Annotated in this window: 77 protein-coding genes, 4 tRNA genes and 2 pseudogenes (1 of these 83 only partly in view); 34 read left to right on the forward strand and 49 right to left on the reverse strand. The window is 51.8% G+C overall.

Annotation, left to right across the window (positions count from 1 at the left end; all coding sequences use genetic code 11):
- A protein-coding gene (locus N7326_RS07575; protein ID WP_259289553.1) for a rhomboid family intramembrane serine protease crosses the window boundary here: on the reverse strand, positions 1–394 show its 5' portion. Its footprint begins 251 nt before the window's first position; 394 of the gene's 645 nt are visible here — the first part of the coding sequence; its start codon is at positions 392–394; the stop codon falls past the left edge of the window.
- Between the two features lie 61 nt (positions 395–455).
- Positions 456–980, reverse strand: coding sequence for a peptidylprolyl isomerase (locus N7326_RS07580; protein ID WP_259079344.1), 525 nt, complete (start codon positions 978–980; stop codon positions 456–458).
- 79 nt (positions 981–1059) lie between these two features.
- Here N7326_RS07580 and N7326_RS07585 point away from each other — a divergent pair, with 79 nt between their 5' ends.
- Positions 1060–2262: a hypothetical protein gene (locus N7326_RS07585; protein WP_263088367.1), complete on the forward strand. Its 1203-nt coding sequence runs from the start codon at positions 1060–1062 to the stop codon at positions 2260–2262.
- Positions 2263–2310: 48 nt separating this feature from the next.
- On the opposite strand, the gene N7326_RS07590 is transcribed toward N7326_RS07585, so the two are convergent.
- Genes N7326_RS07590 through N7326_RS07600 form a run of 3 tightly spaced genes read right to left on the reverse strand, consistent with a single transcriptional unit; the run spans position 2311 to position 5089 of the window.
- Positions 2311–3066: an ATP-binding cassette domain-containing protein gene (locus N7326_RS07590; RefSeq protein WP_259158577.1), complete on the reverse strand. Its 756-nt coding sequence runs from the start codon at positions 3064–3066 to the stop codon at positions 2311–2313.
- An 8-nt stretch (positions 3067–3074) separates the two neighbouring features.
- Positions 3075–4076, reverse strand: a complete 1002-nt coding sequence (locus tag N7326_RS07595) for an ABC transporter permease (protein ID WP_263088368.1) — start codon at positions 4074–4076, stop codon at positions 3075–3077.
- Between the two features lie 11 nt (positions 4077–4087).
- Positions 4088–5089, reverse strand: coding sequence for a substrate-binding domain-containing protein (locus N7326_RS07600; RefSeq protein WP_263088412.1), 1002 nt, complete (start codon positions 5087–5089; stop codon positions 4088–4090).
- A gap of 1491 nt (positions 5090–6580) precedes the next feature.
- Between N7326_RS07600 and N7326_RS07605 the strand changes: the two genes are divergently transcribed.
- Positions 6581–6799 (forward strand): hypothetical protein, encoded by a 219-nt coding sequence (locus N7326_RS07605; RefSeq protein ID WP_263088369.1) that lies wholly within the window; start codon positions 6581–6583, stop codon positions 6797–6799.
- Between the two features lie 345 nt (positions 6800–7144).
- Here the strand turns inward: N7326_RS07605 and N7326_RS07610 are convergent.
- The 13 genes from N7326_RS07610 to gyrA all read right to left on the reverse strand — a co-directional run bounded on the left by N7326_RS07610 (position 7145) and on the right by gyrA (position 23052).
- A tRNA-Ala gene (locus N7326_RS07610) sits at positions 7145–7217 on the reverse strand.
- An 8-nt stretch (positions 7218–7225) separates the two neighbouring features.
- A tRNA-Ile gene (locus N7326_RS07615) sits at positions 7226–7302 on the reverse strand.
- A gap of 82 nt (positions 7303–7384) precedes the next feature.
- Positions 7385–9076: an amino acid ABC transporter ATP-binding/permease protein gene (locus N7326_RS07620; protein ID WP_263088370.1), complete on the reverse strand. Its 1692-nt coding sequence runs from the start codon at positions 9074–9076 to the stop codon at positions 7385–7387.
- Positions 9073–10746: an ABC transporter ATP-binding protein/permease gene (locus N7326_RS07625; RefSeq protein ID WP_263088371.1), complete on the reverse strand. Its 1674-nt coding sequence runs from the start codon at positions 10744–10746 to the stop codon at positions 9073–9075. Before N7326_RS07625 ends, N7326_RS07620 begins: the two co-directional genes overlap by 4 nt.
- Positions 10747–11129: 383 nt before the next feature.
- Positions 11130–12344 (reverse strand): dicarboxylate/amino acid:cation symporter, encoded by a 1215-nt coding sequence (locus N7326_RS07630; protein ID WP_259079371.1) that lies wholly within the window; start codon positions 12342–12344, stop codon positions 11130–11132.
- 865 nt (positions 12345–13209) lie between these two features.
- Positions 13210–16386, reverse strand: coding sequence for a type I restriction endonuclease subunit R (locus N7326_RS07635; RefSeq protein WP_263088413.1), 3177 nt, complete (start codon positions 16384–16386; stop codon positions 13210–13212).
- Complete coding sequence (locus tag N7326_RS07640) at positions 16386–16964, reverse strand: restriction endonuclease subunit S (RefSeq protein WP_263088372.1); 579 nt, start codon at positions 16962–16964, stop codon at positions 16386–16388. The genes N7326_RS07635 and N7326_RS07640 overlap by 1 nt, the downstream gene beginning before the upstream one ends.
- Entirely contained in the window at positions 16964–18508 is a 1545-nt protein-coding gene (locus N7326_RS07645; protein WP_263088373.1) for a type I restriction-modification system subunit M, read from the reverse strand. Before N7326_RS07645 ends, N7326_RS07640 begins: the two co-directional genes overlap by 1 nt.
- A 417-nt stretch (positions 18509–18925) precedes the next feature.
- The gene (locus tag N7326_RS07650) at positions 18926–19723 is read right to left on the reverse strand and encodes a hypothetical protein (protein ID WP_263088378.1); all 798 of its coding nucleotides are present in this window, start codon (positions 19721–19723) and stop codon (positions 18926–18928) included.
- 45 nt (positions 19724–19768) lie between these two features.
- Positions 19769–19841: transfer RNA gene (locus N7326_RS07655), tRNA-Ala, on the reverse strand.
- A gap of 8 nt (positions 19842–19849) precedes the next feature.
- A tRNA-Ile gene (locus N7326_RS07660) sits at positions 19850–19926 on the reverse strand.
- A gap of 217 nt (positions 19927–20143) precedes the next feature.
- A complete protein-coding gene (locus N7326_RS07665; protein WP_259079390.1) occupies positions 20144–20485 on the reverse strand; it encodes a DUF3566 domain-containing protein in 342 nt (113 codons plus the stop codon).
- Positions 20485–23052 carry a DNA gyrase subunit A gene (gyrA, locus tag N7326_RS07670; RefSeq protein ID WP_259079397.1) on the reverse strand — a complete coding sequence of 856 codons (2568 nt, stop codon included), beginning with the start codon at positions 23050–23052 and terminating at the stop codon, positions 20485–20487. The genes N7326_RS07665 and gyrA overlap by 1 nt, the downstream gene beginning before the upstream one ends.
- 132 nt (positions 23053–23184) lie before the next feature.
- On the opposite strand from gyrA, the gene N7326_RS07675 reads away from it, so the two are divergent.
- The 6 genes from N7326_RS07675 to N7326_RS07700 all read left to right on the forward strand — a co-directional run bounded on the left by N7326_RS07675 (position 23185) and on the right by N7326_RS07700 (position 28912).
- Positions 23185–23403, forward strand: a complete 219-nt coding sequence (locus tag N7326_RS07675) for a CopG family transcriptional regulator (protein ID WP_259079399.1) — start codon at positions 23185–23187, stop codon at positions 23401–23403.
- Positions 23390–23716 carry a TetR family transcriptional regulator gene (locus N7326_RS07680; RefSeq protein ID WP_259158585.1) on the forward strand — a complete coding sequence of 109 codons (327 nt, stop codon included), beginning with the start codon at positions 23390–23392 and terminating at the stop codon, positions 23714–23716. The genes N7326_RS07675 and N7326_RS07680 overlap by 14 nt, the downstream gene beginning before the upstream one ends.
- Before the next feature lie 253 nt (positions 23717–23969).
- Positions 23970–24824, forward strand: a complete 855-nt coding sequence (locus tag N7326_RS07685) for an ABC transporter ATP-binding protein (protein ID WP_259289546.1) — start codon at positions 23970–23972, stop codon at positions 24822–24824.
- A 2-nt stretch (positions 24825–24826) separates the two neighbouring features.
- Entirely contained in the window at positions 24827–26398 is a 1572-nt protein-coding gene (locus tag N7326_RS07690) for a hypothetical protein (protein WP_263088382.1), read from the forward strand.
- Between the two features lie 900 nt (positions 26399–27298).
- Positions 27299–27739, forward strand: coding sequence for a DUF6918 family protein (locus N7326_RS07695; protein WP_259158590.1), 441 nt, complete (start codon positions 27299–27301; stop codon positions 27737–27739).
- A 156-nt stretch (positions 27740–27895) separates the two neighbouring features.
- On the forward strand, positions 27896–28912 hold the full coding sequence (locus N7326_RS07700) for a hypothetical protein (RefSeq protein WP_259289544.1): 1017 nt from the start codon (positions 27896–27898) through the stop codon (positions 28910–28912).
- 462 nt (positions 28913–29374) lie between these two features.
- Here the strand turns inward: N7326_RS07700 and gyrB are convergent, their stop codons facing one another.
- The 5 genes from gyrB to dnaA form a co-directional block, all read right to left on the reverse strand.
- Positions 29375–31411 (reverse strand): DNA topoisomerase (ATP-hydrolyzing) subunit B, encoded by a 2037-nt coding sequence (gene gyrB / locus N7326_RS07705; protein ID WP_259079415.1) that lies wholly within the window; start codon positions 31409–31411, stop codon positions 29375–29377.
- A 129-nt stretch (positions 31412–31540) separates the two neighbouring features.
- Positions 31541–32110 carry a DciA family protein gene (locus N7326_RS07710; protein ID WP_259079422.1) on the reverse strand — a complete coding sequence of 190 codons (570 nt, stop codon included), beginning with the start codon at positions 32108–32110 and terminating at the stop codon, positions 31541–31543.
- Positions 32110–33324, reverse strand: a complete 1215-nt coding sequence (gene recF, locus N7326_RS07715; RefSeq protein ID WP_259289543.1) for a DNA replication/repair protein RecF — start codon at positions 33322–33324, stop codon at positions 32110–32112. The genes N7326_RS07710 and recF overlap by 1 nt, the downstream gene beginning before the upstream one ends.
- 35 nt (positions 33325–33359) lie before the next feature.
- Positions 33360–34547: a DNA polymerase III subunit beta gene (gene dnaN, locus N7326_RS07720; RefSeq protein WP_259079437.1), complete on the reverse strand. Its 1188-nt coding sequence runs from the start codon at positions 34545–34547 to the stop codon at positions 33360–33362.
- A gap of 688 nt (positions 34548–35235) precedes the next feature.
- Complete coding sequence (dnaA, locus tag N7326_RS07725; protein ID WP_259079446.1) at positions 35236–36873, reverse strand: chromosomal replication initiator protein DnaA; 1638 nt, start codon at positions 36871–36873, stop codon at positions 35236–35238.
- A gap of 1096 nt (positions 36874–37969) precedes the next feature.
- Between dnaA and rpmH the strand changes: the two genes are divergently transcribed.
- The 8 genes from rpmH (at position 37970) to N7326_RS07765 (ending at position 43633) form a co-directional block, all read left to right on the forward strand.
- Entirely contained in the window at positions 37970–38113 is a 144-nt protein-coding gene (gene rpmH / locus N7326_RS07730; protein ID WP_083987655.1) for a 50S ribosomal protein L34, read from the forward strand.
- 34 nt (positions 38114–38147) lie between these two features.
- Entirely contained in the window at positions 38148–38558 is a 411-nt protein-coding gene (gene rnpA, locus N7326_RS07735; RefSeq protein WP_259079454.1) for a ribonuclease P protein component, read from the forward strand.
- Positions 38559–38563: 5 nt separating this feature from the next.
- Entirely contained in the window at positions 38564–38788 is a 225-nt protein-coding gene (yidD, locus tag N7326_RS07740; protein WP_259079462.1) for a membrane protein insertion efficiency factor YidD, read from the forward strand.
- Positions 38789–39097: 309 nt separating this feature from the next.
- Positions 39098–40057, forward strand: coding sequence for a membrane protein insertase YidC (gene yidC / locus N7326_RS07745; protein ID WP_259079473.1), 960 nt, complete (start codon positions 39098–39100; stop codon positions 40055–40057).
- A gap of 202 nt (positions 40058–40259) precedes the next feature.
- Positions 40260–40850 (forward strand): 16S rRNA (guanine(527)-N(7))-methyltransferase RsmG, encoded by a 591-nt coding sequence (gene rsmG / locus N7326_RS07750; protein ID WP_259079651.1) that lies wholly within the window; start codon positions 40260–40262, stop codon positions 40848–40850.
- Between the two features lie 121 nt (positions 40851–40971).
- A complete protein-coding gene (locus N7326_RS07755; RefSeq protein WP_259079475.1) occupies positions 40972–41895 on the forward strand; it encodes a ParA family protein in 924 nt (307 codons plus the stop codon).
- 61 nt (positions 41896–41956) lie between these two features.
- Positions 41957–42985: a ParB/RepB/Spo0J family partition protein gene (locus N7326_RS07760; protein WP_259289540.1), complete on the forward strand. Its 1029-nt coding sequence runs from the start codon at positions 41957–41959 to the stop codon at positions 42983–42985.
- Positions 42986–42988: 3 nt separating this feature from the next.
- The gene (locus N7326_RS07765; RefSeq protein ID WP_263088388.1) at positions 42989–43633 is read left to right on the forward strand and encodes a hypothetical protein; all 645 of its coding nucleotides are present in this window, start codon (positions 42989–42991) and stop codon (positions 43631–43633) included.
- Here the strand turns inward: N7326_RS07765 and N7326_RS07770 are convergent.
- The 7 genes from N7326_RS07770 to N7326_RS07800 form a co-directional block, all read right to left on the reverse strand.
- Positions 43630–44811 (reverse strand): N-acetylmuramoyl-L-alanine amidase, encoded by a 1182-nt coding sequence (locus N7326_RS07770; protein WP_259079485.1) that lies wholly within the window; start codon positions 44809–44811, stop codon positions 43630–43632. The genes N7326_RS07765 and N7326_RS07770 overlap by 4 nt on opposite strands.
- An 80-nt stretch (positions 44812–44891) precedes the next feature.
- On the reverse strand, positions 44892–45215 hold the full coding sequence (gene trxA / locus N7326_RS07775) for a thioredoxin (RefSeq protein ID WP_259079491.1): 324 nt from the start codon (positions 45213–45215) through the stop codon (positions 44892–44894).
- A gap of 36 nt (positions 45216–45251) precedes the next feature.
- Positions 45252–46181, reverse strand: a complete 930-nt coding sequence (gene trxB / locus N7326_RS07780; RefSeq protein WP_259079493.1) for a thioredoxin-disulfide reductase — start codon at positions 46179–46181, stop codon at positions 45252–45254.
- Positions 46182–46299: 118 nt separating this feature from the next.
- Complete coding sequence (locus N7326_RS07785) at positions 46300–46926, reverse strand: sigma-70 family RNA polymerase sigma factor (protein WP_259079499.1); 627 nt, start codon at positions 46924–46926, stop codon at positions 46300–46302.
- A 414-nt stretch (positions 46927–47340) separates the two neighbouring features.
- Positions 47341–50511, reverse strand: coding sequence for a murein biosynthesis integral membrane protein MurJ (locus N7326_RS07790; RefSeq protein ID WP_411512297.1), 3171 nt, complete (start codon positions 50509–50511; stop codon positions 47341–47343).
- A gap of 259 nt (positions 50512–50770) precedes the next feature.
- Positions 50771–53257: a DUF6049 family protein gene (locus N7326_RS07795; RefSeq protein WP_259158602.1), complete on the reverse strand. Its 2487-nt coding sequence runs from the start codon at positions 53255–53257 to the stop codon at positions 50771–50773.
- Entirely contained in the window at positions 53254–54045 is a 792-nt protein-coding gene (locus tag N7326_RS07800) for an NUDIX hydrolase (protein ID WP_259079502.1), read from the reverse strand. Before N7326_RS07800 ends, N7326_RS07795 begins: the two co-directional genes overlap by 4 nt.
- Before the next feature lie 234 nt (positions 54046–54279).
- Here N7326_RS07800 and N7326_RS07805 point away from each other — a divergent pair, with 234 nt between their 5' ends.
- Positions 54280–55692: a CCA tRNA nucleotidyltransferase gene (locus tag N7326_RS07805; protein ID WP_259079660.1), complete on the forward strand. Its 1413-nt coding sequence runs from the start codon at positions 54280–54282 to the stop codon at positions 55690–55692.
- Between the two features lie 79 nt (positions 55693–55771).
- Positions 55772–56368, forward strand: coding sequence for a YqgE/AlgH family protein (locus N7326_RS07810; protein ID WP_259158640.1), 597 nt, complete (start codon positions 55772–55774; stop codon positions 56366–56368).
- A gap of 52 nt (positions 56369–56420) precedes the next feature.
- On the opposite strand, the gene N7326_RS07815 is transcribed toward N7326_RS07810, so the two are convergent.
- The 4 genes from N7326_RS07815 to N7326_RS07830 all read right to left on the reverse strand — a co-directional run bounded on the left by N7326_RS07815 (position 56421) and on the right by N7326_RS07830 (position 58843).
- Entirely contained in the window at positions 56421–56741 is a 321-nt protein-coding gene (locus N7326_RS07815) for a hypothetical protein (RefSeq protein WP_259158603.1), read from the reverse strand.
- Between the two features lie 48 nt (positions 56742–56789).
- Positions 56790–57752, reverse strand: a complete 963-nt coding sequence (locus tag N7326_RS07820) for a bile acid:sodium symporter family protein (protein ID WP_259158605.1) — start codon at positions 57750–57752, stop codon at positions 56790–56792.
- 5 nt (positions 57753–57757) lie between these two features.
- Complete coding sequence (locus tag N7326_RS07825) at positions 57758–58102, reverse strand: Rieske (2Fe-2S) protein (RefSeq protein WP_396124771.1); 345 nt, start codon at positions 58100–58102, stop codon at positions 57758–57760.
- A 303-nt stretch (positions 58103–58405) separates the two neighbouring features.
- Positions 58406–58843 carry an SdpI family protein gene (locus N7326_RS07830; RefSeq protein WP_259079508.1) on the reverse strand — a complete coding sequence of 146 codons (438 nt, stop codon included), beginning with the start codon at positions 58841–58843 and terminating at the stop codon, positions 58406–58408.
- 284 nt (positions 58844–59127) lie between these two features.
- On the opposite strand from N7326_RS07830, the gene N7326_RS07835 reads away from it, so the two are divergent.
- Together N7326_RS07835 and N7326_RS07840 are read left to right on the forward strand one after the other, a co-directional pair.
- Positions 59128–60375 (forward strand): dicarboxylate/amino acid:cation symporter, encoded by a 1248-nt coding sequence (locus tag N7326_RS07835; RefSeq protein WP_259158607.1) that lies wholly within the window; start codon positions 59128–59130, stop codon positions 60373–60375.
- A gap of 143 nt (positions 60376–60518) precedes the next feature.
- Positions 60519–62012, forward strand: coding sequence for a DUF1846 domain-containing protein (locus N7326_RS07840; RefSeq protein WP_263088392.1), 1494 nt, complete (start codon positions 60519–60521; stop codon positions 62010–62012).
- 65 nt (positions 62013–62077) lie between these two features.
- Here N7326_RS07840 and trpA read toward each other — a convergent pair whose 3' ends face one another.
- Genes trpA through N7326_RS07870 form a run of 6 tightly spaced genes read right to left on the reverse strand, consistent with a single transcriptional unit; the run spans position 62078 to position 68793 of the window.
- A complete protein-coding gene (gene trpA, locus N7326_RS07845; protein WP_259079527.1) occupies positions 62078–62884 on the reverse strand; it encodes a tryptophan synthase subunit alpha in 807 nt (268 codons plus the stop codon).
- Positions 62881–64119, reverse strand: a complete 1239-nt coding sequence (gene trpB, locus N7326_RS07850) for a tryptophan synthase subunit beta (RefSeq protein WP_259079533.1) — start codon at positions 64117–64119, stop codon at positions 62881–62883. The genes trpA and trpB overlap by 4 nt, the downstream gene beginning before the upstream one ends.
- 29 nt (positions 64120–64148) lie before the next feature.
- Positions 64149–65576, reverse strand: coding sequence for a bifunctional indole-3-glycerol-phosphate synthase TrpC/phosphoribosylanthranilate isomerase TrpF (trpCF, locus tag N7326_RS07855; RefSeq protein WP_263088400.1), 1428 nt, complete (start codon positions 65574–65576; stop codon positions 64149–64151).
- Positions 65566–66588 (reverse strand): anthranilate phosphoribosyltransferase, encoded by a 1023-nt coding sequence (trpD, locus tag N7326_RS07860; protein ID WP_259158611.1) that lies wholly within the window; start codon positions 66586–66588, stop codon positions 65566–65568. Before trpD ends, trpCF begins: the two co-directional genes overlap by 11 nt.
- Positions 66589–66604: 16 nt before the next feature.
- On the reverse strand, positions 66605–67231 hold the full coding sequence (locus N7326_RS07865) for a glutamine amidotransferase-related protein (protein WP_263088402.1): 627 nt from the start codon (positions 67229–67231) through the stop codon (positions 66605–66607).
- Entirely contained in the window at positions 67228–68793 is a 1566-nt protein-coding gene (locus N7326_RS07870; RefSeq protein WP_263088404.1) for an anthranilate synthase component 1, read from the reverse strand. Before N7326_RS07870 ends, N7326_RS07865 begins: the two co-directional genes overlap by 4 nt.
- Before the next feature lie 447 nt (positions 68794–69240).
- On the opposite strand from N7326_RS07870, the gene N7326_RS07875 reads away from it, so the two are divergent.
- The 3 genes from N7326_RS07875 (at position 69241) to N7326_RS07885 (ending at position 74118) form a co-directional block, all read left to right on the forward strand.
- Positions 69241–70260: an HtaA protein gene (locus N7326_RS07875; protein ID WP_263088405.1), complete on the forward strand. Its 1020-nt coding sequence runs from the start codon at positions 69241–69243 to the stop codon at positions 70258–70260.
- A 606-nt stretch (positions 70261–70866) separates the two neighbouring features.
- Complete coding sequence (leuS, locus tag N7326_RS07880) at positions 70867–73719, forward strand: leucine--tRNA ligase (RefSeq protein ID WP_263088407.1); 2853 nt, start codon at positions 70867–70869, stop codon at positions 73717–73719.
- Positions 73720–73722: 3 nt separating this feature from the next.
- Positions 73723–74118: a DUF2752 domain-containing protein gene (locus N7326_RS07885; RefSeq protein WP_259079574.1), complete on the forward strand. Its 396-nt coding sequence runs from the start codon at positions 73723–73725 to the stop codon at positions 74116–74118.
- A gap of 1 nt (position 74119) precedes the next feature.
- On the opposite strand, the gene N7326_RS07890 is transcribed toward N7326_RS07885, so the two are convergent.
- Both N7326_RS07890 and N7326_RS07895 read right to left on the reverse strand, forming a co-directional pair.
- Positions 74120–74320, reverse strand: a complete 201-nt coding sequence (locus tag N7326_RS07890) for a hypothetical protein (protein WP_259079576.1) — start codon at positions 74318–74320, stop codon at positions 74120–74122.
- Positions 74317–75774: a bifunctional ADP-dependent NAD(P)H-hydrate dehydratase/NAD(P)H-hydrate epimerase gene (locus N7326_RS07895; protein WP_259289534.1), complete on the reverse strand. Its 1458-nt coding sequence runs from the start codon at positions 75772–75774 to the stop codon at positions 74317–74319. Before N7326_RS07895 ends, N7326_RS07890 begins: the two co-directional genes overlap by 4 nt.
- 77 nt (positions 75775–75851) lie before the next feature.
- On the opposite strand from N7326_RS07895, the gene trhO reads away from it, so the two are divergent.
- Positions 75852–76784: an oxygen-dependent tRNA uridine(34) hydroxylase TrhO gene (gene trhO, locus N7326_RS07900; protein WP_259158622.1), complete on the forward strand. Its 933-nt coding sequence runs from the start codon at positions 75852–75854 to the stop codon at positions 76782–76784.
- Between the two features lie 71 nt (positions 76785–76855).
- On the opposite strand, the gene N7326_RS07905 is transcribed toward trhO, so the two are convergent.
- The 3 genes from N7326_RS07905 to N7326_RS07915 form a co-directional block, all read right to left on the reverse strand.
- Positions 76856–77317 (reverse strand): hypothetical protein, encoded by a 462-nt coding sequence (locus N7326_RS07905; RefSeq protein WP_259079581.1) that lies wholly within the window; start codon positions 77315–77317, stop codon positions 76856–76858.
- Between the two features lie 3 nt (positions 77318–77320).
- Positions 77321–77989, reverse strand: coding sequence for an SDR family oxidoreductase (locus N7326_RS07910; RefSeq protein WP_259079583.1), 669 nt, complete (start codon positions 77987–77989; stop codon positions 77321–77323).
- Between the two features lie 86 nt (positions 77990–78075).
- Positions 78076–78540 carry a MarR family winged helix-turn-helix transcriptional regulator gene (locus N7326_RS07915; protein WP_259079590.1) on the reverse strand — a complete coding sequence of 155 codons (465 nt, stop codon included), beginning with the start codon at positions 78538–78540 and terminating at the stop codon, positions 78076–78078.
- Between the two features lie 218 nt (positions 78541–78758).
- Here N7326_RS07915 and N7326_RS07920 point away from each other — a divergent pair, with 218 nt between their 5' ends.
- The 8 genes from N7326_RS07920 (at position 78759) to dnaB (ending at position 87172) form a co-directional block, all read left to right on the forward strand.
- Positions 78759–79118, forward strand: a complete 360-nt coding sequence (locus N7326_RS07920) for a DUF5318 domain-containing protein (protein WP_259079592.1) — start codon at positions 78759–78761, stop codon at positions 79116–79118.
- 99 nt (positions 79119–79217) lie between these two features.
- Positions 79218–81365 carry a transglycosylase domain-containing protein gene (locus N7326_RS07925; RefSeq protein ID WP_411512295.1) on the forward strand — a complete coding sequence of 716 codons (2148 nt, stop codon included), beginning with the start codon at positions 79218–79220 and terminating at the stop codon, positions 81363–81365.
- Between the two features lie 84 nt (positions 81366–81449).
- Positions 81450–81629 carry a hypothetical protein gene (locus N7326_RS07930; protein ID WP_259079668.1) on the forward strand — a complete coding sequence of 60 codons (180 nt, stop codon included), beginning with the start codon at positions 81450–81452 and terminating at the stop codon, positions 81627–81629.
- A 150-nt stretch (positions 81630–81779) separates the two neighbouring features.
- On the forward strand, positions 81780–82067 hold the full coding sequence (rpsF, locus tag N7326_RS07935; RefSeq protein WP_259079599.1) for a 30S ribosomal protein S6: 288 nt from the start codon (positions 81780–81782) through the stop codon (positions 82065–82067).
- Positions 82068–82234: 167 nt separating this feature from the next.
- Positions 82235–82804 carry a single-stranded DNA-binding protein gene (locus tag N7326_RS07940; protein WP_259079601.1) on the forward strand — a complete coding sequence of 190 codons (570 nt, stop codon included), beginning with the start codon at positions 82235–82237 and terminating at the stop codon, positions 82802–82804.
- A 107-nt stretch (positions 82805–82911) separates the two neighbouring features.
- Entirely contained in the window at positions 82912–83364 is a 453-nt protein-coding gene (rplI, locus tag N7326_RS07945; RefSeq protein WP_259079606.1) for a 50S ribosomal protein L9, read from the forward strand.
- Positions 83365–83889: 525 nt separating this feature from the next.
- A complete protein-coding gene (locus tag N7326_RS07950; protein WP_259289533.1) occupies positions 83890–85638 on the forward strand; it encodes a glycoside hydrolase family 15 protein in 1749 nt (582 codons plus the stop codon).
- A gap of 70 nt (positions 85639–85708) precedes the next feature.
- Complete coding sequence (gene dnaB / locus N7326_RS07955; RefSeq protein WP_259079614.1) at positions 85709–87172, forward strand: replicative DNA helicase; 1464 nt, start codon at positions 85709–85711, stop codon at positions 87170–87172.
- On the opposite strand, the gene N7326_RS07960 is transcribed toward dnaB, so the two are convergent.
- Entirely contained in the window at positions 87173–89386 is a 2214-nt protein-coding gene (locus N7326_RS07960; RefSeq protein WP_259289582.1) for a heavy metal translocating P-type ATPase, read from the reverse strand.
- Between the two features lie 157 nt (positions 89387–89543).
- The gene (locus N7326_RS07965; protein WP_259079616.1) at positions 89544–89747 is read right to left on the reverse strand and encodes a heavy-metal-associated domain-containing protein; all 204 of its coding nucleotides are present in this window, start codon (positions 89745–89747) and stop codon (positions 89544–89546) included.
- Positions 89748–89904: 157 nt separating this feature from the next.
- Between N7326_RS07965 and trxA (N7326_RS07970) the strand changes: the two genes are divergently transcribed.
- Together trxA (N7326_RS07970) and N7326_RS07975 are read left to right on the forward strand one after the other, a co-directional pair.
- On the forward strand, positions 89905–90273 hold the full coding sequence (gene trxA / locus N7326_RS07970; RefSeq protein ID WP_259079622.1) for a thioredoxin: 369 nt from the start codon (positions 89905–89907) through the stop codon (positions 90271–90273).
- Positions 90274–90397: 124 nt separating this feature from the next.
- A complete protein-coding gene (locus N7326_RS07975; RefSeq protein WP_259289532.1) occupies positions 90398–91087 on the forward strand; it encodes a hypothetical protein in 690 nt (229 codons plus the stop codon).
- Positions 91088–91113: 26 nt separating this feature from the next.
- Here the strand turns inward: N7326_RS07975 and N7326_RS09410 are convergent.
- A pseudogene (locus tag N7326_RS09410) lies at positions 91114–91473 on the reverse strand (NYN domain-containing protein); the annotation flags it as partial.
- A 362-nt stretch (positions 91474–91835) separates the two neighbouring features.
- A pseudogene (locus tag N7326_RS09415) lies at positions 91836–92400 on the reverse strand (NYN domain-containing protein); the annotation flags it as partial.
- Positions 92401–92887 lie beyond the last annotated feature (487 nt).

Here is a 92887-nt window from a genome sequence, read left to right on the forward strand (position 1 = left end):
TCAGCGCATAAACGAAACCGGAAGCCCCGGCCACGGCCGAGTAAGGGTCGAAGAGGGCCACGCACGCTGCGGAGCTCAACGCCGCCGCGATAAAGACGCCTAGGTATTTTCTCGGTCCCACAGCGCGCTCAATTTCGCGGCCCATCAGAACCACTAGCACCAGATTGAGGGCTAAGTGCGAGATGCTGGTGTGCATCAGCGAGGCAGTAATCCCGCTGAAAAGGTTAGGTTTCGGCCCGTAGAAAACGAGGTGATCTGCGAGGGATGAAAATTTTAGATTATTGGTAACGGACAGTGACTCTACGGCCGTGAGAACCCACAACACAATCATCAGAGCCACCAGAGCAGCGCTCACGGGCGCCTGACGGTAATAATTTTTTACTATATTCACCATATTCATAAGAAAAAGGCAGGGGCGATAGTGCCCCTGCCAGAAATATTCAAGCCCTTCTTAGTTAAGCCTTGATTTCCACAGACTCGATAACCACGGCGTCGGTTGGGCGATCAGAACGATCGGTTGGGGTGGTGGCAATTGCCTTGACCACTTCTTGGGAAGCTGGGTCGGTAACCTCACCAAAGATGGTGTGGTGGTTATTCAAATGCGGGGTCGGAGCGACCGTAATGAAGAACTGCGAACCATTGGTGCCGGGGCCTGCATTGGCCATAGCCAAGAGGAATGGGCGATCGAAACGGAGTTCTGGGTGGAATTCATCAGCAAAGGTATAGCCTGGGCCACCTCGTCCGGTGCCGGTAGGGTCACCACCTTGGATCATGAATCCATCGATGACGCGGTGGAATACCGAGCCGTCATAAAATGGGCCCTCAGCAGTACCAGCAGCATTATTCGTGGTATAGGCGGCGGTACCGTTAGCGAGGGTGGTGAAATTCTCGACGGTCTTAGGTGCGTGGTTACCGAAGAGTTCTACCTCGATATCACCACGGTTGGTATGCAGAATTGCCGTTGCAGTCTTTAAACTCATACAGCCTATATTAAGCACGAAACGATACTTATCGCTAGGCTTGAAAGGTAATAGTACTACCAGTTCTCTAGGAGCGAACATGAATCTCATGGCACTGAAAGGTGGCTATACGGTGTTAAAACGTGCGTATAAGGCTTATTCGAATTACGCGGAAAAGAAGGCCGAGGATGCATACGACAATCTTGTCGATGTGGCCAATAACGTCAAACACGATGTAGAAGCCAAAAAAGACCAAGCTGAGCAGCGTTTTTCCACGTTGAGCGAAAAGGCTCGCAGTCGTTTTGAGGAACTGCGCGACGAATACGATGGCGACGAGTTCAAGCGCGCCGCCCACAAGCGTGCAGAGCAGGCCAAGCGCCACGCACGTGCCAAGGCCGAAGAGATCAAAGGTGTGGAAAAACAACCGAAGAAGAAGTGCAAGAAATTCCGCGCTTTCTCTTGGTTCACCATTATCACTGGCGCACTCGTCGCTGCTTATTATTACTTCCTGAAGGAAGATACTTCTAAGCGCCCGCCTCGCACCGATGACTATGAGGGTGAAACCACCGCGCAGGCCTATACGCGCAAAGCACAGAACCTCGCGGAGACAGCCGTGGAAAAGGGCAAAGCTCTTATTGGGGATCTCTCCTCCCGTGCAGATGGTGCCGTAGAGACGAGCAAGGAGCAATTCGCTAAAGCTTCCGAAATTGTTGCTGAGGCTCGCGAGAAGGTTGAATTCGAAGCTGAACTCGCAAAGGAAACCGCTGCTGAGCGTTTCGACGATCTCACATCCGATCTTAGCTCCAAGGCCGATGAGGCTCGCGAGAAGGCCCAAGAGGTAGCTGATTTGGTCAAAGACAAGGCCGAAGAAGTAGTTGATAAGGCCAAGACCGTTGTGGGCGAAGCCGAGGACAAAGCTGAGGACCTCAAGGATGAGGCTAAGGACGAGGCTGGGGAAGCCAAAGACGACGCTGAAGCCCTCAAGGACGAAGCGAAGGATAAGGCTGAAGACGTCAAAGATGAGGCCGAGAGCAAGGTTGACGAGGCTAAGGACAAGGCTGAAGATCTCAAAGACGAAGCCGAAGATAAGGTCGAAGAAGCCAAGGACGATGCCGAAGACCTTAAGGATGAAGCGCAAGATAAAGCCGAAGACGTCAAAAAAGACGTTGAGGATAAAGCTGAGAAGACTACCGATGTAACAGACGAGGCCGTACTCGAGGCGCTTGAGGATCAACTCAACTCAATGCCTCAAGACCCCGATGTCGCTGAAACTCAGGTACGCAAGCGCGGCAAGAAGAAATAACTTTTAAGTAAATACGAACTGGCCAGAGAATATCCTCTGGCCAGTTTTTTATCTGCCTTCTAATTCGTGGCTGAGTGCTTCGAGTTCACTACCACCTGACATATACCGTGTTAATTCCGCGACGCTGGTATCAGATCGAGCTGAATCTAGGATCTGCCGGCCCAGATTTAAAATGGTGAAATGATCCCCCACTAAATACGCGTGGTGCGGATTATGGGTAACAAAGACCACCCCGATCCCACGGGAGCGGGCAGCGGCAATGAACTTCAGTACCATTCCAGATTGCTTAACTCCCAGCGCAGCAGTGGGTTCGTCGAGAATAAGGACGCGAGCACCGAAATAAATGGCGCGCGCAATGGCGACCACTTGGCGCTGCCCGCCAGACAGGGAACTAATGGGCGTGTCCACAGAGGGCAAATCGACGCCCATCTCATTTAATTGTTGATGTGCAATATGTGCCATCTCGGCGCGTTTGAGAATTCCCCAGCGATTGCTCAGTTCTTGGCCAAGGAAGAAATTGCGCCAAACACTCATCTGTCCGACCACCGCCAAATCTTGGTACACCGTTGCAATGCCATGATCCAAGGCAGCGCGCGGATTGGTGAAGGTGGTCTCGACGCCATCGACCACCATGGTGCCGGTATCTGGCTGGTGTATCCCCGCGAGAATCTTGATGAGGGTTGATTTTCCCGCCCCATTATCCCCAAGGACGCAGGTGACCTCACCCTCCTTAATGGTGAAAGAGATATTATCGAGGGCTGCAAAAGAGCCGTAGTTTTTTGAAATAGCATTCAGTTCAATCACGTGCGCACCTATCGTCTTTCTTGCATGGTAGCGAAAGAACTATTGGCCATCACTGCAAAAAGGAGGGTGGCACCGAGGAAGAATTTGAACCAATCTGGGTTCCAGCCAGCATAAACAATGCCTTGATTAGTCATGCCAAAGATCAGGGCACCGAAAGCTGTACCGATCGCGGTACCGCGGCCGCCTGTAAGCGCACAGCCTCCAATGACAGCTGCAATGATATAAAGAAACTCATTGCCGATGCCTTGTCCTGCTTGGATGGAATCGAAGGCAAATAGAGTGTGCATACCCACAAACCACGCGGCAAAGGCCACCATCATAAAGAGTAGAATTTTCACGCGGCGCACTGGAACTCCAACGGCGCGCGCAGCATCCTGATTACCGCCCACCGCAAAAATCCAGTTACCAAAGGTTGTTCGAAATAGAACGAAGCTGGCAATAGCGACGAAGAATAACCACCAGAATATAGTGACCTTGAAGCTGATCCCGAAGAGATCGATGCTGCCAGCGAATATCGCGTGGGCGAGGGGAAAACCTTCCATATCTGCAATAGATGGAGTGGCTACCTGACCGGTGATGAGTTTAGTCAGCGCTAGGTTCAATCCCTGCAAGATCAAAAAAGCAGCCAAAGTAATCAAGAAACTTGCGATACCAGTGCGGGTCACCAAATATCCATTGAGTGCACCGATGGCTAGCGCAATCACTAGAGATAGGCCGGCTCCTACCCACACATTGAGATTGAGATTATAACTGAGCATCGCTGCAGCCAAGGCCGCTGTGGTAACGGCAACGCCAGAGGAGAGATCAAATTCATCCCCGATCATGAGCAAACCGACGGCTAGGGCCACAATACCCAGGGTGGAACTGGCATAGAGTACCGTGGCCAGCGCATCGAAGCTACGGAAAGGTGGGGCGAGAATGAGAAAGAGGATGGCCACCAGGGCCACACCAATGAGGCTTGCCACTTCGGGTCGGCGGCTTAAAGAGGACAGTAAAGGGATCTTATTCACGAGGTTCACTATTATCTAAAGCCACCTGAGGCGGCATCGGAGATCTGGTCAATATTGTCAGGTGTGATGAAGCTGGGCCCTGTTAATACTGGGCGCTCGCCACCCATAACGGACCCGTTACGGTGGGCAAGCCATAGGGAATCGATAGCAAGATAGCCCTGGAGATAGGGTTGTTGATCGACTGCGAAGGCGATCTGATCATTGTTGATCGCCGTCATCAGCTGGGCATTGGTATCGAAGGTAGCGATTTTAGCCGCGGATTGGGTTTCCTTCACCGCCTCCACGGCGCGCAGAGCCACGGGCGCCTGCAGGCTCATAATCCACTCGATATTCTTATCCTGAGCTAGCTTCGTTCCCAAGGTCGCCTGCACATTCGTGAGGTCTTGGCCATTAACGTAAAGCAAGTCCACCTCCTTACCCAATCCTTCTGCTACGCCCTGACAGCGAGATTCCTGGGAGGAATTACCTTGTTCATGAATAACGCAGAGAACATGCTCGGCACCCGTGGCAGCAAGGCGCTCACCTGCCTTGAGTCCGGCAAGTTTTTCCTCTTGGCCGAAAAAGCTACTGATATTGAATTCTTGATAGCGATTCATCCCGGCATTGAGAGCAACTGTGGGAATTCCTGCGGCGCTTGCACGAGCTGCTACCGGGCCAAGTGCATCGGCATTGGGCATGGTGAGAGCGAGTCCGTCGACGTCAGAATCGATGGCTGCCTGAATCAGATTGGCTTGGTTTGGAGCTTGAGGATCGCTGGAATAACGGAGCTCGATATTGCCCTTGCGAGCTGCATCTTCAGCCCCCTTGCGCACGAGGTCCCAGAAGGTATCTCCGGGGGCGCCGTGGGTCACCATCGCTACCACAAGGCGAGGGGTATCAGCGTGACCGTTCGCTGCGTCTAGGCGTTGCTTTTCTTGCAAGCCTCCCGTGGCTGAGCACCCGGTTAAGAGGGTGATCGTTGCCACGAAACTAGCAACGAGGCTTATTTTCCTTGTTAAGTACACCTCTGCCATGGTGCCTGAAGATGTGAGTACGGTCAATTAGGCTGACCTGCAACTTTACCGATTAAGTAGTGTTAAGCTGGGTGTTAAGAAAGAAAGATCTCTTACGAGGTCGGCGAGATTCAACCAAGCTATAGGATCTTGTGTCATTTCTTTGCATAGATCGGCCTACAAATTCCAGTATTTTAGTGATACGCACGAAGATGCTCATGGTTCTGCCAACTAGCGTGTGGGGCGCTGCTCTATGAATCTCGCAGTGCTCACTCTGTGATCTTTGCTGGCACAACGATCAAGGCAATAGAAAAGCACCTCGCTTTGATAGCTAGGTACTGGTAAATCTATGACGTTGAAAGAAGACGAGTCGAGTATTGTCGTAAGTAACCTTTATATTCGCGCGGCGATGCTCGCACAGCTCACGCTTGAAGGATTGGGCCTGTTGTGACGCATGGATCTGGCACAGCTTAGCCCGAGCAGACTCTCTGGCACATCTTAACGAGGCTGAATTAATAATCACTTAAGCATCAGCACAATAATCTTCTCTAAAGGTGCCACCCAAAAGAGGTTCTGTCTTCACCAGCTCACCTGAACAGTCTGTAGTCAGACATTCACTAAACCAAGCACTCATCCTCGATGAGTGATCAGAACGGTCCCGTCATCGTAAAAAATGATGTACTCGACCACAATCACTCAGGCATCATCGAGTAAACCCCTGACACACCATGTTGCTTGGTTCTCCACCTCCCAGGGATTGGGCAATACACTCCTAGACATCCTCAATTTTAACTGTGGCGTCCCTAGCTTCTTCTTCATGATCTGGTGGGAAACTTGCTATCCCTTCGTATGAACGGTCATATTTTTCCACGCAAAAGTGCTGGTGTCTCCTTGGAAAGCAGATTGTTGATGGTGCGAGTCGGTTTCTATACCAGCTCTGTGTGTAAACCCGACTGTGCTGTCATTCAGGCGCCTCGAACCGAGAGCACCCGAGAGTACAAACCGAGAGCACTAGGAGCCCACCTATAGTGCCAGTACTTCAGCCATGACGGGAATGGGGAGTTGGGTTGCGATCGGATCATAAGGATTCACGCCTTGTTGCTCAGCCTGGAGCGAGAGGAGTAATGAGTATCGGACTGATAAATCTCGGCGATCCTTGCGTCTATTGTTCTATCACCGGATCGAGTTTCGCTCCAGCCTAAACTCGGCGTCCGGCTCGGCCGATACCATTTGTTGTCATGGTGCCTCACTTACCCAGTGATGATAAGGAAGCTAACACCGTTGACTGCCCACATCTTCCGACTCTTGAACGAGGAACTTAGGTGAAATTAGGGGTGAAATAAAAGACCGTAACAACGGTTGAAAGGAAATGATATGACGACGATGGAGTCAGCAACCCATTCGCTAATCACTGCTGAGATCTTTTAAAAAGGATTGCGCGGTCCAGTTTCATGGCAGGTCGAGGAATAGGATTTAAAGAAAAGTTAGTGAATGTAGATCACTAAGAAAAATATGGTATTGCCTAAACCGCTTGCTCTCGTTTTTACGATTTTGGTCATTCTCGCTATCCCGTTACCTTTCGCACTGTATCTGGGTGGCTTCGAGTGGATGAGCAGCGGAAGTCAAGCAGGTTCGAAGGAATTTGTCGTGTCTTATGTTTTCGGACTTTTGGTGCTTCTCGGCAGCCTCGCAGCCGCTGTCTATAGAGGCCGTCGCAATCAGGAGAAGTAGCGGATTATTGCCCACCGAAAGAATATTAAGCACCTAGAATTGGTTGCCAAGATCGAAGCTGACACCGACAGCATGGGAAAAAGCGGCGAATCAAGCAAGCGCATAACTTGCCGTGCGTGATTCGCCGTTTACCGCAAAGGCTAACCTAGTACGCTGACCTGTCCAAAGTACTAAGAAATCGCAAGCGCCGCCGCTTTAAACCGAGATAGTGGGCACGAAACCAGTCTCCTCCTCCATTTCACAGAGCGAGCAAACAGCGAAAGCCTATAGACACAAAGGAAAACGCTCCCCTAGGAATGAAAAAAGATGCTGGCTTGGATTAAATCCAAACCAGCATCCAGTTTGTGGAGCATAGGAGAATCGAACTCCTGACCTTCTGCTTGCAAAGCAGATGCTCTACCAATTGAGCTAATGCCCCAAATTCCTTGGTGGGCCTAGCAAGAATCGAACTTGCGACCTCATCGTTATCAGCGATGCGCTCTAACCGACTGAGCTATAGGCCCTTAAAAAGGAACGAAACCCAACTTTACAGCAGATTCTATTAACGGACAAAACCAGTGCTCATTACAGGTATCTTAAGCGCTCTTAAGCATTACGACTCATCAGGTGGCTCAGAGCACCACCGGCCACCTGCAGAGACTGTGGATCGCCTTGTTCGATAATTTCCCCCTGGTCCATCACAGCAACGAGGTCTACCGAATCAACGGAATCAAGATCATGAGCGATCTCAATGATGGTTGCATCGGGGCGATACCGCCGTAAATTTTCGCGTACTTGCTGCACTAAACTGGGATTAAGGTGCGCGGTGAATTCATCGAGAACCAGCACCCGACCGCCCCGCAGCAATGCTTGAGCTAGAGAAAGGCGCTGCCTTTGGCCACCTGAGAGCGCGAGCCCACCTTGGCCAACCTCTTGGTCGAGGGAAATCTCCCCACTCAAGCAGGCGATAGACATTACTTCCTTAAGCTCCGTATCTAAAGCTTGCGGGTGGGCAAGCCGTAAATTATCGGCAACTGTTCCAGACAGTACTTTGATGTCTTGGGTGACAAAGTTAATAGCAGCCCGAATGTCATCGACGTGATAGTCGCGCAGATCGTGGCCATCTACCAAAACCGTACCGTGGGACGGGTCCCAGTAGCGCAGTAGAAGTTTTGCGATGGTAGATTTCCCCGACCCGGTGCTTCCGACCACCATCGACCAGCTCCCCGGTGCGATGGCAAGGTTAATTGACCGCACGGCTCCTACTCTGCTGCCAGCGTAGCTAAAGGATATATCGCGCCATTCCACGCCGATCCCTGGGCCCTTGGCAGCAAGGTGGCGTGGGCCGTTGTCGTGGGCTAATCCGGCGTGGGAGAGGCTATAGACCCGGCGCGCCGCCGCGAGTGATTGCGAGAGGTAGTTACCCAGATCAGAAACCTCGTTGACCATATCCCAACAGCGCAGAACCGCAAAGACTATGGCCACGCTCAGCGCCATATTATCGGTTGGGATCAGTAGCAGGAGAAAAACGACCATACGCGCAGCAGCTACAAGCCCTGCATGAGCACCCACGACGGCGCCGCGCCGATCGATCTTTTCCGCAAGGGGTTTCTCCAACTCAGTGAGACTTTCATGGCGACGCTTCCTCGCACCGTAGCCTACTACTTCGGCGACACCGCCTACAGAATCGGCTATATGCTGAGCGATGATTCCACGTTCCGCGGTTACCTTCACCGCATGACGATAGGCTCGAGTATCAGCGGCGATCAGCCCCACACAAAGGAAAATTGCGGCGGTGGCTAGTCCATGCCACGGGGATATGAAGGTGATGGCAATCAGCACCACAGTAGGCACAGTGAGAGCGGAAATAATTGGAGCTGTGGTGTGGGCGAAAAAGACTTCAATTTGGCCGATATCCCTCGTCAACCGGTTGAGCATATCCCCGGTCCCTACTGCTTCCTTGCCCGTACGCGCGGTAATAGCGGGGGCTTGGGGATAGATATCACGGAATACCCGGATGCGAATGAGCTCGAGGGCCTTGAAGGCCACAAGGTGACCAAAGTAGTGCTCGAGGTACCTCAAGAAGGCTTTGGCTAGAGCACTTATGATCAGGATGCTCATGACAGTTTTGATTGTCATCGTGCCGCCTACGATCGCATAGGCCGGGACTACAAAGATGACGATCCCGAGGATCTGATTGAGTATGCGGCAGATGGTTGACCACCCCAGTGGGGCCAGGACTGGCCGAGTGATGGAAATTAGCCACGATACTAGTTGTTTATAGGTGGGCTCGTTCATGCTTGTTCCTTCACGTCTTCGTGGAGTTGGCCGTTATCGATATGAATTACTCGATCCATATGTTCCAGGGAGCTCGAGCGGTGCGTGACCATAATGAGGGTGATATCTGGTCCTAGTTCATTAATGGCCTCGAGGATCTCGCGTTCGGAGCGCAGATCCACATGGGAGGTCGGTTCGTCGAAAAGCATGACGCTACGCCCGGAAATAATAGCCCTCGCTAGGGCGATGCGCTGGGCCTGGCCGCCGGAGAGTCCGAGTCCCTGCTCGCCGAGTTCGGTATCGATACCGTGAGGCATGGCCTTGATCTCGGTATCAATATGAGCGCTTTGAAGAGCGGCCCATAATTGCTCATCAGTGGCATCGGGGCGTGCGAAACGGAGGTTATCAGCAATGGTGCCGCTAAAGAGCCACGTGGTTTGATTGACACTCGCGGAGGCATTGCGAAGTGTATCCCCACTGAGCCCGTTAATCGTGATATCTCCAGAATCTGGGATGAGATCGCCTTTGAGGAGGGAGAGCAGAGTTGATTTTCCTTCACCTGATCGGCCCATAATAGCTACACGTTCACCAGGCGCGATTTCAAGATTGATACCTTCAAATAGTGGTTGATCGAAGTGGAAGTGCAGATCGCGCACACATACCGCGGCGGTAGTGGCCGAATCGGCGGCAGCGGCGGTGGGAGTATTATTCGGCTGGGCTCCTGCAGGCCGCGAGGGTTGTGCGGGGCGGGCACGCAGGAAACCGAAGATGCCGCGTTGGCTGCCAAGGCCACTCATACCGATATAGAAGAAGGCGCCAACTTGATCCATGGGCTCTAGTAGGAGAATGCTCAGCGCCAATAATGTGATGCCCTGACCAGCGCTGAGCTGACCTGTGAGGGTGCCGTGGAGAGCAAACCACGCGGCTGTCGCCACCAACAGCAGGCTAAAGGAGGCGTCCATGGCAAAGAGGATGAGCTGATTACTCTTAAGCAGGCGCATGACCGCACGGCGATTCTTCTCCCCTGCTGCATCGAGTTCATCAGCCTTGCGTTGAGCTGCACCGAGTAATTGTAGGGTACTTAAGGATTGCAGGGATTCCATATAGGCCGCGGCCAATTGTTTCCGGGAATCTTGAGTGCCAGAGGATACTCGTGACACTATCTTGCGGAAAGCCCCTAAAAGTAGTGGCACCATCGGCAACATCAGCACTAAGATCATCGCTGCTTTCAGCGATACAGACACCCCTATGGTGGCTATGACGATCACGGGTGCGGTGAGGGATGCAATAATTTGGGAAATAAAACCGATACGGAAGGCCATCATTTTCTCGCTCGACTCGGTGGCCAAGGATACAACTGCACCCGTACTGGTTGATGCCGAGCGAGCTGGGCCGGCATCAAAAACGGCATCGAGAAGGCGGTGGCGAATGAGGGCCTCTTCGTGGATCTGACCGCGCGCGATAAGTAGACCGCGGAGCCAGAGGCTCAGCACCACGATAGTTGGGCCGAGGAAGAGCGTGGGTGAGGGCGGATAGCCGTCGATAAGAGCGCCGGCACTCACTATTGTCAGGCACATGCCGATGACCGCGATCCAGTAGCTGATCACGCCGAGGCCAATGGAGGTCTTCGCCTGAGGGCTAAGCTTATACGGGGCTGGCGGTTTCTTAGCTTTGCTTTGCCTTAGCTTCATAGGCTCATGGTAGCGAAGAGTGAGATTGTCCGCCCAACTCTCAGCCGTGATATTCATCCTTAGATTAACCCCGACGAATATCACTCTTATCCCATTTCACCCTGGAAATGCGCCCCTGCCGTATCGGTCATAGGGGTAACAAGCACACGCTAGTGTGAGCAATCTCCCGCTTATCGACGCCACATCTTAGGTCGCCCCTTAACCCCTAATTCAACCTCAACCATCAGCTGTTGAGGGCGAACCTTCGGCGTCCGATTCTTTGACTAAGCTTTTTAACAATTGCGATCGACTGGTGCACTGTGAATACAAAAACGGGGTATATCACGGCGCCATGGGCCCGTGATATACCCCGCTTCTAAAGATAAGGTGAGAAATGAACTGTCTTAAGCAGTCGTCTCAGCCATAACCTTCTGTGGCTCCTTTAGTCCCAGCCTCTTCTTAATACCTGTAACCATGAGACTGATTGCCCCATCACCGGTGACGTTGCAGGCGGTACCGAAGGAATCCTGCAAAGCGAAGATAGACAACATAAGTGCCACACCGGTCTCATCGAAACCAAGGATCGCAGTAATCAAACCGATAGAAGCCACCACGGTTCCGCCTGGCACACCTGGGGCGGCGATAGCGAAGATGCCCAGGAGGAAACCGAAGAGGACGAGGTTAGATACTGAGGGAAGGGATCCGTAGAGAATCTGCGATACCACCATCACAAAGAAGGTCTCAGTGAGCACCGAACCGCACAAATGGGTATTAGCGCACAGCGGGATGCAGAAATTCCGTACCTCTGGGTCAAGAGTCTTAGACTTAGAGGCCGATTTCAGGGCCACAGAGAGCGTTGCTGCTGAACTCATTGTGCCCACGGCCGTCATATACGCCGGACCATAATGACGCAACACTTCCCATGGGTTGGTGCCGGAGAATAATCCGCCCAAAGCATAAAGCAGAGCCAACCAGAGATAGTGGCCAACAATAACGATAGCGAGCACCTTAATGAATACCGGAAGTTCGTGGATAATCGCCCCTTCGTAGGCCAAGGTGGCAAAGGTGGCACCGATATAGAAAGGCAAGAAGCGAATGACCACTTGGTTCACAATGGCCAATACAATTTTATTGAACTCCTCAAAAAGCTCACCAAAACGCTTCGATTGGGTCCACAAGATGGCCAAGCCCATCAAAACGGCGGTCACCAGCGCTGTCATCACTGGCATGACGGGTGCGATGCTGAGTGCAAACAGCTTCTCTGGTAAGGCGGTGGATTCCGGCGCTTTGCTGCCAATATCGAGATAAGGGATGAGTACATGCCCGGCCGCAATGGAGAACATCGACGCACCTACCGAGGAGAGGTAGCAGATTGTCAGTGTAATCCCGAGGATCTTGCCCGCATGTGCTTTAAGGCGGATAATTGCTGGTGTAATAAATCCTAAGATAATAAAGGGAACCGCATAAAGGATCAGATCTCCAAGAACTGATCGCAGGGCGTCTATGACAGCTATGACTGGCTCATTAGCTAGCGAACCCACAATCAGGCCGAGAATTAAACCGATCAAAAGTTTCATAGGGAAACTGCGCATAATGGTCATATTTTCAGCTTTCTTCAATTTTTTATTCTGTGCCTATGGCTTCTGTGCCATCATTCATGGCGCCTCATAAGCTACCACAGTCTTTTCTTGCCACCTATAAGCATTTTCTTTTAGTGAGTGAACTTCGAGAGATGACACAATCGATTTTTATATTTGATTTGCTCCCCCGCATGAAATTCCGCGCACTACACCGCAACCTCTTTCGGTTTAAAGGATCCTAATGAGAAAGTGCTGCTTATGGGGTTTTTTCATCCTGGGAGTTGAATATAACTTGCCGCGTCGCCGCTATTTTTACCCCCGAGGGGGCACGAGCTCATGATTTCGTTCAGTAATTCTTCACTCCTTTAAAACCGCGCCCTCAGACCTCGCAGATCCGTGTGTTGGGGTGGCTTTCACCGGAATGTAGATAGTCCTTTGAGGACGGATTCGCCCATTAGGATGCAGGGCCCTAATGCCTTCTAAAGAAATTATGGCGCGAGAGCCCATATTGCAGCGCTCGATGTTGCTAAAGCAACGAGCATCTCACTGTGGAATAGCACCACCCTGTGGTTTTGGTGTCTGGGTGTTTTTACCACTGCCTATCGCTTACAGGCACGGAGCACTCGGGGCTCCTTCATGTATACCTTCAATAAAGCCGAAGCAACGTCCACCGAAAGCGACCGTGTACTACGCACAGCACTGCTGACCTCAGGTGTAGTGATGGTGAGTGCGTAATTCCAGGGTCCACAGATTATTCTTGCTGCTTATATCCCACACGTCCCTGATTCAGCAACGGATCTATGCCGGGTTGGTGTCATGAGATATCCCATCCCGTATTCTCAAGGTCCAAGGCTGCACCCCTGGAGCCTGTTGGAGTCTGGGGTGTTGACCAAGCACCACGATTTTAAATATCACGAATATCACCCACACTGATGGATTCCGCACCATTGAGGACAGCGTCTGCCTCGTACCCTAAACCCTCGAAGCGATCGTAATACTCGGATAGCTTTTCTGTAACTCTCCTCTTCCGCTCGGCATATGTAAGCCCCTCAGGGTCGGGTTTGAACCTCGATACCCTCGGTAATAACTCAGCAATATCCGTTCCCGTGTCTTTAAATGAACCATCGGCAAAGCATCTGATAATGAATTCTCTCGTGGATATAGGCTGCAGTTTCTCTTCTTCCACGATGCCTTGTAATTCCGCTCCCCGGTGGTAACGGATAAACTCAACCCACTCCTCTTCCACGTCTGAGTTAGGAGAAATCGAATCAACGAAAGCTTCGATGAGGTCACGCTTGCTTCGCAGCGTTGGGCTGGCGCTCAGGGAGCGGGAAATTTCAGCTCGAATATCCTTATCTTGGCCATCACCGTGCTGCTCGCGGTATTTCTCTACCAGCAGCAAGATATAGTCAACATTAATTTCTACCTGCTTGATCAATTCAATTTCGAAGACGAGGTCATCATTGATCACTTCCTTGTCTGCGTCCTGCTCCCCACGAACATGAGCGTAGATATCCAGGTAAATACTGCGATAATTTTGCTCTTGGCGCGGCGTGAGAATCTCTTGACCAGTGAACTCATCAAAAGAGGAGAGAATATTCTGCAACCTCAAAATGGCCCCAAATAAGGCAATAAATTCCTTTTGCCGAGATTCCCCGATTATTCGCTCACCCTCAGGAAAGGCCTGTAGGAGTTCTGAAGTTTTATTGGCGTACTCAGCGTAGTAATCCCTAAAAGGCTTCAAGATCACTACTCCGTGGGCGTCTTTGTTACCAAATAGCTCCAGTGCCTTATTGGTCTCTTCCTCCAAATCGCGGAAGCACACAATATTGCCGTAGGTTTTTACCGAGTTAAGAATCCGATTGGTCCGAGAATAGGCCTGGATCAGGCCGTGTGCCTTGAGGTTCTTATCCACAAATAAGGTGTTGAGGGTGGTGGCATCAAAACCGGTGAGGAACATATTGACCACAATGACTAGATCTAGTTCCCGGTTTTTTAACCGTTGGGATAGATCCTTGTAGTAGTTCTGGAATTTATCCGCCGAGGTGTCATAGGACGTATTAAACATATCGTTATAGTCATTGATCACATCCTCAAGGAAATCCCGCGAAGAGTTGTCCAGGTTTTCTGGCTCAAAGGACTCATCTTCAATAATCCCATCGGCGGTGGCCTCATTGGCACCATAGCTAAAGATCATTCCGATTTTTAGCCGCTCATCGGGTGTAAGGCCGTCCTGTTGGGCCTGGAATTCATTGTAATAGCGCTTAGCCGCATCGATAGAGGCGGTAGCAAAGAGCGCATTGAAGCCTCTCACATGCCGTCTATCGTTCTTGGCAATATGCGCCCGCCTGTTGCGGGTTGACTCCACCACATTTGATACCACGGTGTGCTCATAGCTTTGCCACCGCTTAGTTTTTTGCGGAAAGTGCTCCAAGGTATAAGCAACAATTTCAGAAATTCGCTGGGGGGCCAAGAGTGCTCGTTCCGTATCTACAGCGCTGACGTCCTTATCGCGAACGTCGCCCACCTTGATAGTGTCGATATAGTCAATGCGGAAGGGGAGAACATTCCTATCCGTGATTGCGTCAACGATGGTGTACGTATGCAGTTTATCGCCAAAAGCCTGCTGCGTAGTCTTGAGATACGGATTACCACCTGAAGAGGAATTCACCGCAAAGATAGGGGTGCCGGTGAACCCAAAAAGATTGTACTTCTTAAAGGATTTCGTGATCTCGGTATGCATCTCACCGAATTGGGAACGGTGACACTCATCGAAAATCATCACCACATGCTTAGCGAAAACCGGATGCTTCTTATTGGCTTTAACAAACGTAGACAGTTTTTGGATCGTGGTAATGATAATCCGCGAATCACTGTCTTCGAGCTGGCGCTTTAACACCGCAGTAGACGTATTAGAATCAGCCGCCCCTTTTTGAAAGCGCTCATATTCCCGCATAGTCTGGTAATCCAGATCTTTGCGATCAACCACGAAAAGAACCTTATCCACGCTCTCCATTTGCGAGGCTAGGATAGACGCCTTGAATGAGGTCAAGGTCTTCCCTGATCCCGTGGTGTGCCATATATATCCACCAGCATCAAGAGTCCCCAGAGTTTTGTAGTTAGTAGAGATCTGGATCTTGCTCAGGATCCGTTCCGTAGCCACAATCTGATACGGGCGCATAACCAGCAAAAGATCATCAACGGTAAGCACGCAATAGCGCGTAAGAATATTAAGCAGAGTGTGCTTGGCAAAAAATGTTCGGGCAAAATCTGTTAACTCTTGGATAGGCTTGTTATTTCCATCAGCCCACCACGAGGTGAATTCATAGCTGTTGGACGTCTTCCTCGACGACTTTTTAGCGGTAGTCTCAATATGGTGCACACGAGTAGTATTTGAATAGTATTTTGTTAACGTTCCGTTGGAAATAACAAAAAGCTGCACATATTCAAAAAGCCCAGATCCCGACCAAAAGCTTTCTCGCTGATAACGCTGAATCTGGTTGAACGCCTCCCGAATATCAACCCCTCGACGCTTAAGCTCTATATGCACCATCGGAAAACCATTGACTAAGACCGTGACATCATAGCGATTCAGGCGCTTCTCCCCTAAAGGCTCCCCCTGGTTACTACGAGAGCTCCCCACGGTTTCATACTGGTTGATCACCTGAAGGCTATTGTTGTGGATATTAGCTTTATCGATCAGGCGAATATTCTTCACTCGCCCATCGTCTAATTCCATTAATTGCACGTGATCTTGCTGGATACGCTTGGTCTTTTCCTTAATGCCGTCGTTTTTACTAGCGATGACTCCATCGAAGAAGCGCTTCCACTCAGAATCACTAAATTCAGTCTTGTTGAGCTTTTCTAGCTGCCTGCGCAGATTAGCTACCAGTTCTTCCTCGGACCGTGGCTGGAAATACTCATAGGCTTGTGACTGTAGAATCCGAATGAACTCGTTTTCCAACTGCGCTTCGGACTGATACTCCACCACCGAAGATTCTGGGGCCTCATATTCCGCGACAACGGTCGAATCAGCTGATACCACCAGAGGTTCAAATGCCTTCACAGCACCCACACCCATCACACCTTTAGTTCCTTGAAGGTCAGTAATTGGTCCCGGTAATACTCGTACTGTTGCCGACGAGCGATAAGCTCTGCTTCCAGCTCTGCTTCCAGCTCGGTGAAGGAGTCCAAAATATCAACAATCTCACGCTGAATCTCCAAAGGAGGGATAGGAATGTTCAACTGAGAGTACTTGGAAATCCACTGGCGCGAGTGATCTGTGACAGGGTAACCAATAGTCTGCATAGTATGGAACAAATATCGAATGTCCAAGATTTCCGAGTCAACTGAAAGAATCTTCAAGGCAGATGATTTAACCTTAAAAGGAAAATCTACCCACTTAAAGCTAGTAGTGAAGTCATCAAATATGATCACCGGATCTTCTGGGCTTGACATTTTAATACCGTGTTTCTCATTGGTCTTACCCAGAATGAAAGCTTTTCCAGCTGTCAAAACCGGAGTTTCGTAAAAATCGCGATACTCTTTGGAGTTCACTAGATACCGAGTTGGCTGCTCATATTTCACAACTTGGTTAATAGGAACTACAGGCACCCCATTAGGGCAGTGCTGCTGGATCAGTCGCTCAATCCTATTCATTATTTACCACCATCGAGATCCGCAACAATCGCATCAATCTTGGTGCGCAAAGCCTGTTGACGTTCAACAATCCCAGCTATACGCTGGTTCAGCTCAGCAATATCAACAACCTCCCTGGTATCCTCTGGCTCAACATAACTCGATACCGAAAGGTTATAGTCATTACCCGCAATCTCCTCGTGCGAGGCCAGCTTCGCAAGATACTCCACGTCCTTACGATCATTAAATAACTCGAGGATATGGGCGATATTCTCATCCAGGAGCTTATTCTTCTTTCCTACCTTCTTAAACTCCTTAGAGGCATCAATAAACAACACATCGGTGTCTTTCTTGGACTTCTTCAGCACCATAATGCATGTTGCAATGGTTGTCGTGAAAAAGAGATTGGCAGGCAACTGAATGATGGCCTCGACATAGTTATTGTCAAGAAGATATTTGCGGATTTTTTGCTCCGCTCCGCCGCGGTAGAGCACCCCGGGGAATGACACGATGGCCGCAGTGCCATTTTCCGCCAACCAGCTCAAGATATGCATTGTGAACGCTAAATCAGCTTTTGAGTTCGGCGGCAGGACACCTGCCGGGGAAAAACGCTCATCATTGATCAACAATGGGTTGTCTTTGCCGTCCCACTTAATTGAGTAGGGCGGGTTGGAGACGATTGCTTCGAAAGGTTGATCATCCCAGTGCTGCGGATTAATCAACGTATCACCAAGACTTAAGTTGAAGCGCTCGTAGTTGATTCCGTGGAGAAACATATTAATCCGCGCGAGGTTATAGGTAGTGAGGTTGATTTCTTGCCCATAGAAACCCCCGACTTTACCTTTTCCTAGGATTTTCTCGAATTTCAACAGCAAAGAGCCCGAACCCACGGCGGGATCATATACCCGGCTCAGGTGCGTTTTATCCCCGATAGAGATACGTGCGAGTAGTTCTGATACTTCCTGTGGGGTGAAGAATTCCCCACCTGATTTCCCAGCCGAGGAGGCATACATCGTCATGAGATACTCATAAGCATCACCGAAGACATCAATAGTGTTGTCATCAAAGTTTCCGAGGGGTAGGTCCCCAATAGCATTGAGAAGTTTAACGAGTTTCTCATTGCGTTCTTGAACGGTATTACCAAGCTTAGGTGAGTTAACGTTGAGATCGTCGAAGAGACCTTTGATATCGTCTTCACTCGCAGTACCGACTGCTGAGCCTTCGATGCTGCGGAAGATATGATCTAAAGTCTCATTGAGGTTCTCATCATTTTTCGCGCGCGTACGTACGTTAGAAAATAGATGTGAGGGGAGAATGAAATAGCCTTTTTCTTTAACTGTTTCTTCCCTGACTATTTCGGCTTCGGTATCGGTGAGATCCGCGTAGTTAAAGTCATCATCCTCGTTGCTGTTGAGGTGGTTGGTGATGTTTTCGGAAATGAAGCGATAGAACAGCATACCGAGGACGTAGCTTTTGAAGTCCCAGCCGTCTACGCTGCCACGTAGCTCGTTGGCTATTTTCCAGATGGTTTTGTGTAATTCAGCACGCTGAGACTCTTTAGTCATCGGTAATCCTTATGGTCTTTCACCGCCCTCACAGCAAGGGCTCATTCGGAATAAATCTACGTAGGACTCTAGCAAGAATAATCTTGTTAAAAGTGCCAACGCCACGACTATAAGACTAGGAATAGACAAAGCGCGCTAATCAGAGAACGCTTGTTCGAAAGAAGTTCTCCTATCCAGGCTAAAAAGGACTCATAGGATCCTCAGATTCGGCCGAATATTGCTCACGCGAAGATCCGGCCAACCGTAACTATGCCCTACTCCCCGCGCCCATCATTCCTAGCAGATTGAGTGAAGTAAGTAGTGACAAATTCGATCTCCGCCATATACCCCGGTATATAAAACGTGTTCAGCTTTATCTTCCAAACTTTTGACCAAGGAGGGCTAAGAAGCCCCACCAAATAAGAGACGTTAATTCTTTTATAGTTGTCGCGAGATCCTCCCAAGTACTCGGTTAAGATCTTGTACATCTTTCGATATCTGTTTTTCAAAATTAAGTCGACCATTCGTTGTATTACTATTGGCGTGAAAATGTGTACCTAGAACGCTGCGAACATTAAGTTCGAATCTCTCTGAGTAGTGATTGCCGAGCTCATCATCATATTCCAAGAGAACAAATTGAAGCGCAGGTACGCCCTCTCTGGAAGCGGAAATTGCTTCGCCATCAACATACTTACCTTCAGGTAGCATCCAGTAGGCGACATCTATTTGAAAACCTGGAACCCATGTCGAGAAAATTTTGCGATCAAAGATCAGTTTGACACCTTCTACAAGCGAGTAACCGGTCTTTCTATTTGGGGTCGCAGCCTGTATTGCTGAGTCGGGTAGTTCCGGCTCGAAGTTCACCATCACATTCTTTGCCACTGATTTACCTTTGTTAGAGATAATAAAACGTAGAGGCTCTCGGGGATAATCGGGCATTAGCACGTGAGCCATCATCATCGGTCGATTGGCATTGATATTTATCTGCCTATTCAAGCGAAGGGAACGACACGCAACCAGAAGAGAAATAAGCGCGATAAGAGCGATGAACGCATTAATCAACGTGCTGGTTCGCTCAGTTGTCCACCAACTCGCAAAGTTTAAGAAATAGTCCATCCGCTGATCGTATCCATTTTTGCTGAAACCTCCGTTGAGCTGCGCCAAAATATGCTCGTTACCTCCCACCCACGCTGGGGAGATATCAAAGTACCTCAGCGACTCGCTGCGAGGAGACAAAAAGAACCGGCACCTTTAAGGTAGGTACCGGTTCTTTACTAGTTGTGGAGCATAGGAGAATCGAACTCCTGACCTTCTGCTTGCAAAGCAGATGCTCTACCAATTGAGCTAATGCCCCAAATTCCTTGGTGGGCCTAGCAAGAATCGAACTTGCGACCTCATCGTTATCAGCGATGCGCTCTAACCGACTGAGCTATAGGCCCTTAAAAAGGAACAGTCGAAATGTTATCTAAGAAGTTAATATTTCACAAATCGACTCGTGACCATGATGTTTATGGTCACACGATAACCTTATGCTCAGCAGTTATCACCACAACGCTGCGCCTTTCATTTTAGGGCTGGGTATAAAGGAAAAACAAATTCCACCTCCCCTTCTATGCCGCTTGCGCGGGTGAGGGAGGTGGAATCTGTTGCTAGGGCTTAGAAATCGTGGGTAATTTGAATGCGTAGCCCCGAGGTGAAATCAGTGGTGGCGTTGTAGCACACCGCGATCAGCGGCAGCAGCACACTGGTGAGGATCACAAAGATGATAGCCAGCAGCCCGGCTAACATCATCACCAGTGGAAAGGTGATGAGCTGGGTTCCACCCACACCACCAATAATCTGGTTCACCTGATCCCACACTCCCATGGCATCCATGCCAAAGTACAGCAGGGTGACACTTAAAAGTCCGGCCGCTGCGAGCACCGTGGAGAGAATGAAGGTAACCCGAAAAACCGAGAGCGGCGCGATATGGGTAATGGCGCTAATACGAGTAGCCATTATTTATCCCCTTGTTCCGCGTCATTGGGGCTCACGCTGAGCGGAGTTTGGTGCCCGTGCGGCAATTCCTTCTCCCCTGTTGCTACCTTTTCGGCTTCTTCTTCGCCTTCGCCTTCAACATTTCGGTCAATGGCTAGAAGGTCAACACCGTCTTGGAGATTCACCAGGCGAACGCCCATGGTGGCACGAGAGCTTGGTCGGATCTGGTTAACCTCGGTGCGGATCACTCCACCGGCTGAGGTGATAGCGAAGATCTCATCGTCTTCATCTACCACAATCGCACCGATGAGTTTGCCGCGCTTCGGGCTGTACTTAAAGGTCATCACACCAATGCCACCGCGGCCACGGGTGGCATATTCTTCCATGATGGTTCGCTTGCCATAGCCCCCTGAGGTGGCCACCAAGAGGGAGGAGCCCTCGCGGACTACGGTCATGGCCAGGAGTTGATCCTCGCCTCTAAAGCGCATGCCCTTCACACCTGCGGTGGATCGACCCATGGGTCGTAATTGCTCATCATCGGCGTGGAAGCGGATGGCCTGGCCTTCTTCGGACACCAGCAGCAGGTCATCGTCGCCAGAGCATAGGGCTGCTCCAATGAGTTTGTCGCCCTCATTGAGGTTGATAGCAATGAGCCCTCCTGAACGATTTGATTCATAATCGCTCAAGCGTGACTTCTTTACTCGACCTTGCGCGGTGGCGAGAACGAGATACGGTGCGTCTTCGTAGCTTTGGATCTGGATCACCTGGGTGATGCGCTCTTCTGGCTGGAATTCCAGCAGATTGGCTACGTGTTGCCCACGAGCGGTGCGGGATGTTTCCGGCAGCTCATAGGCCTTGAGGCGATAGACGCGACCGAAATTGGTAAAGAACAGAATCCAGTCGTGGGTGGAACATACGAAGAAGTGGCGGACCACATCTTCTTGTTTGAGTTCGGCCCCGCGAACTCCCTTGCCACCACGGCGCTGCGACTTATAGGCATCGACCTTGGTGCGTTTTGCGTACCCCGTTGAGGTGATGGTGACCACGACATTCTCGCGGGCAATGAGATCCTCTTCGGTAACATCGCCCGTAGCGGCGATAATCTGCGAACGACGATCATCGCCGTGCTTATCGACGATCTCTTTGAGCTCAGCGCGCACAATGGAGCGCTGACGTTCTGGGGAGGAGAGGATATCCATCAAATCGGCGATTTCGGCTTCGATGGTTGCCAATTCGTCGATAATTTTCTGGCGTTCCAGGGCAGCGAGGCGACGCAATTGCATAGCCAGGATAGCGTCGGCCTGAATCTCGTCGATCTCAAGAAGATCCATCAGTCCAGAGCGGGCTACATCCACCGTGGCCGACTGACGGATGAGGGCAATGACCTCATCTAACATATCGAGGGCTTTGACCAAACCGCGCAAGATATGCGCACGTTTTTCCGCTTCATCGAGACGGTACTGGGTGCGGCGCACGATCACTTCGATCTGGTGAGCGACATAATTGCGCAGCATCTGATCGAGACGTAAGGTACGCGGCACCCCGTCAACGATCGAGAGCATATTGGCGCCGAAATTCGTCTGCAACTGCGAGTGCTTATAGAGGTTATTGAGCACGACGCGCGGTACCGCATCTCGCTTTAGGGTAACCACGATGCGCATACCCACACGATCGGAGGATTCATCTTCGATCTTAGAGATTCCAGCCAGCTTGCCGTCTCGTACCTGTTCTGCGATATTTGAAATCAAATTATCGGGGTTGACCTGGTACGGAAGCTCCGTAATCACAATAGTCTGGCGGCTACCCTCTTCTTCAATGGAGGTCACACCCCGCATCCGAATGGAGCCGCGGCCAGTGGTATAAGCATCCCTAATACCTTGGGTTCCAACGATTAGGCCCGCCGTGGGGAAATCGGGACCCTTGACAAAGCTCATGCAGGCATCGAGCGTCGAGGTTTCATCAGCCTCGGGATTCTCTAATAACCAGTAGATGGCGTCGGCCAATTCACGCAGGTTATGGGGTGGAATATTGGTAGCCATACCCACGGCGATGCCGTTGGAGCCGTTCATTAAAAGGTTGGGGACCCTAGATGGCAAAATATCCGGCTCTTGAGTTTTACCATCGTAGTTCGGGGAGAAATTGACGGTATTTTCTCGGATATCGCGCACCATCTCCATGGCTAGCGGGGTGAGGCGGCACTCGGTATAACGCATGGCGGCTGGGCCATCATTGCCGCGGGAACCAAAGTTACCTTGGCCGTCGACAAGCGGGTAGCGCATATTCCAGCTCTGCGCTAGACGCACGAGGGTGTCATAAATGGCTGAGTCACCGTGTGGGTGGAATTGTCCCATGGTGTCAGAGACCGGGCGTGCTGATTTTACATAGCTGCGATCTGGGCGGTACCCGGAATCGAACATGGCGTAGAGAATACGGCGGTGCACGGGCTTTAAGCCATCGCGAACTTCTGGGAGTGCGCGGCCGACAATAACCGACATGGCGTAGTCGATATACGACGACTGCATTTCCTCATTGAGGTCGATCGGGAAAATGCGATCGTATGTTTCTCCCGAGAAGAGATCGTCACTCATATAGGGACCTTTCAGTATGAGAATAAATCTCTTCTAGTCTAGCCCCTTAACGGCCTTTTGAGCGCATCTCAGCGCCTGATCCTCCCTTAAGTGATACCACAGTGATACCACTTTGTGGCGTAGGATTGAAATATGGCAATGACGCTTCGATTAACACCCGAATATAACCGCGCTGTTGAACTCCTCGCACAGGCTCAGGGGGTGAGTAAACACGAAGCCGTTTTGCGCGCCATTATGGCCCAAGCCCGGCGCAGCGTGAATGATTCTCTTATTGAATCCCTCGCCACCGATCTCATCGAGAACCACTACATGGAGGATCGACTGAATCGAGCGCGGCGTGAGCACCACTAATTCCTCGCCCCGCACGCCTACCTCCCCGAGACCGTGGGTTAATCTCAGCCCCGAACAGCTTCTCATCATCGCCGATATTTTCAGCGCCACCTATGCCACTTGCATCACCGATTATGCTGCACTCTATGCTTGCGCCACCAGTACTAACGCCCGGTTCGATGGGGTTAGGGTCGATCGAGACGTTCAAGAAAGTGCCCGCTCCCTCGCCCGAATAATTAACCTCACTCATCCACTGAGCGCACACAATGAGAGCTTTGCCCGATTCGCGGCCACCGTCTATCTATCCTTTGCCGAGCATATCTCCACCCCGTAATGGTGGTTTAAGAGGTGAATAGCTAGAGCTTTAACCGCTCTACTGCCAGCGTGATGCCACCATCTCACAAGGCTGAGACTAGAGATACCACGACTGAGCATGGCAGCGTCGACACGGTATAGGCCCTCGCGATCGTGCTATCTGTCGCGTGTATTTAAAGTCTTTGCTATTTTTTAGCCATTGGCGATATTTCTGCAGCATTCCTCTGTACTTTTCCTAGCAAAAGCAAAAGATCTCTGGGACACTACAGAGTATGAACAAGCCTATTATTTCTATCAATAACCTCGTCAAGAGCTTCCGCACCACCCAGGTTCTCAAAGATATCTCTCTTATGATCCCGCCCGGCAGCATCCACGGCTTCCTCGGACCCAATGGTGCCGGAAAATCAACCACAATCCGCTGCCTTTTAGGATTTATTCGCCCCGATTCCGGCACTATAAGCCTCAGCGGTCACGATCCCACCATCAACCCCTCGTTAGCGCGGAAAAACACCAGCTTTGTGCCTAGCGATAGTCACCTCTGGCCACAGCTAACGGGAGGGCAGATTATCGATACCCTCGCTCGCATCCGTCACGGCCATAATAGCAAGCCACTTCAAGCTGAAAGAGCGCGCATCAGCGAACTCATTGATGATTTCGATGTAGATCCCAGTAAAAAGATGCGCACCTATTCTCGTGGCAATAAACAAAAGGTGCTCCTCATCTCGGCACTAGCTGCTCCCACTGCTGCCATTATTCTGGACGAACCCACCAGTGGGCTGGATCCTCTCATCCAACACGTCTTTAAAGATTGGCTCATAAAACGCCGCAATGAAGGTGCCGCCATTCTTATGTCTAGCCATATCTTTAGTGAAATCCAAGAATTAGCCGATGAGATTAGCATTATCCGCCAAGGATATATTGTGGAATCAGGCCCCAAGGACACCCTTACCCACCTTGGTGGCATGCATATACGAGCAGTTGATTCCCGCGGGCAACACATCGAAGAATTTGTCGCACCAAAGTTGGTTAACACCACTCTAACTCGGCTCATTAACCAAGGAGCACACTCTATACGGTGCGAACCAGCCCACTTAGAAGATCTCTTCTTGAAATTTTACGAGCGGTGATCATGATGTTGAGTTCTCTTATTCACCTGGTAGGACAGGATCTGCGCTCTAAAAAGCTTTTTCTTGCCTCATGGCTCATTCCCCTTATTCTCCTGACATATATCTCACCCATAGCCACCGAGAATTCCATTCCTAATCCTGATGATCTGGCTTCTATCGGTGCTGCCTCAGCTTCCTCAGCTGGAGTGATTGCCTTTTATGGTCCCCTGCCCACTATTCTCGATATCTATTCCCTCACAGCATGGAAAACCGGGATGACTGTTATGGTCTTAGGCGCCATTATGGCCGTTCTTTTAGCTACCTATACTTCCATTGGTCACGAAGAGAATGGCCGGGCCGAAATTCTACTGAGCCAAGGAATGACAAGAGGTACCCTTCTTGGCTCTTCGATTCTTAGTCTCGTTATTATCACTGGAATCTTCGCTTTCGGTTCAGGCCTGAGCCTTGTACCCACAGGGGCTTCACTAATAGGTTCCCTATCTTATGGGCTGGCGCTCTTTTTTAGCACCTCTATTTTTGGCCTTGTAGCCATTCTTATCGGGCAGGTCACTGGATCTGAAAGATTGACGAAGGCTCTGTCCCTCACCCTTATAGGATTCAGCTTCATGGTGCGGGTATTCGCGGATCTTTACACTATCAACTGGCTTCGAGCGCTAAGTCCTTTGGGTTGGCGGGATTTACTTAAGCCTTTCGACGGTGAAGAATTTTTCCCTGCCTTATATATGGCTCTGAGCTGCTTAGCCGTGATAGGTGCCACTTTATTCATCAAACGCGATCTTGGCTCCCAGGTTCGTGTAATTTCACATGCACTTAAGAGCCGCTCTGGATATGGGCTTAGTAGATTGTGGATTTCTCATAACCGCGTCGCTCTTTCCTTCTTCAGCGGTGGAATCATTATATTCAGCATCGCATTCTTTGCCCTTGTGGGAGAGATGTCCAAGATTTTCTCAACTACCCCAGAAGCGGCGGCGATCTTTGAACAATTGGGGTTTGGTAGCTCCGTCATCGCAGGCGCTGCCCAGTCATTGGCCCTACTTCATGCCGTCGTGCTCTCCATTATGGCTATTGTGCTAAGCCAGAGCCTGTACAGGGCCGAGATATCAGGAACTTTAAGCCTCCTTCTTAGTACCGGACGAACAAGATGGGAGATTCTTCTAAGAACTTGGCTCCTCGTTGCTCTTATGACCGCGGGTATCGCGATGATCAGTGGTCTCCTCGCTGCTTTAGCTGCGATTATGAGTCCAGAGGTACAGGCTGATCAGTTTTATCCTCTCTTCTTTAAAGTAATTGATCTCTATCCCGCTACATTTTTCGCTTTCGGGTTTTCTTTTCTGCTCATGGGCCTAGCGCCCCGATTTGTTGGTCTGGCCTATCTCCCCGTTGCTTTATCTGCGCTTCTCAGCTTCTTTGCAGAGTTTTTTCCCCACTCTAAGACGATCATTAAATTCTCTCTCTACTCCTGGGCACCACATATGGTTGATCACGCTCTGGGGGTAGGTGTCCTCATTCTTGGTGGGCTTGTCTGCTCAATCATTGGGATCAGGTGCTATATCCGGAGAGATCTTCTTGCCTAAATGAAACTTGTCTAAATAAAAATAGCCTCTCCCCCTCTATGAGAGCACCTTGAGAGAACATATAGGGATATCTAGAGAATCGGCTACCTATGGCACCACTTATGCCTTAGGGAAGCACGCGACACCCTCGAGTTTGCGGGAATAACTAGGAGTCCATCCTTACTCCGTACATCATCTGAACCCATGCACCGGAGGGTGCGCGTCCAAAGATCAGGTGTGACCTCAGACTACCTCTCCCCCCGAACAGGGTTAGATCCGTTATCAGCATAGTACCGAGCCACTGCTACTTTTTGCCGATATTTTTTCAATACCGGGGCAAATACACTGTTTTTCCCAAAGACTCCGTACCGATGCGGCTTCTATCTAGGCTCAACTCCGGGGTATAGATGCAAACAGCGATCTTCAAGAAAACTCCCCGACCTCGGAAAAGAGTTTTTTCGCATCGTGCATCTTAAATAAACCGTCGAAAGTTTCCTCATACGCTGCGCAGGTTCCTATGCGGTGTGTTGACGGTGCTTTTTGTTTTCGTGATGGCCAGCTCGGCAACGAGATTGAGACTTGGGAGGGGAATTCGTGCCCGTGCGAGATTTTTTAGGTATTTTCTTTGCGGGAGTACCCACAAATCTGTAATAATTGTGACTGTTGTGATTGCAGTTAACTACTGAGGTGTCCTGATCGCTCCTTATTGCTGGATCTTCTATATCTTTTATCGGGATGTGGAATAAAAGGCAGACACCCACGTAGAGTCTGTGGCGGAAGAATTACAACTGTGGTTTATAAGCGTTCGCAATAGTTGGTATATCCCTGAAGCTGGTCATATCACACATTGCGAACGCTTTTTTATCGCCTATTGGTATAAAGTTCTTCTCTACACCCGCTCGGGAAAGGCTGATTCACATTATGAGCACCCTAAAAAACATGCTGAAAACTCACCGCGAATCTTTCGTAGCAGATCTCAGCACTCTGATCGAGGATTCCATTCAACAGAGTTCCGGACTGAGTTCACTAGCTCTCAAAGCTGCTGTTAAAGCGGGAAAAAAGGTCAACGAGTCTATCGTGTCACGCACTGTGAATTTATTAGCTCCCTTTATTCTCTCTGCTTTGCAGCCATATTGGGATCTCTACCAAAAATCTACGACGGCCGATTTCGGAACGTACCTCAATGCTGAAGCTGAGAATGTTATTAGCGATATTCTCAGCACTACTGACACATGGGTACAGCGGTTCGGGAAATCACCATTAAACAGATATTACCGTCACTATCGATCGCATCTGGCACATATGATTAGCCCCCGTCTCCCTCTTCTGGGGGATATCATAGAGAAGTATATGCGACCATGATTTTCTAAGAAACAACCTGCTTATTGCAGTAAATCAGCTGGCATCCTTTTTAATTTTTTTCTCAACGAGGTCCTGTCATTAATTAAATCCGTTAAGATATTCATACTTGCTTGATTAAGCATCTTCTTATTCTTGGATTTTTTAGGAGCCTTCTCTGTGAAAAATAAAGCCCTTATCGCGCTCACTCTAAGTGCGAGCATGCTACTCCCAGCTCACATCGCACAGGCCGCAGTTGCTCCCACAACTAATGTGGAGATGAATGCCGAAACCAGCGAATTCGTTGCTATGTCGGCCACCTTTGACCCCTCGCTTGGGCGTACCGAAGGCATTGCTGCTCTGAAAGAACTGCGCAGTAAGATGTGGGATCTCAACCCCATCTACCGCCACTACTACCTCGACAAATTCCCGGAGGGGACTCGCCTCCAGGATGTTGCTCGTCATTATGGAATCACCTCCAAGGCGCAGTACACCAATGTAAAATCAGATGAAAATCTCACCTGGATAGCTGTTCAACGAGCTGGAGAAGCTGGATACAAATTTGCTCACACACGTATCGACGGCTCCTCATACCGAACCGCCACCCGAGACGGTCATAAGCCTCAACTTGAGAGTTTGGCTCTGGGTCAACCAACCCTGCGTGAAACCATCCTGAAAGCATGGGGCGAGAAAGAGCTCGATGCACTCAAGAAAACAGGTGGCACATTTTCCGGAGACAGCGGGCATCTCATGCATATGCTCAACCCCGAGCACTCTACCTACGGTTTCGCCCGCGTCCATGTACACGGACTTAAGAATAAGATTTCTCCTAGCTATGCAGCGATCTCCAGCTCTCCCGCAACCAAGCCCGATCGTATTCCCGCTGGTGAACGCACCGAATGGATCTATCGCACCAAAGAAAAGGGAGAATCAGCCACCGGTATTATAGGTGGGTCTACGCCAAAGGAAACCCCAGCACCGAAGCCACAGAATCCTCCTCGGCCAAGCAAGAAACCTGAAGTTCCAGGAAATAACAATACCCAACCAGATAAAAAACCAGATAATGATCCGAATTCTGGAAGCGCGGCTGATTTTGGCGGCGAGAATAATACTGTTGGAATCATTGTTGGCGTCATCGTAGCCGTCATTGGTTTGATCGGCGCCCTGGCGAAATTTGCCATGGACTTCCGCCTATAACCACTCCCTCATCGGAGCAAGTAGCGCCGACTGGAATCCTCACCAAGAGCTATTCCGGCATTAAAGGAGCGGTGCAGTGACGTTGTGACTGCACCGCTCCTTTTATCTTTTTAAGGTATAAAGTCTTAGGGACTACTAAGTGCAAAATATTCGCTACTCAAACAACTAATAAGCATACAATCATGCTGGGATCATGGGCTCTACGGCTACAATCTTTTTATTTCTGTTCGAAGCAACAAAACACCCTGCACCTACGAGAGCGCGATATTTTTCTGGCTGTTACAACCGACGCTGTGGTGGCCCGATCTTCTTAATCAGTCTCCTTAAATAAACCTCAAGCCCACAATGTGTCAGCCTCAGACGTCTTGCTCTTCTCTTTTTATACTTTAGAGAATGCGTGCCCATCATAGCCAATAAAAATCCCCGTTGTCCCAGCTATAACCGTGGCAACGGGGATTTAGACTAGACGTCGAGGAAGCGAACGTCCTTAGCATTTCTTGTAATAAAGGAACGGCGCGCCGCAACATCATCACCCATCAAAATGGAGAAGAGCTCATCTGCGCGCTGTGCATCTTCCATATCCACGCGGCGCAGAATGCGCACCGAAGGGTCAAGGGTCGTCTCCCACAACTCGCTCGGGTTCATCTCACCAAGACCCTTATAGCGCTGGATGCCGTCATCCTTATTAATCTTGCGCCCAGCAGCTAGACCTTCAGCGAGCAATTTATCGCGCTCGGCATCCGAATACGCAAATCCAGGTTCGCCCTTGCCCCACTTCAACTTATACAAAGGTGGCTGAGCCAAGTAGACGTGTCCCTCGGAAATCAACTGCGGCATAAAGCGGAAGAGCAAGGTTAGCAGCAAGGTCGCAATATGCTGACCGTCCACATCAGCATCCGCCATGAGCACGATCTTGTGATAACGCAATTTCGAGATATCGAATTCGTCGTGGATACCAGTCCCAAGTGCAGTAATAATAGCCTGTACCTCGTTGTTTTTGAGCACCTTATCTAAGCGTGCTTTTTCCACATTGAGGATCTTGCCACGCAGCGGCAAGATCGCCTGATACATCGAGTCACGTCCGCCCTTAGTAGAACCACCAGCAGAGTCGCCCTCGACAATATAGAGCTCGGTCTTACTCGGGTCTTTGGAGCGGCAATCGGCGAGCTTACCGGGCAAGCCACCTAGATCAGTGGCAGACTTCCGGCGCACCATTTCACGTGCTTTACGGGCAGCAAGTCGAGCATGAGCCGAGGAGACAGCCTTGTTGATGATAACCTTGGCTTCTGCCGGATTAGCATCTAGCCAGTCGGATACATGCTCGTATACTGCCTTCTGGACAAATGAGCGTACCTCGGAGTTGCCCAATTTGGTCTTTGTCTGACCCTCAAACTGGGGGTCGCCCACCCGAACGGAGATCACTGCTGCTAAGCCTTCGCGGCAATCATCGCCGGTAAGATTAGCTTCCTTTTCTTTTAGGAGCTTATGTTCGCGGGCGTACTTATTCATCAAAGATGTGAGCGCCGCACGGAAGCCTTCCTCGTGGGTGCCGCCTTCGATGGTGTTAATGGTATTGGCAAAAGTGTGCACCGATTGGGAATAGCCCGAGTTCCACTGCATAGCGATTTCAATCTCGTGATCATCGCCCTTGGCTTCGAAGCCCACAATGGATGGATGCACAGCTGTTTTCGACCGATTAAGGTGGGCCACGTAGTCTTCCAAACCATTCGGATAGTGAAAGACCTTACGCTTTTCCTTTTTCTTCACAGCAGTGGTTTCAGGGGTGGTTTCATCCGCTGCCTGATCGATCTCATCAAGGGAGAGATTGCCTTCTGCCTCGGCAATTTCGTCGAGCTCGATCTCCTCAACACTCGCCCGCTTATCGGTAAGTGTGATGGTCAGGCCTTTATTGAGGAAAGCCATTTCCTGCAACCGACGAGAAATGACCTCAAAGTCGAACTGCGTTGTTTCAAATATCTCAGGATCTGGCCAAAAGCGAACTTTCGTCCCCGTCCCACGAGCATTAGTGCCCTCGATGAGATCTTCTGGAATAGCCTGGTTGAAGTTCTGATACCAATGCTTCCCATCGCGCTTAATATCGGCTTCAACGCGAGTCGAGAGGGCATTGACCACGGAGATACCCACACCATGGAGGCCACCGGAGACCGCGTAGGATTCCGAATCGAATTTGCCGCCAGCGTGCAGCTGGGTCATGACCACCTGGACGGTGGGGGCTCCAGAGGGGTGCATCTCCACGGGGATACCGCGACCGTTATCAACGACCTCGATTCCACCGTCGGCAAGAATTGTCACATCGACCTTGTCGGCATAGCCAGCCATTGCCTCATCGACTGAGTTATCAACGACTTCCCATACCAAGTGATGCAGACCGCGCTCATTGGTCGAGCCGATATACATTCCCGGTCGCTTGCGCACTGCCTCAAGACCCTCAAGGATGGTGATGGATGAGGCGTCGTACCCATGTTCAGCGGTTGCCACGTGAACTAGCACTCCTTCAATTATGTACAGTTAGACTGCTTTATTCTACACTGCCTAGAGCCCTACGTGGTACTACTACGCTTAGGTCTATGCCACCTATATGGGCCGATTTTCACGCCCCATAAAAAATTATCCGTAGGTGTCGCGAGGGCCACGACCTTTGACATGCAGCGGGCCATGGCGCCAACTAGGGGTCTTAGGTCCAAATATTTTCAACTCGGTCACAATATCTGGACCAACTTTGTGGGCGATAGCTTTCAGAATCTCTTTTTGCATCAGGCGCAAATTAGTCGTCCATGCTGTGGAATCACAACTAATAAACAATGTGGTGTCCTTAAGCATTTCTACCCGGGTATGGTGAGCCACTTGATCGCCGACGAGCAAATCCCAGTTGCCCATAATCCAGCCCTTGGCCATACCAGGCTGCCAGCCACGCTTGCTAATTTCCTTGTTAAGAATAGTGCCGAGGCTCTCCAAGCTATACGAGCCATAGGAGATCGCCCTCCCATCGCGACCTGTCGGGCGTCCACGGCGCCGCATATTCACCGCAGTATTCTGGGATCGAGGTTGGGGACGCTGCGGGGCGGCGTGCAAATCGGGAAGGTGTGCTGAGCGTTTCTGAGCCATTTCCCGCATTTTGAGAAAGGCCATCTGCACACAATCATCAGTAGGTTTATCGTCGTCGCGCTCAGCAGCCATTACGGTGACTCCGCTGAGATGACCTGGGCATCCGCCTCAGATTCCGCTGCATATTTTAGCTGGGAGACACGACCAGATTCGGTGTCTTTGACTCCGACTTCAAAGCGCTGCGTGATCGCTTCAAGAAGATTCTCAGGGAGATCTTCAAAGGCTGCTGCAGTAATAAAGACTTGCTCAACCGATTCGGTCAGGGCCACCAACCTGGTGCGGCGTGCCAGATCTAATTCGGAAAACACATCATCCAAAATCAAAATGGGGTCGGTACCAGAGGCCCGAAGTAATTGGAATTCTGCCAGACGCAGGGACAATACCATTGACCACGTTTCCCCGTGACTGGCAAAACCCTTGGTAGGGGCATCACCAAGGAGAAGGTCCAAATCGTCGCGGTGGGGTCCGACGAGACTAAGACCCCGATCGATTTCTTTGTGGCGCTTTGCCGCGAGTTCTACGAGCATTGCAGCTTCAATTAGTTCCGGATCGGTCTCAGTTTCAGCTATTCCTGGCACGCTGGAGCGATAGTGAATATGCGCAGGTCGAGATTGGGGGGCAATGGTGGCATATGATTGTTCAACTAGTGGGTTGAGCTCTGAAACTAAATCCAGGCGAGCAGCTATTAATTCAGCTCCTAAACGTGCTAACTGGTTATCCCAAATATCGAGGGTATCTAGGGTGCCTTGATCGTGCCCGTAGCCGCGACGAAGGTGAGCGCCAGCGGTTTTTAATAAGGTAGTACGTTGTTTGAGTACCTTCTCGTAGTCCATTTTGACGGCGTATAGCCGGGGCCGCAGCGCTTTGAGTATATTGTCCAAATAATTCCGGCGTTCTTGGGGTTCTCCCCGAACGAGAGCGAGATCCTCTGGACAAAAAAGGACGGTGCGAACAACTCCCAATACCTCCCGTGGGGCTTTGAGCTGGGTTCGGTTGAGATGTGCTCGGTTGCTGCCGCTGGAGTTGATGAGTAAATGCACAGTTAATTCCCGGCCATCGTTGACCGCAGTAGCCGAAATCCTGGCATTGTGAGCCCCGTGGCGCACCAGCGGAGCATCCTTAGGGACACGATGGGAACTCAACCTAGCTGCATATCCAATGGCTTCCACAATATTTGTTTTGCCGAAGCCATTGTGGCCGGTAAATAGTGTAATTCCAGGATGAAGACTGATCGACAACTCAGGCCATGAGCGATAATCACGCAGAGAAAGTTCCCGAATATACACATTAACCTCGATCTCTTAGGCAGACTGTGCCAGATCTAGCCTGGTAACCGTACGGGCATCAAGAGATAGGTGAAATCAGTTTCAGGGGTGGGGAACATTCCCTCTTCGTTGGCCTCAGGCATATTCTCCGGCTCTGGAATCAAGATCGCCGGACGTGAAGATTCGGTGAATCCAAAGACTACCCGTGCGGAGCGGATAACACTGAGGCCATCGCGCAGATATGCAGGATTAAAGGCAATAATGAGCTCTTCGTCCGAGCTATAGGAGCAGGGCAATGATTCTTCCGCATGTCCGGAATCCGTTCCACCGGCGGAAAGAATCAGTTCACCGCGGCTAAATTGCATCCGGATCTGGGCGCTACGTTCGGCAACCAAAGAGACACGGCGGATAGCATCCTGTAAGTCTGAGATATTCACACTGGCCATCGAGCGGTGTTCCTTAGGCAGAAGTGGTCCCACATTGGGAAAAACTGCATCGAGGAGGCGTGTGGTGGTTTGGCGGTTATCGACGTGAATACCAAAAAGACCTTCGGCTCCAATGGCATCACCAGTACCAACTGCGATTTCCACCGGCTCGGAAGAGTTAGAGTCCAAGGTGCGAGCATTTTCTTGCAAGTTTTTCGCAGGAATCAGCAATTTAGCCGTTGCTTCTGGACTCTGCGGAGCCCACTGAAAGCGACGCAGGGCGAGTCTAAATCGGTCTGTTGCGGTGAGCGTCACTTCTTCACCGCTGATCTCCATATCAACTCCAGTGAGCATGGGAAGGGTGTCATCGCGACCTGCAGCTACGGCTACTTGGGTTACAGCATCAACAAATAATCTGGGATCAATAGCCCCCGTAGCCTGTGGCAGGGTAGGCAAGGTGGGATAATCATCGAGGGGAATAAGTGGTAATTCAAAGCGTGAAGAACCGCACTCTAATTGCACCGTTGAGCCTTTAACATAAATGTTCACCGGCTTGGTGGGCAACGTGGAGATGATATCCGCTAAGAGTTTTCCTGCGACAGCAATGCGCCCCTTATCCACAACCTGGGCTGGAATGCGAACTTTAGTAGATACCTCGTAGTCGAAACCGGCAACTTCAAGGCCTTCGTCGTCGGCAGTAATTAGCATGGCTCGAAGCACTGGTTGGGTGGGGCGTGAAGGTAGATTACGCGCTACCCATGAGACCGCGCTGGACAAGTCATTTTTTTCAACTTCGAATGACACTACATTGTCGTCCATGTGCTCCCTGATGCTCCCTTGGTTGGAAAAGTATTTAGTCGGCCGTTTGTCATTTGCTGCAGCTCGTTAGCACGTGTCGAGCTTGGCTGAGCATAATGTTAAACCACATCCTAAACCACATCACTGTGATTACTCACGCCGATGGTTGATGGTTTCACTCTAACAAACCTACCTGCCCTTGAGGTTCGTACAAAGAATTTTTGTTATTCGGTTGGCGGTCGCTGAACTCAGTACATTCTTGTTATCCCCAGCTCTTCTTTCTCTTAATAAATTACTAGTAATAAAAGTGGTAACTACAGTAAGTCCTGGCGAAACTGTGGATAAGGGGTCCTTTAGCCAGCTCAGTGAGTAATTCTTCCCTGTGCGCAGGGGTGTTAATAACCTGTTGATAAGTCACCTTCAATGTTGATAACTTTAGGCCTGACGGTTGTCCACAAATCTACTCACATATAACGCCGTGGTAGTCCACAGAATTGCAGGAGTTATCCCCAGATTGTTGTCCTGGGCTTTTCTTGGTGAATAGTGATGAGGTTCACCTAATTACAGCAATGTAATTACACGGGTGTGGATAACTCTGTGGACTCTGTGGATAACGTACTGAAATCGCATTGATCCTTAGTCGGAGATAAAAAGGCCCTCCAGGTCCACACTGTTGCTGTGGACCCGGAGGGCTTGATATCTGGAATATTTAACCCTGCGCCTTCTTTTTAATCAGCGCTGTTAATTTTTCGATCTCATCATAGGTTTGGCGCTTCTGGGTGATCTCCTGTCGGATCTTCTTCTCCGCATAGACCACGGTGCTGTGATCGCGACCGCCGAACTGCTGGCCAATTTGTGGCAAGGAAAGCTCAGTAAATTCGCGGCACAGATACATCGCTAGCTGCCGCGCATGCGCGAGAGGCCGGGATTTCTTAGCCGAGAGTAGTTCACTGATCTCGAAGTTAAAGTATTCGGCAGCCGCCGCCTGGATATGCTGCGCGGTAATCTGTACGTTTTGCTCGTCGGGTAGCAGGTTGCACAAGGCCGCCTCAGCATTATGGATATCAATGCCACTGCTCGTTAGAGAGGCAAAAGCAGCAACACGAATAAAGGCTCCCTCCAATTCGCGAATAGAGGAGGTAAAGCGCGAAGCTATAAGCTCGAGTACGTCACGACTAGCCTGAACACCCTCAGCTTGTGCCTTCTTTTCTAAAATCGCAATACGCGTTTCTAGATCGGGTGGATAAATATCGGCAATAAGCCCGGCCTGGAATCGGGTGCGCAAGCGATCTTCCAAGGTAGTGAGCTGCTTCGGTGGCCGGTCAGAGCTCAGAACGATTTGCTTGCCACTTTGCTGGAGCGCATTGAAGGTGTGGAAGAACTCCTCCTGGGTACCTTCTTTACCCTGCAAAAACTGGATATCGTCGACCATTAAGATGTCGTAGCTGCGGTAGCGTCTTTTAAAAGATTCCTGGCGATCATCACGCACCGAGTTAATATAATCATTGGTGAATTCTTCGCTAGAGACATAGCGTACCTTCAACGCGGGATGGAGCTGCCTGGCATAATTTCCAATAGCGTGCATGAGATGGGTTTTCCCGAGTCCGGAATCTCCCCACACAAACAGTGGATTATATGCTCGTGCTGGCTTCTCGGCGACGGCGATAGCTGCAGAGGTTGGCAATTTATTGGAATCGGAGACCACATAATTGTCAAAGGTATAGCGCTCATTAAGATTTGAGGCCTCATCAATACGCGGGGTGGAAGAATCTCGATTGAGCAGGCCAGCGTTGTGATCCGTGGCTGATGATTCCGAGCGGGGGCGAGCAGAGGTCGCGTCGAGTGGAGCGAGGTTGTCACCTCCCATGAGCATGGTTTGCTGCCCGATAATCGCATCGCGTTCTGCTTTGCGGGGGGCTTGAACGGCGGCGCTTACAGCAGTGGGGGTTGAGTGCTCTGGTTTTTCTTCGGAGCTAAGCTGATAAGCAGGTTGAGCTCGAGGAGAAGTTTGGTCAACCACTGCTTGGGGAGCCTCGGATATGCGCTGGGGGGTTGCGGTGCCCTCGTCGACGACCACTCCTATAGTGGTCAAAAAGCCGGTACGGCGTTCGATAATCTCGCGAATCGGGGATACGAGATATTTCTCAATATAGGTCTTAGCACCCTCTGAGGAGGTGGCAATGAGAGTAAAACCGTTATGAATGAGAACTATGCGCGATAATTCAAGATAAGCGCGCTCGCGCCGTCCCACATGGAGTGCACTGTCAGAGTCACCACTGGTGAGCTCATCAATGATGGCATGCCAAGTTTCCTCATTATCCTCTGTATTCGCTGCATGGGCAGTCACGGTTATAGGTCCTTACAGTGTTCGATAGGCAGCAGTTCTTCGCCCTTGACGTCAAGACTAAAATCACGAATTTCAGTCAGGCACAAGCAAAGGTGATGCCCCCTTGGCTATGGGTGTGGCGCTATTAAAGGGACACGAGATTTTCTCCCGGTACCAGTTGCCGCCTGCTCACTAGTCGGGCACGAGTACCCGGCTATTGAGTTGTTGTCACAATTATCCCTTGCAACAAAGGGCTGGAAACTTCAGACGCGTCAGAGAAGATTTCCCCAATGACACGGTTGTCATCTACAGCCCCATCCACAATCACCGTTGAGATTTATCTAGCCCATGACCACGTCTTCCACAGGTTTATCCACAGCTGTGGATAAACCTCGGGGTCATCTCCCCGAAAAGTTATCCACAACCTAGATGCGTGGGTGTTGATAACTTTCTTGGTGAAAGAAATCGCCGTGACCTCGATAAACCTCGGAATTTGTGGAAACTATAAACCTTAAGTTTAAAGTTATCCACAGTCCTGGGGATAACAGGGTGTGGGATTGCATTCGCTGGATACTATTGTTACCGCTTCCAAGCCGAGGTGTCTAACTCGTACTTTCACTATCCAATATATTTCCTCAGCTGCGTCTTAATTTATTGGGTACCGTGGCGCCATGGCGGATGGAAGATAATGAATCAACCTGTGGATAAACCCTTTGGTGGCATAAAAGTCCAAGGTTAATTACAACTTTGATATTCCGAGGGTATTAAGGGGGTACCCGCGTGTCGATTTGGTTTCATCCCCGCGATTCACGTACCCTTAGTTGGTCTAACACAACGCTTTCTAGCCAGAACCTTGTCTAGATGGCCTTGTGCTTAAGAAGCGAACACCTGCTGGTTGTCAGCAGAATGCTCATAATTCTCCGAATATTCGTCCGCGAATATCTTTGGGGAATGACTGCTTCTTAAATAACCATCATCCAACTTTTTGGGATGAACTTTTCAAAAAGAGGGGCTGTGTCACTGCAGTCTGGGCTCATAGCGATGTCCGTATAGGCTTATAAAATCCTGCCCCCTTATGAAAAGTTTTTCCTGCGTTAACGTATTGAGGAGTATCACCGTGACCAAGGGCAAGCGGACGTTCCAGCCGAACAACCGTCGTCGCGCTAAGAAGCACGGCTTCCGTATCCGTATGCGTACTCGTGCCGGCCGCGCAATTGTGGCCGCACGTCGTCGCAAGGGACGCGCAAAGCTGACCGCTTAATTTTTATATAAGCGCATAGCGTAACATTCGAACGGTGCTTCCACAGCAGCATAAAATAACCTCTTCTGAGCAGTTTCGTCACACTATTCGGAAAGGTAAACGTGCAGGTGGGCGCACCGTTTTGGTGTATTATCACCAACCCAGTATTTCAGATATAGATGACGCTGATACCCGAGCGACTTCTTTGTTATCCTTAGCCTGTCCCGTTGCCGGGCTCATCGTCTCTAAAGCCGTGGGCAATGCAGTGACTCGACATGCCGTCAGCCGCAAACTACGCCATATTCTCCGACCCATCATGCCTACGCTCCCCCGCGGATCTGCAGTCGTTATCCGAGCCCTCCCAGCCTCTGCGACCGCTGATTATCACAGCCTCGAGCGCGATATTATCAAGGCATTGTCAAAATTAGGACAGATATATCCCTCTACTGGCGCACAGCTAAACTAGGGCATATGGTTTCGTTTCTTCGCGCCGGTGCTCTTGGTGCTATTCGCTTCTACCAGCGCTATCTTTCGCCGCTGAAGGGTGGATCGAGCTGCCGATTTGAGCCTAGCTGCAGCGCTTATGCGCTCGGGAGTTTTCAGCACTACCCTCCCGCCAGGGCGCTTGTGATGAGCTTGATTAGACTAGCGAAATGTGGTCCCTGGCATCCTGGTGGATACGACCCTGTGCCCTAATGAGGCCGGAGTATTGCAGTGTGCAGCCCAACGCTATAAGCCTAACCCTGCAAGAACCACACGATAAGCCTAACCCTGCAGGCACAATGCTTAAGGAAATGTCCTGCTTAATTCTGCGCTCGGGAAGAGATTTATTTATCTCCTCGTTCGGCATTGGGCTTGTTTCGCGGTAGAATCCCGAGGGATAACCAAAAAACTCACGCGTGTGGCAACGCGGAGACCACGGGCAGGTCCTGCTTTTTCTCTAAAGCGGGGCTGGTCCTCACCATGTTCTTATATGACCAACACCTTGAGGAGTCTTGACTCACCGTGCTCAACTTCATCTATTGGCCAATTTCGGCCATCCTCTGGTTTTGGCATAAGGCCCTCAGCTTTGTGCTAAACCCCGATTCCGGCCTGTCGTGGGTGCTGGCGATCGTGCTGCTCACCTTCACCATTCGTATGCTTCTGGTGCGTCCGACGCTGAAACAAATGCGATCCATGCGCAAGATGCAAGAGATGCAACCGCGCATGCAGGAAATTAGAACTAAATATAAAAACGACCAGCAGAAAATGATGGAAGAAACCCGCAAGATGCAGAAGGAGATGGGTGTTAATCCCATCGCGGGTTGCTTGCCTATTTTGGTACAGATGCCGGTATTTATTGGCCTCTTCCACGTCCTGCGCTCCTTTAACCGCACTGGTTCAGGGGTGGGACAAGTAGGTTTGTCCTTCGAGGCCAACCGCCAAACGCCGAACTATATCTTCTCTGCCAGCGATGTTCAGTCTTTCCTCGACGCGAGGCTTTTTGGGGTTCCGTTATCTGCGTATATCTCCATGCCCCAGGAGATGTATAAGGCCTTCCAGCCGGTCGACTTCACCAGGACCAATATTATTTTGGTAGCGGCACCGTTGATTGTGATTATTGCTTTCGCAATTCATATGAATGCGCGTATGAGCATTGATCGACAAAAAGCCCGTCTTGCTTCGGGGCGGCAAAAGCCTTCAGGCAATAACCAAATGCAAGCTCAGATGGATATGATGAACCGCATGATGTTGTGGGTCTTCCCCCTGACTATCTTAGCTACCGGTGTGGTGTGGCATATAGGTCTCTTGTTCTACATGGTGTCGAATAATATTTGGACCTTCTTCCAGCAGCGCTATGTTTTTGCCAAGATAGACGCCGAAGAGGATGCAGAGATTGCCGCAAAGCAAGAAGCCAAGCGCGCCACCGCTCCTCGCCCAGGCCAGAAGCCGACGAATCAGAAGAAGCGTAAGGGCAAGAAATAATCGCTTTTCATTGGAGGCCGCTGTGAACACATACCGTTCACAGCGGTCTTGTACTTTCGCAAGAAGATTGTTTAGCTCGTAAACGTGTAAGGTGAAAAAATGCTAAGATCCCCCAGCTCAAGGAGAGACCTACGTCGTGGATAACCAATTAGACTTCGACCCCACTCCCCCATCAATTGCCGGTGAGGTCTTCGTCCACCACATGGAAAAGGCACAGCGCTATCACCAGCTCCTAGCCACGATGGGATTGGAGCGCGGGTTTTTGGGGCCGCGTGAATTACCTCGGCTGTGGGATCGACATATCCTTAACTGCGCGGTGATCGGAGAGGCCATTAAGCCAAATATGAGGGTGGCTGATATCGGTTCCGGTGCCGGTCTCCCAGGGATCCCTCTGGCAATAGCTCGTCCCGATCTTGATATCGTGCTGATAGAACCGCTTCTTAAGCGCTCTGAATTTCTCAAATATGTTGCCGTGGAGCTCGATCTCAATAATATTTGGGTACTTCGCGGTCGAGCAGAGGAAAAAGAGGTCCGCAGAGAAGTCGGTGGTGTTGATATAGTAACGTCGCGCGCGGTAGCTCCTCTCGGTAAGCTCGCTGGGTGGTCGTTGCCGCTCGTTGACAAAGGCGGCCGGATGTTGGCTCTTAAGGGTAGCTCAGTCCACGAGGAAATAGAGCGAGATAAGCGGGTGATTACCAAAGCTGGGGGCGCTGATATCAAAGTTTTTACCGTAGGAGAGATACTCCCAGAACCAACAACGGTGGTGTCTATTAGGAAAAATCGGTCTCGCTAGTAACGATGCGGTGCTTGGACGTGGCAATGATTATCTGAATCATCTGGCTAAGCCGAGGGAGAGACACTAAGGTTAAGATCAGCATAATTGTGGCAGAAAGGTCTGGAAAAAGTCGGATACCATGGATGAAATGAAATGGGAAGATACCCCCGTCGCCGCTGCCGCTAGACGAGCAGCGCAAGTCTTGACCCCACATTCGCTGTCCCTCCCCAAACCGGCTTCTCCCCGTTATATCACCGTGGCCAACCAAAAAGGCGGAGTGGGTAAAACCACCTCATCAGTTAACCTCGCCGCGGGGCTAGCTCTTAACGGCCTTAAAGTCCTCGTTGTTGACCTCGATCCGCAGGGAAATGCGTCGACAGCACTGGGGGTCGAACACCGCGCGGGCACCAATTCCAGCTACGAACTTCTCATCGGTGAGTGCACCGCCGAGCAAGCGATGGTGCAATCCACAGCGAGTGAAAACCTGTGGTGTATCCCAGCTACTATTGATCTGGCTGGTGCTGAAATCGAATTAGTCTCTATGGTCAGGCGGGAATATCGATTGAGCGATGCCCTCAATTCCCCCTTTATTCGAGATAGCGGTTTTGATTATATTTTCATCGACTGCCCACCCTCCTTGGGTTTGCTCACTATTAATGCCATGACCTCGGTCAACGAAGTCCTAATTCCTATTCAATGTGAGTACTACGCGCTCGAGGGTGTAGGTCAGTTGCTCAATAATATTTCCATGATTAGGCAGCACCTCAACCCACGCCTGCATATTTCAGCGATCTTATTAACTATGTATGATGCTCGTACCAAGCTCGCCGAACAGGTCACAGAGGAAGTACGTTCGCACTTCGGTGAGGTGGTTATGCGGACGAAAATCCCGCGTTCGGTGAAGGTCTCGGAGGCCCCTGGTTATTCGCAGACGGTATTGCACTATGATCCAGGCTCTCGGGGTGCTCTCGCCTATCTTGATGCCGCCCAAGAATTAGCTGAGCGAGGCGATTACCTTCCCTCCGCTGATTCCGGTGCTGTGGGAGTGAAACCCTCCGCTTAAATGGAGACTCTTCCCCCACCCACGAAGACTGTTTTAGGGTTTGTGAAAGGAATAGATAGAGATGGCGCAGCAAGAATCACGTAAGGGCGGACTTGGCCGCGGTTTGGCCGCTTTAATTACATCTACCCCAGATTCCCGATTGGGGGCAGATGCCACCGATATTCTTCTTGGTCGATCCGCCGCACCAGCCGAGCGTGACGCCAGTGGCGCGAAGGTTAACCCGATTCTGGCCGAAGCTGCCGCTCAGGATGCATCGCCCGTGGCGGAGGAGGAAGTAGATTTCGGCGCGCAGTACCGTGAGATTCCTATTGGTTTAGTGATCCCTAACGCAAAAAACCCGCGCCAGGCTTTCGATGAAGAAGATCTTGGGGAGCTAGTTCATTCCATTAAAGAATTTGGTCTGCTCCAACCTATTATTGTGCGCGCTCATCAGGGACGCTTTGAAATTATTATGGGCGAGCGGCGTTGGCGTGCCGCTAGTAAGGCGGGGTTGAAGAAAATCCCCGCGATTATTCGCGATACCGACGACCAAAATATGCTCCGCGACGCGCTCTTGGAAAATATTCACCGCGTACAGCTAAATCCTCTCGAAGAAGCAGCCGCCTATGAGCAACTACTGGTGGAATTTTCGGTGACTCAGAATGAACTGGCTGATCGCCTCGGTCGCTCCCGCCCGATGATTACCAATATGCTGCGTCTACTCAAGCTCCCAGTCGCCGTGCAAACCAAAGTTGCGGCCGGGGTTTTATCTGCTGGCCATGCCCGAGCTCTTTTGGGTCTAAAAGATAAGCGGCAGGAACAAGAACGCCTCGCTGAACGCATTGTGGCGGAAGGGATGAGTGTACGAGCGACTGAAGAAGCAGTCGTCTTGCTCAATCGAGGGGAACAACCGCAGCCGAAAAAGACCAGAGAGAAGGCTCAGACTCCGGAATTTTTCAACCAAGCAGCCGAGCACCTGGCCGATAACCTCGACACCAAAGTATCGGTGACGGTAGGCAAGCGGAAGGGCAAGATCGTGGTGGAATTTGGCGGCCGCGAGGATTTTGATCGCATTATGGCCCTGATTGCCGGAGGCAACGAGCGGCACTGATCGATGGCTAAAATTCTCAGAGCCATTGATATGGAGGAAATTGCCCATCTCCATCCTCGCACCGCTTCCGGTTTGTTCTGGGAGCTTAGTCCGCATGCACTCAGAGAATTTCGCGGTGATCCAGTTTTGGAAAAAGAAGCGTGGCTGATGCAGTCCCTTCTGCAACTGGGTCGGTGCGGATTAAATTATCGGCTTGAGCACACCTTGGAATATTCAGCCCAGGCCACACTATTATTCACTCCCGGTGATCGGGTTCCAGGTCAGGTGGTTTTCCCTACCGCTCCGGTTTCCCCAGAGGCGTGGCTGATTAGCTCAGTTCATATACACCCGTTGCTGAAAGATACCGGCTTGGAAGCGACTCTCATCGCAGCAGCGTGTAGTTATCTTAGCCAGGAAAAGATTCCCGCGGTCGAAATATATGGGTACCATCCAAGAGCCTTAGCAGCAAAGGATAAGGAAGATAGGGGAGACAAGGAGGTGACGGCGCGTATTGAAGATTTTGGGCTTGTTGAGGTCAACATCGCACAAGGCTGCGGTTTTAAAATCCATCAACCGCATCCAATATTTCCGCGTTTGCGCCTTAAACTACCCGCCCCGCAAAGAGAATGGGAACTCTCCGGCGTCTCGCAGCTTGTTGTTAGGGTTTAGCCTTCGAGCAGTTCTTGCTTGAGCAATTCAGAGAATTTGAAGGTTCCCGTTGGCTGGTCGTCTTGATCCATGAGATAGAGCCTTTTGACGGAAACAACGATAGCCTCGGCGATATCATCACGCTTTTTAGGATTACTTAAAATGCGCACATCACCAGGATTACTGAGATACCCTGGAAAGATTTCCACACACGTCATCTGTGTCATGCGTAAAAGATCCCATGTGCGCGCGTGATTACCACAATTGACAAGCTTGGTTCTAGCTGCAATTTCACGCTGGATATAGCCAGAGAGCTTCTCGCCAATCATGGAGTAATTTCCAGATTCGGAACCAAAATAGAAGGTGGCACAGCCGGAAGCTTGCTCATTGGGATAGTGATCTGCCTGTAAACAGATCATCAGATCGGCTTGGAAGGAATTGGCTATAGCCACGCGTTCAGCATGGGTGAGATCGCTATTGCGCGGTCGGGAAATGATAACGTCCATTCCGGCTTCGATCATGCGTCCCTCAATGCGAGTGGCAAGGTCCCAAATGAGCTCTTCTTCGGTGATCTCACCGTAAATACCGCGTACAGTCACACCTTTATTAGGCCCACCGAGGCCGGGGTCAATAACGACGCGTTTGCCTGCAAGTTGGGGCCCCGCATCGCGGACACGCTCGCGCTCGCGCAGCTGGTTCGGGGAACCCCCAGTAATCCGGCGACCAAGAAGTCCAAGAGAGTCGATGGTTTCTGGGCCGCAAATTCCATCGATATTGAGCCCGTAGTTGAGTTGATAATTTGCAAGCGCATCATGGGTCATCGGACCGAAATGACCGTCGAGGCGATCGGTGTAGAAGCCTAGTTCCTGGAGCTGTTGCTGAAGTTGGTAGACATCATCGCCGATCATATGATTGTGCTCTTGATACGCGAGAACGCGAACTCCTAGCTGGTAGGAGGCTTCTCGCAGCACGCGCAGAGTAGTTTCGGTAATTTCGCCCGAGGCGATTAAGCCACGGGATTGCTGGAAGCCACGCAGCGCCTCTTGGAGATCGGAATCGAAATATGTATCGGACTCTTCGAAGATATGGTCAGTGCTGAGATCATCACGGAAGGACGTGAGGTGTCCGAGTCGGGCTAGTGCTGCTCGCACCTCTGCCACTTTCGGGTTTTTATCCCCGACCCTTATGACTGTGGACACTCTCATCCTTCCCATCGTGCTATCTACGTGTGAGCGATACCCTAGATCTAGCGTATCGACGGCTCATCATAGGATAGCATTTAGAGATGCTTTTGAAGCATTGCCACGATGTCTGACTTCTTGCGACCTCCAACGAATTCGTCGACCTTCTCGCCATTTTTGAAGATCAATACCGTAGGAATCGACATAATCTGGAACATTGCGCCTAAGTTACGCTCAGCATCCACGTTGACCTTGGCTACGGTGACGTGGTCACCCATCTCGGCAGCAATCTCATTAAGCACAGGGCTAAGCTTTTTACAGGGGCCGCACCATTCTGCCCAGAAGTCGACAAGGACGAGTTTGTCAGACTCGGTGACAACGGAGCGGAAGGTGGATTGGGTGACATCAATAGGTTGGGACATAAAAGACCTTTCTTATCTAACTAGGTTTTATAGGTTTTATTGGGTGAGTGTACCCAGGAAGTGTTCGGCATCAATAGCCGCGCGGCAGCCGGTTCCCGCTGCAGTAATGGCCTGCTGATAGTGACGATCAACAAGATCGCCGACCGCAAAAACACCAGGGATATTAGTGCGGGTCGAAGGCTCGTCGACGATTACATAACCTGACTCGTCGCAGGTGACGGTATCTTTGAAGAGGGCGGAGCGGGGATCATAACCGATGGCTACGAAAAGGGCGGTGACATCGAGATGTGATACCTCGCCCGTAATGGTATCGGTGAGTTCCACATTGCTGACTTGCTGATCTCCGTTGACCTTGCTGACAACCTTATTGGTTAAGAAGGTGATCTTGTCATTATTGCGGGCACGTTCGAGCATAATGGCGGAGGCGCGGAATTCTTCACGGCGGTGAATAATGGTCACACTCTTACCAAATTTAGTGAGGAAAAGGGCCTCCTCCATTGCGGAATCACCGCCACCAACCACAGCGATATTGTGGTCGCGGAAGAAGAAGCCATCGCAGGTAGCACACGCTGAGACGCCGCGGCCTAGGAGTTCTTTCTCCCCTTCCACTCCGATATAGCGAGGGGCGGAGCCGGTGGCGAGAATGACGCTCTTGGCTTGGTACAGGGTGTCATCGACCCAAACCTTTTTGATCTCACCGTCTAGCTCGACCTTGGTTACTTCTTCGCTGATGAGCTGAGCTCCGAAGCGCTCGGCTTGACTGCGCATATTTTCCATGAGCTCTGGGCCCATGATTCCGGCGGGGAAGCCAGGGAAGTTTTCGACTTCGGTTGTGGTCATCAGGGAACCACCGTATTCATATCCTTCGAATACGAGCGGATGAAGTTCGGCGCGGGCTGCATAGAGTGCTGCGGTATAGCCTGCGGGACCGGAGCCAATGATGATCACGTTGTGGATATCTGCCATAGTGCTGTTCTTTCGTCGAAGTGGTGAGTAATCAACCTTATTCTAGCGTTTATAACCCAGACTATAGATGAAAGATTTTATATAGGCAATACCAATCATAAGTGAGCTGCTGTCAAGCTTAGAGAACCCGGTATTGTAGAATTTCCTTTAACATCCTTCGACCTCGAGCCCGTCGGGATTTTATGGTCCCAGGGGCCACCTGCAGGATCTCGGCGGCCTCACTAACAGAATGCTCCGCGAAATCTATGAGCACTAAGGCAGCACGGTGCTCCGGGGGAAGGAGGTCAAGAGCGCGTTGCATTTCCTCGCTTAGATTCATCCTATCGATCAGTTCGGCGAAAGGGTCGAAGCTCATCGCTGCTTCCACCTCGGCATTAAATTCCGCGCGATCGGCGCTGATAACGCTATGAGTATGCTTCCGATTGTGGTCATAGCTGGCATTGGCAACTAAGCGATGCAACCATGTGGATAACTTGGAATCCCCCCGAAAACCCGAAAGATTCCGTGCGGCCCGTAAGAGTGCATCTTGCAAGATATCCTCGGCATCGGCTTCCGTACGAGCATATTTGCGAGCCACATAGCGCAAATGACGTTCATGTTTGCCTACAATCTCGGCGAAAGCAGCATCAGATCCAGCAAGATAGTCGGCAACCAAGACTTCATCGGCTTGAGCTTCCAAGGCAGCGCTGGCACGCTCGACAGAATTGCGGGTAGTTGCCTCATCATGCTGGTGGGAACGAGCCATAGCTGGACTTTCGGTTCACGGCGGGCATCCCTCATCGGCACCAGAGAGAGGATGGTAAAAGCATCACCGTTTTCTTATATGTTGGGAAGTATCAGTGCACTTTTTTGCTAGCGCTTCATGAAAGGTATAGCAACGGGGGTATCAGTGCACGCATATGCTTTATATTCAGCTATTTATTAAAAACAACTGAGAAATTTACTGATGTCTGTAGATCGGATACAGGTGGATTGGCACTAATTTTTCTCACAACCAAACTCCATAAATGGGAATACAGCGAAGAATCTGGTGAGTACATCACAAGAGAACAATGAGTACAACAAGATGGGAGCTCCACGATGATATCGGCGGGGTAGGTCAAAAATATCAAAAAGAACCTCCGTAAAAATATGGAGGTTCTTTTTGATATTTTTCTTCTTAGGGCATTCCCACTACTTGGAGCTCTTTGATCTCTACACCCTCGGCTTCGCCTTTAATAGAGCTGACCAGGACGAGTAGCTGTTTGATGTGTGTAGAGGAATCAATATCGACACTCGCCCGCGTTTTATCCACACTGAGCTCAGCTAAGATATTTCTTGCCAAGAGATCGTTGAGGTTAGTTTGAGCCCCGATGGGATTATTGTCGCGCACCCCAAAGACCTGCAGCCTAAAGCCCGGAGTAGGGCTATTGACCACGAGTCGGTTGATCTCACTGGCTGCTGCCAGATTAATAATAACCGCCTCATCTGCCTGGGCCTTCCATATAGTCTCTGGATTACCATCGGCAGCAAAGGATGCAGTGGCATTGCTATCTCTCCACGGATAGGCCGACTCCACGGCCAAGATCAGCGAAGGTTTGGCTATCTCAGAGCTTATAGGTGCAAGCTCCTCAGCCTTAATGGGGGCCTGCTCGTTGCCACTATTGAGTACGGAGGTAATATACGCGGTAATGATCGCGGCCAGCACCACCATTGAGGTAGCACCGACAAGGACGGCTGTGGTAGCACCGCGCCCATACCCTTTACGGCCGAATCCACCCACAGGCGACTTAATCTCTCGGGGGGCCTTTTGAGCGGTCACCTGGAGGGTTTGGGTATCACCTGGCTCAGTTGGCTCAGAGAGCTTCTTTAGGTACTTCTCATAGGCTCCGGGCATCTCCTCGAGGTCGCCCTCTAAGAGCTCTCTAATATCTGATGGGGCCTCGTCGTTGATCAAGATGCCTAAGGCGGTGCGCAGAGATTTCAAATCTTGCTCGTGGGTAGCGTCGGCCAGAACGGCTGGGAAAGCGAGCACCGCTACCCCATCGGTATTCACCCGAATTCGAGCCCTATTATCCAGGCCCAAGGTCTTCTTGCCAGCAGCAGCCACCAACGGCGCCAGTGCGAATACCACCGCCTGGGGATCCTGCTGATAGGGATCGCTAGCGAGCTTAGCGAGCGGAGTTCCGTGCACCCAATCGGCGATGATCAAACACCCATTACGGTAAGAGCGAACCTCAATATTTTTTGCGATACTGTCGCTCTTTAAGCCGGCAAGTGCGAGGGTTCTCACTTTGACTCGATCGGCAGCATCAGCGGCCGCTGCAGGACTCAGCGGCGCCATTGGGGTGAGCCCAGAGGTATCAACGAAGGTCAGGGATACCTCGCGTCCCGTCCGCTTCTCCATAGCCCGCCAGAAGCGAACTCCCGGGGCGGATCCGTGATCGACCAGGAGCCGGAAACTGCCATCGCTGACTTCAGCGCCTGGAACCAGTCGCGGACCCCGAACGATACCCGCAGACATTGGCGGCGGTACAGGGGTGGCGTTGAAAGTATCGTCAATATAATTCGGTTGTTCCACTTTCAACTCCTGGGCACTCAGATGGGAAATCTTAGCCGGCTCGCTCGGCTGGATAATTCGGTTCACTCCCGGAATTCGGGCCAGTAGCTGAGCCAATTTCTTTACTTCGGGCAACTGGGAACGCGAGAGAACTAAGCCCGTCATTGCGAGGAAAACAATCCCCGCAATGGTTAATTGGACAAGATAACCAACCGACCCCAAGGCGTCAAAGAGCTGACCAGCCGCCAGATCGATAGCTTGGCTGAGGGCAAAAGCGATCAACCCACCTAAGGAACTAGCTGCGAGCGCCCACGCACAGGTGCGAATAATATCTCTGGTGCCTAGATGGCCCAATTTCCGCCTGAGTAAAAAGGCTCCAATCACAGCGCCAGCAACAAAGCCAAAACCATTGGCAGCACCGAGGAGGATCACTACCCGCGACGGTGACGTGGCAACAATGGGAGCCAGCAGCGAAAGCGCAATTTTCGTCCCCGTTATACCAGCGATAATAAAGGTTGGGGTCCACGCTTCCTCGCGCGCATAAAAGACCCGCAGGTGCAGAAGAACAGTGGCATAGGGTAAAAGAGTGAAGGCCGAGAAGCTCAAAGTCCAGCCCAAGATGGTCGCCTCAGGGCCGGCGAATTGCCCATAGGCGAAAAGGCCACGGGCAATCCAGGTTCCAAAAATAGTAAAGAAAACAATGATCGGAATCAGCGCAATATAGGTGAGCTTGGAACCTATGATGAGATCTTGGGTGACCGCCTTATCGTCTCCATCAGCAGCATTGCGCGAAAGCCGCGGCATAATGGCAGTGAGCAGGGTAACACCAATAATGCCATAGGGAACTTGCAATAATAGCCACGCCTGCTGGTAAATATTTGGCGCCGCCGCATCCGCCACAGAGGCGATACGGGTAGTGACGATATAGCCCAACTGACTGATGGCGACATAGAAAATAATCGCCGCGGCCATGCCCCCGAATTGCTTCAAGCGAGCGTCAATGCCCCACAGCGGTTTGAGGGAAATATTAGTGCGGCGAATATACGGAAATAGTATGAGAGCCTGCACAACCACACCGACTGTGGTGCCAATACCCAAGAGCATCACATGTATGTCAAAAGCTCCGGCTGGTTGCTCGGGAGTTAATTCCCCAGGAACAAACCAATAGGCGCCCATGACGGCAAGCACAATGAGATTATTCATCACCGGCGCCCAGGCGCCTGGCTTGAAGATCCCCTTGGTATTGAGAATAGCCATTAAGAGTGCAAAAATGCCGTAGAAGAAAATCTGTGGCAAGAGCCAGTAGGCAAAGCCGGTGGATTGGACGATATTGACCTTACCGTCGCTACGCAATGCCATTTGCACAAGATAGGGGGCGGCAATAACGGCAAGCAGGGTAATCGACCCTAATAACGTTACCGCAAGAGTAAACAGGCGCCTGATAAAAGCCTCTCCCCGATCGGGATCTTCTTTTTCGGCGCGCACCAATACGGGGACCACAAGGGAGGTCAGCACCGCGCCCAGAACGATCTCAGTGATCAAATTGGGCAATGTATTGGCGGTATTAAAAGCCGAAGCGATCGCCCCACCTAAGGTGGCGGTGATGATCACATTGCGCAAAAAGCCAGTAATCCGGCTAAAGAGCGTGGCTATAGCCATCGACCCTGAGGAGCGTACCACCTCGGCGTCATCGGCTTTATATTCAGCTTTTCTTTCGGCCTCGAGCAGTGAGGTTGAGCGCGGCTCCTGTGTGTGATGAGGAGCCTTCTCCTCACCTCCACGTGGTGGCATTAGAGGGGTGCCGGGCTCGTTCGCGGCAGTTAAGCTTCTTAGCGGCCGATCGTCCTGGTGCCCATCAAGCTTATTGAGGTGATTGCTCACGCCATTCTCCTTAGCTGAAGAAGGTGGAAAGATCCCGTCGCCCCTCACCGTGGAGAAACTAGGGAAAAGTCTCAAAGAGACCATCTTCCTCCGTAGTTCTAGAAAAATGGAAATCGTAGCGGGGTTAACCGTTGCCCCCACTAGCTAATCCGAAGAACCTTGAACTAGATCATTTGTCACGTCTAAATTCCGCCAGAAGGCTGGGGAAAATTCGCCCGATAAGAACGATAACGAGAGCTAGTAGCACATAACCGGCGAAGCCTGAAGTACCAGATAATCCCGATCGGGTTTGTACACCCATGGTCACGGACTCAGATATGGCGTCATTGGTATTTGTGGTCAACCACATACGAAGATCTGCTCGTCGAGACTCCACAGCCTCCAGATTTGCATTCATCGAGATCGTAATCGAGCCCTTTGCGGGGATAAGAATCTCCCGCGGAATTCCAATCTTCGCCTCGTTGGGCCCACTATAGGCAAGCCTGGCATCGACAGGTAGCGGTAAACCATTTTGAGCCACAACAAGAAGCGGTGATGAATCCGAGGTTCTTGTGAAAACATTTCCTGGTGGAATAAGGCTCACCGAATTCCTCAGTTGTGCCAGAGTCTCCCGGGTGGCGGCAATGAGGTTCCTAATATCCTCACTATGCTCATCGAAACGCGCTATAGATTGGCGCCCCTCTAGAGTAAAAGAGCGGATCACATCTCGGCGTAAGGGCTCAGTAAACTCATAAGGGCTCAAGGAGATAGCGGAATCGCTAATCATCAAGCGCGTGAGGTTATCTATAGATGATACTAAACCTTTAGCCGCTAATAGCTCGGTGTCAGCTATTTGAGCGGGATCGGGAAAAGGAGAGGAAACAGCTACGAACTCTTCCGCTTGATCCAAAGCTTCTTGCTCTTGAGGGAGCGGGGTGATCACGTTCAGTAAGTTGCGCGGTTGGGCAGCTCGATCTCTGAGTAATTCAGCAGCAGTATCCAACCACGGTTGTCCACTATCTATATTGCTCGGCAACGGCACCACCAATGGTTGGGAATCTTCTTCTGTGCGCTGGGAGATACTTAAACGCAGGATATTTGATGCTGTATTACTGCGAGCTACTAGTGAATCCTGGCGGTAATCATAGCGGTGCGAATCAGGGGTATAACTCATGGTGAGTGGATCTGGTGCGCTATGTGCAAAACTTGAGGCTACTAAACTATCGAATCCGGCGGCTCGAATTCCTGGTGCTAAGGGGGCAAATCGTCCACTAGTTTGCGGGAAAGAGTTATCGGCTAGCAGTACTGTGATGGGACGCTGTGGAAGGGGTGCAGTAGTAGTATCAGTATCCTTCGGTTCCCGTGCATTCCACGCCGTTGCGAGATCAGTAGGCATCTGATTGTTATTGGTAGGGGTGGAATAATCAGCCCAGCCGAGGGAACTAATGGTTGTGGGTTCAAGATAACCGCTTGCGGGAATAACAATATCTGGTGCCGGATTTACGCCCAGTTCGCGCCTGAGGATCAGAGCACCCTGATCCAGCGCTTCGCGCATGAGCCAGCTATCCCCTAGCTTTGCTAGTCCGTTGATATCGGTATTAGCCCACGGTAGTGCCACCACACAAGAGGTGGTACTTAGAAGTGCTTTGAGTTCTGCAAGCCAGCGTGCGGCGTCGTCTGAGGCGCTACCAGGGATGGAATCGATATCTTGGTCGGCAAAAAACCATGAATCGCGCAGGCGTAGATTCTGTGAGACTGAACTCGGGCGTTCTGTGGCAATGCGATAGCCCTGAGTCATCCTCGATACGGTATCTATAAGCTGTGGATCAAGGGCGATACAACTAGCTTCTTTCAAAGCTGGCTCTCTGTCTGTGACCGTGCGGAAGTCTTTGACTATTGTGCTCAGCCGCCCATCGGGGGCAAGCTGACGAGCGAGATTTTCGCTGCGCATAATAAGCGGCGCGCGTTCTTTCCCAGCTTCCCCAGTTTCCCCGCCGAGAATATCAACTACGGCAGTAATGGGATAGATCAGGGTAAGTCCGGGTGCTCGCTCGGGATTGTCAGTTTCCTCTTCCTTTGCATCCTGAGGAGTACGAGGAGTACTCGGATCTGCCGCGACGTTGAGGAGAAAGCGCTGGGATGAATATCGTTGCCCTGAGGTAGTATTTTGTACTCCAAATAATAAAGGATAGATACCTGGGCGAATAATATCGAATCCACCAATCGCCTGCGCTGCGGTGGGGATTTCAATATCGATATGGCGCGTCTCTCCCGGCACAATCGGACCGTCAATATCAATAGTATTAGCAAAGAATGGATAAGCTTCTTGGCTCAGAGCTGGAAGTTCAAGAGCCTGGTTAACGCTTCTGGGTTCCGCTGCCCGTTTTGGAACAATAATGATATTGTCCATCTCGCTATCCGTATTATTGCGCACCGATAGAGAGACCTGGAGGACTTGCCCAAAGGAGATCTGAGCTGGTGCTCGATCGAGACTTATTGCTAGATCTGGTTCTCGCTTATCAACCCGCGGGCTTTGGCCCACCCAGGTTCCTAGTGCCGCCGGGTTGTTTGGAGAATGAGGCAGCGGGTTGGCCAGCGCACTTGTGGGGCCGAGCATACTAAGGGTCAGCGCAATACCGAGAGCCAGGCGACACGAGTGAGGAGAGGATGGTTTCATCGGGGCGTCATCCGTCCTTCCTGCGCCTCCGTGCGGGCTAAATCGGGGAGCATCCGAAGCGCGATCTTGGCCAGCTTACGCTCATCGGCATACGCAAAATACTCAAGGAGTGCTGAGGCTGGTATCCACGCGACCTCGGTAACCTCAGGATCTTCGTCGTTAAGAACTCCATCTTGATAACGCAGCAGGTAGTGGTAAACAGTCTTATGAATACGCGTATTATCCGAAACGAACCAGTAGCTAATTTGTCCGAGAGTGGCAAAGACCTCGCCGAGAATGCCGGTTTCTTCCCACACTTCCCGTGCCGCTGTTGCTTCGATATCTTCGTGCTCTTCCACATGGCCTTTAGGCATGGACCATAAAAGGCGCCCGCGCCGATCCTTGCGCCCGATGAGAGCCACATAGATCTTTGACAGATCTACTCGCCCACGGTGATCGACAGCCTCTGCAAGCCCGGAGATGACGAGCCCCCCAGCGGAGGTCTCCATTCGTTTCATCATCCGGTGAGCTTCGGGTGGTCGCTTTGGCCCACGACGGTTGGTACTGCGCCCACCCTGGCGGCGGCGCCCCTCCCCTCGCTTCCGTATTGTCGCTTTTTGGGTGCGCTTAGGTTTTGGCTTCTCCTTGGGCTTATCCTTCTTAGTCAACCGCGCCCGGTGTGCTAGAGAGTTGGGGGTGAGTATTTCTTCACTACTCAGTCTTGGGAGGATAGTATCCGCAGTGCGCGCATGAATTTGGGATTGTCCACTCTGTGAAGGAGAACCCTGAGGTGATGATAGAGAAGACATCTCTTCAGACTCCATTCCTTGACGGTGCGGTCACTATTAATGACAATGTGGTTTATGTCAGATCCTCCAGCCCTTCGGTGCAAGGGTTGTAGATATCATCGTTGGTATTTTTAATGTCGAGCATTATTTTATCTGTCTTTAGCATAGACCACGAACACGGTAGACTTACCCAGCGTGACTATCCCCCCTAATCAGCAGAAAACCCTCGAACTACCCTTCACCACAGAGGCGGCAATTAGCCAACTTAATAAAGCCCTGCAGCCGCTCTTTGCAGATATAGTGCCCTTAGCCGAAAAATTTCACCAAAGGGGATATACCTTATACCTCGTGGGCGGATCGGTGCGCGATGCGCTCATGAATCGGTTGGGCAATGATTTGGACTTCACTACTGATGCCCATCCCGAGATCGTTTCTGAGATTTTACAGGACTACGCTGATGTGGTTTGGGATACCGGTATTGACTTCGGAACCGTCTCGGCCGAAAAGGCTGGACAGCAAATTGAAATTACCACCTTTCGCGCTGATCTCTACGATGGGCACTCGCGAAATCCAGTGGTGCACTTCGGATCGACTCTGGAAGGGGATCTGATCCGCCGCGATTTTCGGTGCAATGCGATGGCGGTTGAAATTACTGCGGAAGGTTCTCTAATTTTTCATGACCCCATGGGTGGGCTTAAGGACCTTAGTCAAAGGAGGATCGATACTCCAGCCAGCCCAGAGGAGAGCTTCCATGATGATCCCTTACGGATGTTGCGTGCGGCTCGCTTTGTCTCGCAGTTGGAATTCGAACTCGCTCCCCGAGTGCGTCATGCCTTAACCCAGATGGCCTCCCAATTGGAGCGGATAACCGCGGAGCGGATCCAGGTGGAGCTAGATAAATTAATGCTCGGTCGCATACCTTGGGAAGGCGTCGATGTCATGGTGGATACTGGTCTCGCCCAGTACTGCTATCCCGAGTTATTAGAATTACGCATGACTCAAGATGAGCACCAGCAGCATAAAGATGTTTATGCGCACTCGCTTCAGGTGTTACGACAAGCTATTGATCAAGAAGAAGTCCCCGACTTGGTATTACGTTGGGCTGCTTTAGTTCATGATATCGGTAAACCCGAGACTAGGGCCTATGACCAAAATGGGAGAGTTAGTTTTCACCAACATGAGGTTGCGGGTGCGCGCTTGGTGCGTCGCCGGATGCGGGCACTGAAATACTCGAAGGCGATGATCAAACAGGTCAGCCAATTGGTCTTCCTGCATATGCGCTTCCACGGCTTTAATGAAGGTAAGTGGACTGATTCAGCAGTGCGTCGGTATGTCAATGACGCTGGCGATCTCCTGCCCCGGCTGCACAAACTGGTTCGAGCGGATTGCACAACGCGCAATAAGAAAAAGGCGCAGCGTTTACAACGCATTTATGATCATCTAGAAGAGCGTATCGCTGAGATTGCCGAAAAAGAAGATCTTGCACGAGTTCGCCCCGATCTTGACGGCAACGCCATTATGGACTTGCTTGATTTACAGCCGGGCCCCGACGTTGGTCGAGCATGGGCCTATCTGAAGGAATTACGGTTGGAATTGGGCCCTCTGGAGCCAGAGTTGGCTAGCAAGTATTTGCTTGCGTGGTGGGAGGAACGGCAGTCTGCCTCCTAGTCTCATAGAATGGTAAGAAAAAGAGACTCATATATGGGGCTCAACTGATAACTAAGGGTGTGTGATTGTGGCGGAAGCAATGCGAGAGCGTATTTTTGCAAATCTTGAACGTAATGAGGTTTATCCGGGGCAGGTATTAGTAGCAGCGCCCGATACCGATTCCGATGAGGCGAATCGAGGTGTCATCCTAATTATTAGCCATGATACTGAAGGGACTCTCGGGGTATTGCTGAACCATCGCACTGATATGGCCGTTGCTGAGGTGCGTCCTGATTGGCAGCCGTGGGTAGCGAAGCCTCAGACGCTGTACCACGGGGGTTCGACGAATCCCGAGATGGCTATCGCAGTGGCGGTAACAAAGCCCGAGGTGGATAATTCTCAGATCTCTAGCCTGATGCGCATCACTAACCGTATAGCCTTGGCGGATCTAGGCCTAGCGCCCGAAAGCATTGCTGAGTATATCGAGGCGGTGCGCATCTTTGTAGGTACGTATTTTTTCGCCCCGGGTGAACTCGAAGCTGAGATAGCTGAAGGAGAATGGTATGTTGCTCCCTGCCTGCCGAGCGATGTCATCGCTCCAGGTGCAGTAGATTTGTGGGGTGATATTATGCGGCGTCAACCCATGCCACTCCCCCTTCTTGCAACGCACCCAGGTTTAGACGTAGACGAGAACTAACATAGACAAAACCGCAATGTTTCACGTGAAACATTGCGGTTTTAAACGTGTGTTAGTTCGCTAATTCCGGGAATTTGGTTACGGCATCCTCCCATAACCTTAAGAATTCGTCGGCCGTTACGTCAAAAGCCTCAATATCAGGAAATGTGTCAAACGTATCGGGATGAGGCACACGTTTATTAGGTGTGCTAGCAAGCCCTGCAGCGTAGTCGGGAGAACCAGCGCCCTGGATGACACCCTGGGGGTCGAGTTCGATGATCCGCTGCAGCTCACACTGTGTGGGGTCCAAGGGTTTTAACTCGGCGATATGACTAACCGATCCAGCTCCCTCAATAGTGAGGTCCAGTCGGATATAAAGCAAGTGCTGATCCATCTACGGTCCTTTTCTTCTGTGACTTTATGGCGGTAAAATTCTACACCCCTAGTTTACGTTGTGATCGGGTTCGAGCTGCGCGCCATATCGTGCTGCCAACCACGAGCACATCATGAGCTGAATCTGGTGGAAGATCATCAAGGGGGTGATGAGCACTCCGATATTGGCGGCGCCGAAGATGATAGCCGCCATGGGTAGGCCGGTAGCGAGCGATTTCTTAGAACCGCAAAATTGGATAGCGCGGGTATCACTCAGGGTAAAACCTAAGCTTTGCCCCACCTTGTACGTGAGAGCAAGCGTAAGACTCACTATTGCAATGGAGATGACAATCAGAAGGATGATATCGCGATAACTAATACTCGCCCACAATCCCGTTACCATGCCGGCTGAGAAGGCAGAGTAAACCACCATCGCGATAGAAAGACGGTCAACCACCTTCGTGGCCTTATTCTTTGCCACCTCTGCTACAAGTGGCCTTGATAGCTGGCCTAGGATAAAGGGCAGGAGTAGCTGTAGTGCGATATTGAAGAAAACGCTGGCGTCGATACGCAGAGTAGTGGTTGTTGTCATGGTGAGCATCACCAAGACGGGAGTTAGAACCACTCCCAAGAGATTGCTCAAAGAGGCGCTGACGATGGCGCCAGCGACATTACCTTTCGCGATGGAGGTAAATGCCACCGAGGACTGCACCGTGGAGGGAACGAGCGTGAGGTAAAGGAGGCCGATATATAACTGGCTTCCAATAATGGCTTCCACGGGTTTGAGAGCTAAGCCAATCAGTGGAAAGAAGACAAAGGTAAACACAACGATAACCAGATGCAATCTCCAGTGCTTGAGCCCCTCGAGGGCTTCAGCAGTGGACAGTCTAGCTCCGTAGAGGAAGAAAAGAAGTGCAATGGCCAGAGCAGTGGCCGCGGAAAAGTACTCGGCGGCGGTACCGCTTATGGGGAAAACCACTGCGCCGAGCACCGCTAGGAGAATTAAGACGATAAGGGGATCAATTTTGGGCATAGCTTTTAACCGCTAATAGTGGCCGTGGTACCCACAGTGCTGATCTCGAAATCCTTCAATGGGTCGCGAGCAGGCCCTGTTAGTACTGCCCCATCGACGATAGAGAATTCTGAATGGTGAGTTGGACACCGCACAAGATCGCCGTCTACTTCGGTGATCTGAGAGTGCTGGTGTGGGCAGTCGGCGGAATAGGCTTTGTATACCCCAGGTTCAGGTTGGGCGAGGATGATGCCATCTCGTATGATCGCACTGCCGACAGGGACGTCGCTGATATCCATCTCTTGCGCCTTCCCAGCGCAGGCAGTTAAGACCAAACCGGAAAAAGTCGATGCGGTGGCGAGGAGAAAGATGCGCCGCGAACAGGTTGATTCAGGTGAAGATTTCGGTGTAGTCATGACTGCTAGTATCTCACTTTTTTCGCCTATATGCTTTTTTGGGCGTCCTCACGATACTCCACTCCCTTCCCTGCCGCGTCTATGGTCAAGCGACAGTTATCTGGACGCACAATTATCAAGATGGTCTAAGGTCAGCGGTTATGACTCCTTTATATTTAGTCACAGTGACTAAATAAGGCCACAGTGCGCTACCCCCAGGTCGCTGAATTGTGAACAGAAAAAAAGACCCACCCCGCGGTGGGTTCACATATTTTTCAGTTACTGATCAGACCTTTTGGCCGCCTGGCGGACAGCCTCGAGATCGATGGCGGTACTCGCTCCTCCCCCACAACAATCACCCGAACATCCAGACGATGACTCCTTATTGCTTCTGAGGATCCCAGCGGCACGAGCTGCTAGAGAATTACCCAAACCAATCATATATAGAGCACCAATAAAGCTAACTGCGGTGATGGTGAGCAACCAGCTCAGTCCGCCATAGATCGGCGCGGAGCCAATTGCGATAAGTACTCCTGCAGCTACCCACAGTGGACCTGCCAGAGAGTGAGCGTGATCCCAGATGTCTTTGGATGCACGTACCTCTGGCACCTTGATTCCAATAAATCGGTTACCGGGGAGATTTTTCGTCCATGCCAGAACGCCACTCATGATCACGATAAGAGCACAGGCGCTCGCAAGAAGACCGAGAAAAAACATAGAGGAATTATATCACTCAGACCTGTCGGAGAATCGGCGAGGGGCGGATCACAACCTAGGCATTAAGGGGGTACGTTGGGGGTAGTTAGGGCAAGCGAGGAGCCTATGCTGACGTGTGCAGCCAGCGTGACTAGGAAAAATACCTATTGAGCGCTAGATTGAAAACCTAAGGGTGGACTTGTGCGCTCGGGCACCAAGCTGAGTTAGATCAGGTTCCGGGATGGAAAAACACCATCCTCCTCCAGTACCACAATCATTTGTATATAAAAGATAGGAATATATCAATGGACTTACGCAGGATTTCATCCTCGCTGCTCTTCAAGATCATTGTCGCCATCATATTGGGCATTATCTGTAGTCTCTTCTTCCCGGAGACTCTAGCCCGTGTCTTCGTCACCTTCAACGGGCTCTTCGGTAGTTTCCTCGGATTCTTTGTTCCCGTGCTTATCTTCGCCCTTATCACCCCTTCTATCGCAGGTCTGGGACGCGGCGCCGGTAAATGGTTAGGAATCACCACCGGTATAGCCTATGGTTCGGCTGTCATTTCGGGTCTGATGTCTTGGGGTATCGCAACGCTGATCTACCCATGGCTGCTCGCCAATCAGGATGAAGTTCGCGTCTCTGATATCGATGAGGGCGCTCTCACGGCGTATATCTCGATCGAAATGCCCGCCCCTATGCCTGTGATGACTGCTCTCATCCTTGCTTTCGTTCTCGGCGTGTCTATGACCACTGTAAAGTCGGATACTCTTTACGGGGCCGTCGCTGATCTGCGGCGTGTTGTGATGAAGGTTATCGCTAGCTTTATTATCCCGCTACTGCCTATCTATATTTTCGGCCTCTTCCTCTCCCTCGGTATGAATGGCAACTTAATAGATATTCTCTCGGCGTTTACCAAGGTGCTGCTCTTGGCCATCGTTTTCTCTTTTGTACTGCTGGCAATCCAGTATCTGCTTGCGGGTGCGATTACCGGCCGCAACCCTTTGACCGCTCTGAAGAATATGATGCCGGCTTATTTCACCGCGCTTGGCACCTCCTCCTCCGCCGCTACCATCCCGGTTACCTATGAATCAGCCCTGAAAAATGGTGTTTCCCGCTCTGTCGCGGGCTTCGTAGTTCCGCTCTGCGCCACCATTCACCTCTCTGGTTCCATGATGAAGATCTCGCTCTTCGCCTTCGCTATCATGTTCCTCGATGGTATGGCATTGCCTTTGCCGCTCGCCCTCGGTTTCATCCTCATGCTGGGTGTGACCATGGTAGCCGCACCGGGTGTTCCTGGTGGAGCTATTATGGCGGCAGTGGGGCTCCTATCGTCCAATTTGGGCTTCACCGATGAGCAGGTGGCGCTAATGATTGCCGCCTATATTGCCATTGACTCCTTCGGTACGGCCTGCAATGTGACCGGCGACGGTGCCATCGCCATGGTGATTGATAAATTTGCCAAGGGCACCATCGTTCGCAGCGAGCTTGATGAGGGCGACGATCTCGGCCTTGCGCTCGCTATTTCGGGCGAAGAGCATACAAAGTCCTAGCTGATACCATCCCACCCCAAGTGATCACCCTGATCTCTTGGGGTGTTTTTTGTTGGCCATCAACTCTCAGGTGGGGTTAGGCGGCCTCAACAATTTTTCTATTGCTTTACAGAAATGGGGTAAATCTGATTAAATAAAGGTCCATGGCAAAAAACACTGGTTTTGACCGTGGCGCATATATTGAAATGCAGTCGCGACATATTCAGGCTCGTCGCGAAGAAATCGGCGGAAAACTCTATCTCGAAATGGGCGGGAAGCTCTTCGACGATATGCACGCCTCACGCGTCCTCCCTGGATTCACTCCCGATAACAAGATCGCAATGCTTGAAGAGATTCGCGATGACGTCGAAATTCTTATTTGTATCAATGCCAAGGATCTAGAGCGCCATAAGATTCGCGCCGACCTTGGCATTACTTATGAAGACGACGTGCTCCGCCTCGTGGATGTCTTTCGGGATCGAGGTTTCCTCGTCGAGCACGTGGTGCTGACTCAACTCGAGGACGATAATCGTCTTGCACATTCTTTCTTAGAGCGCCTCGAGCGCTTGGGACTCAAGGTAGCCAAGCACCGTGTCATTCCAGGCTACCCCACCGATATGGATCTTATCGTCTCCGAGAAGGGGCTCGGCCGCAATGAATATGCCGCCACGACAAGAAACCTCGTTGTTGTGACGGCGCCAGGACCGGGTTCCGGGAAGCTCGCTACCTGCCTGTCCCAGATTTACCACGAGCATCGCCTGGGTATTAATGCCGGCTACGCAAAATTTGAAACCTTCCCTATCTGGAATCTCCCTCTCGAGCACCCCGTCAACCTTGCCTATGAAGCTGCAACGGTAGACCTCAATGACGCGAATGTCATCGATCACTTCCACCTTTCCGCCCACGGGGAATACACCGTGAACTATAATCGCGATGTCGAGGCTTTTCCATTGCTGAAAACCCTCCTGAAACGTCTCACAGGTGCCGAACCTTATCAGTCGCCAACTGATATGGGTGTGAATATGGCCGGTCTGTGTATTACCGACGACGAGGTGTGTCGTGAGGCTTCTCATCAGGAGATTATCCGCCGTTATTTCAAAACGCTTGTCGACGAAGCCCGAGGTGGTCTGGATTCTACCCAATCGGATCGTGCCGCCGTGGTGATGGCTAAAGCGGGTATCAGCGTCGAGGATCGACGTGTAGTCCAACCAGCGCGCGATAAAGCAACCGCAACCGGTCAGCCAGGTTCTGCAATCGAATTAGCCGATGGCACCATTATTACAGGGGCCACGTCTCCCCTGTTGGGCTGCTCTGCTGCCATGCTTCTCAATGCCTTGAAGTATTTGGCGGGGATCGACGATGAGGTGCACCTTTTGTCGCCGCAGTCCATTGAGCCTATTCAGTCTCTTAAAACGGATCATTTAGGATCGCTCAACCCTCGATTGCATACAGATGAGGTGCTGATCGCGCTATCTGTTTCTGCTGGCAGTGATACGCAAGCGAAAGCCGCTCTCGATCAACTCAAGCATTTAGAGGGATGTGATGTCCATACCACTACGATTCTCGGTTCCGTTGACGAGAGCATCTTCCGCAATTTAGGGATCTTGGTAACCTCCGATCCGCAATTTCAACGCAAGAGTTTATATCAAAAGCGTTAATGAGACCCCATGGCCCGCACCGAAGGGCCATGGGGTTTTCAATGTTTCACGTGAAACATTTAGTGTCAGATCGTCGCAGCTTTCATCTTCGCGATATAGCTACCTAACTGTGCAAGTAGATCCTCACGTGATTGATCACCCTGATAGGTAGCAATAATGGAACTTAAGGCAGAACCAGTTATCGCTCCCCTAGCTCCAGCTGCCAGAGCATTCGTCACATGCTCCGGCTTTGAAATGCCAAATCCTAGGAGTACGGGTGGGCCATTGAAACGGGCGATATTTTCCACAACTTCCTTCAGGCCCGTCATCTGGGCGGTACGCTCGGTACCCGTGACTCCATCACGGGAGATGGCATAGATATAGCCTTGAGATAGTTGAGCGACCTCGGCAAGGGTTGCCGCTGAGGCCTGAGCGGGAGCAATGAAGATGGGGGCGATATGTGCTGCGTGGGCTGCGCGCACAAAGGGCAAAGATTCTCTAACAGGAAGGTCTGGCATAAGGATACTATCAGCGCCAGCATCTGAAAATTCTTGATAGAACGCGTCAATACCACGGCTAAATGCCACATTGCTATAGACGAGCATTCCTATAGGGATATCGGGGAACTCCTCGCGAATACGGCGAATTAAGCTCAGACATACCTCAATGGTGCCGCCGGCGTTCAGGCCTCTCAGATGTGCGGCGGCGATGGTAGGACCATCGGCGACAGGATCAGAGAAAGGTACCCCGAGTTCGAGAGCGTCGGCACCGTGGCGAATAGCGGTGCGGATAATATCGAGTGAGGTTTCAAGGTCAGGGTCGCCTAGCATAAAGAAAGGGACGAAGGCACCTTCGGAACCCAATCGCTCAAAGAGGGCCTCGTAGCGATTCATGACATTTTCTCCTTTGTGATAGATAATTCGGGATGCTCGGAGAGGATACGGCGCACATGATCAATATCTTTATCGCCGCGACCAGATAGGCATACCACGATCGTTAGCGACTTCCTTTCCTTCTCCGCTTCCACGGCAGCCTTCAGGGCATAAGCCATGGCATGGCTGGATTCCAAGGCCGGGAGGATCCCCTCATAGCGACTGAGTAACTGGAAAGCTTCTAAAGCTTCAGCATCGGTGACAGGGATATACTGGGCCCGCCCCGTTTTGGCCAGATGGGCGTGTTCGGGACCGACACCAGGGTAATCAAGCCCAGCGGAGATGGAATACGATTCTAAAACCTGCCCATGAGCATCGCGCATCAAATAACTATGCGTTCCATGCAAAATTCCCTCAGAGCCGTGGGTGATGGTGGCTCCATGAAGTCCCGACTCGATTCCTTTACCCCCTGGTTCGGCGCCGACTAGAGCCACGGAGGGCTCATCGATAAAATCAGCAAAGATGCCTATGGCATTCGATCCCCCACCCACGCAGGCAACAACCATATCTGGCAGCGTTCCTATGCGCTCGATAATCTGAGCCTTGGCCTCGCGCGAAATCACTCGGTGGAACTCCTTGACAATAGTCGGGAACGGATGTGGACCGGCCGCTGTACCGAGAAGATAGTGAGAAGTAGAAAAATGAGCGGTCCAATCTCGCAGTGCTTCATTGACGGCATCCTTGAGGGTGCCAGAGCCAGAATGAACCGGAATAACTTGAGCCCCCATCAGCTCCATTCGGTAAACATTCGGTTGTTGTCTGGCGATATCATGGGCACCCATATAGATCACGCAGTCCAGACCTAGCAGAGAACACGCGAGCGCCGTTGCGGTCCCGTGTTGGCCAGCACCCGTCTCGGCGATAATCCTCGTTTTCCCCATGCGCTTTGCGAGGAGAGCCTGGCCGATTACCTGATTTGTTTTATGAGCTCCCCCATGGAGAAGATCCTCTCTTTTGAGGAAGATCCTGACATACTGTTTCCCCGTCAATGGAAGATTCGAGCACTCGGTCAACGGAGTGGGGCGACCGAGATAGTCTTTGAGATAGCGCTGAAATTCAGCGAGAAAATCGGGGTCCGATTGGGCGTGGATAAAAGCCTGCTCCAACTGATCAAGGGCAGGTATGAGGGATTCTGCGACAAACTGTCCTCCAAATTCGCCGAAATAGGCTGGGAGCTGTGAGGCTTGGATAGTCATGGTTGTCCATTCGGGTAGGTTTTGGGTTTTTAAAAAGGGTTGAGGGGATTGGCATAGCGGCGGATAGAGGTGAAGATATCCTTGATGAGTGCAGCGTTCTTATGGTGCTGGTACGCGCTCCCGCGCGGGTATTCGAGTCCGGAATTGAAATCTAAACCTCGTGTTCCCACAGCGAGGGCATCATCGAGGTGGTCAGCAGAGATACCGCCTGCCAAGAGACAGTGATGCGCTATATCGTTGGGGACTCGCGCCCAGTCGAAGCTAAGGCCACTGCCACCGTGATGCGCATCGAGGACCAGAAGATCGACGAGCGGCGCTAAATTGCGAGCTAGTTGTGGTCCCTGTGGTGAGGTCATAGAGACGGCGCGCCAAACAAAGAGCCCGTCCCCATAGCGATCTCGGGCCCGTTTAACGAGTGACTCCTCTTTTTCCAGCGAACCCTGATAGGGAGCGTGAAGTTGGATTGCGTAAAACCCCTCATTATCAAAGGCTGGCCAGTTCTCGGTATCGGTCGTGACCGCGATATAGTCAAGGCCAGGTTCATTTGTTATGACTTTTTGCGATGTTTCACGTGAAACATTGCGTGGACTCGAGGGGGCAACAATGAGACCTCCGTACCTCGCCCCGGCGGCGCGGGCGACCTCAGCTACCTGAGGTGAACGCAGACCGCATACCTTATGGTCGCCGTAGATCAAGGAGCGGCAGGCTCGGTCAATATCTTCTTGGGAGGTCAGCTGAGAGCCCACGAGAAAAGCGTCGGAGTGGGCGGCGAGGGAGCGAACTGTTCGATGATCGCGAATTCCGGACTCAGCAACCACCACCGCGCGATCGCCAATGATTTCACGTAGGCGGGCTGAGCGGGTGAGATCGATACTAAGATCGTGGAGGTTACGGTGATTCACCCCTATGATCCGAGCCCCTAGGTGAAGGGCTCGCCTAGCCTCATCGGCGTTGACGACCTCCGTGAGAATATCCATTCCTAACTCAGTGGCTCGGCGAGCAAGTAAGCGATACTCGGCATCGCTTAGAACGCTCAGCATTAAGAGGACGGCATCCGCACCGAAATAACGCGCAGCTGTTATCTGGATTTCGTCGATAATAAAATCTTTACACAGGACCGGAAGATGGGTGCTCGCGCTGACAGTTGCGAGGTGATCATAATCTCCGCCAAAGAAGCTCGGCTCGCATAAGACCGAGATCGCAGCCGCATACCGGGAGTAAACCCGCGCGATCTCCCCCGGACGATATTCAGAACGAATAAGACCCAAGGAAGGGGAAGAAGACTTGCACTCTAGTATGAACTGCGCGCCGGGTTGGCTCAGACTCAGCTCTAGACTCCGCTGCGAACGCGGCAGTGAAGAATTTTCTATGCCTGGGATGCGGGAGGCAATATCAGCCAGTTGATGGCGCCGTGAACGCACAATATTTTCCAGGATAGTGGGCATTTTAGCGTCCATAATCTGCCCTCTCATGAAGGTCCAACCAGCGATCGACGACCTGATCATCGAGAAGCGCCTGAGCCCGCTGAACGCCTTCCTTAAAAGTTTGGGCCTGACCGTGGAGATAGAATATGGCACCAGCTGATGCACACAGGGCATCTCGGTGTGCTGCGCTACCGCGTCCGGCGAATACCTGGCGCAGGAAGGCAGCATTCGCAGTGGCATCGCCCCCACGTAACGCAGAAATGGGGCGGCGAGTTAATCCCAGGTCTTCTGGTGAGAGTTCATAATGGTCGATTGTGCCATCGGGTAGTAACTCCCATATTGTAGTCGGCGCGTGTAGGGCAATTTCGTCCATTCCCCCACCGTGGACAACCATAGCTCTCTTGCGACCTAGATCTCGAAATACTCGGGCGATCATATCCCCTAGAGCCGGATTAGCGATCCCCATGAGCTGAAACTCGGGTTGTACCGGAGAAAGAATCGGACCAATGGTATTGAAAATAGTGGGAATTTTTAATGAGGTGCGTACAGGTACAACGTGGGCCACCGCTGGATGATAGGCGGGAGCAAAAAGGAAGGTGAAGCCCGAGGATTCGAATTGACGTATGGCCCGTTCAGGATCGAGATCGAGGGGGATACCTAATGCTTCGAGGACATCCGCCGATCCAGATTGTGAGCTGACGGAGCGATTCCCACATTTAATCACTTTCGCACCACCCGCGGCGGCGATCAATGAGGCTCCAGTTGAGATATTGATGGTATGGAGACCGTCGCCTCCAGTACCAGCGGTATCCAGCACACCCTCGCCAGAAATAGGAATCGGGCGAGCTGCCTTTAAAAAGGCCCGAGCTACTCCAGCGATATCCGCATAGGTTTCACCCCGCGTCCGAATAGTAGCAAGAAGTGCTGCGATATGGATATCGTCGTACTCCCCGACCGTTAACGGGGCGAATACCTCGGCCACTTCCTGGACAGAGGGGGTTGGGTTATCTAAAAAAGCGACAAATCTTTCGTGCATAGTTGTCATGAGTTGAGATCCTTCGTTAAGACGATGATCGGCATAAGAGCGAGATCATGCGATCAATGATCTCAGGCCCTTGCGGAGTGAGAATAGATTCGGGATGGAATTGCACCCCGATAGCTCGCTGATCCTCAGTGATAGCGGCCATGACCACAGGGCCAATATCCGAGGGTGCAGTAGCAAGAGACACCATTCCTGTGGGTACGGTTACCGCTCCGAGAGAGTGATAGCGCGCTACCGGAACCGTGACTTTGTCGCCGCGAACTCCCGGTATCCTCTCGAGGCCCAGACCGTGAAAGAGGGGGCTCTTTTCACCTGCTGGGCTTAATTCCATCAGATCTGTGGTGCCATGGACGGGACCGCAGGGTTCTATTCGGCCACCACAGTGCTCCACGAGCGCTTGGAATCCTAAGCAGATACCAAGAATCGGAATGCGACCGATACAGTTGTCAATGAGCTCCATCATTTTGCCTGCCTGCGCTGGGTAACCAGGCCCTGGAGATAGACAGATGAGATCGGGTTGGGCTTGCAGGACCTGTTCAATCGGCACCGTATTGCGAAAGACGATGCATTCATAATCACTGAGAGCGTCGACCAAGTTATAGACAAAAGAATCGTGATTATCGATGAGAACAATCCGGATGGTCATGAACGTTCCACCTCTAGCTTTCGTCCTGCGGCTTGTGCGATAGCATCCAGCACCGCATATGCTTTGTGCACCGTCTCGTCAGCCTCGGCTTGAGGCGAGGAATCTCGAACCACCCCAGCACCCGCCTGTACCGCCGCCTGGCCATCTTTGACAAAAGCCGATCGAATAATAATACAACTATCCAAGCTGCCGTCACCGCGCACATACCCTAATGCACCTCCATAGGAGCCACGGCGCTGCTGCTCAACTTCGCGCAAGAGGGACACCGCACGCAGTTTCGGCGCTCCTGTGAGTGTTCCCATATTCATACATGCTCGGTAGGCATCTAAAGCATCGACCTCAGGATGAAGCGTTGCAGTCACTCGCGATACCAAATGCATTACTCGCGAATACCGATCGACGTGCAAGAGTTCGTCTACCCTGCGGGTGGCGGGGATGGACACACGGGCGAGGTCATTGCGGGCGAGATCCACGAGCATTATATGCTCAGCTATTTCTTTTGCGTCGGTGCGCATGACTAATTCTTGGCGTATATCTAGCTCCTCGTTAATGCTGCCATCGCTATTGAGACCTCGGGGTCTCGTGCCCGCGATGGGATAAAGCTGAACCTCTCGGCTCCTGTGATCGAAAGTGAGATTAGATTCCGGTGACGCTCCAAAGAGTTCAAAGCTCTCCCCCGCGGCACTTTCTTTTCCGCGCACATAAAACATATAGGGTGACGGATTCGTTTCCCGCAGTACTTTATAGGCTGCAAAAGCATCCGGGCATTCGAGAGTAAATGTGCGGGCCGGGACAACCTGATAAATATCCCCAGAATAAATTGCCTCCTTTAACCGTGCGATATGAGCACAAAAGACACTGTCACTAAGATCAGCTCGTGCTTGCAACGGTTCTTCTTCGCCGACGGGGGGAACATCCGAGGGAAAATGCTGCGGTGCGTGGCTAATCTGTTCCTTCAGCTGCAAAGCACGCTGTGTGGCGGCCTCCGCACTTAAGCCAAGGACCTCAATATCAGCGGTGCGCTCGCAATGATTAATTCGTAATATCTCTTCAGCTACGAGGAATTGATAATCGGGGTAGCTATTATGACCCATAGCAACCGGTGGCAGCTCTTCAAAGGTTTCTAAAAGATCGAAGGCAAATCCCCCAGCCAAAAATGGAAGGATCTGACCCGAGTAGGAGGCGTGAAGGGCCAACAGTCTGAGTACGTGGGTATTATTGATGGCGAGAAGACGAGCTCGCTCATCAATCTCATTGCTTGGTGGGAATTCTACTACTAGCAGATCCGATGAGTGCTCACAGCGATAGTCTGATAATTGCACAGCGAGATCGTCAATAATATGGCACCCTATATCGGATAACGCCTCGATACTCACCCAAGGGCCAGAACATGTGACGCGAGCAGCTCCTCTGACGATGGCCAGACACGTCGTTTTCTTCTTCGAGGCGATATCTGCGCCTTCAAGGAGGACGGAATCATCGCGTACGGTGGCTCCCAGAAACTGAAAGAGTCCAGCGGCATCGTCTCGGTATTCGACTTTCTCTACGTGGGTGCTGATCATACAGAGCACTTGCTTTTGGGATTGAGATGAGTGTGCATGGGGTACTTTCTTGAACTCATAGGAATCGCTGTAATGCTGCTAGCAGTGAGTACAAAAAAGACCCCCACCAACAACACTATGGCTGGTTCCGAGGGCCGATATTTTTAATAAAGAATCAACGAAGAGCCCGCGGACTACGGGCGCCACCAGAAATTCTTCATCGTATTCATTAACACGTAATCTACATGTCTCCCCGGGCTCTTGGCAATTCTTTTTCCTTAATAGGGGTAGTTTTATTGGTTGAAAAGTTTGGCGAGAAGCCACTCGAATAATGCCACGACCTATAGTTTGCCCTTAACCTTTTTCGTCACACTGACGTAACGAGCCTGATCCGTGACAGCTAGTGACATCTCACGCGGTGACTGAAATCTCTAGGATTTAACAGCTCAATAGATTATCCTCGAGCTCATGCGACGTTTAATTACTTATGCCCTCGTGGGTGTCCTCTCGGTAGCACTCAACACAGCTGCACCGGCCACAGCTCTTCCTGTGGTTCCAGATGATCTCAACGTCTTTCCGCACTCAGATATTCAGGCCCATCCTTCGATCTCAGTGACCGATGAGAACGGTAATCCCATCACTAAGCCAGTACATCGCGGCGATATCCTTTATGTTCATGGGAGCGGGTTTGACCCTGGTGCCAACCGCGGCGGTTTTATTTTCCCCATTCCTCCTGGGGTTCCTAACGGTGTCTATGTTCTTTATTCGGGATTGGCCAACGACTGGAAACCGTCCGAGAAAGCCCCAAGTTCGGCGCGCCAGCACCCCCATGATCGTATGGCGTGGATGCTCACCGAATCTAGTCTCGCGGCCGTGCCGGACTTCCCTGTAGATATGCGCAGGGTACTTGCTCGAGTGGCACAGCCTATGCACGATGACGGCAGCTTTCTTGCCCGTATTGTCGTCGACCCACCAGCGACTACCGCCGGCGATCAGTACGGAGTCTATACCTATGCTGCTGCTGCAAGTATAAATCCAGACGAAGAACTTTTTATCCCCATCCCATTCGATCCAAGCCCTGGGCCGCGCACGTCTATTCCGACCCGTGATTTGCTCGTTGATGCCTCTGGCATGGAAGCAGTCACTTCCGCACTTCGGGGTGGAATCGGTACGCGCGAGGGCGCTGATCGCACCGACGATGAGGTTAGCTACACAAAGGAGGCCGATCAGCCCGATGGGGTTATTCGCTATAAGGGCGTGGTGCTCTTGAAGGCTAAATTCTCAACTTTAGAAGTAGCCGTGGCCAATCCGTGGCTTCATCCTCGTCGCGAGGGTGGATATAGCGTGAGTGCTGAGATTTCGCGTGGTCTCAATCTGGGCACTGATAGCATGCAGCGGACGGTTATCGGACATGTCGACGCAGCTAGCGGAACGCAAACACTGCATCACGGCATCATTGATTTAGCTACCCTCACTTTTGCTTCCTAGCGAGCTTGGGCTCTACTACAGTGATACTGAGCGGTTTTTTCACGTGTGCGGTGGAGAGTCAGTGCAGGAGGTAGCATTAGCCCGCGGATATGGGACCTCGCGCTGTCTCATCTGTTATATCAGTGGCATTCAGTGAGGATAAATCTAGCTAAAATGAACATGGTTTGCTTTGAGGCATCAGCTCCATTTAGATTGTACTCAATTCAAATCTCAACTTTATGGTAGACAAAGGACGCGTTATTGCACTCATACCAGAGATATTATGACTACCTCACCCTTCTGCCGGTCGAATCTGGGGTCTTGAACTAAAGGCCCCAGATTGATCATGATATGCGCATAAATTTCGGGTATGAGATGGAGAAATGAGGTGGTCGAGGCCTCGGCCGTCAGAGTGGATGAGTGAGATGCACAGCGTCGATCGCCGTAAAACGGAGTTATCACTCTCTACAGGCGTGAGCTCTCGGTGAGGTTCCAAATTTGCTGATATCCCCGCGATGCGAGGAAGTAGTCGCTGCCTTTCTCCACTGCCATTCGGGTGAAAAAGCTTGAGAATTAGTACTAACACGTACTAACACCGAATTCTCTTGCCGTATTAGACTATGACACATGACTAATCCGAGTGAGATTCCCGCACACCGCTACTCCCCCGCACTAGCTGGCCTCATTGAAAAGAAGTGGCAAGAATACTGGCGCGAGAATGGAACCTTCAACGCAGCGAACCCCGTGGGTGCCTTGGCTGGTGAGGGCGAATTTAAAGCCGATAAGCTTTTCGTTCAAGATATGTTCCCCTTCCCTTCAGGTGTGGGCCTACATGTCGGCCACCCTCTCGGATATATCGCAACAGATGTCTATGCCCGCTTTAACCGGATGCAAGGCAAAAATGTTCTCCATACTCTCGGTTATGATGCCTTCGGTCTACCGGCAGAACAGTATGCAATCCAAACGGGAACTCACCCAGCAATAAAAACCCAAGAGTCGATTGCAAATATGCAACGTCAGCTTGATCGATTGGGATTAGGTCACGATAAGCGCCGCTCGATTGCCACCACCGATGAAGATTTCTACCGGTGGACCCAGTGGATCTTCCTCCAAATCTACAATGCGTGGTTTGATCCCCACGAAAATAAAGCTCGCCGCATAGCGGAACTGATCCCCCTACTAGAATCCGGCCAACGAGAGATTCCAGCGCATTTGGCTGAGGAATTTCACACCCACGATTACACAGCACTCGACCGAATCCAACAGGCCGACGTCATCGACGAATACCGCCTCGTTTATCAGTCACATTCGATGGTCAACTGGTGCCCCGGGCTGGGCACTGTTTTGGCAAATGAGGAAGTCACCGCGGAGGGCAAATCCGAACGCGGTAACTTCCCAGTTTTCCGCAAGAAATTGGTGCAGTGGATGATGCGTATCACCGCCTATTCTGATCGCCTTATCGATGATTTAGAGCTGCTTGATTGGCCTGAGAAGGTCAAGAGCATGCAGCGCAATTGGATCGGACGTTCTCGCGGGGCAGAGCTCGATTTTACAAGCCATAATCATAAGATTCGCGTATTCACCACCCGCCCCGACACCCTTTTTGGTGCTACCTATATGGTTCTTGCTCCCGAGCACGAGCTCGTTGACACGTTGCTCGCAACTGGGAACCCAAGCTATGAAGGCGTTGATGAGCGCTGGACCTATGGAACTGATGATCCCGCTGCAGCCGTCGCTGCGTATCGCGCTGATATTGCCGCAAAATCGGATGTAGAGCGCCAAGAAAATAAGGAGAAAACGGGCGTTTTCCTCGGTGTCTATGCCACTAACCCGGTCAACGGCGCCGATATCCCCGTCTTCATCGCTGACTATGTACTCACCGGCTACGGTACGGGTGCGATTATGGCAGTTCCTGCGCACGATATAAGGGATTATGAATTCGCCCGCGCTTTCGGTCTTGATATCGTGCCTGTGCTCGACGGCGATATTTCCACCGAGGCTTTTACCTCCGATGCCCCACATATCAATTCGGCTAATCAACGCGGCTTGGATCTCAATGGCCTGGGCAAGGATGCGGCTATTAAAAAAGCCACTGATTGGTTGATGGCTGAGGGCATCGGCGAGGTTAAGGTGCAGTATAAGCTGCGAGATTGGCTCTTTGCCAGGCAGCGCTACTGGGGCGAGCCTTTTCCCATTGTCTATGACTCTGACGGTATCCCCCACGGCTTAGACGAATCCCAGCTACCGGTAGTCTTGCCCGAGGTTCAGGATTATAAGCCCGCGACCTTTGACCCGAGCGATGCCGATTCTGCCCCTCAGCCACCGCTCGCGAAGGCAGAGGACTGGGTGAATGTGGAGCTCGATCTAGGCGATGGCCTTCAAACTTATCGCCGTGATACCAATGTGATGCCGCAATGGGCAGGTTCCTCGTGGTACCAATTGCGCTATATCGATCCTAAGAATGATCAGGCATTCTGCGATCCTGAGAATGAGAAATACTGGACCGGCCCGCAGTGGGAGGGCGATTGTGGCGGCGTTGACCTTTATGTAGGCGGCGTGGAGCACGCGGTCCTCCATTTGCTTTATGCTCGCTTTTGGCACAAAGTTCTCTTTGACTTAGGGTATGTCAGTTCCTTTGAGCCCTATCGTCGTCTCTTCAACCAAGGGTATATTCAGGCATTTGCTTATACCGATTCGCGCGGCGTCTACGTGCCTGCTGCCGATGTCATCGAGCGCGATGGTGAATTCTTCTACCAGGGAGAAAAGGTTCATCAGGAATACGGAAAAATGGGCAAATCGCTGAAGAATGCGGTATCTCCTGATGAAATCTGCGATGATTTTGGCGCGGATACTCTCCGTGTGTATGAGATGGCGATGGGCCCCCTGGATACCTCCCGTCCGTGGGCAACAAAGGATGTTGTGGGGTCGCAGCGGTTCTTGCAGCGCCTGTGGCGCCTGGTTGTTCATGAGGATACCGGCGAGCTCGCGGTGACCGCCGAGGCGCTTTCCGATGAAGCCACCAAAACTCTGCATCGTACGATCGCAGGTATTACTGAGGACTATCAGGCCCTGCACCTGAATACGGTGGTGGCGAAGTCGATCGAGTACGTCAACTTCCTCACCAAGAATTATAAGGGAGCGGTGCCCCGCCAGGCCGTGGAGCCCTTGATTATTATGATTGCCCCATTAGCCCCGCATATCGCTGAAGAATTGTGGCAGCGACTCGGCCACGACTCTACGATCGCCTTCGAACCATTCCCATCCTATGACGAGAAATGGCTCAGCGATGACGAGGTGGAACTGCCGGTGCAAATTAACGGCAAGGTACGCGCCCGCATCATGGTCGCGGCTGACGCCGATCAGGACGCTGTCATTACAGCCGCACGTAACCACGAGACGATCGCCCAGCATATAGCTGGAAAGGACATTATCAAGGAAATCGTCGTGCCCGGTCGCATGGTCAATCTTGTGGTGAAATAACTCATGTCTCTACCCCTCGAGGAGCGCCCCCTAGGTCCGCTCCTCGTTCTGGGGGCAGGCGTGATGGGATGTATCGCGCTCGTAGTCATCGATCCCACCGCACCGCGTGCCCCCCTGTGCCCGTCGAAGGCGTTATTTGGATTTAATTGTCCAATCTGCGGTAGCACCCGGATGCTCTACTATGTACTCCACCTCGATATCGCCAAGGCCCTAGCAATGAATGCTTATGGCCTTGTGGTGCTTGTTCTCGCGGCGTGGGCCTGGCTTTATTGGCTAGCGAAGACCTTCGCGCTCAGAATACCGACATGGACCTCACAGCGCTGGGTATGGTGGCTTTTAGCCGGTGGCTTTGTGGTGTGGTTTATACTGCGCCTAGTAGTGCCTGAGTTGCAGGTATAAATCAGCGGAAAAGGTCCCAGAGGCTGAATGTGGTGCGCTTATAGATAGCGTTTTTCACAGCCCTTTTGGGGTCTTTGACCAAGCCCATACCGCGTTGGCCATAACCGGGGATAAGAGTGCGCTTGACAGCGCGTTTAGCGCGGCCGGTGGTGCGCGCTTTGATGGATTTCTTGAGGGAGGGTTTTCGCATTCCAAATCTCATAGTTTTTTAGTGTAGAGGATCGCGGCTGTAGCCTCAGGAATTTTTCGTGCTACCGCACTCGCTGACGTTGGTGCCGCCCCATAGGTCGTTTGTGCCGCTAGGAACCCTGCGATATTTAAGATATGGACACTGAGTGGTATAGCGAGATTGATATTGAGCTGACGGGCCTGGTGGTGGGCTACCCACGCTCCCATCATCCCTGCCAAGAGGTCACCGGTTCCCGGGGTTGCTAGCCACGAGTGACCCGAATCTATTGCTATCACTGCGTCCCTACTGCCTGTGCATATCACTGTTTTTCTCCCCTTCACCACAAGAGTATGGCCCATATGATCCGCAAGCTCTTGAATGGCCCCTAAGCCGCCCGTGGCTAGTGATTCCGTGCAGAAATTTCGCGCCAGAGTCTCAAATTCTCCGTGGTGTGGCGTAAGAACAGTGGGATCTGTGCGCGCGATCAGCTGACTACGCAAAAGCTCCGATTGCGCTAGCGTGGTCAATGCTCCAGCGTCAAGGATGACGGGGCAAGGAGAGCCAAGAATATTCTCGATATCGGCCGCTCCTGCTCCGCCTGGACCGATCACCCAGGCATCGACCGCTCCGTCTTGGCATACTACCTCAGGATTAAGAGCAATGACTTCGTTCGCGCATGGTCCGAGATAGCGCACCATGGAGCTGGTGGCTTGCACACCGGCGGTAGTCGCCAGCACCGCTGCACCTGGATAGGTGGGGCTACCAGCAATAATCCCCACTACTCCCCCACTGTATTTGTGATCGAGTGGTCCAGGGATGACGCGGTGGGCGTCGAAGTCTGCCCCTCGAACTCCGATTTTCCCATCAGCGGTGATGCTATGGCTCAGGTACCCCAAGGGAGTGTGGAGATGATCTTCAATTCCAATGGGTGCAATGGAAATAGTGCCACAATGAGGACTGATGAGATGGGCACCCCGAGCCGCTCCAAAACTGATCGTATGATCTGCGCGTATATGTGGGCTGAAGGCGACACCCGTATCGGCATCAATTCCACTGGGAATATCCACACTCACGATGACCGCATTTTGATTGTGCGCAATAAAATTGTCTATCTTTGGATCAATTCCGCTATGGCAGCCGAGGCCCACGAGGGCATCGACAATAAGATCAGGAGTGATCTTATCAAGATCGCCGATTATAGATCCCCCAGCCTCGGTGAAGGCTGTGAGTGCCGGAGGGTAGGCCTCATCTGGCATATATGCACAAATTCTGTCATAGCCACGCTTAATGAGATCCACCCCTGCATAGAGACCATCACCACCGTTGCCTCCTGTGCCAGCCAAGATCAGTATAGTGGCGTCGGCGCGAACACATGCAGCAATGTGATCGGCCACAGCGTGAGCGGCAGTACGCATAAGCCGATCGTCGGGATGAATAAGGGGCTTCTCAGCCTCGCGAATCGTTGTGGCCACATAAGCGGTGAACATACCCTCAAGCGTACGGGATATATCACCCTCATTGGGTTAGGTGTGAACCAAGATCGCCGACTAGGCTTGACTATATTATGAGCGTTGGCAAAATTCTCCTGTACTACAAGTTCACTCCCATTAAAGACCCTAAGGCGGTTATGTTATGGCAGCGTGAACTGTGTGAATTGCTCGGCCTTAAAGGTCGAATTCTCATCTCCGAACACGGCATCAACGGTACTGTCGGCGGCGATATGGCCGCTTGCAAACGGTACGTCCGAAAATTCCGTGAGTACCCAGGCTTTAAGGGCACTGAATTTAAATGGTCCGACGGAGGGGCCGATGACTTCCCTAAGCTAAGCGTTAAAGTTCGCGATGAGATCGTCGCCTTCGGTGCACCGGGTGAACTTAAAGTCGATGAGCGTGGTGTCGTCGGCGGTGGAATTCACTTGAAACCCGAGGATGTCAATAAGCTGGTGGAAGAGCGCGGTGAGGAGGTCGTCTTCTTTGATGGCCGCAATGCCATGGAAGCCGAGATTGGCAAATTTAAAAACGCCGTTGTCCCCGATGTGCGTACCACTCATGATTTCATCCGCGAGCTTGAATCTGGCAAATACGACTGGATGAAAGATAAACCTGTAGTGTCGTATTGCACTGGCGGAATCCGTTGCGAAATCCTCTCCTCGCTCATGAAGAACCGAGGATTTAAGGAGGTCTATCAAATTGACGGCGGTATCGTGCGCTATGGAGAGCAGTTCGGCAACTCTGGACTGTGGGAAGGCTCTCTCTATGTCTTTGACCAGCGCATGCACCTAGAATTTGGCGCCGGAGTAAAAGACCCCGGCTTTGTCCAACTTGGCCACTGCAAGTGCGGTGCACCCACGAATAAATTTGAGCACTGCATCAACGAAGACAATTGTCGAGATCTCGTTCTCATGTGCCCAGACTGTTACGAGAACCTCGAAACCCGTCACTGCGGGCGCCCCGAATGCGCTGAAGTGGCTCGGCACGCTAGTCTGAGTACCCACTAAAAAAACCACTCCAGCCCCCGAGCATTCACCTGCGCGGGGGCTTGAGATTTCTGTATATGGATGTCAAGGAGCTAATGGCCCACGATGGACATCTGGAATACGGTGACCATCCAGATCATTGAGAACGGTACCAAAAACCAGAAGGTGCCCATCCAGGGGCGCCATCGGGTATACCCTAAATATTTCCGATACATTATGACCGCGCACCCTAAAGTCGCCACTATTGGTATGACACTCGTAAGTGCAGGCCACCATAACTCCGCGTTCCTTGAACAAATCCATACAACCTCGCCGCCATCACAGAGCGGCCCGCCCCTCCACCGCGCAACCCAAGCCAAAATATATGCCACGAGTGCGGTCAGAAGCGGAGTGAGTAGGGCAAAGTAGATCGCCTGCCTGGTTGAGGTGCGGTTACGTAGAGCTTCCGCTAAAGGATCAGTGGCATCGGCTAATTCATCGAATGAGTGCGCGCCGGGTCTAAAGCGGTTGGCGTAATCGGCATCGGAACTTAAGTCATTTTCGGGATGGTCCATGGCCTACCTCGGACGGATTGAGAGATCAGGAATGTGGGCGTCGGCAGGCAGGGTGAGGATATTCAGCAGGGTGTCTGCAACGGTGTCCACCGATAAGTACTCACTCTCAGTATACGGTCCACCCTCCTGCTCTCGGATAGCTCGTTGCATATCGGTGGCGATGCGGCCCGGGTAAACACTACTGATGCGTATCGACTTATGCTCTTGTCTAAGTGCCTCACACCATGCACGGGCGGCGAATTTGCTAGCCGAATAAGCGCCCCAGTGTGCATGAGTATTAAGTCCCGCACCAGAATTCACATAGATCATCTGGCCACTGCTGCGTTCAAGTGCCGGTAGATAGTGCTGAGTTAATTCATAGGGGCCTAGAAGATTGACGTCCATATGGGCTTCCCATTCGCTGCGCGGCTGGGTGGCTGTGGGCCCGAGAGTGGCGATGCCGGCGCAGTGGACAAGGGCGTCAAGTCGATCGACGACAGGTAGTTTTGCCATATCCCCGTGGGCTAGATCTAACTGGAACCATTCGAGGTTTTCATGCTCGAAGGGGATCATACTGCGATGGTGCTGGGCGTAGACATAGTAGCCCGACTCTAGCAATAGCTCAGTAAGCCGCTTTCCTACGGAGCGGCTCGCCCCCGTTATAAGCGCGGTTGCTAAGGACTGCTGAGACATAGACCAAGGCTCCTTGAGATCGACAGAATATAGATCCCAGCGTACCCGGCAACGTGGTCGATGGTATAGGGGGTATCAGAACAGGGTCACTCAACCTCGCGGGCATTCTCTACAATATCGCCGTAGGAATCAGCGAGGTCTTGTATTAAAGAGGCGAGGCGCACGGCGTCGTCATAATCTTCCTCCGGAAGAGAGGTGAACATATCCGTGAGGTGACCGATACGCTCCTCCCCCACCCTCGTCAGCTCACGGCGGCCGAAATCGGTGAGCTGAACCCTGACCCCGCGCCTGTCTGCTTCCTCGCGGAGCCGCTCAACCATTCCCCGGTCCTCCAATTGGTGCAGGGCATTAGAGGCGGTCGGCATCCGAATACCCTCGGCCTTCGCAATATGGCTAATACGGCAGGCACCTTCTTCGGCTAGTCGCGCCAAGATAGTCAGCTGCGGACCAGTGAGGTCGGAGGACTGCGCCTTACGGAAATAGAGCACATAAAGTTTCGTCAGTGCAGGGCGCACGCGGATTGCTAGTTCTCTGGCGGTTTCAGCATTCATAATCTTCTAATTGTAGCTATTTTCCCATCCTGAGTTCGAGTTTAAGCTGCATGAACGTTGATTAATTGATCACATTTATATCTGTAAAAAGACCTTTCGCGCTGGAAGACGGATTACTCAATAAGTCTAGTTCCAGCCTTTCTGTGGGCAGGTAAATCGTTAGAAGTCGCTGTCTTAAGAAAATCCTAAGAGCGAACATAAATAGCTAAACTGGGAGCATGGTGGAATTTGTAGGACAAGTCACGCACCGGTTGGCTCGTCGCCGCCTCCTCAATAAGTGGCGCGCCGGGCAGGTAAGTCGGGCGATGGTCTGTGAGGCTGATTTTCTTCTTGTGGCAGCTGCCCGCTATCACGGGACCCCCGCTCCTTATCCGTGTCCAATCTGTTCGGAGGATGACCTCCGCGAAGTGCTGTGGGTCTACGGCGAACAATTAGGCCGAGCCTCTGGAAGTGCCAGATCGTTAGCGGAGATTGAGCAATTTACACAGCAAGGACGAGAGTTTACTATTCATAAAGTAGAGGTATGTCCCAACTGCCAGTGGAATCATCTACTCGCAGCGGCACATATTGGGCCCTAAGAACTCATCCGATTGGGCATCCCAGACATAGATAGACAAAGATAGACCAAGATAAAAGAAAAGATCTGGGACGGAAAAACTTGAGAGAGAGCTTTTCACGTGGTTGATAAGAAAAAAGGTCGCGCTGACGCGGCGAAACCGAAGAAAAATGCAGGAAAGAAATCGAATTGGATCTTCTCCGGCCTCGCGGTTGCGCTCACCACGCTTATTGCGGTGCCCTTTCTAATCTTTATGGTGGCCTATATCTCCATCGAGGTACCGCAACCTGGGGAACTAGTAACCAAACAGGTCTCTCGCATTTATGCCGCCGATAGCAAGACGGAACTAGCCCGCATTGTTCCAGCGGAAGGAAATCGCGAGGAGATAAGTCTCGATCGTATTCCTCCGCAAGTGCGAGATGCCGTCCTGGCGGCGGAGGATCGTGATTTCTACGAAAATAACGGTTTTTCCTTTACTGGTTTTGCGCGCGCCGCTATAGGCCAGCTCACCGGAAACAGCTCCGCCGGCGGCGGCTCCACCATTACCCAGCAATATGTAAAAAATATGGTGGTAGGCAATGACTACTCCTATAAGCGCAAAGCGCGGGAATTGGTGTACTCGGTCAAGATGGCCAATGAGTGGGACAAGAATCAAGTGCTCGAAGCGTATCTCAACACCATTTATTTCGGCCGTAATGCCTATGGAATCGAAGCGGCCGCCCATGCCTATTTTGGTACCACTGCTGGGGATCTGAGTGCGGAACAGGCCGCGGTTCTTGCCGCGTCTATCCAGCGCCCATCCGAATTAGACCCATGGAAGAACCGCGCAGAGGCGGAAACCCGCTGGAATTATGTGCTCGATGGCATGGTGGACGAGGGATGGCTCAACCCCGATGAGCGTGCAGCGGCGGTCTATCCAGAGACCATCGATCCGGCCTTCAATCAGGCCTATACCGAGGCGGAAGGCACGAACGGCCACATCAAAAACCAGGCCATGGCAGAATTAGCTGCCCACGGTATCAGCCAGGAGGATGTGGAAACCCGAGGTCTGCGCATCATCACCACCATTGATACCCAGGCTCAGCAGGCTACCGTGAACACTGTGCGCTCTAACCTGGAGGGCCAGCCAGAGAATTTAAGAACCGCTGCCGTATCGGTGGAACCAGCTACCGGTGCAGTGCGAGCCTATTATGGCGGCGAGGATCCCAATGGTTGGGACTATGCCAATGCCGGCTATCAGACCGGCTCGACCTTTAAGATCTTCGGCTATGCCGCGGCCCTCCAACAGGGTGTCTCCCCGAACCGCCTCTACTCCACCGCCCCCTTCACCCTGGGCAATAACGCCCAAGTTCAAGGCGGAGGGTGTGGTGGCGCCTGCACCATGAAAGAGGCGTTGAAGCAGTCTTTGAACACTCCCTTCCTTCGGGTGCAAAAATCGCTCGATAATAACACCCAAGATGTGGCGGATATGGCGCACGCTCTTGGAGTTGCGCGATCGTTTACCGGAACAGAGGAAACACTAACTGAAAATGGTGGACAGCCCTATGAGGGCGTAATTTTGGGACAATATAGCTCCCGACCTCTCGATATGGCGCACGCCGTAGCAACCTTGGCCAATATGGGCATTTGGCACGAGGTGTACTTCGTCGAGCGCGTGGAGACGGGCGACGGTGAAGTTCTCTACCAGCACGAAGTAGGTGAAGGAGAGCGCCGAGTAGCACGCAACGTAGCCTCCAATACCATCGATGCTATGCTCCCGATCGCAGCTTGGTCGAACTACAATGTCCTCAACGATGGCCGCCAGTCTGCTGCCAAGACTGGCACCCAGCAGCTCGGTGATACCGGGCTCAATAAGGACGCGTGGATGGTCGGTGCCACCCCACAGCTGGCCACTGCCGTATGGGTGGGCACGGATGATTCCTCGGCTATCCTCAATGCCGGAGGCGGCTCCATCTATGGCGCCAACCTGCCCACGACTATCTGGAAGGGAGTTCTTGATGGTGCACTAGCCGGGCGCGCCGTTGAAGAATTCCCCGCTGCTGAGCCGCTCGGGCAAATAAGACGTACCGACTTTGTCGGAGATATGGGGACCAATAGTAGTGGACAGTTCTACTATCAGAGTCCGCAGGCGCCTGCCGCTCAAACCCCTGAGGCTGTGGAGGAAGCACCACCCGTAGCCCCTCCTGCTCCCGCTCCTGCTCCAGCGGAACCTGAGTATGTTGAGGTTTTCCCGGGTATCAACCTCCCGGCCGAATTATTTGGCCAGTAGCAACCATCACCACCGCCTATACGAGCGGTGGTGATTTTCTTTATGTTGCAAGGTACATTAGGGACACGAACAGAAAGGACCGCGGTGGCAGCACATACTTTGGTGGCGATTATAAGCGTGATGGTGGGCTTTGCACTTTTCACCGGCTCTTTTCTCTCTCACTACTATGACAAAAAACCTCAGCTCACCTGGAGTCTCTTTAGCATCGCACTGGTATTTATCACAGTAATTCCTGTCATCATAGGAGTGGCGGTCTCGCTCTAACCGGCAGGCCCAACTAGGAAAAGAATCGACTTTCGGCACGGAATGCGATATTTTAGAAAGGTTGCTGACGCAACAAGACCCTCCTGCCACACCCACCCAGGGTGCGGCCGACTCAAAATACTATTAAGACCATAGGAGGTGATGAGGTCCGTGCGTCACTACGAAATTATGATCATTCTGGAACCATCCCAGGATGAACGCACCGTTGCCCCGTCCCTAGACAAATTCCTTGAGGTTGTCCGCAAGGAAAACGGCACCGTGGAAAAGGTTGACATCTGGGGTAAGCGCCGCTTGGCCTACCCAATTGAGAAGAATGAGGAAGGCATTTATGCCGTCGTCAATCTTCACTGCGAATCTGCTACCGTCCAAGAGCTTGACCGTAGGCTGAATCTGAGCGATAGCATTCTGCGTACCAAGGTCCTGCGCGGAGATAAATAAGTCCCTACTAAAATCCACAGTATTCGGGCAATCCTTATACGAGCCCTCGCGCTCAAGGCCCCGCAATGGTGGAATACTAGGACAGCGATTCTTCTCGCTCCCATCTACTCATTTATCCCTAGCAGCATCTATTCGATCTACATTACGCAGATAAGAGAGGCACGATCATGGCACAAGGTGACGTCACTATGACGATTGTCGGCAATATTGTCGCCGACCCCGAACTCCGTTTTACCCAGCAGGGCGCAGCGGTAGCAACCTTTAGGGTTGCCTCCACCCCGCGCCGGTACGATTCCCAATCGGGCCAGTGGGTAGACGGCGAGGCACTGTTTTTGTCTTGCAATATCTGGCGCCAAGCCGCTGAAAACGTCGCAGAATCCCTCAAGAAGGGTATGCGGGTTATCGTAACCGGTCGGCTCAGGCAGCGTTCCTACGAAACCCGCGAGGGTGAGAAACGCACCGTTATGGAGCTCGAAGTAGATGAAGTAGGCCCATCTTTGCGCTATGCTACTGCCGATATTGTCCGCAACCCTCGTGAAGGTGGCGGCAATTATGGTGGCGGCGGTAACTACGGTTCCCGCCCCCAGACGGGATCGGCTCCGCAAGGACGATCCGGTGGCTATAGCGATAGCGGATCAGGCAGTTTCGGCGGCCGTTCTGAGGCCCCGAGCAATGACCCCTGGGGTTCGGCCCCCGCAGCTGGCGGATTTGGTGGCGACGAAGAGCCTCCCTTCTGATCCTAGCCGGATCAGCAGAGAACGCAGAACCCGTAAGCACATCACAGATATCACCCTTTTCTTCCCCTTCAACTGGGAAGATATGAAAACCACGAAAGGCAGGGATCATGAGACTGATCCTCACCGCCGCTGTCGAGAACCTCGGTGTCGCAGGCGACATCGTCGAGGTTAAAGACGGCTACGGACGTAATTTGCTGCTTCCCCGCGGCCTGGCCATTGTTGCCACCCGCGGCGCAGAGAAGCAGATTGAGGGCATCAAACGTGCCCAACAAGCTCGCGAGATTCGCGACTTCGACCATGCTCGCGAAGTGAAGGCTGAGCTGGAGGCGCTTGAAGGCGTCACCGTTTCTGTGCGCACTTCTGAGAAGGGTAAAATCTTCGGCTCTGTTAGCGCTGAAGATATTGCCGCAGCTGTGAAGGCAGCCGGCGGACCTAACCTGGACAAGCGTGCAATTGTACTGCCAAAAGGTCTTGTTAAGACCACTGGTTCGTACCAGGTAGACGTGAAGCTACACTCCACGATTGTAGCTACCGTGAACTTTCAGGTCGCAGCTGCCTAGAGAATAGGCAACCGCGACGGTGGGCTTGAATTTTTAAAAGCTCTCCCAATGACAACAGCACATTCGAGGCATCCCTTTAGCGGGGGATGCCTCGAATGATTTTTATCCTGTGTACAAGGTGTGGATAACTTCGTCCAGCTCAAACCCATAAGCCTTGTGGTGCTGTCAAGAAGTTCGTGATGTCAAATGCTTCCCCTTGAAAGGGGTAGGGCGCCTAGTGGTACCCTCAAAATGCCTCCGAACTGGACTTTTGCTTGTATGGAGAAGGCAAAACGGGCATCCGCACACGCTTATCCACACTCGCACCTGCGTCTTCGAGGCGCTATCCACAACTCCGGTCAACTTATCAACACCCCCTGTGGATAACTATTGATCTCCGGTATGCAGGTCCGCTATATTCGCTGGCTAAATCCATCTCCCTGCCACCCCCTTTTAGCTACTGTTTTAAGGGATATACCAACTACCTCCGAGCCGGGATTCACGGAATCACAGAATCACACAATCACGGAATGCCGAAGGGGTCTCATGCCTCATTACCTCCCGCCCGCCATCTCTGAGTACGCTCTGCTCGGCGCTAACGGTCAACTCGCTCTCATATCACGCCATGGCAGTGTGGACTGGTTATGCTTACCTCAGGTTGATTCTCCATCAATTTTCGCCGCCGTACTTGGCGATGAGCGCCATGGTCGGTGGTTTTTGGGGCCACACAATCCCAAGGATTGGCACTGTCACCGCGAATATCATTACGACGGAAGACAACTCACGAGCGTCTACAGTACCGCTGTAGCGGAGTTTAGCCGCACAGATACCCTTAATATTGAACACGGAACTGTTATCTTTGATCGTGAAATTCGAGGGATACGCGGTCAAGCCGATATCAATCACGAGCTAATTATCGGAGTCGAATATGGACGCTCAGCGGTTGAATATAATTCTCCAAGCATCAGTACTCACCAGTGCCATGGAGTTGATCTCAGTATCGATAGTCCGGACATTCCACCAACTATTAGGCAGGGTGATATCTTTCGGGTGCGTTTGACGTGGCCCTACGTCCTCGCCCACCCAGCCTATGCCCTACAAACGCATTCGCTAGAAGAATCGAATGAAATACTGCGAGCGGCCTCGCGCAGTGCTCAAGTACTACGACAATTGTGCCATCCATCAGGAGCCATTATTGCTGCACCCACAACCTCTTTACCTGAGAGGCCAGGCGGGAGCAGAAACTGGGATTATCGCTATGCTTGGTTGCGCGATAGCGCCTTTAGCATCCAAGCTCTAGCGCGAGCATATAGTTTGGGTGTCAGCCCCAATCCGATCTCATATATTGATCGGTGGAGACAATGGGTTGCATTAGTTGTACACGATTATAAAATCATGTACCGCGCTGATGGTAGCACTGATCTGCTGGAACAGGAATTGCCCCATCTACCGGGGTATCGATCCTCTCTGCCGGTGCGCATCGGCAACGGTGCTAGCGAGCAATTCCAGGCCGACGTGGCCGGTGAAGTGCTTATCGCTTGCCAGGAATTGCGGGATCGAGGCTACCCCGATACTTACGAATCATGGCAGGCACAGCTGATCATTACGGATGCCATGATTGAGCGGATAGCGGACAAAGATCGCGGAATCTGGGAAATGCGCGGAGATCTTCACCATTTCACGCATTCGAGGGCCATGATCTACGGAGGCCTGCGAGCGATGCTCCACCAAGCACACAGCCATAAAGTAGATACCCAGACGCGCTCACTCTGGCACCACACCGCGATGGATATTCGACAAGAGATTTTTCAGAACGGAATCGAGCCTGAGGGTCAATATTTTTGCCAAACCTATGATTCCCCACATGTTGACGCAGCCCTTCTGCAACTCCCCTACTCGGGATTAATCTCCTGGGCCGATCCGTTATTGGCGCGCACCGTTGAGCGCATCACGGAGACGCTAGCCAGCCCCTCTGGCTTGATCTACCGCTACGCTACCGAATCCGGGATCGACGGCGTGGAGGGAGGGGAATTTCCCTTTCTCATCTGTAATTTTTGGCTGGTGGAATACTATGCGCGTACCGGTGAGATGTCGCAAGCACACAAATTGTTCTCATCGCTTCTTCAGGCAGCCAATGATGTGGGGTTGCTAGCGGAGGAATACGATGCGCACAACCACAGACTATGGGGGAATTTCCCGCAGGGATTCTCGCATGTGGGAGCGATCGGTGCAGCCGGTGCACTGTTAGATCCGATATCTAAGAAGCGCACCGTTTTTAGCGTCGCTCAGGCGTAGGCGATAATGGTAGACAGACCACGGTGGCAGAGAGCCGCTGGATATAACTAGATGGAGAAAAGCGCTCGATATGACAAATTTTCCAGATACCAATTTCGATGACGACGCGCAGGCCCCAATTTACTCGCAGGCAGTGCCGAAAGAGGATATCCCAGTAGCTGAACCCCGACAGTTTCGCTCCTATCAGCAACGCGAGACCGCCCCATCGGTGGACGATTACCGGCAACCTCCCTTTGACCTAGCGGCCGAGCAAGGCGTGTTGGGAGCGATGCTGCTGAGCGGCTCCGCCGTGATCGATATGATCGATATCCTCAGAGCAGAGGATTTTTATCGCGTTGCCCATCAACTTATTTTTAACGCGATGATCGAACTGTTCTCTGAGTCGCGCGAAATCGATCCGGTGATCGTGGGTGGACGCCTCGATCGCTCGAATGATTTAGAGCGTATCGGCGGCGCCCCCTATCTCGTGCAACTTATCTCTTCGGTTCCTACCTCCGCTAACGCTAAGTATTACGCTGAAATCGTGGCGGAGAAGGCGCTTCTGAGGCGCCTCGTCGAGGCTGGAACTCGGGTAGTGCAATTAGGTTACGAGGGCACCGAGGGTGCCGAGGTTGATGCCGTTATTGACCGAGCTCAACAGGAAGTCTTTTCCATTACCCGCACTAACGCCACCGAGGACTATATGGTGATAGGCGATATTTTGGAAGAAACCCTCGCTGAACTCGATAGCATTTCCGACGGCGGCGGCCTAGCTCAAGGGGTCCCTACTGGTTTTGTGGATCTTGACCGGCTTACCAATGGTTTACACGCAGGTCAGATGATCATTGTGGCGGCGCGTCCGGGCGTTGGAAAGTCAACGATAGCGCTCGACTTTGTCCGCTCATGTGCCATTAAAAACAATAAAGCAGCCGCAATCTTCTCTCTCGAGATGAGCAAATCCGAGATCGTCATGCGCTTGCTCTCGGCGGAAACAGAAATCAAGTTAACCGATATGCGCAGCGGTACCATGACGGACCAGGACTGGCGGGTAATCGTCAGCCGCACCGACGAGCTTAAGGATGCCCCCATCTTTATCGATGATTCCGCGAACCTCACTATGATGGAAATCCGCTCAAAAGCACGTAAATTAAAGCAGAAGCACGATCTGCAACTAATCGTCGTCGACTATTTACAGCTCATGAGCAGTGGCAAGAAAACCGAATCACGCCAGCAGGAAGTTTCCGAATTTTCCCGTTCCTTAAAGCTTTTGGCAAAGGAGCTGGAAGTGCCGGTGGTGGCCATCTCCCAGCTCAACCGTGGCCCTGAATCGCGCACGGATAAGCGCCCGCAATTGGCTGATCTGCGTGAATCTGGATCTCTGGAGCAGGACGCCGATATGGTGATGTTGCTCTACCGCCCCGATTCACAGGACAAAGAAGATAGCCGCGCGGGCGAGGCCGATATTATTTTGGCAAAGCACCGCGGTGGGCCTATTGACACGGTACGCGTGGCCCACCAGCTACACTTTTCTCGCTTTGCCAATATGCCGCATTAATTAGCGTCCGAAAGCCTTCAAGCGCAGTGAATTGCTCACTACAAATACTGAACTTAAGGCCATTGCGGCACCCGCAAACATGGGATTTAACAGGCCGACGGCTGCTACCGGGATCAAGATGACGTTATAGGCGAAAGCCCAGAACAGATTTAATTTGATCGTTCTAAGCGTTGCCCGCGACAGCTTAATGGCTAGCGGTATATGTTGTGGATCGTTATTCATGATCGTGATATCGCTTGCTTCGATTGCAATATCGGTGCCCGCGCCCATTGCCAAGCCGAGATCGGCCTGAGCAAGGGCGGCTGCATCATTAATGCCATCGCCGACCATCGCCACCGTTTCACCACGACGCTGCAATTCCTGCACGCGTTCTACCTTTTGTTCCGGCATGACGGAGGCAAAGATATGACTATCATCAATGCCTACTTGACGCGCCATGAACTGGGCAGCGCCTCGATTATCGCCGGTGAGCATATAGGGTACAAGCCCTAAAGAACGTAGTTCATCAACTGCCCCAGGAGCCCCGTCTTTGAGTTGATCGCGCACCGCAATGAGGGCGTGATAAACACCATCGATGCCGAGTAATAGCACTGTGGCACCACTGGCTTCAAGGTCCCGAATGTCTGACGCCACCTTGGCATCAACAGACGTGTGCGGCTTTTCTACAACGACTTTTTTCCCTGCTACCGTTGCTGCGACTCCGCGGCCTGGGGTCGAATAAAAATCCGTAATCTCTGGCAGAGGACGAGCCTGTGTGTGCAGCAAGGCGCGAGCAAGGGGGTGCTCTGAGCCCTGTTCCACGGCAGCAGCATATCTGAGGGCTTCGTCGCGGTTTAGCTCGCTCTCCGGAAGCAGTGATACCGTGTCCACTGTCATTTCACCCTTGGTGATAGTGCCTGTCTTATCGAGCACGACCGCCGTAATCCGACGAGTATTTTCCAAAATCTCTGGGCCTTTAATGACAAGACCGAGTTGTGCACCACGACCCGCGCCCACGAGTAGCGCAGTGGGAGTAGCGAGTCCGAGAGCGCACGGACAGGCGATGATAAGGACGGCGACTCCGGTAGCAAAGGCGTCTGACGAGCTAGCATTCAAAAGGAAGAAGTGCACCAAGACGGTAAGAACCGCAATGACGACCACAATGGGTACGAATACCTGGGAAATTGCGTCCGCAAGCTTTTGCACGGGTGCTTTTTTTGCTTGGGCTTGGGTCATCAATTCCGCAAGTTGCGCTAAAGCGGTATCTTTACCTACCTTGGTGGCCTCGACCAAAAGCCGTCCGGAGGTGTTGAGAGTTCCACCGAAGACCTTATCGCCCACGGCTTTGTCAACGGGTACTGATTCGCCAGTCAGCATGGATTCATCGACCCCTGAGTGCCCCGCGGTGATGATCCCATCGGTGGGAATCTTCTCCCCCGGCCGCACGACGAGGATCGAGCCCACATCGACTAATTCGGTGCGGCGGCGATGTTCCGAACCGTTTTCTAGAATGGTTGCCGTTTTTACCCCGAGGTTGAGAATTTCTTGCAGGGCTTGGGAACTCCTCCCTTTTGCCCGGGTTTCGAACCATCGGCCGAGAAGAATAAAGACGATCACTACCGCGACGGATTCAAGGTAAATATGATCTCCGCTGTGGTCACTATGCGATGAGAAGCTCATGGCCATGCGCATTGTGTTCTCTCCGGCATCTCCGAGGAAGAGCGCATAGATACTCCACGCGAAGGCGGCGGTTGTGCCCAAAGAAATCAAGGTGTCCATAGTGAAGGAACCGTGACGAAGATTGCGAACCGTAGCCTGATGGAAAGGCCAGCCCCCATAAAAATATACTGGACCAGTGAGAGCGAAACAGAGCCACTGCCAGTTATCGAATTGGGTGGCGCTAAACATGGAGAGCACAAAGACGGGTAGCGCCAAAATACTTGAAATTGCCAACCGGTTGCGCAGTTGCTGAGCATGCATGTCGCGGGCTCTATCGATTGGTGAGATCTCAGTTTCTTCCTCTGAACCCGGTTCCTGCGGGCTCTTTGGTGGATCATTGAGAATGAATGAGTCGTAACCGGCAGCCCTGATAACCTCGGCTAAATGTTCTGGATTCGTACTCGTGGGATCGTAGTCCACAGAGGCGGTCTCAGTGGCGTAATTAACAGCGGCCTGAACCCCATCGACCTTATTTAGTTTGCGTTGCACCCGAGTCGAACATGATGTGCAGGTCATGCCGGTAATCCCGAGCTCGATATGGCTAGATGATAAAGCGGGGGCGCTACTCACACTTCTCCTTGGGTTGAAAATATTAAAGGCTCATACCACCGTCGTAGGATGCTGGTACGAGCCCTAGTTTAATGAGAACTCACCCCACCAGGTGATGGGGTTGCTATGACTCTTTGAGGGTGTAGCCAGCCTCGGTAATAGCAGCGGCGACTTCCTCGTCGCTAAATCCTTGGCCAGTAACGCAGACGCGTCCGGTCTCGAGATCTACCTCGACACCCTCGGTGCCGGGAATCTCATCGATTTCCTCGGTGACTGAGGCGACGCAATGCGAACACGTCATGCCGGAAACATAGTAGTTTTTCACCACGGTAAATATCCCTTTCACTAGGTATTTTCTTCTCTTGAATACGCCTGCTGAAAGCGTTTCGTGCACGATTGTTTGACCATGAATACACTGGGGCGGTGGGAGTACCCCGCCCTCAATTAAGAAACAATCATTCTCAATAGTAGGAGATAAATAGACAATGGCACTCGTTAATGTAACTGAAGACACTTTTGAATCAACGGTCACCGCAGACGGTATTGTTCTCGTTGACTGCTGGGCCGAGTGGTGCGGACCGTGTCGACAGTTCCTGCCGGTTTATACCAAGGCTGCCGATAAGCACGAGGATATTACTTTCGCTAAGCTCAATACTGAGGAAAATCAGGGATTGGCTGCTGCTTTGCAAATCATGTCCATCCCTACGTTGATGGCTTTCCGGGATGGCATCATGGTCTACCGTGAAGCAGGAGCCCTGCCAGCGGCAGCTTTGGATGATCTCATTAGCCAGGTGCGTGCGCTTGATATGGATGAGGTACGTCGGCAAGTAGCTGAGCAGCAAGATAACGCTTAGGCGCCTACATTTATCCCAGTATTCGCGTGCGTGAATACTGGGTTTCTTCTTTTGGGCTGAAGAGGTCGCGCGTCGGTCTTATAATGGTCTGAAACAAGGAAATTGAGAAAGGCAGCGCGCATATATGGCTCACTTTATGGCGAGGGGTATCAAGCGTCTTCGGGCTGCTTTATCGAGCTCTAACCCAGAGCTGCAGCGCCTTAAGAAGAAATTCTCCGCCACCGAGGATGAGTATCAGCGCATTTGGTCTCAAGCAAGTGCTGCGGAGGCTCAGCTAAAGCAACTGAGCGAACGTCGAGCTCGAGCCGCTCAACGAAGTGAATTACTGGCTGCAAAAATTCGAGAATTGCTGATATTAGCAAACCATTACCGCCGCTATGAGCTCCCGAGAAATGCACATGCGACCATGCAAGAAGTTTATATTTATGCTGAACAGCTCATCGGCCTCGACGATGCCATAGAACAGATGGACGCCCTCGCCAGCGAAGCGCAACAACAGAAAGAACAAGCAGCTAAGCAGCTGGCAAGGGTCGCCGCGGATCTATCAGATCAGTTAGCACACCTGACTGAACCAGGGAACGGGGTCATATCGTCAGGTCCAGACGTCTCAGACTTAGATATTATTCCCATTGATACCGCGTTCAGTGAAATCAGAGCTTCATTGCACGCGCGCCATGATCAAGCGCTTACTATGCATACCTTGCTTGACGATGACGCGCGCCAACGGATGAAAACTATTGAGGAACCGCACCCTGAAAGTCGAGTGGCTCAACGTATTGCGGCGCTTGAGAAAGAGCTGCGGTTCAACCCTTGAAAGCCTGACCTATTTAAAGGCCTAGCCTAGTCGGGGCGGTTACCCAATAGTATTCCGCGCATTCCAGAGTGAAATCCGTCGCGGAGATTGACCCGCTGAGATTCGGTGAGAGTGTACTCATGGAGGGTTTCGCAGGCAAATTGCAAAAGCGGCCGATCGATCTCGGGCGGAAGCCCACCTCCAGTTAGGGTATGGGCATCATCAAGTTGCTCGGGGCTGGCGGCCTTCTCATACCACCAAATTGCGTACTGTTGACCCACATCAAAGGGGCTACAAGAGCCACTTGATGTCCACACCTCATTAGGGAGGGGCACATACCGCGACCGGAGCTTGCGCCGTGGAGCCATCATGGAGGGACTCGGCACAGGGCGTTTCGCCGGTGCATCGGTGGGAGAAGGACTGGAGTCTCCAGTATTGACCGCAGCTGAGTATTCTACGTTTTCTTCTATCGATACCGATCGTACGCCGTCTTTAATCTCCTCGACGGAGTTGCGTTCTACTTTGATCGATTCGACAGCCACGTGATGTGGCGGCGGAACTTCGGTATCGGGGACTTGCGCGACGATCTCCGCCTCATTCTCGACTATAACCTCGTTCTGCTTCTCGGGCTGATGATCTTCTTGGAGTTCTTCCGAGTTCTCAGCGCTTTGATATTCATAAGGCTGTTGGAAATTATCCGCTGCATCAGGATCGAAATTCTCTTTGTACTCAGGATGGTCAGCACTGTCTTTTGATTCTTCCTGCTGGATACGCGGAGGCAGAGGCCCCTCGAGAACCTGCAATTGCATACAGTCCTCAAAGTCCATGCGAGGATCTAAAATTGTGGTGGTATCGCAGGAGAAGCGCAGTGCAGAGGACATCGACTCCCAGCCGAAACCATAAAGGTGTACACGGATGCCGTTATCCACAGCTTCCTGTACACCTGGAATCATATCGGCATCCCCGGAGACGAGCACCATATCAGTTACTTCGCGACGTACTCCGGCGAGCACCATATCGGCAACCAGACGGGTGTCGACTGCTTTCTGAGTACGGCGCTCACCCCACTCAATCAACGATCCGGCACGTAGCTGCACACCTGCACAGGTCCGCAACGATCGTTGATAACGGTGAGGGCCGGTATCGGGAATACCGTCGTACCACAGTTGGCGATGAACGGGTTGACCTAAACTTTGCTCGACCATACTGCTTAGGACTCTAACTACCTCAGGAAGATCAATCTCTAATTGTGAGCGGGCGCCCGTTTCCCAAGCATTGTAAAAACTGGCTAGTAGATACGAGGTATCTACATAAATTTGAGTGCGTTCAAGCATGATAATTCTAATATTCTTTCTCTAAGTAACTTTTTATATAGGCCCTTACTCGACCCGTATCTCACAGTATAAGGCGTATCGAGCTGAGCCGTAGATTTGCTCCTTTACGACCCTACTCCACGCCAGTGGGACCGGGCCTATTCAACCCTGCTTTCTGTTGAACCCACGTCTAGTGAGCTCAAAATTCTTATTTATAGCTTGTGTGCTGGGGATTTGTGTGTTTGGTGTGGGGTGTGTAGTTTTATGTGGGTCGTTGCGGCCAGGGTTGGTCGTGGTGGTGCATGAGCTTGGTGCGATTTGACGCTGTGTGGTGTTAGGTTGTATGGTTTGTGGTTGCTGCGCATGTGGTTTGTGTGTGGTGTGTGTTGTTTGAGAACTCAATAGTGTGCCAATTGTTTTTTTGTTTTTTTGATTGCAGTTGGGTTGTGTTGGTGAATGGTGTGGTGTTTTTGGTGGCCGGTGAGTGTGGCTTGCTTGGTTTTTGACC

Source organism: Corynebacterium sp. ES2794-CONJ1 (assembly GCF_025660615.1).
Classification (GTDB): domain Bacteria; phylum Actinomycetota; class Actinomycetes; order Mycobacteriales; family Mycobacteriaceae; genus Corynebacterium.

Bases quoted from the DNA above. Each gene is read 5' to 3' on its own strand.
- N7326_RS07885 (WP_259079574.1), top strand. From the start codon at position 73,723: ATGTCTCTACCCCTCGAGGAGCGCCCCCTAGGTCCGCTCCTCGTTCTG.
- N7326_RS07910 (WP_259079583.1), bottom strand. From the start codon at position 77,989: ATGTCTCAGCAGTCCTTAGCAACCGCGCTTATAACGGGGGCGAGCCGC.
- N7326_RS07635 (WP_263088413.1), bottom strand. From the start codon at position 16,386: ATGGGTGTGGGTGCTGTGAAGGCATTTGAACCTCTGGTGGTATCAGCT.
- N7326_RS07785 (WP_259079499.1), bottom strand. From the start codon at position 46,926: ATGGCTCGTTCCCACCAGCATGATGAGGCAACTACCCGCAATTCTGTC.
- N7326_RS07835 (WP_259158607.1), top strand. From the start codon at position 59,128: ATGGACTTACGCAGGATTTCATCCTCGCTGCTCTTCAAGATCATTGTC.
- N7326_RS07795 (WP_259158602.1), bottom strand. From the start codon at position 53,257: ATGAAACCATCCTCTCCTCACTCGTGTCGCCTGGCTCTCGGTATTGCG.
- N7326_RS07685 (WP_259289546.1), top strand. From the start codon at position 23,970: ATGAACAAGCCTATTATTTCTATCAATAACCTCGTCAAGAGCTTCCGC.
- N7326_RS07815 (WP_259158603.1), bottom strand. From the start codon at position 56,741: ATGGATCAGCACTTGCTTTATATCCGACTGGACCTCACTATTGAGGGA.
- N7326_RS07765 (WP_263088388.1), top strand. From the start codon at position 42,989: ATGGCTAAAATTCTCAGAGCCATTGATATGGAGGAAATTGCCCATCTC.
- N7326_RS07580 (WP_259079344.1), bottom strand. From the start codon at position 980: ATGAGTTTAAAGACTGCAACGGCAATTCTGCATACCAACCGTGGTGAT.
- N7326_RS07830 (WP_259079508.1), bottom strand. From the start codon at position 58,843: ATGTTTTTTCTCGGTCTTCTTGCGAGCGCCTGTGCTCTTATCGTGATC.
- trpD (WP_259158611.1), bottom strand. From the start codon at position 66,588: ATGACAACTATGCACGAAAGATTTGTCGCTTTTTTAGATAACCCAACC.
- N7326_RS07975 (WP_259289532.1), top strand. From the start codon at position 90,398: ATGGCTCACTTTATGGCGAGGGGTATCAAGCGTCTTCGGGCTGCTTTA.
- N7326_RS07905 (WP_259079581.1), bottom strand. From the start codon at position 77,317: ATGGACCATCCCGAAAATGACTTAAGTTCCGATGCCGATTACGCCAAC.
- N7326_RS07895 (WP_259289534.1), bottom strand. From the start codon at position 75,774: ATGTTCACCGCTTATGTGGCCACAACGATTCGCGAGGCTGAGAAGCCC.
- N7326_RS07820 (WP_259158605.1), bottom strand. From the start codon at position 57,752: ATGCCCAAAATTGATCCCCTTATCGTCTTAATTCTCCTAGCGGTGCTC.
- leuS (WP_263088407.1), top strand. From the start codon at position 70,867: ATGACTAATCCGAGTGAGATTCCCGCACACCGCTACTCCCCCGCACTA.
- N7326_RS07690 (WP_263088382.1), top strand. From the start codon at position 24,827: ATGATGTTGAGTTCTCTTATTCACCTGGTAGGACAGGATCTGCGCTCT.
- N7326_RS07865 (WP_263088402.1), bottom strand. From the start codon at position 67,231: ATGACCATCCGGATTGTTCTCATCGATAATCACGATTCTTTTGTCTAT.
- gyrA (WP_259079397.1), bottom strand. From the start codon at position 23,052: ATGAGTGACGATCTCTTCTCGGGAGAAACATACGATCGCATTTTCCCG.
- N7326_RS07890 (WP_259079576.1), bottom strand. From the start codon at position 74,320: ATGAGATTTGGAATGCGAAAACCCTCCCTCAAGAAATCCATCAAAGCG.
- dnaB (WP_259079614.1), top strand. From the start codon at position 85,709: ATGACAAATTTTCCAGATACCAATTTCGATGACGACGCGCAGGCCCCA.
- trpB (WP_259079533.1), bottom strand. From the start codon at position 64,119: ATGACTATCCAAGCCTCACAGCTCCCAGCCTATTTCGGCGAATTTGGA.
- trxB (WP_259079493.1), bottom strand. From the start codon at position 46,181: ATGGCAGATATCCACAACGTGATCATCATTGGCTCCGGTCCCGCAGGC.
- trpCF (WP_263088400.1), bottom strand. From the start codon at position 65,576: ATGGACGCTAAAATGCCCACTATCCTGGAAAATATTGTGCGTTCACGG.
- N7326_RS07920 (WP_259079592.1), top strand. From the start codon at position 78,759: ATGGTGGAATTTGTAGGACAAGTCACGCACCGGTTGGCTCGTCGCCGC.
- N7326_RS07710 (WP_259079422.1), bottom strand. From the start codon at position 32,110: ATGGCTGCTGAGCGCGACGACGATAAACCTACTGATGATTGTGTGCAG.
- N7326_RS07840 (WP_263088392.1), top strand. From the start codon at position 60,519: ATGGCAAAAAACACTGGTTTTGACCGTGGCGCATATATTGAAATGCAG.
- yidD (WP_259079462.1), top strand. From the start codon at position 38,564: ATGGTTTCGTTTCTTCGCGCCGGTGCTCTTGGTGCTATTCGCTTCTAC.
- N7326_RS07625 (WP_263088371.1), bottom strand. From the start codon at position 10,746: ATGAAGCTAAGGCAAAGCAAAGCTAAGAAACCGCCAGCCCCGTATAAG.
- N7326_RS07800 (WP_259079502.1), bottom strand. From the start codon at position 54,045: ATGTCTTCTCTATCATCACCTCAGGGTTCTCCTTCACAGAGTGGACAA.
- N7326_RS07640 (WP_263088372.1), bottom strand. From the start codon at position 16,964: ATGAATAGGATTGAGCGACTGATCCAGCAGCACTGCCCTAATGGGGTG.
- N7326_RS07760 (WP_259289540.1), top strand. From the start codon at position 41,957: ATGGCGCAGCAAGAATCACGTAAGGGCGGACTTGGCCGCGGTTTGGCC.
- N7326_RS07600 (WP_263088412.1), bottom strand. From the start codon at position 5,089: ATGGCAGAGGTGTACTTAACAAGGAAAATAAGCCTCGTTGCTAGTTTC.
- trxA (WP_259079491.1), bottom strand. From the start codon at position 45,215: ATGTCCCAACCTATTGATGTCACCCAATCCACCTTCCGCTCCGTTGTC.
- N7326_RS07915 (WP_259079590.1), bottom strand. From the start codon at position 78,540: ATGAATGCTGAAACCGCCAGAGAACTAGCAATCCGCGTGCGCCCTGCA.
- N7326_RS07870 (WP_263088404.1), bottom strand. From the start codon at position 68,793: ATGATCAGCACCCACGTAGAGAAAGTCGAATACCGAGACGATGCCGCT.
- N7326_RS07940 (WP_259079601.1), top strand. From the start codon at position 82,235: ATGGCACAAGGTGACGTCACTATGACGATTGTCGGCAATATTGTCGCC.
- N7326_RS07790 (WP_411512297.1), bottom strand. From the start codon at position 50,511: ATGCCACCACGTGGAGGTGAGGAGAAGGCTCCTCATCACACACAGGAG.
- dnaN (WP_259079437.1), bottom strand. From the start codon at position 34,547: ATGGACGACAATGTAGTGTCATTCGAAGTTGAAAAAAATGACTTGTCC.
- N7326_RS07605 (WP_263088369.1), top strand. From the start codon at position 6,581: ATGGTATTGCCTAAACCGCTTGCTCTCGTTTTTACGATTTTGGTCATT.
- N7326_RS07620 (WP_263088370.1), bottom strand. From the start codon at position 9,076: ATGAACGAGCCCACCTATAAACAACTAGTATCGTGGCTAATTTCCATC.
- trpA (WP_259079527.1), bottom strand. From the start codon at position 62,884: ATGAATCGCTACGAGGCCCTCTTTGAGCGATTGGGTTCCGAAGGTGCC.
- N7326_RS07675 (WP_259079399.1), top strand. From the start codon at position 23,185: ATGGCAATGACGCTTCGATTAACACCCGAATATAACCGCGCTGTTGAA.
- trhO (WP_259158622.1), top strand. From the start codon at position 75,852: ATGAGCGTTGGCAAAATTCTCCTGTACTACAAGTTCACTCCCATTAAA.
- rplI (WP_259079606.1), top strand. From the start codon at position 82,912: ATGAGACTGATCCTCACCGCCGCTGTCGAGAACCTCGGTGTCGCAGGC.
- rsmG (WP_259079651.1), top strand. From the start codon at position 40,260: ATGGAAAAGGCACAGCGCTATCACCAGCTCCTAGCCACGATGGGATTG.
- N7326_RS07695 (WP_259158590.1), top strand. From the start codon at position 27,299: ATGAGCACCCTAAAAAACATGCTGAAAACTCACCGCGAATCTTTCGTA.
- trxA (WP_259079622.1), top strand. From the start codon at position 89,905: ATGGCACTCGTTAATGTAACTGAAGACACTTTTGAATCAACGGTCACC.
- N7326_RS07950 (WP_259289533.1), top strand. From the start codon at position 83,890: ATGCCTCATTACCTCCCGCCCGCCATCTCTGAGTACGCTCTGCTCGGC.
- N7326_RS07960 (WP_259289582.1), bottom strand. From the start codon at position 89,386: ATGACCTGCACATCATGTTCGACTCGGGTGCAACGCAAACTAAATAAG.
- N7326_RS07665 (WP_259079390.1), bottom strand. From the start codon at position 20,485: ATGGCTACTCGTATTAGCGCCATTACCCATATCGCGCCGCTCTCGGTT.
- N7326_RS07755 (WP_259079475.1), top strand. From the start codon at position 40,972: ATGGATGAAATGAAATGGGAAGATACCCCCGTCGCCGCTGCCGCTAGA.
- N7326_RS07875 (WP_263088405.1), top strand. From the start codon at position 69,241: ATGCGACGTTTAATTACTTATGCCCTCGTGGGTGTCCTCTCGGTAGCA.
- N7326_RS07585 (WP_263088367.1), top strand. From the start codon at position 1,060: ATGAATCTCATGGCACTGAAAGGTGGCTATACGGTGTTAAAACGTGCG.
- N7326_RS07810 (WP_259158640.1), top strand. From the start codon at position 55,772: ATGCGAGAGCGTATTTTTGCAAATCTTGAACGTAATGAGGTTTATCCG.
- N7326_RS07645 (WP_263088373.1), bottom strand. From the start codon at position 18,508: ATGACTAAAGAGTCTCAGCGTGCTGAATTACACAAAACCATCTGGAAA.